Source organism: Blastopirellula marina, assembly GCF_002967715.1.
Lineage (GTDB): Bacteria > Planctomycetota > Planctomycetia > Pirellulales > Pirellulaceae > Bremerella > Bremerella marina_B.
This window is the reverse complement of sequence record NZ_PUIA01000042.1, coordinates 115,343-196,714: the sequence shown is the minus strand read 5'-3', so window position 1 is coordinate 196,714 and position 81,372 is coordinate 115,343. Positions and strand designations below refer to the sequence as shown.

General features: G+C 55.8%; 71 protein-coding genes (1 of these 71 running past the window's edge). 48 read left to right on the top strand and 23 right to left on the bottom strand.

All coding sequences use genetic code 11. From position 1 onward, the window contains the following. Positions 1-92 precede the first annotated feature (92 nt). Positions 93-671, top strand: coding sequence for a P-loop ATPase, Sll1717 family (locus tag C5Y96_RS28150; RefSeq protein WP_409994422.1), 579 nt, complete (start codon positions 93-95; stop codon positions 669-671). A 509-nt stretch (positions 672-1,180) separates the two neighbouring features. Further along, positions 1,181-1,639 carry a bacterioferritin gene (locus C5Y96_RS15990; protein ID WP_105355315.1) on the top strand — a complete coding sequence of 153 codons (459 nt, stop codon included), beginning with the start codon at positions 1,181-1,183 and terminating at the stop codon, positions 1,637-1,639. A 118-nt stretch (positions 1,640-1,757) separates the two neighbouring features. On the opposite strand, the gene C5Y96_RS15985 is transcribed toward C5Y96_RS15990, so the two are convergent. Beyond that, complete coding sequence (locus C5Y96_RS15985) at positions 1,758-2,114, bottom strand: hypothetical protein (protein ID WP_105355313.1); 357 nt, start codon at positions 2,112-2,114, stop codon at positions 1,758-1,760. A 316-nt stretch (positions 2,115-2,430) separates the two neighbouring features. Here C5Y96_RS15985 and rpmF point away from each other — a divergent pair, with 316 nt between their 5' ends. The 16 genes from rpmF (at position 2,431) to C5Y96_RS15900 (ending at position 21,532) form a co-directional block, all read left to right on the top strand. After that, positions 2,431-2,637, top strand: coding sequence for a 50S ribosomal protein L32 (gene rpmF, locus C5Y96_RS15980; RefSeq protein ID WP_105355311.1), 207 nt, complete (start codon positions 2,431-2,433; stop codon positions 2,635-2,637). 130 nt (positions 2,638-2,767) lie between these two features. Then, positions 2,768-3,676: an ACP S-malonyltransferase gene (gene fabD / locus C5Y96_RS15975; protein WP_105355309.1), complete on the top strand. Its 909-nt coding sequence runs from the start codon at positions 2,768-2,770 to the stop codon at positions 3,674-3,676. Between the two features lie 56 nt (positions 3,677-3,732). Further along, the gene (gene fabG / locus C5Y96_RS15970) at positions 3,733-4,503 is read left to right on the top strand and encodes a 3-oxoacyl-[acyl-carrier-protein] reductase (RefSeq protein WP_105355307.1); all 771 of its coding nucleotides are present in this window, start codon (positions 3,733-3,735) and stop codon (positions 4,501-4,503) included. A 215-nt stretch (positions 4,504-4,718) separates the two neighbouring features. Continuing rightward, on the top strand, positions 4,719-4,955 hold the full coding sequence (gene acpP, locus C5Y96_RS15965) for an acyl carrier protein (protein ID WP_105350808.1): 237 nt from the start codon (positions 4,719-4,721) through the stop codon (positions 4,953-4,955). A gap of 45 nt (positions 4,956-5,000) precedes the next feature. Then, the gene (fabF, locus tag C5Y96_RS15960) at positions 5,001-6,245 is read left to right on the top strand and encodes a beta-ketoacyl-ACP synthase II (protein WP_409994421.1); all 1,245 of its coding nucleotides are present in this window, start codon (positions 5,001-5,003) and stop codon (positions 6,243-6,245) included. 50 nt (positions 6,246-6,295) lie between these two features. Then, positions 6,296-6,937, top strand: coding sequence for a macro domain-containing protein (locus C5Y96_RS15955; protein ID WP_105355302.1), 642 nt, complete (start codon positions 6,296-6,298; stop codon positions 6,935-6,937). A 128-nt stretch (positions 6,938-7,065) separates the two neighbouring features. Beyond that, positions 7,066-7,941: a hypothetical protein gene (locus tag C5Y96_RS15950; RefSeq protein ID WP_105355300.1), complete on the top strand. Its 876-nt coding sequence runs from the start codon at positions 7,066-7,068 to the stop codon at positions 7,939-7,941. Positions 7,942-8,060: 119 nt separating this feature from the next. Further along, on the top strand, positions 8,061-9,323 hold the full coding sequence (locus tag C5Y96_RS15945) for a hypothetical protein (RefSeq protein WP_105355297.1): 1,263 nt from the start codon (positions 8,061-8,063) through the stop codon (positions 9,321-9,323). 299 nt (positions 9,324-9,622) lie between these two features. Then, a complete protein-coding gene (locus C5Y96_RS15935) occupies positions 9,623-10,933 on the top strand; it encodes a beta-ketoacyl-[acyl-carrier-protein] synthase family protein (RefSeq protein ID WP_105355286.1) in 1,311 nt (436 codons plus the stop codon). Positions 10,934-11,115: 182 nt separating this feature from the next. Beyond that, entirely contained in the window at positions 11,116-12,327 is a 1,212-nt protein-coding gene (locus C5Y96_RS15930; protein WP_105355283.1) for an ABC transporter ATP-binding protein, read from the top strand. Between the two features lie 124 nt (positions 12,328-12,451). Then, positions 12,452-13,666, top strand: a complete 1,215-nt coding sequence (gene nusA, locus C5Y96_RS15925) for a transcription termination factor NusA (RefSeq protein WP_105355281.1) — start codon at positions 12,452-12,454, stop codon at positions 13,664-13,666. A 258-nt stretch (positions 13,667-13,924) separates the two neighbouring features. Then, positions 13,925-16,852 (top strand): translation initiation factor IF-2, encoded by a 2,928-nt coding sequence (infB, locus tag C5Y96_RS15920; RefSeq protein WP_105355279.1) that lies wholly within the window; start codon positions 13,925-13,927, stop codon positions 16,850-16,852. A 39-nt stretch (positions 16,853-16,891) separates the two neighbouring features. Next, positions 16,892-17,317 (top strand): 30S ribosome-binding factor RbfA, encoded by a 426-nt coding sequence (rbfA, locus tag C5Y96_RS15915; RefSeq protein WP_105355276.1) that lies wholly within the window; start codon positions 16,892-16,894, stop codon positions 17,315-17,317. Positions 17,318-17,381: 64 nt separating this feature from the next. Further along, positions 17,382-18,320, top strand: coding sequence for a hypothetical protein (locus C5Y96_RS15910; protein ID WP_105355274.1), 939 nt, complete (start codon positions 17,382-17,384; stop codon positions 18,318-18,320). Between the two features lie 169 nt (positions 18,321-18,489). Beyond that, the gene (locus C5Y96_RS15905; protein WP_158261256.1) at positions 18,490-20,706 is read left to right on the top strand and encodes a tetratricopeptide repeat protein; all 2,217 of its coding nucleotides are present in this window, start codon (positions 18,490-18,492) and stop codon (positions 20,704-20,706) included. Between the two features lie 76 nt (positions 20,707-20,782). Then, entirely contained in the window at positions 20,783-21,532 is a 750-nt protein-coding gene (locus C5Y96_RS15900) for a YebC/PmpR family DNA-binding transcriptional regulator (RefSeq protein WP_105355269.1), read from the top strand. On the opposite strand, the gene C5Y96_RS15895 is transcribed toward C5Y96_RS15900, so the two are convergent. Continuing rightward, on the bottom strand, positions 21,529-21,849 hold the full coding sequence (locus C5Y96_RS15895) for a Rieske (2Fe-2S) protein (RefSeq protein ID WP_105355266.1): 321 nt from the start codon (positions 21,847-21,849) through the stop codon (positions 21,529-21,531). The genes C5Y96_RS15900 and C5Y96_RS15895 overlap by 4 nt on opposite strands. A 131-nt stretch (positions 21,850-21,980) precedes the next feature. Here C5Y96_RS15895 and C5Y96_RS15890 point away from each other — a divergent pair, with 131 nt between their 5' ends. The 4 genes from C5Y96_RS15890 (at position 21,981) to C5Y96_RS15875 (ending at position 28,616) form a co-directional block, all read left to right on the top strand. Beyond that, a complete protein-coding gene (locus C5Y96_RS15890; protein ID WP_105355263.1) occupies positions 21,981-24,809 on the top strand; it encodes a tetratricopeptide repeat protein in 2,829 nt (942 codons plus the stop codon). A gap of 12 nt (positions 24,810-24,821) precedes the next feature. Further along, a complete protein-coding gene (locus C5Y96_RS15885; RefSeq protein WP_105355261.1) occupies positions 24,822-25,166 on the top strand; it encodes a MazG nucleotide pyrophosphohydrolase domain-containing protein in 345 nt (114 codons plus the stop codon). 229 nt (positions 25,167-25,395) lie between these two features. Next, entirely contained in the window at positions 25,396-27,669 is a 2,274-nt protein-coding gene (locus C5Y96_RS15880) for a hypothetical protein (RefSeq protein ID WP_105355258.1), read from the top strand. After that, positions 27,666-28,616 (top strand): ABC transporter ATP-binding protein, encoded by a 951-nt coding sequence (locus C5Y96_RS15875; RefSeq protein ID WP_105355256.1) that lies wholly within the window; start codon positions 27,666-27,668, stop codon positions 28,614-28,616. The genes C5Y96_RS15880 and C5Y96_RS15875 overlap by 4 nt, the downstream gene beginning before the upstream one ends. Before the next feature lie 10 nt (positions 28,617-28,626). Here C5Y96_RS15875 and C5Y96_RS15870 read toward each other — a convergent pair whose 3' ends face one another. Both C5Y96_RS15870 and C5Y96_RS15865 read right to left on the bottom strand, forming a co-directional pair. Then, on the bottom strand, positions 28,627-29,178 hold the full coding sequence (locus tag C5Y96_RS15870; protein WP_105355254.1) for an SMI1/KNR4 family protein: 552 nt from the start codon (positions 29,176-29,178) through the stop codon (positions 28,627-28,629). 41 nt (positions 29,179-29,219) lie between these two features. Continuing rightward, entirely contained in the window at positions 29,220-30,017 is a 798-nt protein-coding gene (locus C5Y96_RS15865) for an HpcH/HpaI aldolase family protein (RefSeq protein WP_105355252.1), read from the bottom strand. Positions 30,018-30,229: 212 nt separating this feature from the next. Between C5Y96_RS15865 and C5Y96_RS15860 the strand changes: the two genes are divergently transcribed. The 10 genes from C5Y96_RS15860 (at position 30,230) to C5Y96_RS27105 (ending at position 40,487) form a co-directional block, all read left to right on the top strand. Then, positions 30,230-31,441: a protein-L-isoaspartate(D-aspartate) O-methyltransferase gene (locus tag C5Y96_RS15860; protein WP_233198988.1), complete on the top strand. Its 1,212-nt coding sequence runs from the start codon at positions 30,230-30,232 to the stop codon at positions 31,439-31,441. Positions 31,442-31,685: 244 nt separating this feature from the next. After that, positions 31,686-32,801 (top strand): TIGR03000 domain-containing protein, encoded by a 1,116-nt coding sequence (locus C5Y96_RS15855; RefSeq protein WP_105355248.1) that lies wholly within the window; start codon positions 31,686-31,688, stop codon positions 32,799-32,801. A gap of 151 nt (positions 32,802-32,952) precedes the next feature. Next, entirely contained in the window at positions 32,953-33,618 is a 666-nt protein-coding gene (locus tag C5Y96_RS15850; RefSeq protein WP_105355246.1) for a hypothetical protein, read from the top strand. Between the two features lie 5 nt (positions 33,619-33,623). Beyond that, a complete protein-coding gene (locus C5Y96_RS15845; protein ID WP_105355347.1) occupies positions 33,624-34,589 on the top strand; it encodes an HTTM domain-containing protein in 966 nt (321 codons plus the stop codon). Positions 34,590-34,864: 275 nt separating this feature from the next. Beyond that, on the top strand, positions 34,865-35,878 hold the full coding sequence (locus C5Y96_RS15840) for an aspartate-semialdehyde dehydrogenase (protein WP_105355243.1): 1,014 nt from the start codon (positions 34,865-34,867) through the stop codon (positions 35,876-35,878). A gap of 15 nt (positions 35,879-35,893) precedes the next feature. Next, positions 35,894-36,688 (top strand): tRNA pseudouridine(38-40) synthase TruA, encoded by a 795-nt coding sequence (gene truA / locus C5Y96_RS15835; protein ID WP_105355241.1) that lies wholly within the window; start codon positions 35,894-35,896, stop codon positions 36,686-36,688. 24 nt (positions 36,689-36,712) lie between these two features. After that, on the top strand, positions 36,713-37,888 hold the full coding sequence (locus tag C5Y96_RS15830; RefSeq protein ID WP_105355239.1) for a glycosyltransferase family 4 protein: 1,176 nt from the start codon (positions 36,713-36,715) through the stop codon (positions 37,886-37,888). A gap of 147 nt (positions 37,889-38,035) precedes the next feature. After that, positions 38,036-38,974: a serine/threonine-protein kinase gene (locus C5Y96_RS15825; protein ID WP_146115684.1), complete on the top strand. Its 939-nt coding sequence runs from the start codon at positions 38,036-38,038 to the stop codon at positions 38,972-38,974. A 50-nt stretch (positions 38,975-39,024) separates the two neighbouring features. Further along, entirely contained in the window at positions 39,025-40,017 is a 993-nt protein-coding gene (locus tag C5Y96_RS15820) for an acetyl-CoA carboxylase carboxyltransferase subunit alpha (RefSeq protein WP_105355232.1), read from the top strand. 260 nt (positions 40,018-40,277) lie between these two features. Then, positions 40,278-40,487, top strand: a complete 210-nt coding sequence (locus C5Y96_RS27105; RefSeq protein ID WP_146115683.1) for a hypothetical protein — start codon at positions 40,278-40,280, stop codon at positions 40,485-40,487. 160 nt (positions 40,488-40,647) lie between these two features. On the opposite strand, the gene C5Y96_RS15815 is transcribed toward C5Y96_RS27105, so the two are convergent. Next, positions 40,648-41,583, bottom strand: coding sequence for a CvpA family protein (locus C5Y96_RS15815; protein ID WP_105355229.1), 936 nt, complete (start codon positions 41,581-41,583; stop codon positions 40,648-40,650). Between the two features lie 225 nt (positions 41,584-41,808). On the opposite strand from C5Y96_RS15815, the gene C5Y96_RS15810 reads away from it, so the two are divergent. Further along, positions 41,809-42,546: a metal-dependent hydrolase gene (locus C5Y96_RS15810; protein WP_105355226.1), complete on the top strand. Its 738-nt coding sequence runs from the start codon at positions 41,809-41,811 to the stop codon at positions 42,544-42,546. A 71-nt stretch (positions 42,547-42,617) separates the two neighbouring features. Here C5Y96_RS15810 and dtd read toward each other — a convergent pair whose 3' ends face one another. Both dtd and C5Y96_RS15800 read right to left on the bottom strand, forming a co-directional pair. Further along, positions 42,618-43,067 carry a D-aminoacyl-tRNA deacylase gene (gene dtd, locus C5Y96_RS15805; protein ID WP_105355224.1) on the bottom strand — a complete coding sequence of 150 codons (450 nt, stop codon included), beginning with the start codon at positions 43,065-43,067 and terminating at the stop codon, positions 42,618-42,620. Beyond that, positions 43,067-43,936, bottom strand: a complete 870-nt coding sequence (locus tag C5Y96_RS15800) for a hypothetical protein (RefSeq protein WP_105355221.1) — start codon at positions 43,934-43,936, stop codon at positions 43,067-43,069. The genes dtd and C5Y96_RS15800 overlap by 1 nt, the downstream gene beginning before the upstream one ends. Before the next feature lie 301 nt (positions 43,937-44,237). On the opposite strand from C5Y96_RS15800, the gene C5Y96_RS15795 reads away from it, so the two are divergent. The 3 genes from C5Y96_RS15795 to C5Y96_RS15785 all read left to right on the top strand — a co-directional run bounded on the left by C5Y96_RS15795 (position 44,238) and on the right by C5Y96_RS15785 (position 47,984). Further along, positions 44,238-45,437, top strand: a complete 1,200-nt coding sequence (locus C5Y96_RS15795) for a hypothetical protein (RefSeq protein ID WP_233198987.1) — start codon at positions 44,238-44,240, stop codon at positions 45,435-45,437. Between the two features lie 185 nt (positions 45,438-45,622). Continuing rightward, positions 45,623-46,519, top strand: coding sequence for a hypothetical protein (locus C5Y96_RS15790; RefSeq protein WP_105355219.1), 897 nt, complete (start codon positions 45,623-45,625; stop codon positions 46,517-46,519). 19 nt (positions 46,520-46,538) lie between these two features. Continuing rightward, on the top strand, positions 46,539-47,984 hold the full coding sequence (locus C5Y96_RS15785) for a DUF11 domain-containing protein (RefSeq protein WP_105355217.1): 1,446 nt from the start codon (positions 46,539-46,541) through the stop codon (positions 47,982-47,984). 17 nt (positions 47,985-48,001) lie between these two features. Here the strand turns inward: C5Y96_RS15785 and C5Y96_RS15780 are convergent, their stop codons facing one another. From C5Y96_RS15780 to C5Y96_RS15770, 3 genes are read right to left on the bottom strand one after another with little or no spacing between them, the layout of a single operon-like run. Continuing rightward, positions 48,002-48,871: a hypothetical protein gene (locus tag C5Y96_RS15780; protein ID WP_105355216.1), complete on the bottom strand. Its 870-nt coding sequence runs from the start codon at positions 48,869-48,871 to the stop codon at positions 48,002-48,004. Between the two features lie 30 nt (positions 48,872-48,901). After that, positions 48,902-51,175, bottom strand: a complete 2,274-nt coding sequence (locus C5Y96_RS15775) for an ABC transporter permease (RefSeq protein ID WP_105355214.1) — start codon at positions 51,173-51,175, stop codon at positions 48,902-48,904. Positions 51,176-51,217: 42 nt separating this feature from the next. Then, positions 51,218-52,171 carry an ABC transporter ATP-binding protein gene (locus tag C5Y96_RS15770; RefSeq protein ID WP_105355212.1) on the bottom strand — a complete coding sequence of 318 codons (954 nt, stop codon included), beginning with the start codon at positions 52,169-52,171 and terminating at the stop codon, positions 51,218-51,220. A 273-nt stretch (positions 52,172-52,444) separates the two neighbouring features. Here C5Y96_RS15770 and C5Y96_RS15765 point away from each other — a divergent pair, with 273 nt between their 5' ends. Then, entirely contained in the window at positions 52,445-52,675 is a 231-nt protein-coding gene (locus C5Y96_RS15765) for a hypothetical protein (protein ID WP_105355210.1), read from the top strand. Positions 52,676-52,880: 205 nt separating this feature from the next. On the opposite strand, the gene C5Y96_RS15760 is transcribed toward C5Y96_RS15765, so the two are convergent. Then, positions 52,881-55,490: a hypothetical protein gene (locus C5Y96_RS15760; protein WP_105355208.1), complete on the bottom strand. Its 2,610-nt coding sequence runs from the start codon at positions 55,488-55,490 to the stop codon at positions 52,881-52,883. Positions 55,491-55,741: 251 nt separating this feature from the next. Here C5Y96_RS15760 and C5Y96_RS15755 point away from each other — a divergent pair, with 251 nt between their 5' ends. The 3 genes from C5Y96_RS15755 (at position 55,742) to C5Y96_RS15745 (ending at position 58,366) form a co-directional block, all read left to right on the top strand. Beyond that, positions 55,742-56,092: a VOC family protein gene (locus C5Y96_RS15755; RefSeq protein ID WP_105355206.1), complete on the top strand. Its 351-nt coding sequence runs from the start codon at positions 55,742-55,744 to the stop codon at positions 56,090-56,092. Positions 56,093-56,294: 202 nt separating this feature from the next. Further along, positions 56,295-56,816 (top strand): hypothetical protein, encoded by a 522-nt coding sequence (locus C5Y96_RS15750; RefSeq protein WP_105355204.1) that lies wholly within the window; start codon positions 56,295-56,297, stop codon positions 56,814-56,816. A 551-nt stretch (positions 56,817-57,367) separates the two neighbouring features. After that, entirely contained in the window at positions 57,368-58,366 is a 999-nt protein-coding gene (locus C5Y96_RS15745) for a c-type cytochrome domain-containing protein (RefSeq protein WP_105355202.1), read from the top strand. Positions 58,367-58,406: 40 nt separating this feature from the next. Here C5Y96_RS15745 and C5Y96_RS15740 read toward each other — a convergent pair whose 3' ends face one another. The 9 genes from C5Y96_RS15740 to C5Y96_RS15700 all read right to left on the bottom strand — a co-directional run bounded on the left by C5Y96_RS15740 (position 58,407) and on the right by C5Y96_RS15700 (position 68,893). Continuing rightward, positions 58,407-59,231: a DUF2262 domain-containing protein gene (locus C5Y96_RS15740; protein ID WP_105355200.1), complete on the bottom strand. Its 825-nt coding sequence runs from the start codon at positions 59,229-59,231 to the stop codon at positions 58,407-58,409. Between the two features lie 61 nt (positions 59,232-59,292). After that, the gene (locus C5Y96_RS15735; RefSeq protein ID WP_105355197.1) at positions 59,293-61,083 is read right to left on the bottom strand and encodes a S1C family serine protease; all 1,791 of its coding nucleotides are present in this window, start codon (positions 61,081-61,083) and stop codon (positions 59,293-59,295) included. A 49-nt stretch (positions 61,084-61,132) separates the two neighbouring features. Next, a complete protein-coding gene (locus tag C5Y96_RS15730) occupies positions 61,133-62,341 on the bottom strand; it encodes an SHD1 domain-containing protein (RefSeq protein ID WP_105355194.1) in 1,209 nt (402 codons plus the stop codon). Positions 62,342-62,472: 131 nt separating this feature from the next. Next, a complete protein-coding gene (locus tag C5Y96_RS15725) occupies positions 62,473-63,744 on the bottom strand; it encodes a polysaccharide pyruvyl transferase family protein (RefSeq protein WP_105355191.1) in 1,272 nt (423 codons plus the stop codon). 245 nt (positions 63,745-63,989) lie between these two features. Further along, entirely contained in the window at positions 63,990-64,322 is a 333-nt protein-coding gene (locus C5Y96_RS15720; protein ID WP_105355189.1) for a hypothetical protein, read from the bottom strand. Between the two features lie 267 nt (positions 64,323-64,589). Continuing rightward, the gene (locus tag C5Y96_RS15715) at positions 64,590-64,994 is read right to left on the bottom strand and encodes a hypothetical protein (RefSeq protein ID WP_105355186.1); all 405 of its coding nucleotides are present in this window, start codon (positions 64,992-64,994) and stop codon (positions 64,590-64,592) included. A gap of 106 nt (positions 64,995-65,100) precedes the next feature. After that, a complete protein-coding gene (locus C5Y96_RS15710) occupies positions 65,101-65,988 on the bottom strand; it encodes a DUF1559 domain-containing protein (RefSeq protein ID WP_105355343.1) in 888 nt (295 codons plus the stop codon). A 638-nt stretch (positions 65,989-66,626) separates the two neighbouring features. Then, positions 66,627-67,859, bottom strand: a complete 1,233-nt coding sequence (locus C5Y96_RS15705) for a cytochrome-c peroxidase (protein ID WP_105355184.1) — start codon at positions 67,857-67,859, stop codon at positions 66,627-66,629. A 440-nt stretch (positions 67,860-68,299) separates the two neighbouring features. Beyond that, positions 68,300-68,893, bottom strand: coding sequence for a peroxiredoxin (locus tag C5Y96_RS15700; RefSeq protein WP_105355182.1), 594 nt, complete (start codon positions 68,891-68,893; stop codon positions 68,300-68,302). Positions 68,894-69,165: 272 nt separating this feature from the next. On the opposite strand from C5Y96_RS15700, the gene C5Y96_RS15695 reads away from it, so the two are divergent. Beyond that, complete coding sequence (locus C5Y96_RS15695; RefSeq protein ID WP_146115682.1) at positions 69,166-69,594, top strand: hypothetical protein; 429 nt, start codon at positions 69,166-69,168, stop codon at positions 69,592-69,594. Positions 69,595-69,600: 6 nt separating this feature from the next. Here C5Y96_RS15695 and C5Y96_RS15690 read toward each other — a convergent pair whose 3' ends face one another. Then, positions 69,601-70,653 carry an ADP-ribosylation factor-directed GTPase activating protein isoform b gene (locus C5Y96_RS15690; RefSeq protein WP_233198986.1) on the bottom strand — a complete coding sequence of 351 codons (1,053 nt, stop codon included), beginning with the start codon at positions 70,651-70,653 and terminating at the stop codon, positions 69,601-69,603. 351 nt (positions 70,654-71,004) lie between these two features. Between C5Y96_RS15690 and C5Y96_RS15685 the strand changes: the two genes are divergently transcribed. The 4 genes from C5Y96_RS15685 (at position 71,005) to C5Y96_RS15670 (ending at position 74,903) form a co-directional block, all read left to right on the top strand. After that, positions 71,005-71,700, top strand: coding sequence for a zinc metallopeptidase (locus C5Y96_RS15685; RefSeq protein WP_233198985.1), 696 nt, complete (start codon positions 71,005-71,007; stop codon positions 71,698-71,700). 359 nt (positions 71,701-72,059) lie between these two features. Next, positions 72,060-73,178: a leucine-rich repeat domain-containing protein gene (locus C5Y96_RS15680; RefSeq protein WP_105355174.1), complete on the top strand. Its 1,119-nt coding sequence runs from the start codon at positions 72,060-72,062 to the stop codon at positions 73,176-73,178. A gap of 98 nt (positions 73,179-73,276) precedes the next feature. Continuing rightward, complete coding sequence (locus tag C5Y96_RS15675; RefSeq protein ID WP_105355171.1) at positions 73,277-74,392, top strand: leucine-rich repeat domain-containing protein; 1,116 nt, start codon at positions 73,277-73,279, stop codon at positions 74,390-74,392. 10 nt (positions 74,393-74,402) lie between these two features. Beyond that, a complete protein-coding gene (locus C5Y96_RS15670; RefSeq protein ID WP_105355169.1) occupies positions 74,403-74,903 on the top strand; it encodes an MEKHLA domain-containing protein in 501 nt (166 codons plus the stop codon). Here C5Y96_RS15670 and C5Y96_RS15665 read toward each other — a convergent pair. Continuing rightward, positions 74,900-76,216: a hypothetical protein gene (locus tag C5Y96_RS15665; RefSeq protein WP_105355166.1), complete on the bottom strand. Its 1,317-nt coding sequence runs from the start codon at positions 76,214-76,216 to the stop codon at positions 74,900-74,902. The genes C5Y96_RS15670 and C5Y96_RS15665 overlap by 4 nt on opposite strands. 112 nt (positions 76,217-76,328) lie before the next feature. Continuing rightward, positions 76,329-77,885, bottom strand: coding sequence for a UxaA family hydrolase (locus C5Y96_RS15660; RefSeq protein WP_105355163.1), 1,557 nt, complete (start codon positions 77,883-77,885; stop codon positions 76,329-76,331). 147 nt (positions 77,886-78,032) lie between these two features. Here C5Y96_RS15660 and C5Y96_RS15655 point away from each other — a divergent pair, with 147 nt between their 5' ends. The 3 genes from C5Y96_RS15655 to C5Y96_RS15645 all read left to right on the top strand — a co-directional run. Continuing rightward, positions 78,033-79,118, top strand: a complete 1,086-nt coding sequence (locus tag C5Y96_RS15655; RefSeq protein ID WP_105355161.1) for a hypothetical protein — start codon at positions 78,033-78,035, stop codon at positions 79,116-79,118. A 218-nt stretch (positions 79,119-79,336) separates the two neighbouring features. Beyond that, positions 79,337-80,731 carry a leucine-rich repeat domain-containing protein gene (locus C5Y96_RS15650; protein WP_105355158.1) on the top strand — a complete coding sequence of 465 codons (1,395 nt, stop codon included), beginning with the start codon at positions 79,337-79,339 and terminating at the stop codon, positions 80,729-80,731. A gap of 194 nt (positions 80,732-80,925) precedes the next feature. After that, positions 80,926-81,372: the beginning of a hypothetical protein gene (locus tag C5Y96_RS15645; protein WP_146115681.1), read on the top strand. The gene runs 3,417 nt beyond the window's last position; 447 of the gene's 3,864 nt are visible here — the first part of the coding sequence; its start codon is at positions 80,926-80,928; its stop codon lies beyond the right edge, outside the window.

The window sequence follows — 81,372 nt, the reverse complement described above, 5'->3', positions numbered from 1 at the left end:
CTTGCAGGGCTTTAACGATCTGTTCGGGACTACGTCGTTTACGCTTCTTGGTCATGGGAGTCTCCTTGGCCGAAATTGGCCTCTAGACTCTCATAACACATGGACCAGTTTTTGGGGAGCATGCCAACTATATGATTAAGCGGACAATGATGCGTCCGAGAGACATCATTGCCTTTTTTAATACATGCATATCTCAAGCAACTAACTCCCCAAGAATTACACAGGAAACACTTCGAATTGCCGAGGGAGAGTATTCACTAGGGCGATTCCGCGCGTTAGGAGACGAGTGGATTGAAGACTTTCCTAAATTGCTCGACTTTCTAGGATTATTCAAGAAAAGCCCAAGCGACTTTGAATTGAATGAGCTAACTGATGAAAGACTGGGAGAGTGGTGTCTGGAATTCCTTGACTTCGATTCTTCACAAAGTTGCTTTCTCGTAGAGTCATCACTTCAGTTTTTTAACGGTGCGATGACCGGGTCCGTCTACCGACAAATTATTGCCGGAGTCTTATATCGAATTGGCTTTTTGGGCCTGAAAACGGAATCGTTCAATTCGATAACTTACGCGGAACCTGAACGTCGCAACATCGCTTCCTCTGATATTTCAGACGACTGCGTCTGTCGAATACACCCAATGTATTGGCGTGCCTTGGGAGTTAAGCCCACGTAACGTCATGCCGTAAATACGAAAAAAACGACGTAAATTGTCTCCATAGCAACAGCGATCAAAATCCATGGGCAATTCATCGTGATACTCGCCACACGTCTGGCAGTAAAAACCATCCGGCATATCAAAACTCGGGGCAGAGCAGGGGACACGGCATTGGGGTGACCAACCAATTCTCCTACTTCTGTGGCGTAATGCAAGCTTCTTATTGAGACCAAATCACCACAACGCTCGTCTCAACAAAGACCCTTGTTGAGAGCGACTATCTTTTGACGAAAAATGCAAGTGAAGACCACGCCTAGGGTTACTTCCCTCTGGTTTTTGTCGATATGAGTGATACCATGCGGAAAGAAGTTGAGACTGCACACGATGATGTAGCCACCGCCAAAGTATCGTTCAGGCTCGCGATTTGCACCGTAATTTCCAGCCAGTTTGCTGCTTTTCCTACGGTGATGACGCAACACCCACGAGCGAAATTCATCGCTCTTAAGCCAGAATGAAAGGACACCAACATGGACCAGGCCGTAATTGACAAGTTGAATGAAATTTTGAAGCACGAATGGACCGGAGTCGCTCAGTACTCGCAGGCCGGCTTCGTTGTCAGCGGGCTGTGGCGCGAAGTTTACAGTGAAATGTTCCTGGAAGCCGCCAAGGAATCGTTCGGTCACGCCAAGATCGTCGGCCAGAAGATCTCTGCCCTAGGTGGCGTTCCGACCATTGAACGCAACCAAGTGAAGCAAACCGACGACCTGTACGAAATGCTGACCAACGGTCTGGCATTCGAATCGAAGGCCGTCGAGCTTTACCAGGAAGTTCTGTCGATGGTCGACGGAAAGAATCGCCCACTGGTCGTTCTGCTGGAAGAAATCCTGCTGGAAGAACAGGAAGGCGTGGACGAATTCACGATGATCCTGAAGGATCCAACCGTTGCGGCCCAGGCTCGCGGCGGAAGTGCTTCCAAGGCCGGTTAAGCGGTCAAGAAAATAAACTACCCTTTGAAGCAGTCGTTCAAAGGGTAGCTGATTACATGAGTGTTGTTGTGGTAATACCCAGGTAAAACCAAGGCACTTACCACAGCAATGCTTTTTATTAGGCCGATTCCGCGTGCCAGACACGCAGCGACGGGGCAGCGGATGCACCGATTCGCCCTGAGACGATGGCATCTTCTTCCGTCCGGGTCGCCTTCAGCGTAACGCGTTCGCTTTTTGCGGAAACCATTTCAGGCAAAGCACTTGCAATTCCAAGTGCCGTTCGCAGTGCGGCAAGCGATTCTGGCGAAACTTGAACGCTAGACTGAGTAAACCAGCCCACACGCTGTCCGCCGTAGCTTTGCTGGCGAATTTCGACAAAGGCGCAACCATCGCGATCCGTGCAATTTACGACGAGCGTGCGGTCGCGGTCTCCGGTCGAGATCGTTTCGACCACATGTTCTTTGAGGTAGGACATATATCAGGCGAGAGTGCTATCGGCTTTATTGAAGTTGATATCAAGTCTCAGTACATGCTTATTCTGGGGCGATTGCCTCCATGCGTCAATAACAAAAATCCCAAATGCAGTAATTAGTGGGGCTTATTGACGGTTCTGCGGAATACCAGTATCATTTCGCGTTTCCACCTGCATATTGTGCCTCATCTAGTTGAGGCTTTCATCGGACGTTTGCCCTACGGCTTCTGGATCGGCTTAAACCACAGCAGCTAATCGGGCACTAAATTGAGGCCAGCAAGCGACTTACGCTTTGCATCCCCTCGCTGGAAACACGGTCATGGCAGTACCAAAGAGAAAACAGTCGAATTCCCGTACCGGCATGCGTCGCGCTCACGATGGCCTGAAGGCCCGCGAGTTGACTCTCTGCCCTAATTGCTTGCACGAACGTCGCGTTCGCGTGGCTGTTCCGACCCACGTGGTGTGCCCAGAATGTGGTTACTACCAAGGCCGAAACGTCATGCCGTCCAGCGAAGTCGCCGAATAAGCACCCCCTGGGCTTCCAAGGTTACAAGACCGCTGGGACAATGCCCGTTCGGATAATTTCATCCGAACGCGTAGACCTCTGCCAGCGGTCTGTCGACTTCGAAGCTTGATCGAGAGAAGGGCCCCCTGCGATGAGCAAAATCGCATTTCTATTCCCGGGACAAGGCGCGCAAACCGTTGGAATGGGGAAATCCCTTTACGACACGCTGCCGGCCGCGAAAGAGTACTTCGACCAAGCCAACCAGATTCTAGGCTACGATCTGGCCTCGGTCTGCTTTGAAGGCCCCAGCGAAAAGCTAGACTCCACCGTCCACAGCCAGCCGGCCTTGTTCGTTACCAGTATTGCCGCCTTGGCGCAACTGCGTGACCAATCGCCGGACGTCTTGCTTTCTGCGGAAGCCACCGCCGGACTGAGCCTGGGCGAGTACACAGCCATGGTCTTTGCTGGCGTGATGGAGTTTGAAGACGCACTGAAAGTCGTTCAAGTACGCGGTGAAGCGATGCAAGCCGCTTCCGATGCCACGCCTAGCGGCATGGTCAGCATCCTCGGGCTCGAACAGGACGCCGTCGAAAAGATCTGCGACGAAGCCCGCGGCGATGGCATTCTTCAAATTGCCAACCTGCTTTGCCCCGGAAACATTGTCGTTTCTGGCACCAACGATGCCTGCGAGCGAGCCGCCGAAGTGGCGGAGAAGAGCGGGGCGATGAAGGTCATTCCATTGGCCGTCGCTGGTGCGTTCCATACGGAAATCATGCGACCAGCCGTTGATAAGCTGACGGCCGCACTCGCAAATGTCACGCTCAGGAGCCCGAAAATCCCGGTTATTTCCAACGTTGACGCCCAGCCACACGACGACCCGGAAGAGATTCGCTCGCTTTTGCAGCAGCAAGTCTGCTCTCAGGTTCGCTGGGAACAATCGATGCGTTACCTCTTGGATCAAGGCTTTGACGAGTTTTACGAAATCGGTGCCGGCAAAGTACTTCGCGGCCTGATGAAGCGAATCAATCGCAAGGTTGCGTTCACCGGCGTTGAAGCCTAACCCCCCTTAGCGACCCCACTAACTCTTTTGAAATCAATAGATTAGGCAATTCCCCCATGAGCGATGTTGACCGAACCGCACTTCCCGTTGATTTGACTGGCAAGATCGCCATCGTGACTGGTGCCTCGCAAGGGATTGGCCAGCAAATCGCCATTGGCCTGGGCAAACGCGGTGCTAAGGTCGCCTGCGTGGCCCGCAGTGCCGACAAGCTGGCTGAAACGGTTGCCGCCATTAAGGCAGCCGGCGGCGAGGCTGAGGCCTTCCCCTGCGACGTGACATCGCGAGAAAGCGTCGAGCAACTGGTCGACAAGGTTGCCGAAACCTGGGAAAAAGTCGATATCCTGGTAAACAATGCCGGCGTTACCCGCGACAACTTGCTTCCCCGCATGACCGACGAAGAATGGGATACGGTCATCAATACGAACCTGCGAGGCATGTTCCTGTTCAGCCGAGCCGCGTCGAAGTACATGATGCGTGCCCGATATGGCCGTATCATCAATATCAGCAGCGTCTCAGGCATCATGGGCAACCCAGGCCAGACGAACTACTCCGCATCCAAAGCGGGCATGATCGGTTTTACCCGCAGCCTGAGCCGCGAATTGGCTGGTCGCAAGGTGACGATCAACGCAATCTGCCCGGGCTTCATCGAATCGGAAATGACCAAAGCCCTAGGCCCAGTGGTCGAAGAAGAAGTCAAAAAACGCATTCCAGCAAAGCGAATGGGCAAGCCAGAGGAGATCGCCGATGCGGTCCTGTTCCTGGCCAGCGACCATGCTGCCTATGTTACCGGTCAGGTCCTGACCGTCGACGGCGGCATGACCGGCTAGCATCCATTGGAAACGCCTTAGTGACATTGACTTACACACTAGTTTTTTCCTAAGAGCGTGTTTCCTGAAAATTAAGATGGATAGGGTGGTCTCCACCTTGACCCGTTTTACTTGGGTCATCTATCTTGTTGAGCTTGAACCTTCATAAAAAACCAACTTAAGTCACCATAGACGACCGAGCTTTCGGTCGCTTGCCCCAAAACGGAGGACACGTCGTGTCGGTTGAAGAGCGTGTAATTGAGATCGTTGCTAGCCAACTGGGTGTTGATAAAGAAAAGGTTTCCCGCGACAGCTCGTTCGTGAACGATCTGGGTGCCGACTCGCTGGACATGGTCGAGCTGGTCATGGAGCTGGAAGAAGAATTTGATATCGACATTCCAGAGGATTCCGCGGATAAGATCGAAACGGTCGGTCAAGCGATCGACTACCTGGAAGAAGCCAAGAACTCCTAATCGGCTGATTTCTTCTTTCCCGCTTGTACTCCTAGCGTTCATAAAATCATGAAGCGTCGCGTTGTCGTTACCGGAATGGGGATTGTCTCCTCGCTTAGCTGCCAACTAGATCAGTTCTGGTCCAAGTTGATTGCAGGGGAGAGTGGTATCCATGAAATCAAAATCCTGGATACGTCCCGGTTCAAGGTGAAGTTCGCCGCTGACGTTCATGATTGGGCACCGGACGAGTACATCGACTCGAAGGAACAAAAACGTCTTGACCGTTTCTCTCAGTTTGGAATGGTCGCGGGAATCGACGCCGTCAATCAGTCCGGCCTCGATTTCTCGCAAGAAGATTCTTACCGCTGCGGCGTAATCCTGGGATCTGGCGTGGGTGGCATTGCCACCATCGAAGAGCAAACCGAAAAGCTCCTCACCAAGGGTGCCGATCGTGTCTCGCCAATGACCATTCCCCGGCTGATGCTCAACGCTGCAGGTGGTAACATCTCCATCCGCTACGGCATGCGTGGTCCGAACTACACCGTAGCCACTGCATGTGCCAGTGCGACCAACGCTCTGGGCGATGCCCTCAAAGCAATTCAATACGATGAAGCGGACGTCATGATTTCCGGCGGTACCGAAGCTGGTATCACGCCGATGGGAATCAGTGCCTTCTCGAACATGAAGGCCCTCTCATTTCGTAACGACGACCCTCAAAAGGCCAGCCGCCCATTCGACCTCGATCGCGACGGTTTCGTCATGGCCGAAGGGGCCGGCGTTGTCGTCTTGGAAGAACTGGAACACGCCAAGGCCCGCGGGGCCAACATCCTGGCCGAACTGGTCGGCTTTGGCTGCAGTGGTGACGGTGGTCACATCACTTCGCCGGACCCAGAAGGTCGCGGTGCTGCCCGGGCAATGCAGAACGCACTGAACGATGCAGGGCTGCCCCCCGAAGTGATCGACTACATCAACGCTCACGGAACGAGCACGCCTCCAGGCGACAAAGCCGAAACAACCGCCATCAAGACAGTCTACGGCGACCACGCCTACAAGCTGGCCGTCTCCAGCACCAAGAGCTCGCTCGGCCATTCGCTGGGTGCCAGTGGCGGCATCGAACTGATCGCCTGCATCAAAGCCATCCAGGAAGGGGTCATTCCACCGACCATCAACCTGGAAAAGCCAGATCCGGCTTGCGATCTCGACTACACGCCAAACGAAGCCAAGAACCGCAAGGTCAGCTACGCCATGAGCAACAGCTTCGGCTTCGGTGGCCATAACGCCTGCGTTATCGTCAAAGAATACGCCGAGTAGTTGAACGCTTTACCGAGCTTCGTTGCTACGGCAATCTGGGAGGCTCGCCTGTGAAGATTACCCTCTGTGCCATTGATGCCAGGCTGACCGAAGCCTGGCAGGAAGCTTGTGGCGATCTCGATTTTGTTGAGGTCTATCGTGGGTCCATTCTCGACTTACGATGTGATGCCGTTGTAAGCCCTGCCAACAGCTTTGGTTTTATGGATGGCGGCATCGATGCTCTCTACACCTCGCATTTTGGCTTTCCACTCCAACAGCGCCTGCAAGAGCTCATTTGCCAACGGCACCACGGCGAACTCCTAGTCGGTGCCGCAGAAATCGTCGATACGGACGACCAACGTATTCCGTTCTTAATCGCCGCTCCCACGATGCGGGTGCCGACGATTCTTAAAGATTCGATCAACCCCTACCTGGCAGCAAGGGCCGCACTATTATTGGTGCGTGAGGGGTTTTTCCCGTCCGGCATGCTCATTGGCGAGAGAATTCGTGATGGCGTGAAATCGATTGCATTTCCCGGCCTAGGCACAGGCGTGGGAAGAGTCGCTCCCGAAATTTGTGCCCGCCAGGTACGTCAGGCAATCAACGAGGTCGTACTAGGGCAACACACGTTCCCTACATCTTGGCTCGACGCTCAAATTCGACATCAAAAGATGTTTACCGATCGTATTCGAGACCTGCAATCCGACTCTTAAAGCCTGAAGAATACCGGCAATAAAAGCTTGAGTTTTTTGCGTCTTTGGGGAATGATCGAGAATAGAAAAACCTGCTTCAGGCCAACTGCAGGCCCCATTCGGTTTCCCTACCAGAGAAACACGCGAGCATGATTCGCATAACATGTCCTTGCTGCGGTGTCGGCATCAATGCCGAAGAGCGTCTGATCGGCCAGACGGTTCGCTGCCCGAAATGCTTGAGCATCACCAAAGTTGTTCGCCCCAAGAGGGACGACGATGACCTGGCACCAGTGATCGAACCCAGCTACGAAACCAAGGTCTACGACGACGATCGCCCACAGCCTACCGATTGCCCTAAATGCAGCAAAGTGATCCCTGCCCAGCAGTATCTTTGCAAGGGCTGCGGCTGGCATACCAAGCTGGAAGCCTATTTCGAGGACCTGACCGAAGAAGCACTCGCAAAAGACACTGAGCCCAAGACCAAGATGGAACGCTGGTTCAACGAGCAGCTTCATGAACTGGTCACTCACACAGAATTCTTAATTGCAGCGGGTTTATTTACGGCCTTCTTAGGTTTTGTGGCGATTGTCGTTGGGAGAATATTTTTTGGTCCACTGCTGGGAACGATTGTTGGGCTGATCCTTGCCGCAGGCATGGCGTTTGGCTGGCTGGTCCTCATGCGACGATTTGGAGCCCTGAAAGACCCCAAGCGAGACGAGCGCCTTCACCGAGAACGCATGGACCAGCGTGCTAAGGTCGCACGAGATCCGGGGCGGGGCAGGGGAGCGATCACTCGGCCCATCCGTGTGTCGAGTTCGAGCGCGGAACCATCTCCGCGTATTTCCCTTCCTGACGAAGAATACAATGTCGACGATATCGACCTGTTCTCCGACGGCCCCGTCAAGCCACGCAAATCGAGTTCATCCGATGCAACGACGAGTTCACCCCAACACGCTAGCAGTCCGTCCGGATCTCAAAAACCGTCGAAAACTGGCGACGATGACTGGCTAAACGACCTGCTGTAGCGATTCACCTTGCCGCAGCCTGACACGGTTCCTATACTCCGGCAACTTTCCACGAAGTGTCTCAGCCACGTAGTGAATCGGCGAGACCCAATTCGCGTCGGATCATGGAGGATCGAATCATGGCACGTGGCACTCTTTTTAGTATTCTATTGGTTGCATTGACCACCCACGTGGCAACCGCTCAGTCGGAACCTCGGCCGATGCCGATTAGTGGTTCCACGACAACGAACTCCGATTCCTCACTGCAGTGGCGTAATCCTGGTGCTACTGTCCCTAGCAGCACCCCCAGCGCCGTACAGCCGGCTGCCTATGCCAGTGATCCACCAACCCAACAGTCCGAGAACGTCACGAAGTCAGGCAGCCTGTTGAAGGTGACCTCTGGTCTGAAAGAGCTTCCTAACGGAGCTGGTCAGGTCTGGCGCGACTACGACCTCACACCGTATACCAGTCGCGTCACCACCACGGCCAAGCCCGAACAAGCGATTATCGACTGGATCCTTCGCGAAACGGGCACCGATGTCTGGTTTGGCGATCCCCTGGGAGTGCTTTCAGCCAACAAGAGCACACTTCGCGTTTATCACACGCCTGAGATGCAGGAAGTCGTCACCGAAGTGGTCACCAAGTTTGTTGACAGTCAGGCCGAGGTAAAGAAGCTGGGTGTTCGTCTGGTTACGGTTAAGAGCCCCAACTGGCGTCGCCTGGCCTATCGCATGATGCAGCCGGTTTCCGTCAAAACACCGGGCATCGAAGCCTGGCTGATGAGCAAGGAAAACGCGGCCGTTCTGCTGAATGAACTGCGTCAACGAAGCGACTTCCGGGAACACCACGCGGCCGATCTGCTGGTCCATAATGGCCAGTCGAGCACGATCTCGATGCTACAGCCACGTTCGTTCGTTCGCGGTGTTCGTGCAACGCAGACGTTCCCTGGCTACGAATTGCAAACCGATCAAATCGAAGAAGGCTTCTCAATGGAAGTCAGTCCTCTGCTGACGCCAGACGATCGTATGATCGACGCCGTCCTCAAATGCAGTGTCGATCAGGTCGAAAAGTTCGTTACCGTTGACGTCGATGTCCCCACCGCTGGAGCCCAGCGCCAGGCCGTCGATATCCAGATTCCCCAGATGGTTAGCTGGCGGCTGCACGAACGTTTTCGCTGGCCCTCCGATCAGGTCTTGCTGATCAGCTGCGGTGTCGTAGCCCGACCGCCAGCCGGCATGGCATCCGCCGCCCAGGTTCCTAGTCTCCCCAGCCTGATTCCCACCGGCCCGCCGCGTGCCGACGGCCTGATGTTCGTGGAATTCAAGGGAGACGCCAAAACAGGGGCAGGCACCCCAGTGCCCACCGCTCAGCCGAATGCTGTGGATAGCCGCGGCCGCTACTAACACCCCCTCGGGTAGCGGGTTTCAGCAAACGGTTTGAAGAGTCCGCTGCCAGATTCCGATTTCATAACAGGACTGGCCCAAACGAAGCCTTTCCGCACGTCTCAGCCGGGAGATGCTTGCGGTTCTGATTCGAGCGATCCAATTGCCGTTACGGCACTTGGACTCCCTTCATCGGCCTGGCGGCAGCAGCTGGCTCCCATCGACAGTGCCGCCTCGGTGGCCTAAAATTCTGGGTCATCATTAAGAATCCCCAACACCCTAGGCACAACCTAGTTTGCCCGGTGTCGATAGGCGTACGAATGCAATCGAGACGAGTCGTCATTACTGGTATGGGTCAGATCAGCCCCCTAGGGATGGATCTGGCCAGCTTCTCCGCAGCTCTGGAATCAGGCACCTCTGGGATCCGCCAAATCGAGAGTCTGCCGGCCGATGCGTTACCGTCCCCCTATGCTGGCGAAGCCCTTGAGTTCACGGGCAACATCACCGACTTTGGCGATGTCGACAAGAACCAGACACGGTCGATCCGTAAAAACTTGAAGGTCATGTGCCGCGAGATCCAAATGGGGGTCGCCGCCGCTCAGCGTGCTCTTCAACACAGTGGACTGGAAATGGGGGCCTTCGATCCCGAAAGGTCAGGCGTCATCTTCGGCTCCGACTACATGATGACCATCCCCGAAGAGTTCGACAAAGCCACCGCCGCGTGCGTTAATGGCTCGAATGAGTTCGACTTCGACGTCTGGGCCGAAAAGGGCCTGCCAGAGATCACACCGCTCTGGCTGCTCAAATACCTGCCGAACATGCCGGCCAGCCACGTCGCCATTTTCAACGACATGCGTGGCCCGAATAACTCGATCACGCTCCGAGAGGCTTCGGCTGGGGCCGCCTTGGGCGAAGCGATGATGACCATTGCCCGCGGACACGCCGATGTGATTGTTGCCGGCTCGACCGGTACTCGCGTGCATGAAACCCGCACGTGCCACTCGTACCTTCAGGACCCAATCGCGACAGGAACGGACGAAATGGCCGGCAAGTGCCTGCCGTTCGACCTGAACCGCAAAGGGATGATCATCGGTGAAGGGGCCGGCTCGCTGGTCCTGGAATCGCTAGAACACGCCGAGGCTCGCGGGGCCAAAATCCTGGGCGAAGTCATTGGACAGTCGATCTGTACTGGCTGGAACGCTAATCGCACGCCCGATCGGGCGACCGCCATCAACAATGCCCTGACGGTCACTTGCCGCGATGCTGGCATCAAGCCGAGCGATATTCAGCACATCAACGCCCACGGCCTGGGTAGCCAGCAGTCTGACTGGGACGAGGCCGCAGGGCTAACGCGGTTCCTGGGAGACAAATCGCTCGAGGTTCCGGTGGTGGCTATGAAGAGCTATTTCGGTAACCTTGGGGCCGGTTCAGGCATCATTGAAGTGATTGGTAGTCTGCTTGCCCAGCAGAAAAAATCGCTGCCGGGCACCCTGGGATACTCCACCCCAGACCCCAAATGCAAACTCAAGTTATCGGCCGAGCCACAAGAGATCACCTCGGACGGGGTGTTTGTGAGCCTGAATTTCAGCCCGCAAGGACAGGCCTCGGCGATCGCGATTCGCGGAGTTTAACCAATTTCAGCCGATCGGGCGAAACGCTTGCTCGGTGCTTGTGTTGGTTGACACTTGCGGGGGTAGCCGATATCTTAACGGGATTGTGACTGCCACTAAGTTCAGCATGTAGGACGGCTTTCATTTCGAGAGCCGTTTTCCGTTTGGTAAGCGAGCGAAACACATAGCGGCAGCAGGCAATCATGGCGAAAGTCGTTCTAAATCAAGTTAGTAAACGATTTTCGGGCTCGGTCGCTGCTGTTAGTGAGCTGAATTTAGAGGTTGCCGACCAGGAATTCCTGGTACTGGTGGGTCCCAGTGGTTGTGGAAAGACAACCTCACTGCGGATGATCGCCGGTCTCGAGGACGTTTCCGGCGGTGAAATCACAATCGGGGACCGAAACGTCACCCACGTCTCGCCGAAAGATCGGGACATCGCCATGGTTTTTCAAAACTATGCGTTGTATCCCCACATGACGGTGCGGCGGAATATGTCGTTTGGTCTGCAGCTTCGTTACGGAGGAAACTTCGTTTCCCGTTTGTGGCGACGGCTGCGAGATGCCCAGAGCGCCGCAGAGCGTGAAAAGCAGTATCAGCAAATCCCGACGAAGGTCGACCAGGTCGCCGCCACGCTGGGAATTAGCAAGCTGCTGGATCGTTACCCGCGAGAGCTTTCGGGCGGGGAGCGTCAACGGGTAGCCCTAGGACGCGCAATTGTGCGACAGCCGGCTGCCTTTTTGTTTGACGAACCTTTGTCAAATCTCGATGCGAAACTTCGTGTCGAGATGCGACGAGAATTAAAAGAACTTCACCGTCGCCTTGGTGCGACGATGATATACGTCACCCATGATCAGGTCGAAGCGATGACGCTCGGTGATCGGATCGCGGTGATGGACCAAGGAGTTCTCCAGCAAGTCGGTTCGCCGAGCGAGGTTTATCACAAACCCGCCAATCGGTTCGTCGCCAGCTTTCTGGGAACGCCTGGCATGAACTTGCTCGAAGGTGAGCTGGTCGAAGAGAATGGCCAATTCCAATTCCGTGCCTTTGGAGTGCGATTGGAAGTTGTCGCCAACCAGCGTCCCGAGCTCAAGCCAAGCAGTTCGAGGAAAATAGTCCTCGGAGTTCGCCCGGAAGACATTCTTCTTACCGAAGAGTCTTCTGCCGACTGCCCCCACGCAGGTCGCGGTCAGGTCGAACTGGTCGAATCGCTGGGAGATACGGGCTATGTCCATATTCGTCTTTCCGGCGAGGCACCTGGTAGTGCAGAACTGCCTCGGATTACGGCTAAGGCCAATGGCGCTGTGTTAAACAGCAACCTGGAAGCCGGCCCCGTACCGATGGGATTCAGAGCCCAGTCGCTGCATTGGTTTGACGTAGCAACAGGTCTTCGTCTTTCGCCTGCCGGGCGAGACTGAGATCGACTTACAATTTGGATATCCGCGGTGAATTGCCGCAAGTAAGCCTGCCCAGGCTGCTTACCCATGGTTAATTTAACCAGGTGCACCCCAGGCAGCACCCATCGTTGAAAGTGAAGGACTCATGAATCCGTCTGAAGTCTTGCGAATCGTTGATGCGATTCACCGGGACAAAAAGATCGACAAGGAAATCGTCTTCCAGGCGATCGAATCGGCATTGGTATCGGCTTCGCGCAAGTACCACTCCGAAGACGCCGAGGTCGTGATCAATATCGATCGGAAAGATGGGTCAATCAGCGGGACCATCGATGGTGTACCGATGGACCCGGAAGAAACCGTGGGTCGTATTGGCGCACAAACCGCCAAGCAAGTCATCATTCAAAAGATCCGCGAAGCCGAACGCGACGCACTGCACGAAGAATACGACGAACTGATTGGCCAGATGGTCAACGGTGTCGTGCACCGCAGTGAAGGGGGCGCGACGATCGTCACCCTGGATAACGTCGAGTCGATTTTGCCTCGCAGCGAACAGATCCCCGGCGAATCGTTCCATGCGAACGACCGCGTGCGCGCGGTTGTGTTCGAAGTGCGCAAGCAGGGTAGCCGCGTGAAAGTGGTCCTCAGCCGCACCAACAAGAAGTTCGTGGAACGCCTGTTCGAACAGGAAATCCCGGAAATCACCGAAAACGTCATCGAAATCCGCAACATCAGTCGCGAGCCCGGCTACCGCAGCAAGGTAGCCGTCGATAGCTCTGACCAGCGCGTCGACTGTGTCGGTGCCTGCGTGGGTGTCCGCGGTAACCGTATTAAGAACATCGTGGATGAACTCGCCGGCGAACGTATCGATATCGTTCGCTGGAGCGAAAACCCGCAAGAACTGATCACTAATGCTCTTCAGCCTGCCGAGGTCGAGGAAGTGATTCTGTGCCAAATGATGGGTCGCGCCATCGTTCTGGTTCGTGAGGATCAACTTTCCCTGGCAATCGGTCGCCGAGGGCAAAACGTCCGCTTGGCCAGCAAGCTGTGCGGATGGGACATCGAGATCATGCTCCGCGAAGAACTCGAAGAGCAGATTGAACGCGCCGTGACCGGCTTCAGTTCCATTGAAGGCATCACAGACGAAGTAGCCGAGCAGCTCGTGGGGGAAGGGTTCCTTTCCTATGACGACCTCTCGGTCATCGAGACCGACGCTATGATGGAAATGGGCGAATACACAGAAGAACAAGTTGAACAGATTCGCGAAATGGCGGAGCAAAAGGCAGAAGAGGCTGAAAAAGCCATGGAAGCCGAACGTCGCCGTATTCGCGATGAAAAGCTAAAAGACGGCTCCGCGCAATGATCGAGCGGAGCCCCCAAATCGTATCCCCTCGGCAGCGAGGCCTTTCCCGATGAGTTCCAACTAACGAAACGAATCGGGCAAAACGCCGCACTCGTGTGCGAGCTGCCGGATTCGCCAAATTGCGATTGTAACGATTAGCAAATTGGCTCGTGGTTGGCAAAATAATTGGCGGGACGTAGGATGATGGGTCCCGGTAACAGGTGTCATGTGAGGTAATCCGCCTTACAGCACCCCAAAAAACTCAGCAGGAAGGCCAAAGTGCCCATACGAATTTACGCGTTAGCTAAAGAGCTTCAGGTAGATAGCAAGCAACTCGTCGACATCTGCAATCGTGCAGGCGTTACCGGGAAAGGGTCTGCACTTGCCAGCCTGGACGATGACGAACTGGTCAAAGTCAAGGCATTCATGAACAAGGATTCCGGTGGCGGCGGCAGTAGCCGTGGCTCGCAAAGCCGACCGGAAGCCGACGAACCGATGCGTCCTGAACGCCCGGTCCAGCCAGCCAAGCCCTCTCGAATCCGCACCCTCGGCGGTCCTCTGGGCAACAAGATGCGTCCGAAAGAGGACGAATCGCAATCGCCTCACGAAGAAGAATTTGTGGAAGAGAGCGGAGCCGTCGCTCATGAGGAGACCACCCAGCCGGCAGAAATAACGGCCCGGGAAGAGTCACCAACTCCGCAGCGCGAAGCTGCCCCTGAGCTTGACGAAGTCGTCGCTGAAAAGCCATCCGCCGCCGGTGCTGAGCCTGGCACGTCTGACGACCAAGAAGCTTCCGCGCCTCGCGAGGAAGTAGACCCAGACGCCCCTGTTCGCAGCATTCGCCGTGGCGATTACATCGCTATTGGCTCGCAGCGTAAGGTTCGCACCCTGGGTGGTGGCGGCGGTCCGAAGAAAGAAGACGACCGCGACAAGCCCAAACCAAAGCCGAAGAAGGTTACGCCGGTCGTTAAGATCGCCAAGATGCCGACCGCACCGGCCCCCAAGCAGCCGACCGAAACGAAAGAGCCGGCCGCTCAGAAGCCGATCATGCAGCTTCCCAAGGAAGCCATCAAAGGTGCCAAGAAGGGGCAGAAAGCGCCTCTCGAAGAATTCACCAAGCTGCACGAAAAGAAGCGAAAGTCCAAAGACCGCAAGTCTTCAGCGGACATAGAAGAAGTAACAGATGTGCGCGACGATGGCGAATCGACAGCCAAGGGCAAAGGCAAAGGTAAAGGCAAGTCAACCGGTATGGCTGGCATGGCCGGCAGCCGCGATGCCCGAACCCAAGGCCGCAAACGCTCCAAATCCATTTCCGCCGACGGGGGAGATGGTGATGAAGTGCGAGGACGCCGTCATCGACCACGCCGCGAAAAGGCTGGCCCCAAGGTTTCGACCGCCGCACCGCGCAAGACAGACGTCGCGCTGGAACTGCCATGCACGCTGCGTGAGTTCTCTGAAGCGACCGGTCTGCCGGCCCAGGTTGTCCAGCGGACGCTCATGTCATTTGGCCAAATGGTTACCATCAACGCCATGCTCGATGCCGAAACGGCTGAACTGATTGCAGCCGAACACGGCGTCGATCTTAAGATCAAAGAACCGGAGTCGATCGAAGACACCCTCATCTCGCAGATCGAGGACCAAGTCGACGACGAAGGCGATCTGGTCGAACGTCCTCCGGTTGTCACGTTCCTGGGTCACGTTGACCACGGTAAAACGTCTCTGCTGGATAAGATCATCGGCCTCAACGTCGTTAGCGGCGAAGCAGGCGGTATCACCCAGCACATTCGGGCCTACATCGTCGACAAGGGCGAGAAGAAGATTGCCTTCGTCGATACGCCGGGTCACGAAGCGTTTACTGAAATGCGTGCCCGTGGTGCGAATGTTACCGACATTGCCGTGCTGATTGTGGCCGCCGACGATGGTGTGATGCCACAAACGGAAGAAGCCATCAGTCACGCGAAAGCGGCTGAAGTGCCCATCATCGTGGCCTTGAACAAGATGGACGTCCCCGGTGCCAACCCCGAAAAAGCCCTGCAACAGTTGTCGCAGCATGGCTTGTTGCCGGCGGAATGGGGTGGTGACGTGGAAGTCGTGAAGACCAGTGCCATCACCGGCGAAGGGGTCGACACGCTGCTGGAAACCATCTTGCTGACCTCGGAAATCCACGAATACAAAGCCAACCCTAACCGCGATGCCGTCGGCGTTTGTTTGGAAGCCGAACAAGAGTCGGACCGTGGTGTGCTCGCCAAGGTGATCGTGAACAACGGTACGCTGAAAGTGGGCGACGTGGTCGTGTGCGGTAGCACCTTCGGTCGTATTAAAGCGATGTACGACACGCTGGATGCACGCAAGCGTTTGGATGAAGCACCTCCTTCTACCCCGGTGAACGTCACTGGTTTCGATGAAGCTCCGGCTGCCGGTGAAAAGTTCTACGTGCTACGCGATATCGCCGATGCCCGCGAGATCGCCGAAATGCGATCAGACCGGTCCCGCGCCGATAAGCTTGGCGGCCACACTGTCAAGGTTTCGTTCGAGGACTTCCAGGAACGTCTGCAGTCGGGCAACCTGGCCGGCGACGATGCTGGTATCGTCTACCTGAACATCATCTTGCGATCGGATACGCGTGGTTCGATCGAAGCGATTCAGAAAGAACTCGACAAACTCGATCACCCCGAAGTCAAGGTTCGCGTGATGCAGGCCACCGTCGGTGGCGTGACCGTCGCCGACGTGACGCTCGCTTCCGCTTCGAATGCGGTTATCGTGGCGTTCAATGTCATTCCGGATGAAGCCGCTCGCAGCCTGGCAGATGATCGCGGCGTCGAAATTCGCCGTTACGACATCATCTACAAGGTGACCGAGGACATCAAACTGCTGCTCGAAGGCCAATTGCGGCCTGAATCCCGTGTGACCGAACTGGGACGTGCCTTGGTTCAGCGGACCTTCACCGTCAGCCGTATCGGTACCATCGCCGGTTGCCGCGTTTTGGGTGGCACCATCGAACGTGGTTGCCGTATTCGGGTTAACCGCGACGGACGTGGTATCGGCGACTATCCGTTGGATTCGCTCAAGCGAGAAAAGGACGATGCCAAGGAAGTGCGCGAAGGCTACGAGTGTGGTATCAAGCTCGCCGGCTTCAACGACATCAAGGAAGGGGACATTCTCGAAGCTTTCAAGGTCGAGGAATTCGCTCGTACCCTGGAAAGCTAATCACCCCTCTTGATGCCCCTAACTACGGGGAAAGGACCTATGGCGTCTCGTCGAACATTGAAAGCCGCATCTGCGATTCGGGAAGTTGTCAGCATGGCAATCCTGACGCAGCTGCGCGACCCGCGCGTCAAAGACGTGACGGTAACCAAAGTGGAAGTGGCGGGCGACATGCGCAACGCCAAGGTCTATGTTTCCATTATGGGAGACGAAAAGAAGCAGCAGCTCTGCCTCAATGGTCTCCGCCGCTCGGCCGGCTTCCTGCAGTCGTGCATTAATGACCGTATCGACACGCGTTACATTCCCAAGCTCGAGTTCGAAATCGATAAGGGAGTGAAACAGGCACTGGAAGTCAGCCGCATTCTGAAAGAAGTTCTGCCGCCGTCGGAAGACGAGGATGACTCGGAAGAGGTAATGGCAGACGAAGACTGGGAACCAGAAGACGAGGACTCGGAGGAGTCTTCGTAGTCATCCCGCGAATCCGTTTGCCTATCATCCCGCCCAACACAACTTAGAAACTTCACACAACGCCATGGCCGCAGCAAACCGAGCAAACGTCTTCACCGCTTGCCACAAAGTCATCAAGAAGCACTACACGACCGCTGGTCCCGACAAACGGTCGATCCTCGAACAGCTCGTGTTTGCCGCCATCCTGGAAAACGCACCACACAAAGTCGCCGAAGAATGTTACGGCATGCTTCAAAGCGAATACTTCGACTGGAACGAAGTTCGCGTGACCAGCGTACCGGAGCTATCCGAGATGTTCGCCAAGCATCCCATTTCGGATGTTGCCGCGTCTCGCGTGAAAACTCTGCTACAGAACATTTTCGAGGCCATTTACACCTACGACCTCGAAGGCCTGAAGAAGGGCAACCAGGGCAAAGCTGTCGCCAGCATTGAAAAATATGGCGCGACGCCGTTTGTCGTTGGATATGTCACTCAGCATGGGCTCGGTGGGCACTCAATCCCGGTCGACCGTGCTCTGTTGAACCTGATGTTTGTCCTGGGTGCGATCACCGACAAGGAATTGGAAAAGCAAACCATCCCAGGCATGGAACGGGCCGTCCCCAAGACCAAGGGGGTCGAGTTCTCGGACATGGTCCATGAACTGGCCGTTGATTTCCAAAATGCACCATTCTCGAAGAAGATTCGCGACCTGCTGTTGGAAATTTCGCCTGATGCCAAATCGCGTTTCCCCAAACGCGTAAGCGAAGAACCGGCACCTGCTAAGGAAGAACCCGCCAAGCAAGCCCCGGCTCCGGAAGCAACTACCAAGAAGAAGTCAACATCCGCCAAAGAGACTACCAAGAAAGCAGCACCAACCAAGGCTGCCAAATCGACCAAGAGCACGGCCCCTAAGAAGAAGACGGCCAAAGCCGAGCCCACCAAGAAGAAGGCCACCAAGTCGACGACCAAGAAGGCCGCCCCTAAGAAAACGTCGACGCGAATCACCAAAAAGAAGCCTAAGTAGAACCTACGACTCGGCTCAGCAGAGTGGTGGGTTTCATCTTGGACCAATTCCCCCGTCCAGGATAGAATTCAAGGCAAACCGATCCCCAGCAGATTTTGTCTGCGGGAAAATCGATTCATCCACTCCTCGCCCGGTTGAGGGTCTTATGATACTTCGTCCATCTTCATGGATGTTCTCGCTCCTAGCGGCTCTGGTTCTAAGCAGTGTCTTCCATACTTCGCTACTTGCGGCAGAGAATTCCTCGGCGACAGAATCGGTCGCTACCAACCAAGGCAAAGACGAACTTCCGTTTGATCAGATCCCCGATCCGTTTGTCGAGAAAACACCTCGCAACGAATCGGCCGAGAATCGCCTCCGTTTGACGACGCTGCTCACCAAGGCTCGCTTGCAAGATCATCGCGGCGACGTGGCCGGCGCATTGGAAACCTATCAGCGTGCGTACCGCCTGAGCCCAGGCTCGGCGACGATCCTGCAAGAGATCGTGCGGCTCGGATTTCTTCTGCAGCGTAACGAGATCGCTTCGCGGTATGCCATTCTACTGGCAGAAAATCAAATGACGATGACGACCGACGCGCTGCAGCGTGTGGCCCAATACTGCCTGGAAGATGGCCAGACCGAGCGAGCCATTCAACTGTACGAACGGGCACTCGCTCTGCTGAAGAAGGAAGGAGCCCATACCCAGGCACTGGGTATCCATTTCCGTTTGCTTAGCATTTATCAGTCGCACGACGAACCTAAGATGGCGGCTAGACATGCCAGCGAAGTCGCCAAGATGATCAGCGAGCCTGACAAGTTTGAACTCGACGGAGTCGTCGAGCAGTTCACCAGCGGAGGGCTTCGCTCGACGTTTGAAAAGCTGGGAGACGTTTACCTGGAGGCCGATCAGCCCGACAACGCAGTCAAGATGTTCGCCAAAGCCGAAGAGATCTCTCCCAGCCCGGAAATGCACCTGATTCACGAGGCCAAAGTTCTCGCGGCACGTAAAGACTGGAATGCTGCACAGGTTAAACTAGATAAGTACCTAGCCGCCGATCATCGCGTTGCCGGCCAAGAACCGTACCTGCTACTTCTACAAGTTCGAAAGCATCTGGCCGATAGTCCCGAGGCCGCCCAGCAAGAAGTCCTCGAGCGTCTACGAAAGCTGCACGACAGTTCGTCTGACTACGCACCCTTGGCCTACTTCCTGGCCCAGCTCTACGCCGAGCAGAACGATTGGGACAATGTGATCGCCATGTCGGCACCTTTGATCGAAGATGAGACCGACGCCGATGCACTGAACCTCCTCTGCCAGGCCTACATCGCGAAGTCCGATTGGCCGGCACTGGTATCCCTTCTGGCAACATCGCTCGATGGAAACTACAACCTCGATACAATCAGTCAGCCGCTGGAAAAACTAATTGCTGACGATAAACAGTGGGATTCACTCACGGCCCACTTGAAGTCGCTGACACCTGCCCATCGCCCGTTGAACGAGCGAATTGGGGTTAGCCGCCTCTATCAATTGGCCTCCCAAGGGGACACGGCCTGGACCTGGGCGGAATCCGCTTTCCCTGATCTCGACAATCAGGAGGAAGCTCGTTTTCTCATGCAATTCGGACTCCAAGCATTCCGGGACGAGCAGGAAGCGGTTGCCGAACAGGCCTTTCGCTCGGCCATCAAATTGGGGCTGCCCAAGTCTCAAACGTCGCTGTTCTATTTCTACCTGGCCACCACGCTTGAGATGCAGGATAAAACGTCCGACGCACTAAGAACCGCCAAGCGGGCCGCGTTGTTGGACGAGGAATCGGCTCTGCTGCGCAGCCGCATCCCATGGACCCTGTATCATGCTGGCCGGACGGAAGAAGCAGTGAAGGAATACCAGACCCTGCTCGACAAGTTTGCCGATGACTATGAAAACCAGCAGACTCGCCAGGTAATTCGCGATGCGAAGCGTTTGCTTTCCGCGATTGCCGGACAGAAAGACGACTTGCCCCAGGCAACCGAATGGCTGGAACAGGTACTCGACGAATTCCCGGACGACACCGGCGCGATGAACGACCTGGGCTATTTATGGATCGACCATGAAGAGAACTTGGGACGAGGCTTCTCCATGATCCAGAAAGCGGTCACCAACGAGCCAGACAATTACGCCTATCTCGATAGTCTCGGTTGGGCCCATTTCCGCCTGGGGCAGTACGAAGAAGCGGTCGCTACCCTTGAGCATGCCGCGAAGCTCGCCGACGGCAAAGACGGTACCGTGCTCGATCACCTGGGCGACGCTTATCTTGCTTTGGGTCAGAAGGAAAAAGCACTGGCCAGCTGGAAGCAGGCAACCCATGTCCTGCAAGACGAAGACGACGCCAAGATTCTCTCGCAGGTTGAGTCGAAGCTGAAAACAAACACCTAACGGTCTATTAAGTTCCCCTTCCTTTTTCACCCCGTTGCCCCAAGGCGGCATGCAAATTTCGATGAGATTGTAGACGATGGCAGGACATTCCCACTGGGCCAACATCAAACGCAAGAAGGCCGCAGTCGATAACAAACGGGGCAAGATCTGGAACAAGTGCTCGAAGGCGATTACGGTCGCAGCTCAGATGGGTGGCGGCGATCCCGGATCTAACCCGCGATTACGCCTGGCGATTTCCGATGCCAAGAGTGCCCGCATGCCGAATGACACCATCGATCGCGCCATCAAAAAAGGAACTGGCGAATCGAAGGGAGATGCCTACGAAGAGATCCTCTACGAAGGCTACGGCCCATGTGGTGTCGCCGTACTGGTCGACACGCTAACCGACAATCGCAACCGAACCGCACCGGAATTGCGGAAGCTGTTCGATACCAACGGCGGCAACCTGGGAGCGAGCGGCTGTGTCGCGTGGAACTTCGATCGCAAAGGAGTCTTCCACCTTCCACTCGATCAATTGAGCGAAGAACAGTTGATGGAGATCACGCTCGAAGCTGGGGCCGATGACATCCAGCGAGAAGCAGAGCAATTCACGATTACCTGCCCACCGGAAGTTTACTCGGACGTGCAGGAAGCCCTAGAGAAAGCGGGCATTGAAATCGACAGCTCCGGCGTCACAAGGCTCCCGAAAGATTACGTTGATGTCGATGGAAACGATGCCCGGAAGCTGATGCAGTTGATGTCCGCCCTCGACGACCACGACGACGTCCAAGGTGTCTCGGCGAACTTCAACATTTCCGAGGAAGTTATGGCCGAGATTGACGGCTAGTTGGTCTTTTCATTAACGCGGACCTGGATCTCGTCGTCGACCACGCGGACCTCGAAGCAGTCGACCTTGATCTTCGGATTATCGAGCCAGGCACCATCGCACAGTTGAAAACCCCACGCATGCCACGGACAGACAACCACACCGTCTTCCAGTGGCCCCGAAGCGAGCGATGCCCCCATGTGTGGGCAGAAGTCATCGATCGCCTGGTAACCTTCTTTGGTGTTAAACACGGCGACGGTACGCCCCCCGACGTTAAAAGCCTGACCTTGGCCTTCGGGGATATCACCAACTTTTGCGACGGTATGAAACTCAGACATGGGGTCAAACTCGTGATCTGGGCGAAAACTTTCGCCCTGGAAGACGCGTACAGCTAGAATAAAGTCGACACTGCATTCTAAAATTTTCCCTCTTCGCCGGACAGGGCAGGGGAGGGGAGGAGCCCATTCGCTTGACGACCCGCCACGCCGCCATCGCACTACTGGCTTTCACGTTTGCACTCTCGACTTTTGGCTTCGCGATCGCTGCCGACGTGCAGACACTTCGTACCAACCTTCAGCAAGGACGCTATGCGGAGGTTGTCGCGCAGATCGGCGAATCGCCCACCGATGTCAAATCGGTCATTCTGCTTTCCCGTAGTCTCGACTCGCAAGGGAAACGAGACGAAGCCCTCGCTGCGATTACCTCCTTCGCGAAAGACAACCAGCCCACTGCCGCACTTCTGGCCGAAGTCGCCCGACTGCAGTTCGAGCGGGGCCAATGGAAAGAAGCTGACGAGGCCGTGAAACGTTCACTCGCCCTGGATGATTCGCAAACACTGGCCCGTTGGCTTCGCGCCGAGCTTGCTCGCGTGCAAGGCGATCTTGAATCGGCCCAGGCCGGTTACGAGTGGTTCGTCGACTACTACAACGAGCAGGACAACTTCGACTCGGCCGAAGATCTCTATTACATCGGCCAGGCCGCATCACAGTACGCCCGCTGGACACGCAACAGCGGCCAGTTTCAGTTCCTGGTCAACGACCTTTATCCCGATGTTCTCAAGCGTGATCCCAACTACTGGCAAGCGGAGCTTGCCATGGCGCAACTCTTCGCCGAGAAGTACAACATGGCCGAGGCCGCCAAGCATCTGAACAAGGCCCTGGCTATCAATGCCAACAGCGCCGACATCTATGCCCTGAAGGGAGAGATCGAGCTGAACGGCTACGACGTCGATGCCGCGCTGCGCACGGCCGAACTTGCCCTGGGCATTAACCCGCAGCATATCAAGGCCAAGCAGGTTCAAGGCAAAGCCAAGCTGACCGATTTCCGGCCGGAACAGGCGATCGAGATCTTCCACGAGGTGGTTAAGCTCAACCCCAACAATCAGACATCAAAAGGATACCTTGCCTCGGCAATGCTGGCTGCGGATGGAGGCGAACTGACACAAACCGACTCCGACGAGCCAACCCGCTTGGGTGAGCTTCTTACCCAGGTTGGACAAGCCCATAAAAACCAGGGCGAGTTCTATGCGGCGTTGGGTAGCGGCAGCGACATCGTGCGTAAGTACCCCGATGCGGCGAAGTACCTCGCGCAAGCTCGGAAACAGATGCCGCAGTTGATCCGCGTGCATGGCGATCTGGGCATGGTCTTAATGCGGATGGGCGAGGAAGAAACCGCAAAAGAAGTTCTCGACGAAGCCTTCGCGGCCGATCCGTTCAACGTCCGCGTGAAGAACACGCTGGAAGTCCTCGACGTGTTGGCCACCTACGAAACGATCGAAACCGATCACTTCGTCATCCGCTTCGATCCTTCGAAGGATCGCTTGCTGGCCGTCTACATGTCGCGGTTCCTCGAAGAAAACGTCTACCCCAAAGTATGCCAAGGCCTCGGCTACACGCCGAAGGAGAAGTCGCTGATCGAGATCTTCAACCAGGCCAAGAATACCAGCGGGCACGGCTGGTTCAGTGCTCGCATGGTCGGGCTACCCTACATCGGAACGGTCGGCGCGTGTGCCGGTAAGATGATTGCCATGGCCTCGCCAGACGCAGTACCCAACCCTTACAACTGGGCCCACGTCATTCGTCATGAGTTTGTGCATGTGGTGAACCTGCAGCAAACCGACTTCAACATCCCGCACTGGTTCACCGAGGCCTTGGCGGTCTCGTACGAAAGCGAACAACGTCCACCCGAATGGCAGACCCTGCTCGCGCGCCGCCTGGCTGAGGATCGCGTCTTCAATCTCGATACGATCAACTATGGTTTCATTCGTCCCAGCGATCAGGACGACTGGACCATGGCCTACTGCCAGGCCTATTACTATTCGCAGTTCATCCAGCAGAAGTTCGGCGATGATGCCCTCGCCAGGATGCTGGCCGCCTACCACAACTACCAGACGACCGATGAAATCTTGCAGGATGTGTTTCAAATCGACAAAGCGGAATTCGAGAAAGAGTATGTCGCGTTTCTGAAGCAAGAAGTCACAGGCATCAAGCTCAGCACCGACGCCGAGCAGTCCTTCGCTGAGCTTTATCAAACGGTTGAAGAGAACCCGCAGGATGCCGACGCCCAAGCACAGTTGGCCTTCATTTACCTCAAACGCAAGGCGCTTCCCGATGCCCGTGATCATGCCAAGAAGGCCTTAGCCGCCGATAAGGACCAGCCACTGGCCCATTACGTACAAGGGCGACTCTACCTTACTATTGGCGACAACGATGAGGCGATCGCGGAATTCGAGACCGCCGCCGGCAGCGATCGATTCGAACGCAATGCGGTTGCTCTTCTGGCCGGCTTGCGGGTGAAACAGAAACGCTTCGACGACGCACTCAAGCTGTATCAGCGTGGGGCCGACGAGGAACCTGGACAGCTCGATTGGCAGGAATCGATCCTCCGCATTCATCTGCTGAAAAAAGACAATGTGGCGCTGCTCGAGTTGATTCCCCAGATAGCCGCTCAGAAGCACCACGACGTGCTTCTGCGGAAAAAGATGGCTGAAATCCTCCTACAGCAAGAGTCGTGGGAGGAAGCGGCACGCTGGGCTTACGAAGTGATCGGCATTCAGGTAACCGATGCCGACGCGCACGCGTTGTTGGCTCAGGCCTATCGCGGTCAAAATAAGCGGGATCTGGCGGCACGCGAGTTTGAGGTTGCTGGTCAGTTGCGACCAAAAACGGTATCGTGGTCGGTCGAAGCGGCAGAGCTTTACAAGCAAATTGAGAACAACGAAAAAGCTCTCAAGTTGGCCCAGCGGGTTCTCGAAATCGATCCCGAAAACGCTGCCGCGAAAGCCATCCTCAAAGATTAACCGAGAAACCCTATGACCTCGTCTGATAGTTCCCACCAACAGACCAACGCCGACGATGTCGGGTTCCGCCAGCTCCAAAAGCTGATTCGCGAGATGTACTACGAAAAAGACGAGTCTCGCGGCATTGAAGGAACATTCATGTGGCTCATGGAAGAAGTGGGGGAGCTCTCATCCGCACTTCGTGGGGGCACGCACCAGGAGCGGAAGGAGGAGTTCGCCGACGTGATTGCCTGGCTGGCCACCATCGCCAATGTCGCCGGAATCGACCTGGCCGAAGCATTGAACGAAAAATATGGCAGCGGCTGCCCCGGCTGTGGGAAATTCGTCTGCACGTGTGATGATGCGGAAAAACCGTAAAATACGGTGTTAACTTCCGGCAAATTTCGGGCACCCGCCGCGTGCTTTGGCTCGCCCCAATCGCCGGTGCCGATTATCCTAAATAGTTTGCTACAAGGGCCTTGCTTAGCCTTGGCATGATCCAACCAATGCAAATCACCCGAAGCAGCTTGATCGTGGCCTGACACGCCAGACTGTCCCAATGATTCCACCGCTAAGAGAACAGGCCTACGCTTGTTTTGGTAACACGATGCGGAGTCCCACTCCCAACTACTTTTCCTTCTGCTTGATCGCGGTACTCGGCTGCCTGCTGGTTGCATCGCAACCGGCCCGCGCACAGTCCGACACATCGCTACCACCCGAACCAGAGGCCGCCGGCTACTGGGTGGCCAAAGAACATGACCTTCAGGTTCTGACGCCTGAACTTGGCATCGCCGGCCATTTTAAGCTTGGCAGTTGGACCGAAGTTCGATTCTCGGTGCGGTCGGAAGAGTTTATCAATTCGGTGCCCAAGGTATCGATCATCGCCTTGGATAGCGACGGCGTGCCAACCGAGATCATGGCACCCAAGTCCAATCAAGCAGGCGATCTCTTCTTTTATCGTGTCCCCGCCAAAATCGGCCGGCGTGATTCTAACTTGAAGATCAAGTTCATCACCGAGGAAGGGGGGAGCGTGAAGACTTCCATTCGCGAGATCCCCGTTTCGCAGTTAGCCAAGCCAGTCGCCGCTTCCAATCGTTTGTTCCTCCAGATCGGTCCCGATATCGGTCTCGGCGAAGCCCTCAATCGTTACGCGTCCGATCTCAGCGATTCGACCACGTTCGTGACGCTTCCCAGCCCCTATCAAATCCCCAGCCAATGGTACATGCTGGAAGGGATCGACCACATTGTCTGGTCGGCCAACGATCCGGCTCAGATCAGTGCCATGCAGCCAGAGCAGTTGGCTGCTATTGAGAAGTGGCTGAAGCTGGGGGGCAAGATGACTCTATCGGTCGGCGACAAGGCTGCCGACTTGATCGGCCTGGGGAAGCCGCTGGCTTCCTTCTGTCCAGGCACCTTCCGCGAAGTCCAGCAGCTTCGCAATACCACCGAACTAGAAGCGCTGATCAACACGGTCGCCCATGTCGACCGTCCAGTTGAAAAGCCATTGCCGATCGCCGTCATGCAAAGCCCATCCGGAATCATCGTGGTGCAGGAAGGATCGCGTCAGGCTTCCACGCCGTTATGGATACGAAGTGCGAATGGATTTGGCGTCGTCGAGTTCTTTGCCTTCGATCTGTCCGCCAACCCAATCGCCAACTGGCCCGGTCGCGAACCGCTGCTCAAGCTTCTGCTGGATGGCATCAGCGACCGGCTGGACGAATCGAAGGTCTCAATGCAGTCCGGTAGCAGCGTTGCTCACTTCGGCTATACCGACATTGCCGGTCAGCTACGATTAGCACTCGATCAGTTCCCTGGCGTGCGCAGCGTATCGTTCTTCTTGATCGGGTTTATCATCATCGCCTACCTGGCGCTGATCGGCCCCGGCGACTATTTCTTCCTCCGCAAGGTGGGCCTGCGGATGGAATGGACCTGGGTCACCTTTCCCGCCATGATTCTGCTGGCCAGTGTCGGTATCTGGTCGCTGGCGACATGGTGGAAGGGGACTTCACTCAAGATGAATCACGTCGAAGTCGTCGACATCGACCTGGAAAGCCAGCTGGTGCGTTCGACTACCTGGTTCCATTTGTTCAGCCCAGAATCGCAGCGGTATGAAGTCAACCTGCAGCCAGTCACCGTCCCGTCGAATAACTGGAACCAACTGGTCAGCTGGCAAGGTCTCGCCGGCTCAGGCTTGGGGGGCATGAGTGCTCGTCAGTCGATCTCGACGGTGCCAACACCTTACGCGATCAACTTCGCCCTGAAAGACGACACGACCCAGGCATCGCTGCAAGAGTTGCCCATTCAAATCTGGTCTTCCAAAACACTGATGGGGCGTGGCTGGGGGCCGCTCAGCAAAACCGAGTACGAACCTCTCAACGAACGCGAAAGCCAACTCATCGAAGGGGTGCTGACCAATCCGACCGACATGGAACTGACCGACTGTTACGTCTTCCATGGCCGCTGGGCATATTTTGTGGCCAAGCTGCCGGCGAATGGGTCCGCTCGAATCGTGCCTGGCCAATCGGCCCAGAACACCGAGAAAGTCCTCAAACGGCGACGCGTCCAAGAGTCGACCGACGGGGGCGAACTGTGGGACCGTCAAAGTACCGATGTTCAGCGGATCATGGAGATCACCATGTTCCATAGTGCTGCTGGTGGCCGCAGCTATTCCAGTCTTTCCAATCGATTCCAAAGCTACGTGGATCTTTCTTCGCACATCACAGGTGATCGAGCCGTCCTGGTCGGCAAAGTCGCCAACCCACCCAGCAAGATCCAGGTCGACGGCCAGCCGGTCGACGACACCCAGACCCAATCGTGGTCGTACGTGCGAATTATTTATCCCGTTCAGAAGCGCAGCCCGAGTGAGATAGCCCAGAAATGATCAAGACTGTCGACCTGACCAAAAAGTACGGCGATTTCTTCGCGATCAAAGGTATTGAACTCGATCTCGATCAGGGGGACGTGTTCGGTTTCATCGGCCCCAACGGTGCCGGCAAAACGACCACCATGCGAATTATCGCGACGCTGCTTAATCCTACCTGGGGCGAAGCCTACGTCTGCGGTAATTCGATCTACACCAAGCCCAAAGAAATTCGCCGGTTGGTTGGTTACATGCCTGACTTCTTTGGTGTGTACGACGACATGAAAGTGATCGAGTACCTCGAATTCTTTGCCGCCGCCTACCGCATCAATGGCAAAGAGAGGGCCAAGGTATGCAACGAGATGCTCGAACTGGTCGACCTCGAATTCAAACGCAACGCGTTCGCTAACACGCTTTCGCGCGGGCAAACGCAGCGTCTGGGCCTGGCCCGCGTGATGCTGCACAACCCTCAGGTTCTGCTGCTGGACGAACCGGCCAGCGGCTTGGACCCGCGTGCTCGTATTCAGATGCGAAATCTGCTCAAGCGTCTGCGGGACATGGGCAAAACGATCATCGTTTCCAGCCACATTCTCCCGGAACTGGCCGACGTGTGTAACAAGATTGGCATCATCGATCGCGGCGTGCTGGAAGTGAACGCTTCGGTCGCCGAGGTCATGAAGCAGGTTAAGCAGAAGACTACGCTGCTGGTTGCCGTGGCTGGCGATAACGATGCCGCCGGCAAAGTGCTGGAACAAGCCGATATCGTCGAAAGCATTGAGTCGCGCGTCGATCACTTGTTGGTCACGCTGAAGAAAGATGCCGAAGACTACAGTGACCTGCCCACCCTGCTGATCCAAGCAGGGCACAAGCTCACGATGTTCCGCGAAGAGGAAATCAACCTCGAATCGGCGTTCATGGCCCTTACCAAAGGGATGGGGCAACAAGTGGCGACCGAGCCTGCCAAGTAACGCTTGAAGCTCATTTGCCTTGAATCATCTCGATGCCTATCGTCAGCAACACGAAGACTAAAGCAATCAAGCAGCAGAAAGCGAACAACACAAACAGTCCGCCCAAGGTCGGTTCACTGGCCGGAAATTTTTTCGCGGTGATATCGACCCCGTCGTCGCGATAAGTTTTCAGGTAGTCGTGAAACCACTCTGAAAGCAAAACGTGCTCTTTATCCGCGTTCAGATAGGTCGAGATTGGCTGGATTCGCTCGATACTCTCGTACTCCATGATGTAAACCAACGAGGGCTCGCTCGTCGTATCGATCAAATACTGCCAGCCCGCTTTGTCGTCGCCAATGAAGAAATACTGCTCTGGCAGCGGCTGGAGTTCAACGCCCCAAGGTTTACGCGCCGATGTCAGTTCCCGATTTCTCTCGATCAGCGCCGCTGCGTCGTCCCAGAGAAAGCCATCAGTCGTTCCCGCTTCAAAGCGAACGGGAAAGTGCAGCACTATCTCTCGATAGTCCATGGGAAGCGTGATCCCCAACTCGCTTTCGATTTTGTCGACGTCCGCTTCCGTCACGGCTTGACCCCGCCATCGTTACTCGAATCAATCGTGTCCCATTAATACCGAGCAAGGTCGCGCTGATCGCCATCAGGACGCAGTGTCTTGAGTGACTCTTGGGCTTTGACGGTCATCAATCGCAGATCGCTTCCCACGGCCAGAAACTGCATCCCTTCGCCGGCTCGCACCAGGGCTTCCTCAGGCTCCATCGTATGCATGCCAGTCGGTGTGCCGACCTTCTTACCAGCGGCAATCACGCGTTGGATCATCTCTTCGTGGGCTTCAGGCGTCGGATCGGTCCCGTCCGGCGTACGCATTTGAGCCCGCAGGTCGTTCGGTCCGATAAAGATGCCATCGCAGCCGGGCAGGGCGTAGATGGCCTCGGCATTCTCTACGCCTAAAGGGCTTTCCGTTTGCAAGATCACCAGAATCTCGTCGTTCGCACGGCGGTAGTAGTCGCCGGCCGTGGCGTCGAAGTTCATCGCGTGCATCCCACCACCGACACTACGATTTCCCTGGGGTGGATACTTGGCCGCGGCGATCACCGCCTGGGCCTGCTCGACCGTATCGACCATGGGGGCAACAATGCCCCAGGCACCAGCATCCAGCGTGCGTTTGATCGTCGTATGATCGTGATCGGGAATTCGGGCCAGGGGAACGCTGCCGGCATCGGCCACGGCACCAAAGATCATGGCCGCTTGCGACCAGTCAATCGCCGAGTGTTCGATATCAAGCGTCAGCCAATCCCAACTCATACGGGCCAATACCCGCGAGGCGTAAAGGTCACCCAGCGACAACCATGTACCGAAGGTGGGCTCGCCTGCTTTCAATTTCGCTTTGACAGGGTTGTGACGCATGTGACGGTCTTTCCATCGGGACTGGGGCGGGGAAAAGTCACATTCTCAGTTCCCTACCGGCAAGTTGCAAGTCAGCAGGGCACTATCCCCGAGGGTATGCCGCTGCAAAAAAGTGGGCAATTAGGCGTGTTTCGAGCATAAACAACCTATAATGGGAGGTCTTAGGCCTACTAGAGCTTCCCTCTTTTACCCCTGCCAAGCTCATGACTCGAATGAATCGATGGACCATCTGGTCTGCTGCTACCCTCGTATCGCTCACGTTTATTTCGGCGACCGAAGCCCGAGATCCCTACGAAGCGGCTCGCAACGAGCTGGTAGAAACAGCGATCGTTGCTAACGGTGTGAAAGACCCCCGCGTTATCGCTTCGATTCGCAACACGCCACGCCACGAGTTCGTCGCCGCCAACCAGCGACAACAAGCCTACTTCGATATGGCATTGCCGATCGGCGAAGACCAGACGATCTCGTCCCCATTTATTGTCGCTTACATGACCGAATCGCTGAATCCTAAGCCTTCCGATAAGGTGCTCGAGATCGGCACCGGCAGCGGCTATCAGGCCGCGGTGCTTAGTCCGCTGGTGAAGGAAGTCTTCAGCATCGAAATCAAAGAACCCCTCGGGCGTAAGGCGGCACGCACGCTCAAGCGACTCAACTACGCCAACATCCATACGAAAGTTGGCGACGGTTACCTCGGCTGGCCGCAGTACGCACCGTTCGACAAAATCATCGTGACCTGTTCGCCGGAGAACGTTCCCAAGCCACTGGTCGATCAGCTTAAAGAAGGGGGCCTGATGGTGATTCCCGTGGGAGAACGTTACCAGCAAACGCTCGTTCTGTTCACTAAGAAAGATGGCAAACTCGAAGCACAACCATTGCGTCCCACGCTGTTCGTCCCGATGACAGGCGAAGCGGAAGCACGGCGTCAGGTGAAGCCCGACCCGGCGAACCCACACCTGGAAAATGGGGACTTTGAACAAAAGCTGGCTGAAAACGGCTCGGTCCCTGGGTGGTACTACCAGCGTCAGCTGGAACTTGTGGAAGACTCGAGTTCCCCCAGTGGCAACCAGTGCCTGAAGCTTCACAACGAAGATCCAGGTCGCATTTCCTTGGTGCTGCAGGGGCTCGCCCTTGATGGGCGGCAAGTCCAGCGTCTGAAGCTTAGCGGGTGGGTGAAAACCGAGGGGATGGGACTGGGGCCCGAACGAACGCTCGCACCCATGATTGTGATCACTTTTTACGACGAACAACGCCGCGACCTGGGAAAAGCTGCATTGGGGCCTTTTATCGGATCGCTCGACTGGCACGAAGCGAGCAAAGTTGTCAACGTCCCGCCGGCGACGCGTGAAGCGTTGTTTCGTGTGACCAACTTCGGGGCTGTGGGCTCAATGTACGTCGACAACCTCTCCGTCGAAGCGGCTCGTTAAAAAAGGGGGTGTGCTCGCGCACCCCCAAATACGACCTCGTTTAAGCGCGCAACCCCTTATCTGACAGGGGTTTTCTTTGCGAAAACGCTCTGGGCAATGAATTCTATCTATTCAGCAAATTTTGCCCATTCTGCTTGAATTGAAACCTACACTTGCTAAGTTCTAGGAAGGCAGCATTGGTGCTAGCCTAGCAACGAATGCAGATCACGTGTTTGGAAAAACGGTAGTTGGAGTGAATCCGGGTATGAAAAGCAGCATTGGCCGAAAATTCGCGTGGGCCGGCGCTCTGGCATGTGCCGCCATGGTTATGGGCACGAGCCAGGCCGAGGCCGGCTGGGGTTCTTGGGGATCGAGCGGTGGTTCGAGTGGCGGTAGCAGCGGCGGAAGCAGCAGCTCCAGCTACGGCAGCAGTGGCGGTTCGAGCAGCAGCAGCTGGGGATCGAGTGGTTCCAGCAGCGGTTACTGGAGCGGCGGTCTGTTCCAACGTTGGTGGGACAAACATCACAGCAGCAGTGGCGGAAGCAGCAGCTCCAGCTACGGTAGCAGCGGCGGTTCGAGCAGCAGCAGCTGGGGTTCCAGCGGTGGTTCGAGCGGCGGCGGCTTGTTTGGTCACCATCGTGCAAAGAAGAGCTGGGGATCCAGCGGTGGCAGCAGCAGCTCCAGCTATGGCAGCAGCGGCGCATCGAGCGGTGGTTCCAGCGGCGGTAGCAGCGGTGGCTCGAGTGGTACCTACCAGTACTACACCCCATCGGAATCGGCTCCAGCAGTCGAAGCTCCTGCAGACATGCCACCAGCCATTCCAGCTGAATCGGCTTCGTACCGTGGTAACGACGCTGTCATCAACGTCACCGTTCCCGCAGGTGCCAAGATCTACGTCAACGACAAAGTCACTTCGAGCACCGGTACCGTCCGACGCTTCGTTTCGCGTGACCTGGAACCAGGTTACAAGTTCGAGTACGAAGTCCGCGCTGAAATGCGTATCGACGGTCGCCTCGTTCGCGAATCGAAGAAGATCCAGATGACCGCTGGCGATGCTCAGGAAATCGAGTTCCAACTCGATCCAGAAGCCAAGCCAGAAACCCAAGTTGTGGGTGCTCCGGTTGAAACCAAGGTTACCCTGAACGTTCCTGCGAACGCCTCGGTTACCCTGGCTGGTAACGAAATGCGTACTCTGGGTGCCCAGCGTGTGTTCAGCACCGTTGCCCTGGCTCCAGGCGAAACTTGGAAGGATTACGACATCATCGTGACCGTCCTTCGCAATGGCACGCCTATCACCCAGCGTAAGACCATCGACCTGACCGGTGGTGATCAGCGTGAAATCTCCTTCGATTTCAATGCCGATTCGGTTGCTTCGCTCTAGTAGCGAAAAAGCCGGAATAGTTTGACTAAACAACAAAGCCCTCGCCATGGGTAAACTCCAGGCGAGGGTTTTTTCTTTGTAAATCGACTGACCTGACCACCCACGATTTCAGGCAGCCTTTCTTGCCGTTTTGGTCGATACGTTTATTACCATGAACGATCGACCTCAATCACCTTCGGAACAAACGGCTGCGTCGCCGAAATTCACCTGGAGCCCAGCCTTCCGCGGCTTCGTGAGCGTGCTGCTGCTGATCCATTTGGTGGCAATCTTTGTCGGCCCTTGCGCGTCCCCTCCGCCATCAAGCTACTGGGCCCAAGGCACCGAGCAGTTTATGGCACCTTATTTACATGCCACCTTCCTGCGTGGTCATGGGTATCGATTCTTCGCCCCCAATCCAGGGCCGAGCCACCTGGTCCGGTACGAACTGCTGGACGAAGCCGACAACGAAATCAGCGAGGGGACCTTTCCCAACCTCGACGAGCATTGGCCGCGGTTGTTTTACCACCGCCATTTCATGATCAGCGAATCGATGTTCAACACGGCCAATGTGCCTGGCGAGCCTCCGCCGCCGGAAGCACCACCCAGCGCCCATGCCGAGTACCGTTCGATCACCGGCTTGCGGGATGCCTATCTCGATTCCATCTCGCGCTACCTGGCACGCCAACATCCCGAGGCGGCCAAGATCCGTATTGTGATGATGCAGCACGCGATTCCCCTGCCGGCAGACGTCGCGCGCGGTCGGCCATTAAATGACCCAGGCCTGTACGAAGAAGTCGTCCTCGGAGTGTACGTCGTTCAGCCGGAGGATCGCCTGTGATCACAATGATCAAGACCTACTTGCATGAGCTGTATGCCGGCATCGTAAACGGCTGGAATCGGTTCTGGTTCACACCGACCGATCCCGCCACGCTCGGGCTGATGCGTATCCTGGGCGGAAGCATGCTGTTCTACACGCACCTGGTTTGGTCGATCGACCTGACAGGGTTCATGGGAGAGCAGGGGAGGTTCTCGGCCGATCTCGTCGATCGCATGCACCAGGGCAGTGAGTTCGCGTTCAGCTACCTGTGGCTGTTCGACGGCAACCCGGCCATGCTGTGGATGGTGCATATCGCGGCGCTCGTGATTCTGCTGATGTTTACGCTGGGCTTTTATTCACGCATTACCAGCGTTCTGGCATTTATCATCGCCGTCAGCTATGCACACCGGGCACCGGGGGCTTTGTTTGGTCTCGACCAAGTTAATGTCATGCTGGCCATGTACATGATGCTGGGCGGGGCAGGGGAGGCCTACAGTCTCGACCGGTTGATCGAAAAGTGGCGTTACCCCAACCGCCAGCTTCCCAAGACCAGCACCGCGGCGAATGTTTCGATACGTTTGATTCAGCTACACATGTGCGTCATCTATCTGTTCGCCGGCACCGGAAAGCTGCTGGGGGATACCTGGTGGGAAGGGACCGCCATGTGGGGCGCAGTCGCCAACAGCGAATACCAATCGATGGACATGACCTGGCTGGCCAGCTATCCGCTGCTGATCGCGTTGCTGACCCAGGTTTCGTTGGCGTGGGAACTTAGCTACAGCGCGCTGGTTTGGCCACGCCTGACCCGGCCCCTGGTGATCTTCATGGCCATCCCATTGCACCTGGGAATTGCCCTTTGCATGGGCATGGTTACCTTCGGCCTGGCGATGCTGATCGCCAACATGGCATTTATCAGCCCCTGGATCATAAGAGAACTTGAATCCGGCATCCGGCATAAGCTTGCCAAAGAGCCCATTGCCGAAGCGACCTAAAGGGGGAGAGCAGGGGGGCAAATCGTCGATTTACTCGCGAAATCGACACGAATTCTGAAAGAATTTGTGCCCCTCAATGGAATCTCGGTAACGCACCATCAAGCCTGGGGTTACCAGGGAATTCGAGACGCTTCTACTCCCGGTTCGACAGAGCTTACTGCCTGAATGAACCTCATTACGCGTTGAAGTGTCCCGGGGCGAGAACCTATAATGCAGGTTTTGGATATCCGCTAGGATCCATACAGGTAGTTTGTTTTAACCCACAGGAAATCCCCGTGTACGAGAATCTGGCCATTGTCGGAGCCACTGGAGCCGTAGGACGACTGATCCGTCAGTTACTAGAGGAGCGCAAGTTTCCCTACAAAACAATCAAATTCCTTGCTTCGAAACGTTCCGCTGGCACAGAGATCACATTCAACGGTACCACGCACACGGTGGAAGAACTGACGCCTGAATCGTTCGAAGGGGTCGACATCGCGATCGGCAGCACGCCCGACGAAGCCGCTGCCGAGTTCGCTCCGTGGGCAGTCAAAGCTGGCTGCGTCGTGATCGACGAAAGTGGTTACTGGCGTATGAAGGAAGACGTGCCGCTGGTCGTGCCGGAAGTCAATCCCGAGGCAGTCCACAATCACAAGGGCATCATCAGCAGCCCGAACTGCTCGACCACGCAGATGGTTGTCGCGATGAAGCCATTGCACGAGGCTGGCAAGATCAAGCGTGTTGTCGTTTCCACCTACCAGGCTACCAGTGGGGCTGGTGTGGTCGGTGAAGAAGACCTGATCAACGGTGCCAAGGCAGTTCTCAACGGCGACACCTACCAAAACAAAGCTTTCGCCCACCAGATCGCTTTCAATTTGATTCCGCAAATTGGTAGCGAGAAGTACGAAGGATACACGTCCGAAGAAATGAAGATGGTGTACGAAACGCAGAAGATCTTCGGCGACGATTCGATCAAGGTCTGCCCGACCTGCGTTCGCGTCCCCGTGACCAACTGCCACAGCGAAACGATCATGGTCGAAACCGAGCGTCCCATCTCACCGGCCGAAGCTCGCGAATTGTTCGAGAAGGCCGAAGGCATTACCGTCGTCGACAATCTTGGGGCAGGGGAGTACCCCATGCCGAAGGACTGCTCGAACAAGAACGACGTCTTCATTGGTCGTATCCGCAAGGACCTCTCTTGCGAAAACGGTCTGACGTTCTGGTGTGTGAGCGACAACCTGCGAAAGGGTGCCGCCACGAACGCTGTTCAGATTGCCGAACTTCTGGTTCGCACTCAGGCAGCCGTCTAACATCAGGCGGGTGCCATGGAATCTACCGAGCATGCAGCGGCCCGTTCACCTGGCCGCTGCATCAAGCTGACGGTTGCCTACGACGGCACCAACTATCAAGGATGGCAGCGACAGCCCACCGGTCCAACCATCCAGGCAGCGCTTGAGGCCGCCATCAACAGCATCGCCCAGGAAGAAGTTTATATCTCGGGCAGTGGACGAACCGATGCCGGCGTTCATGCGTGGGGGCAAGTTGCCAGCTTTCATACCAAGTCGAAGATGCCAGCCGACGTCTTTCGCAAGGCCCTCAACGCCACGCTTCCTCACGATATCGTAGTGCGGCACGCCTGCGATGTACCCACCACCTTTCGGCCGATCAACGATGCGATCTCCAAACGCTATCGCTACGTGGTTCAGCCAGGTCGCATTAACGATCCCTTCTCGCTCAAGCATGCCTGGTTCGTGAAACGCGTCCTCGATGTCGAAGCAATGCAAACGGCTGCGGCAGCGCTGATTGGCAAGCACGATTTCGCCGCGTTCCAGGCCACCGGCTCACCGCGTCAATCGACGATCCGCACCATGCTGGATGCCACCGTCAAAGTTCACGACGCCGACGATCGCATGAAGATCTTCATCGAGGTCGAAGCGAATGGTTTCCTGTATAACATGGTTCGCATTATCGCCGGCACCTTGGTCGACATAGGGCAGGGGAAACGCACCGCGGAGTCGATGGCCGAGATCATCGCCTCGGCCGATCGTATCCAAGCCGGCATGACGGCTCCGGCCCATGGACTATACTTGCTTCAGGTCCATTATCCTCCGCATCACTGAAGTTTTTAGAAGGCCCATGATCCAATGCGTGTTGCTCATGTGATTACCCGAATGATCATCGGCGGCGCGCAAGAGAACACGCTTTACAACTGCCTGGATCTCATTCACGAATTTGGTGATGACGTTCTATTGATCACCGGGCCCAGCGAAGGCCCGGAAGGCAATCTGCTCGAACAAGCTCACGCGCAGGGCGTTCCGGTCGAAACACTGCCGAACCTGGTGCGAAACATTCATCCGGTCACCGACTACCGCGGCTACCAGGAAGTCAAAGCGGCGATCAAAAAGTTTCAGCCTGATGTTGTGCACACGCACAGCGCGAAAGGGGGCATGCTGGGGAGAAGGGCAGCCACCGCGCTGAAAGTTCCGGCCGTCATTCATACCGTGCATGGCGCGCCTTTTCATCCCTATCAATCTGCCCTCGCGCGGAAGTTCTTCATTGCCTGCGAACGCTACGCGGCCACCCAGTGCCACAAAATGGTCAGCGTGGCCGATGCGATGACGGACCTGCTTGTCGAAGCCAAAGTCGCGCCGCGTGAAAAGTTTGTCACCGTTTACAGCGGCATGGAAGTCGAACCGTTTTTAGAGAGCAGGGGACTTCGTGACGAAACTCGCCAACAGTTGGGCATTCAGCCAGATGACGTAGTGATCGGCAAGATCGCCCGCTTGTTTCATTTGAAAGGACACGAGTATGTGATCGAGGCCGCCAAGGATGTCGTCGCCAAGTGCCCGCAGGCCAAGTTCCTGTTCGTAGGAGACGGCATCCTGCGTGAGAAGTTCGAGGGCATGATCGCCGAGGCAGGGTTGGCCGATCACTTCATTCTCGTCGGACTGGTACCGCCGAAAGAGATTCCGAAGTACATCTCGGCCATGGATGTTCTTGTGCATACCAGCCTGCGAGAAGGACTGGCCCGCGCGCTTCCCCAGGCACTACTGAGCGGCAAGCCGGCCGTCAGTTTCGATATCGACGGGGCCCGTGAGGTGGTGTCCACCATGGAGACCGGATTCCTGCTTCCGCCTGGCGATACAGCCCAATTTACGTCCGCGCTGATCCAACTGTGCGACGATCCGACACTGCGAGAGAAGCTGGGGGAAGAGGGGCGCAGACGCTGCAGCCAGGTCTTTCCGCATCAAGTAATGACCCGCCGCCTGCGCGAAATCTACCAGGAAGTGCTTCGCAGAAATGGCCGCGAAGTGGTCTAACCCTGGGTAACCATTACAGTTACGGTAGATCTGCCGGTAGTTCGCTCTTTTGAAACCGCAATGATTAGGGTAAGATTAAGAGGCCTGTCGATCCGATAGGCTAACGGAACAAATAGGGGCAAATTCTCCTCACGGATAATCTCATCGGTGTCTACCGCAGGAAGAAACTATATCGGTCCGTACCGCTTGATACGCATGCTGCGCGCAAGCAAGACGTGTCAGGTATGGGAAGCGATTCACGACTTGGACAACCGTAAGGTTGTCATCAAAACACTTCGCGAGAACTACATTCGCGACAAAGAAGAGATTAACTCGCTGAAGCACGAGTTCACTGTCGCCGGCAAGTTCGACCATCCATTTGTCATTCACGTCTACGAGTTCGATACCTTCCGCGGTGTCGCCTATCTCGTACTGGAATTTGCTTTCTCGCGAAACATGAAGATGGCCATTCGCGAAGGGGTCGAGGAACTCGCGTACTGGACCCCCAAGATTATCGAAGAGGGTGCCAAGAGCCTCGGCTACATGCATGAGCAAGGCTGGGTTCACTGCGACGTGAAGCCGGACAACTTCCTGCTCGATACGGAAGGCAACCTCAAGCTGATCGACTTTTCGATCGCCCAGAAAAAGAAGAGCGGCCTGGGCAAGCTCTTCGGCGGCGGTTCGAAAGTCAAAGGCAACGTCCAAGGTACCCGCAGCTATATGTCACCCGAACAGATACGCGGTGCGGCATTAGATGACCGCGCTGATATCTATAGTTTCGGCTGTACCATATTTGAATTGATCAGTGGCAAGTTACCCTACACGGCGACCAGCCCCGATCACTTACTCGATAAACATTTGCGAGGCGGCATTCCGTCGCTGCAAGCCGCCACCGACAACATCACGCCCGAGTTTTCCTCGCTGGTCGAACGCCTAATGGCGAAAGATCCCAAGCAGCGTCCCGACACGATGAGCGACGTCGTGCGCCTGCTGAAGAATATCAAGATTTACAAAATTCCACCCCGCAAGCCATCCGGCTCCGTCGAACCAGACAAGGCCACGGCTACCAGCGGTGACGATACCACGTCGACGCAGGAAGAAGCCTAATTTCACCGAGCGTCCATCCCCATTAATTGCCTGGAGCACCGATAGCTTTCATGAGCACCTCGATCTATCTCGACTTCGAACAGCCGATTGAAACCCTCGAGAACAAACTGAAACAGTTAGAGGCCGAGAAAAAAGACACGCCGGAACATCACGACGAGATCCGCAGCGTCCGCAAGCAGCTCACCGACACGATGCGTGAGATCTACAGCGATCTCTCGCCTTGGCAAACGGTGGAAGTAGCGCGTCATCAGAAGCGACCTCAGTCGGCCGACTACTTGAACCTGGTGTTCGACGAGTTCGTCGAGCTGCATGGTGATCGCAAGTTCGGTGACGACCGCGCGCTGCGAACCGGCTTCGCCAAACTCGACAAGCACAAAGTGATGTTCATCGGTCACTTCAAAGGTCGCGACCTGAAGGAACGCAGCGAGTGCTACTTCGGTTGTGCCAACCCGGAAGGCTACCGCAAAGCGATCGAGAAGATGGAACTCGCCGAGAAGTACAACCTGCCGGTGATCGCCTTCATCGACACGCCCGGGGCGTATCCAGGCATCGGTGCCGAGGAACGCGGCCAGGCCATGGCCATCGCCGACGCCATGTTCGCCATGTCTCGCTTGAAGACTCCGATCATCTCGGTCGTCATCGGCGAAGGTGGCTCTGGCGGCGCACTGGGCATTGGTGTCGCGGACCGCACGGCCATGCTGCAGCATGCTTACTACTCGGTGATCAGCCCCGAAGGCTGTGCCGGCATTCTGTGGAAGAGCCACGAGTTCAAAGCCAAGGCCGCCGAGGCGTTGAAGTTTACCTCGAAGTATCTTCCCAAGTTCGGCATCGTCGACGATGTGATCGAAGAGCCGCTGGGTGGTGCTCACCGAGATCATCACCAGATGGCAGCTCGCCTGAAGATGTACTTGGTTAAAACGGTCAACGAACTGATCGCCAAGCCAACCGACGAACTGGTCGAAAACCGCTACGACAAGTTCCGCCAGATGGGCATGTTCCTGGAACGCGAACTGGAGACCGCCGAAGGCGAACCAGCCAGCTAACACGAAGCCAACTCTAGCTGGTGGAATTCATCACCTAATCAAGCCGCCGCGAGGATCATTCCGCGGTGGCTTTTTCGTTTCGAAATGGGGGCACCAAGAAACCAATCCTGAAGGCATTGGGCACCAGGATCTGGCCATCGATTGTGGGTGCGACCAGAAGCCATTCTGGGAGTCGACTTTCCGCCGATTGGCAACGAAGTTCATGACAGAGCAGGCAGGTTCCAGATTGGCCAAAACCGTGATCCGGGACGACCAGATGAATGCGATCTCTGGCTGGCGAAATTCATCGCCAGATCGAGCCGCCGCGAAGTAATCTCTTGATGGCTTTTTCGTTTCGAAATCGAGCCTGCTCGCTGGCGCGTTCCCAGTGCGATTGGACCTGGGAGTCGACTTTGGAACTTCGCTCCGACGAGAAGCGATCCTCGCTGGCGATCATCATCGCAATGGCAATGAAGTTCATGAGAGAGTAGGGCTCAAACAGACGAGACCGAGGAATAACCCAGTCTCCATAGAACCCCCACTACAACGTCCGATAATGTTTGTTATGTGCGGTTTGAGGCCTATTTTTACCGGGTTTCAAGCAATTCCCGGTTTTGGGCCATTTCTTCCCTGACGTTGGCACTTGGGTGATTAATACCTTGGCTGGCTTGGATAATATGGCTGGCCGTTTTGCATCGGATACGGCGTCTGCTGTTGCGGCTGCGTGTACTGCGGATAGTAGCTTCCGCCCTGCTGCTGCGGCGACGGGATGTTCATTTGTGGCGGGTAATATCCTGGCTGCTGCGGAGGCTGATACTGGCCCGAATACTGCTGCCAATTCGACTGCACATTCTGTGGATTTTCGATCGACTGATTCACGAAATTCTGGAACTGCCCTGCCTGGTTCTGAACTTCGTTCTGGATCTTATTTTGAATCTGATTCTGCACGTTGTTCTGGAAGTTCTGGAACTCGGTCTGGAGGTTGAAATTGGCCGGATCAATCGCCGCGTCATTCCCCCCAAAACCGCCCCCGGTAGTACCGCTGCCGGTCTCGGCAAACCACTCTGGATTCTGACCGTTTATCCGCTGGTTGTAGCGGTCGATAAATGGCCCCACGACCTGGTTCACTTCGGCTGGCATGACGCCATGCAGATTGTGGATCACTTTGGTGATGTAGAACCCTGATTTCGACTGCACGATTTGCTGGCGACTATCGTCTTTGGTCAAGGCCACGGCGAACATCGTCACGATGATGCACAGAAGCACCCCTTTGACGAAACCGAGTCCGGCACCGATCTGACGATCCCATCCTTTGAGCTCGAAGTTGTTCAGCGTCTTATTGATCATCGAGAAGACAACCCAGATGACCAGCGACGTCGCCATGTACAGACCCAGCATCGCGGCGGTCGTACCCCAAGGAGGTTGAAGACCTAACGCGTTAGCCACAGGCTCGCGAAGTTGCATCGAGACAAAGTAACTTGCCACGAGTGATGCGAACGAAGCGACTTGCCAGGCCATGCCTTTGTACAAACCCCACAGGATCGCGCCTGCGAGTATTGCCAGCATGAGGAAATCGTATGCAACCATGATTCGCTATCCATCGCTCAAGAAAAACTTCGCCCCAGAAGTCGCACGAGTATACGTACGAGGGGCTGAAACCCGAAGGTCAGTTTCTGGCATTGCTAGCGGACGCGGGAAAGATGATCTGGAAACCAAACCCACGCTTCAGGTACAAGTGCCGAACTTTCGTCCCACCGCGCGCCGGTGCTCTGGCAGGGGGGCGCACCAAATTATTTTTGAGGCAGGGGATCCATGGCCGATTTCAATACGCACATCTCGACCAGCACGGCAGTCGGCGTTGGCGTTGGCATCGCAGGCTACTTTCTACTCGATACGCCTGAGGCCAATCGGATCATCTCGTGCATGCTGGGTGCTGGCCTGTGCAGCTTGGCCGGTATCCTGCCTGACTTGGATTCCGGTTCCGGTCGCCCACTTCGCGAAACAAGCAACGTGCTAGCCGCTGTCGTCCCCATGTTGATGGTCGATCGCTGGCAACACATGGGGCTCTCGGCCGAAGCGATCGCCCTGGCAGGGGCCTTGGTCTATATCACTATCCGCTTCGGCGTGGCCGAGATCTTCAAACGTTACACTGTGCATCGCGGCATGTGGCACAGCATCCCAGCTGCCATTTCGTGCGGCTTACTGGCGTTCCTGGTGGTTTCCGGAGAGAACTTCGAAGTCCGCGTCTTCAAGAGCGCTGCCGTGTTCATCGGCTTTATGGTCCACTTGATCCTCGACGAAATCTGGTCGGTCGAGTGGAAGGGGGCTCGCATACGATTCAAAAGCTCGTTTGGTACCGCGATCAAGTTCTGGTATGCCAAGAACCTGTGGTCGAATATATCCACCTATGGCAAGCTTATCGTATTAGTAGTCGCTGCCGTGGGTGATCCACTCATGATGGAACATTACAAATTCCATCCACCACAACAACAAGAAGCCATCCCCACGCAGCAGATCGCGACGGAACAACCACCGGTTATTCAGCGCTAAGTTTTGTCAGCTCCTGCCCCTCTCCCCCGAGAACGATGGAGAGGGGACATGAATTCTGGGTGACATCTGCTCTAAAGAATCTTGCTGCTATCCAGCATCAGCGTTACCGGTCCATCGTTCACCAGGTGGACCTTCATGTCGGCTTGAAAGATGCCCGTTTCGACGGTCACGCCCTGTTCTCGAATTTGGCGCACGTAATCCTCGTACATCGCGTTGGCCTCTTCCGGCCTGGCGGCGGTGATAAAACTGGGACGCCGTCCTTTGCGGGCATCACCCAGCAGCGTGAACTGGCTGATCGCCAGGATGCTTCCGCCAACGTCAAGCACGCTGCGGTTCATCTTGCCGTCATCATCTTCAAAGATCCGCAGGTTGATTGTTTTCTCGACGAGGTACTTCAGATCCGCTTCTGTATCTCCCTGAGCGACCCCCAGCAGCACCACCAGGCCTTGCTCGATCTGCCCGACGATCTGCCCGTCGACTTTCACGTGAGCTTCGAGAACTCGTTGCACGACTCCGCGCATCAGTAGTGCCCCCCTGCCCCAGACATTACGGCCATCTGGTACGCTTCGGTCTGATCGATGGCATCGGGAACAATCGTGGTGGGTGATAGCAGATCGCTATTGGGTGAAACACCATTTCGCACGTGGATCAGATCGATCGTCACCAGTGGCTTTCGCTGCTTGTGCCCGACCGATTCCCATTGAATGCGATGCGGGAACCCCGATGCCGCGTCCAACAGCAAACTGGCACCATTGGCTTGTTCGTAGATAAACGGAAGCAGTTCTGCGTTATTCTGCGCGTCGACCTTCTTGGTTCCTCTTACCAGCAGCAGTTGGCGTTCTCCTTGCACGACGTGTTCAATCGAAGTGAACGCATAACTTTGCTGCAGCCGCCAGATCAAGTGCGCGATACCGGCCCTGGGCATCTCTTGATTTGCTTGGGCCAGGTCGTTTAGCCGTACCATTGAAGCCGATTCATCGACGCTTGTTTTCCACTGCGTCCATACGACCGATTCGCTTGCCAGCACTGCTTGTTGAAAGAACATCGGTGCCGCCGGGTCCGCCCCCTTTAAGATGATTCCATGACGCTGCGAAGAGCCGCGGCCTGACTGCGTATATTCTCCGACTCCTTGCAGAGTATGGTCGAACAAGTGAACCTGCCAGTTGATGTCGGCGGTTAAACCGTCAACTTGCTTCCAGCGGGCAACAACATTGCTTAATAACAGATCGATATCGAGCCCCAATCGGTTTTCCGAGGCGGCACTCCCCCCTGCCCCAAGTCCGCTGGCATTGCTGTCGTGAAAGTGCTGCGCGGCGTAGCCCAAACCGACACCAACGGCTAGCAGTGCTACCGCGATCAGGCCTGTTAATTTGAAACGATTATCTTTCATGACAGGGATTTGCCGGTTTTCCCAAAGAATCCTGTCCTGCCACGCCGAACATTAATGGCAACAGGGATAGTCTTGCGCTCGGGACGTTTGTTGGCATGGATGCCAAATCGACGGCTGCGATTGTAAGGATTTCCTTGAGGCCGGGTCCACGTCAGTCGGTGAGGTTCTTTGGAACCGTTGGCGGCGTTGCCCTTAACCGCTCGCAACCATTGGTCACTTACGAATACCTGAGAGGATCTCCGCTCTTGCCATGGAGAATGCCGCGATGGCGCGGCAGCAAGGGTTTAGTGAGGGGGAAATCATGAAACAAACTTTGTGGATGTGGACCTTGATGCTTTTGACGGCTGTCGCCGGTACCGGCTGTCAGCACGTTGGGCACCAGGCAACTGGTGGCTACAACCTGCCTCCAGCTCAGCAACTGCGTCACCCTGGCCCAGGCGTTGATGGCCCTGGCCCAGGTGTTCTGGCACCTCCGGCAATCGCCCCGGTTTCCGCCATGATGCCAATCGGCGGCCCCGGTGGGATTCCTCCGATGCCAGCTCCAAGTTGGACCAGCCAGGTTCTGTTCGTCTCGCCAGACGGCATGCAAGTTAGCTGGGACCTTGGTGGAATTGGCTTGTACGATTCCGAACCACGGATCGTGCCGTTCTCCAAGAACTTCCCACAGGGCGGTATCTATCGCCTGAAGATCACCAACATCGAAGGTCAACCAGGCGTCGAGCTTTACCCGACCTTGGAAATTGGTTTCGCGACTCCGCGAACCGAAGCCTTCCTGGCTCACAACGCCATTCCTGTTCAGTTCACCGAAGACGACTTCGCTCAAGTTCGTAGCGGCACTTACGTGACCAAGGTCATCTACCTGCCCGATCCGAACTACCAAGAGCTGGCTCTGGCCAACGTCGAAACCTTGGTCTCGACTCGCCTGGATCCAGGCGTCGACCCGATCGTCGAAGCAGACCGTCGCGGTTCGATCATGGCTATCGTTCGCCTTGGTAACAAAGACCTAGAAGTTCCCGGCGAAGACATGGAAGGCCTGATGGCTGGCGGAATGCCTATGGGTGTTCCTGCTGCTGGTGCTTACTGTGGCCCTGCTCCTGGCATGGGTCCTGGTATGGCAGCCGCCGCCGGTCCTGGTGCTGGTCCTGGCCCATACGTTGCCGGCATGACGGCTCCACAATGGGGCATGCCAACCACCGGTACGCCAATCGGTCTGCCTGGCCCACCACACATTCCGCTGGGTGGCCCTGCTGGATTGCAGAAGCACGTGATCAAGAATCACACGCACATGCACATCCCTGGTCCAACGCCTAAGGTTGCTGTTCACGTCAAGCAGCGTCCAGGCATCAGCTACCCACAACCACCAAACCGAGCTTGGATCACCGAAGAGAACATTCATCCTTCGCCAAACTTGAACCAGCCACACGGCGACATGCATCAGTTTGTTCCGCCGGCAGGTGGTGGTTACTACGACGCTAACGGTCAGTGGTGCCCAGCTCAGTAAGCTGCCCTACCGACCAAATCTCCATGGCAATGGAACAGGGTCGCGGACAAGATTCCGCGACCCTACTTCCATGCCGGAGAACAAGATCAACCAGGCCCGGAAGCGGCACCCAGCGAGCTTTATTCCAAGGCCCAATCATTGAAGTCCCCCCGACCTCACGCAGACCTTCAGGGAAGAAGATCGCCGTGAAACGAACACAACTGCACAAACTCTTGCTTGTGGCCACCTTCGTGGTGCTGGCCGCCGCAAACATCGCCAAGGCTCAATCGGGCTTGGTGCCTCTGTATACCGAGCGTCTGAACCCTGGCACGATCGGCCAGTTTCAGAACATGAAGGGTCGCGGCATCCCCGGTTACACGCAACCCATCCAGATGGTGCTTCCCCAAGGTGCTCAGATCGCTCCGGCCATTGGCGGTGCGTTTGCCGACGATCAGCCGGCTCCGCAAACGTACGGATGCCTGATCGGGGCCGTGTATCGCTTCCGCATCACGCAAATCCCCTTCCGCCCCGGTGCTGAGTTGTTTCCGTCGGTCGAAGTGATCGACCGCACCTACCCACCGGCCGGCATGGAACTACAATTCCCGATTCCGATTCATATCACCCAGGAAGAACTGCAATACGCACTCGACGGCAAGTTCGTCACGCGTGTCATCTACCTGGAAAACCCGCGCACGGCGATCCCCAATGCCTACGAACCTGGCTTCCAGCCGTGGTTTGAAGTCGAGCCTGGCACCGACCCAGTTGTCACGGCCGATTCGCTTGGCCGCCCGGTCGCTATCTTGCGGCTCGGCTCGCGTCGGCCCACCCTCGAGGACATGCCTGGTGAGTTCACATACCAGTCACCGCCGATCCAACTGTTCGGCAATCCCCCCCCTGCCCCAGCTGGTGGCGTCGAAGTTCCCATGGGACCGGGCCCCATGACAGGCGTTCCGATGCAGGCGTTAGCTCCCAAAGCTCCTCCACGCACGGCATTTCAGCAGCGGGAAGAAAACGTTCGCCGCAACACGGCTCCCTGGTCCATGCAACAGCATTACACGCAACCGCAGTACATGGCGCAGCCCGGATATCCATCGCAGCGATAGACCGACGGAACCACGATCGATGAAAAACAACTTCGCCTTTCGACAACTTGTTACGCTGACCTTGCTGGTCGCTTGTGGTTCAGTCTTTCCTGCCTGCTCGCTTAATCGACAAGCCAAGCAGCAGGAAGAAGCCCCTGTCAAGCCCGATGCCGGCGTGACATTCAATCAGCCACACGTGCCAGAGTACAACTACGCTTCGGCCCCCTCCCCTGCCCCGGTTCAGTCGGCGGAAAACACCGGCCTGAACGGTGTGCCTGAGTTCCAATCACGCTACCAGGGCCAGCCGTACCAGGCACCCGCCAATACGGCGACCACACCTCAGTACAACTACCCCGGCGCTATCCAGCGTACTTCCGCTGAAATGCCGATCGAACAGCAACCGGCCGCTGCCCCAACTGCTACGCAACAAGTCAGCTACGCCTTTCCACGCGGCCAGGTAATGCCTCCGTGCGGGCCTGGCTGTCAGCATCCCAATTCGATCTGCCAACATGGTGCGACTTTCGGCTCCTGCCAAACGTGCCGCGCGTGTGGCCTTCCGTTTCAAGCAGGACCTTGCTGGCCGGAAGACGAATACCTATATGATGGTGGCGATCGCAACATCCGCGCCGAGATCGATGGTGAGTTCGGTGTGCACGGCCTGGACATTGAAGACACGATCGGCCACTACGATACGCTCGACGGCCAACGCGTTGTCACACCAAGTAACCGCGTCTGCATTTACGCACCTCGTTTCGCCGCCGTTCGCAAAGTTGCTGGCCTGAACCAGGAAGTCCTCGGCCGCCAGATCGCTGGCATCGATGCCGACTTACAGTTGATCAACCAGCAGCAAAACGGCACGCCGGTGGGCATGGTTCAACCACTAGCCCTTCGCGGCAACATCGGCGGCAAGAACGCCAATGCTCTGACCGAAGACCTGCCGCCGCTGATGGCTCACAACTGGCAGAAGCCGCACCAATTCATCGAAGAATTCAAAGCCTACGAAAACCTCAGTCTGATTCGTTACGGCATCCTCGAACAAGGCGAAAAGCCGCGTCTGTCGCAAAGCCTGCAGAACGCCGTTACCTGGACACGCAACCAACAAGTTCAAGTCGTGCTCGAAGGTCGCAAGGCTTCCGAAGTGGTCGACGGCGACACACCGCACGAATTCGTTTGGTCGGAAGTCCCTGGCGAACCTCGCCTGCGGGTGATCAAGGTCGCCGACAAGGGTGCCGCCGAAATCGGCGAGATCGTCGAGTTCACCTTGCGATTCGATAACGTCGGCACGCAGATCATGGGGAACGTCACCATCATCGACAACCTGACCCCGCGTCTGGAATACGTCGAAGGCTCGGCCCAGTGCAACATCGACGCCCAGTTCCTCAAGCAGGCCAACGAAGCCGGCAGCGAAGTCCTACGCTGGGAAATCAAAGATCCGCTGGCCGTTCAAGCAGGCGGCATTATTCGCTTCAAGTGCCGCGTGCGGTAGTTTGACGCGACGATCATTCAGGGGTAGTCCTCAACATTCGCGCGAAGCCATCGCTGATGATCGGCTTCGCAGGATGGGCAGAACCGGCCTTGAATGGACTCTTCTTGCGCGGCAGCGTCGCCATAAATCTTCGCATTAGGAAACTGCCCCTGCACCCATCGAGCAAGGGGCTCGACAAAGAAGATGTTGGTGGGCATGCGATACGGCAGCATCGTTTCGTGATGCATTCCGCAGCGACTCACTCCGTCGACTTCATATGAAACCGGCAACTTACCACACTTGGGACAGAAGCCATCCACATGGGAATCCAATTCGCATGTCGACGCGCAGTCGCAATACCCTTTGGTAGACGCCGTCTTTGACTTTTTACCGGAAGTAACGATCTTGAACCGGTGCGGTCGATAGTCACAACGCGGACACCCCTTCTCTTCCGAGTCCTCCCAGCGGTACTCATGCCCGCAATCGGGATGGCAGAAAGCCAAAACTTCGACCTGGCGCAGGATCAACGACCTCTTTCGACAAACGGGACACATCAGTGCATCGCCGCACAAGGGATTGAACGTCGACTCATCCGAGTTCGCGTACGCCTCTCGAAACTCTTCCAATTGCGAGTTGACAAACGCCTCGTGAACCGAGCGACGATGCTCTTCGCAGTCCTCACGCATTTTCTGCTTCGACTCTATCGACCGATCAGGCAAGTCCAAATAGGCTTGATGATCGAACTGACTGAGGCGATCTCGATCTTCTTCCGGCAGAGAAAGCTCGATGTCCGACAACTGCGACTTGGTAGACGAGAAAACAGGAAACCACCACTGGTGATAGTGATATCCGGAGCGAGCCTTGTGGGTTTGAAACCCACATGCACACGTTGCCTGAACCAACTTCACAGTGACAATTACTCCCGGAGGCGTTCCCAACTACAAATCCAACCGGCTCACATAAAAACAGGTAACCCCCAGCATCACGCAGATGAAGATCAAATTGTGTACCACCGGCATGACGATGTTGTCGGCCATGCGTACCTCGCGAAGGTCGCCGGTTGATTGAGGGCCTTGGAAGGAACTGGTCGATTCGTCGGTCACCAGGTATTTCAGCAGGTTGTTCAGCTCACCGGGCTTGGGAAATACGTAGTAGATCGGTTCAATGATCCAGTCATACGTGAATCGCCACCAGTCCGAATCGGGCCAATAGGTCTGAATCGATTCGCCACTGGCCAGCGAGCGAACTTGAACGCGAGTCTTATTGTCAGCGAAGATCAAATTGTCTTCGTCGAACGCAATCGCCGAGGCGTCGCTATCGATCCGACTACCCTCCCCTGCCTCGACGTCGTACAGCCAGAGTGCTCCGTCGTGAAACAGTACGGCGATGTACTTTCCATCGCGGCTTGTTTCCAGGCTACTAGGGGGCGTATCGCCGGCCGGCCGAAAGCTCTTTTGCACTTGCAATGTCTTCGCATCGCGAAGTTCGATGTGACCATGTGCATCCGCCACAACGGCGACTTTCCCGGTTAGTCCGACCGCGGTTTCTCCTTCGCTTTCGCGCTTCGCCTCGGTGGCGACGATGTAACCTTTCTTCGCATCACGCTCTAGCAGATAGAGCGTTCCTTGATTCTCCACCAGCAATCGATCCGACGCAGGGTCGATCGCGGCGGCAAACGGCGGGAAGTACGGCACCCCTTTGTCGGGACCGATTCGCTTAAACGCGTTGTTGCCCCCCAGCGGAATATCAAAACCAAGGAACTTGGTCTTCTTCTGCGTTCCGTCCCCTTCGTACAGAAAGACGCCAGCCGAGCTTACCACCAGGACATTATCGTTGGCATCTTGCAAGATCCACGAAGCCCCCGTTGGCGGATTCGGCCCAGCTTCTGCGACCCAATTGCCGGACCACTTGGCCGTCAGGAATGAAGTACTGCTGCCACCACGGCGACGTCCTCCTCCGCTGGTCGGCTGCTGCAGGTACATCATGCTTTGGGTCGGCTCGTTGTAAATCGGACCGATCAAGATCGACTGCATCGCAAACTGCTCAGGCCCGCGGCGTTCGCTTTGCAGCACAACTTCCCACGTTCGCAGTGTTTCGTTCCACTGCACGAATTGCCCTACCTGGGTCACCCCTACCAGCCCTTCTTCCGTTTCGACCAATCGCACCAGCCGCGTTGGATTGACGATAAATGGCTCGAAGATCGAGGTCTTCAAGAAGCCAATCCCAAAGCAGGCATAAAAGAAGAGCACTGTCACCACGATCGAGACGATTGAGTTCCGCCACATCACTCCAGCCAATACCGATACGCAGTAGTAGATGGCAAACTGAAACAGGAACACGGGAATACAGAGAAGCAGCGCGTTGCTCCACACATCGAATCGCCACCCCACGATCAGCCACAGCCCGACTAGGAAGTAGGTCACGCTCAATAGGACGAACGCGCACCCGCCCAGGTACTTGGCCAGAATCAACAGCGAACGCGAGATCGGCTTGCTTAGCAGAAGATCGATCGCCCCTGGCTCGAACGTCCGCGGCATGATCGGCGCGGTAACCAGGATCGCCACAAAGATCGCGAACATCCCCACAAATACGTCGATGAACGCGGTCAGCACATACTTCACCGTCATCGAGAACATGTCTTGCGTGATGGGCAGCGGCAGCGGTTGCCACATCAGCGGGTAGGTCAAATACAATTGTTCGGCCGGCACGTTCCCCAGATACACCGGGTACGCATCGCGCATCAGCAGGCGATTGAAGTACGTGAGGTCGTCCCCCTTCAGTTTCTCAGGTCCCTGCTTCAGCAGCACCTTGGTCTCTTCGCCCAGCTTGACGTCCTTCCAGGCCGCTTCGCTGAAGAACTCCTTCCTGGTGAGCACTTCGTTCAAGCCATCGACCACGTCGTTCACCTGCTGGCCACTGAACTTCGCGGACTCCTGCGCACTCACCAGTTCTTTCAGTGGCCCGCCGGCCAGCGTGACGATACGCTTGCCGGGGCTTTCTCCTTCGGCACTATTCTGTTGCCGCAGTTCATTCACGAAGGAAGGAACGTCGCGAATGCTCATGCGGTGCAGCGTTACCATTCGCTTGGTTTCGTAACCCAGCGGAGCGATCGCCAGAAGAACCAGTGTTAGCGCGAGCAGCAGAATGTACAGCACGCGGGAAACGAATGCCTCGTGAAACGAGTCGTAGATAACGGTCAAATAAGGTCGCATCAGGGATGTCAGCTCAATGTTCGAGATTCGTAGCAGGCTTAATTACTCGACCGTTTCGGCAGAGACGATATTCAAGAAGGCGTCTTCCAGGGACGTGCGAAGTCGCCGCATTTCTAGAATGTCGATGTTCTTTTGTCGCAAGGCATCGACACAGCGATTGAGCGCGGCCTGATCTTCAGCCGAAACAATCACCCGGGCCAGGTGATCGCCATCGCTCTGCCACGGCTCGGTCTCGGCGAAGGTCAACGCGTACTGCATATCGTCGAGCGATCCTTGCAGTACGAACTCCATCCGTGCACTGGGCTGCTTGGTGATCTCTTCGATCGTCCCCAGTTTCTGCACGCGCCCCGCCGCCAGGATCGCGGCTTGATCGCATACCAGTTCTATCTCTTGCAGTTGATGGCTGTTGAGGAAGATGGTCGTTCCTTCCTGCTGCAACTCTTTTAGCAACCGTCGCACGTCCGCGCGGCCGACCGGGTCGACCCCGTCGGTCGGTTCGTCCAAGACCAACAGTTCCGGATTGTGCAGCAGGGCCTGAGCGATCCCCAGTCGCTGCTGCATCCCTTTCGAGTACTTATGAACCGGCGTCTGTCCCCACTTCGATAAACCGACACGCTCGAGCAGGGCCGGTCGCTTATGCAACACTTCGCGCCGGCTCAAGCCGCTCAGACCGCCGTAGTAGATCATCGCGGCGTTGCCCGTCAAATGTCGTGGAAAGCGGTGATGCTCTGGCAGGTAACCGATCTTCATGCGTCCGACACGATCACCCAGCGGACGTCCCAGCAGACTGCCCCCCCCAGAGGATCGCTTCACCAGGCCGAGCAGCACTTTGATCAACGTCGTCTTGCCGGCACCGTTGGGGCCAAGCAGCCCAAAGATACAGCCCCGGGGGACTTCCAAGGTCACACCGCGTAGCGCATTGACCTGTTTGCGAACGAAAAGACCTTCACGATACGTCTTATGAAGATCGTGGACTTCGATAATGGAGTCTGACATGAGGCGCAGTACAGGCCGGTAGACAACCTGTCAGATGGGAACGAAAGACATCGATGGTAACCGCTTACCAGGGGTATACCAATTCAAATTCACATTAGCTTCACCCCAGGGGGATGATTTGCCGTAGTTTCTCAGAAATAAGTCCACGCCGAAATGGCACGCCACTTGCAACTGCCTGATTCGGCAAATTGTGGTAATGCTTCCCGTGCCGTGGATTGAGGAACATCTTGATCCACGCCCTGAGAAGTTGGAACAGAATATGAGGTACGGAAAATGACTTTGTGGATCATCCTTCTGGTTGTCGTTATGTTGGTCGCCTTGAGCGGGGCAAGTTATGGCTATGCGTCGCGTCCCGCAGATGGCCCCTACCCTGTCTACACGGCACCACTTGGCGGCCTGGCAAGCTTGCTGCTGATTGGTCTAATCGTGCTCTTGATTCTAGGTATGACCAGTGGCTTTGAAGGTTTCACCGTCGATCTTCCCACCATCACGGTCGACAACTAAGCAGAAAAATAACCGCTCGCTCCCTTCCCGGTGTGCGATGGCGATAAGAGGATTCGGCTGGAGCGACAAGCCTCGGACGAATTCACATAAACGAGAAGGCCTGCCTGAGAAAACCTCAGGCAGGCCTTTTTTCGTGTTTCATCAACACGGGACGATTGGTCTTTTGTCGACCAAATTTGTCGAAATTCGTTCACTACGAATACGACTACCTTCTCTGCGAAGCCGACTGGCGACCAGCAACCGTCCAGTTGGCTGACTCTTTCCCTGGTGGGCCTAACCACTGCTCAATCACTTTCAGGGGCGGCGCGTCTTCCAGTTCGTCCCAATCCTGATCACTACCCGCGATCCACTGGTTGGCTTCCTTGTCGAGTTGCAGCCAGGCTTCACTGTACGTTCGCATCTGGTCGCTGCTCAGCTTCCACGAAAGAGGCGGATCGTTGTCTCCTTTGTAGGGAATGGATACCACCTTGAACTGAATCGGATAAAGCCCCGGGCCGGTTCGGTGTTGTCGATCGAACGAATCATCGTGAGGCGCATGCCCCCCCGACGATGTCCCAGTGTGCTGCGTGCTGGTGGGCGTGGTGAGTGGTGTGTCAGAGTACTGCGACATTCGATGCCAAGCGTTGCGTTGGGCCTGCATACTAATCGGCGAGTCGCTGGCAAACGCTGGTGGATCCTGCTCGCGTGGACCGCGGCGTTCCCCTCGTCGAGTCATCTGGCGAATGACCCACATCACCTCTTGTTCGCTCAACGTTCGATCTTGCAGCAATCCGACTTCTAAACGACCACGCTCGGCCTGAGAGGCACCTCGAACGTTGCTCAAGCCCAACAACGGACCGATCGTGGCATAGCTTAACGCTTCGATCTGCCCGCCCGATTCTTTGATCTCAGGGTGACCGGTGCTGGTACCGTAGTTATCGATATTGATCAACAAGATCCGGTCGAACGGGCGTTCGCTGGGTGGCAGCTTGCTGAACCGATCGATCAGCTGGCTGACCGATTCCAGCGCGGTCATAATGCCATCGTTGTCGGCGTACGCGCCGTCGCCAATGCGTACCGACGGCATCACCTCTTGCCCCTCTTCACCGCGAACCGGACGACTGATCGGCGTGACATAAGGAAAAGAAGCCGACAGACGAACGGCCGTGGCGACGTTCATATCCAAATCGTTCTGACGCAGGTCGAACGCGCACGTGTGCTCGTTGCAGACCAAACCGTGCGCGTGGGTATCGCTCGAATCATCTCGAATCGCCGTTGATCCCAATAGCACGCGTCGCCCAGACTTCACGTCGGTCGCGTTGAACACCATCACCGGCATATGACCACTGCGAGCCTGAATCCCCCAGTCGCTCAGGCTGGGCGAACCTTGCTCGCCGGTACGCAGGGTGAAATCCCAGAAGCGTTCGATGGCCGTTCCACGATCGTACGGAGTCAGTGGCAACAGGTCATGAAACGTGGCTGCAAAGAAGATCGGTTCCAGGCACGAAAGCTTGGCCCGCTCGCGCACTTCTTCCATCGAGACCTTGCTCTGCGGCGAGCTGATCGCATCCATGTAATACATCGAGCCGACACTTCCGCCGGAGACCGAACTGATCATCCCCAACGATTGACGAAACGTATCAGGCCAGCGTTCGTCCAGGCGTGTCAAAACTTCCGCCGACCAGGCCGCTGCGTGGATACCACCCCCAGGTGCGGTCACGACAATCAACGTTCGCTGGTCGTGTTGCCGCGGATCATGCGAGCGACTGGCGGGAATCTTCTTCGCTTCGATGGCTTCCACTAATGTTGGGCTCTGCCAACGAGCCATTTCAACTTGAAACTCGTAGTCGCGTGAGAGGAACAGCGCCAGTGCAAACGCCGACGCTGCCAGCAATGTCGAAACACGAAAACGATCTAACCAGAACGCCATACCCGAAGCAAACGTCGAAAGGATCGCCACGACCAAAGCAAAGTGCCCCAGCGTAGGAATCACCTTGGAAATGTTACTGCCGGGAAACACGACGTGATCGAAGATCCCCAGGCCGAAGGTCATCACCAACAGCAGAAACAAAAGCAGTGCCAATTCCAAGTGGCCGGCCAGCGGACGTTCGACGCCGTTAGGATCTTTGATCGAGTAACCAGGCCCACGCACCATCCCAATGCGGGCCAGCATCACGGCGATCCCCTTAGGCAGCTTGGCAACCTCGTTGGGATCGTTCAGCAAGTCGTCGTGAACGTGATGCAAACATTCGAAAGGGAAGATCCCTCGCAGAGGGACGACGCCAGGCAGAACGTACTTCCGCAGAAAGCTCAAAAGCAATAGCAAGATCGTCGCAACGAGCCCGCCGGCAATGAACCCACCGTACAACTCTTCAGCAGTGATCAACGCCGTGTTGACCCTCAGGTTCAAGTCGGCCACCATCGTGAGCGCCGGCATCGGCAGCAACACCCACAACAGCCACAACCAACCGGGCCACCCTGCCCCGCGTTTGCGCGAGGTTTCCATTAAGTCCTTCAGATCACGTTTCTCACGATCGGAAGGTTCGCCGGAGATCTGGTTCCACCAGGTAAAACGCTCAGGCCCATGAGCCAGGCCGATGCGAATTTGCAGGATCAATAGCGCCGCCGTCACGTACCAGGCAAACGAAGCCAAGATCGCTTGCGAGAAGCTGTCGATCAGCAGGCCGTTCTCCATCAACAGGGGCAGCGCAAATCGCGACAGCGGGACGATCGTTAGTAAGACGACCAGTGCCCCGATCGAAAAGCGACAACCGCTCGTGACATTAAAAAAGTCAGCCAGTTGCTGGCGCAAAGAATCGTTTCGCTCCGGCGACATCCTGCCTACCCCTATTCCTTAAATACCCAACAAGGCCCCCTGCCCTGCTGCCTGCTCGCCCGGCTTGGCGAGAAATCTATTGTCCTACCCTCCTTATCGGCTATTTGGTGAAAGATTGACGATTTTGCGTGTGCATCGGATCAGAGATTTTGGAGATTTTATACCGCCGAGAACCCGTACTTCCTGCTAGCAGTGCCGGCTCTCCGCTGTAAGCTGAAAGCATCGCTCCTCATCTCATCGAAAGGCAAACCATGCAAGTCAAACGAATCGTCGCTAATACCCACACGCCTGATCCGGCCAAAGCACAGGCCTTTTACGGCGACCTCCTGGGGCTCGAATTGTTGATGGACATGGGATTTATCCAGACGTACGGCTCGACGCAGCAAATGACCGTGCAGATCAGCTTCGCACAGGAAGGTGGCGGCGGCACCCCCGTGCCGCACCTTTCGATTGAAGTGGATGACTTCGAGGCGGCCGTCGCGAAGTTCGAGGAAGCGCAAATCCCCTTCGAGTACGGACCAATCACCGAACCATGGGGAGTACGTCGATTCTTCGTTTTCGATCCCTTTCGAAATCTCGTGAACATCATGCAGCACGCGTAACAGCCAGCCCCAAGGTCGATTTCAGCCATACCCACGGCTTCATTACGGGAGCGGAAAACGCGATAAAACGGGGCTCGCGAATTCTTCGCAATTACTCACCGTTTTTTCCTGGCATGTCGTATTGCGCAAGATAAAAATTGAGGGCACGTTTCCTGTAAACGATCTCCTCTCCCCTGCCCTTCTCGACCAAAAGGGTTTCGCCATGGCTCGTGCGATTGTCGCTATCGTGTCGGTGTTGTTTCTCTCCATTGGCGGTTGCTCCTTCGGCCCTCCCACACCCGAGCAGATGAAGCAGATGGTTATCGGCCAGTGGGCCGCCAATTCGTCGGCCATCGCCAACGCCGCACGGGCCATGAAGATCAGCAGTCAGAATCCCGGTGCCTCACCCAGCGAAGCAACGGCCGCCGGCCGCGCGATGGGGAACATGGCACTTGAATTCCGCGAAGATGGTGCCGTGTTGGCTGCTTTCCAGAATCTTGTGCTTGAGGGAACTTGGACCTTCGACGCCGAGAACACGATGGTGGAAATGGATCTGACACAGACTCCACCCCTTCCCGAAGGGCAGGCAGAGCCCAGCAAGACGGCCTGGGTCGCGATCCTCGATCCTGAAAAACAGAAGATGCAACTCTTCATGTTCAATCGCGAAGCCTACAACTTCTTTCAGACCATGGACGAGAAAACCAAGAAGAACTCCGTGATCTTCCGACTCGAAAAAAAGAGCTAGTGGTATTTCTTAGTGACATCCCAGGGAATGCTTTCGTACTGCTGGCCCAAATGAAACGACCATACGGGGGCATCTCTTCCCTGAATCTCTATCCCGCGATCAACCTTCTCAGATGCAGGTGTTTAATCTCGAAAGGCAAAAAGCATACCTCAAGCGTGATTTCGCGAGACGTAAGTTAAGGTTAGCAAATCAATTGAGTCGTTTTAGCGTTCAAGCCTAACTTTCGAGGATCCTTGCCAAATCGCGCTTGCCATACGCTCGCATCGATGAAAAAATAGAATCATGGCTTCAGGCCTCCCCTAATGAGCCATTCCCGCCTTGGACCTTCCCCGCCTACAACTTAAAACATCGTTTCTCACATTCGCCACCAACGGTGGCGAAGAGAGTAAGCTATGAGAAGCGATTCAAACGGATGATTGCTGCAGTAGTCTCCCAAAGTGATGCCTACTTGGTAAGTTATTCAGCTTGCGTAAAATCGCTTAACGTCAGCCGTGTTGCCAGTCGTCCCACCTTCCCAGTCATGGCAGCCAACCATCAATCAGGAAGCTTCGATGTACGTTCGCATATTACTTGGAATCACGCTTAGTCTGACCATCTCGAGCATTGTCTGTGCTGAGAAACTCGTTGACTTTCGCCGCGACGTGCAGCCGGTCCTGGAAGTACGCTGCCTGTCTTGCCATGGCCCTGACAAAGCGAAGAACGACTTCCGCGTCGATGATCCCGACATGATGGGAGACTATATCGAGCCAGGCGACTTGGAATCGAGCTCGCTCTGGACAGACTACCTGATCACCGACGATCCTTCGTTGAAGATGCCTCCGGCCAGCGACACCCATCACGAAGGGATGACCGCCGCCGAGTTGGCCACCATCAAGCTGTGGATCGAAGAAGGGGCCGATCACGACTGGTTCACCCCCGATCCGGCCGGCGAATCTGAAACCACTGACGTCGCAGCCGAAGCCACGACCCCGGTTTCCGAGCTCAGCACGCCCTACAAAGTGTGGCTGTTCCAGGGACTGTTCCACCCGGCGATGACGCACTTGCCGGTCGGCTTGCTTTCGATCTCGCTGGTCTTCCTCGTCCTCTCTGTATTCGCAGGCAAGTCGTTCGAGTCGGCTGCGTTTCATTGCCTGTGGGTCGGAGCATTGGGTGCCGTGATGGCCTGTGTGTCTGGCTGGTCGTATGCCATTCACGAAGGATACGGCATGAGTTTCTCGTTCAGTAGCGATATCGATCGCCATCGCTGGCTGGGGGTTATCCTGGCTGCCGGATCGCTGGCGTTAATCCCAATCGCCTACCAGGCCGTGAAGGGGGGAACAGGCAATGCCAAGATGAAAACAGGCTGGTTCCTGGGAGCCTTGGTCGTCGCCATGTGTGTATCGATCGTCGGCTTTCAAGGTGGTGAACTCGTCTATGGCGAAGGTCACTACGAGAAAGAATTCAACCATCTCTTTCTGACCGACAACACGCCTCCAACGCCGGAAGCAACGGACGTGGAAGCCGCGGCCGTCGAGGTTGAGGAAGTCGCCGAACCTGAAGCGTCGCAGTAGCGACGACGAGGCCAGGTCAACCGGCCAATCCCGTGTTGATCTATGCAAAGCTGATCTCCATGTCATCGACTTCCGTCCCCCATCCGTCGATGCCATGATCGCCATATAACGCTTCGCTCAGACCGGTCAGGCAGAAGTGAACGACCCCCTCTTCCATACGAAAGCTTAAACCGCATGGCCAGCCGAGGTGCTTATTGAAAAGAGCCCGCGTCAACGGTCGATCCCCTTGCCACCACTCGTCGACCATCCCATCCATGTAATCTTCGAACGCGCTGTCTCTCCACTTGCCAAACCAAGCGTTACGCTGCTTCCAGAGCCCCTTGGCGGCAGCCAACATGGTGTCTAACTGCTCGGCATCGGCGGCTTCAAACTCGATCGACAGGGGCTGATTGCGAAACGTCTTCTCGCACGTGTAGACGCGAGACTTGCGATCGTATTTCAGCTGCCCGAAGACCTTGTCGGTGATCTCTTGCGGAGTCGCATTCTTCTTTGTCGGCGGTTTAACTAGCGGCTGCTTCGCCTTTTCGACGGAACCCACCAGCTTCACGAACGGCCGGAATATTCCCAGATTTTTGGGGCGTATACCGGTAAACTGGATCGCCCGCCCCCTGGGACACTGACGAACGAGTGTCGCAGAACTTTCCTTATCCCAATCGATGGCCCGCAAACTAAGCCCTTCGCGAATGATCGGGCCGTCACCGACCTGCCATGCGACGAGCAAAACGGTCACATCCCAAGTATTCTTCCGCTCGTTCGTAAGCCGTCTTGAGCCCCACGACTCGCTATCGATCAGCGCTGAGATTTCCACCGGTTTACCGACCGGCAGGTCCTTGAATGTCGTCACAATCTTCTTTGATTTCGCCATGATGACTTCTTACTGATTTTCCGTCATGCCACTAGCAACTCTTGGCTATCAGGTCACACGCCTAGCTGCTCAGGTCTAGCTTTGTCAGGCCATCGATTTTGGGCAGGGGCTCGGTAGATGGAGGTGCATTCATGTCGAATTTTGGCTGGCCAGTTCTATCTGGCGGAACGTAGTCGCTGCCAAGGGTACACTTATAGCTAACCGGCAAACTGGCGATCTCGCCATCGGCGGCGATATCGACCGTGCCGTCGAACTGGATTGATTTGACGCGTCCGGCTTTCTTATCGAACACAATCGTCGATTCACCTTTCAGGTGATAAAACGGAGTGCGTTGGTCTTCGTGTACCGTGGTCAGTTCGCACGTCTTTTTAATTTCCACCTCGTCACCACTGCGGCTGGAAATTCTGTAACTGGCGTGCTCAATCGCGGGATGATACACGTACGAGGCAACCTCCTTCAACTTGGGCCTCAGTCCAAAACGAAAGTGTTTTCCCAGGTAGGGATCGTTCTTCATAAAGCCGGCGAATTCATCTTCTTCGATCACAAACTTCGAGTCTTTCTTCTGCGGAACGATCCTCACGTCGGTAAAGTCCCATTCCTCGACGTCGCTGTCGGGCAGTCGCTCAAGGCCTGCGGTGCTTAATATCGCGACGAAAGGCGGCACGAAGTGTTCACCGTTGTTGAACGAAACTTCACCAAAAGGCTTGATCAGCAGGTGCCCCCTATCAACAACGGGCTCCGCGTCGCTGATCTTGAAGATACCGCTCCAGCCTTCCCTCTTTTCAAATAATTCCAACTTGCCGTAGAAGGAAAGCAGACCATCATCTGCGATCCCGACTCCGTTGGCACCCACGGTGACATTCAGCAAGGCAACCGACGGCGTAATACGCTTGGCGAGGTCGGGACCACGCAAATAGGGCTCTGTCGTATCGGCTTTCTGATAGGGAAGTTTCTGCTTGTCGAGCATGTTCGCGACACGATTGGCAGGCACCGCAAAACCGACATTGGAAAGGCCATCGCCTGAGAGCAGAGAGCTTGCCACGCCTGCGAGATGCCCCTTCTCGGTCACTACCGGCCCGCCGCTGTTGCCAGGATTAACCCCGGCGTCCAATTGAAACACACGATCGGCTTGTTCCTTATCAATGCCGGAAACCGTACCGCGAGAGATTTTCAAACTGTCGCCCAATACGTCGGTCAGAGGAAACCCCACGACGCGAACTTCCTCGGCCAACTGCACTTCATTGGAATCTATCAGTGGAATAGGCGTGAGTGGAGGCGCATCAATTCGAATGAGTGCCAGATCGTGCTTCCGGTCGATATCAACCACTTTGGCGGCGTAGTGACGGCCATCCAGCTTTGCTTTAATCTCAATCGCGCCTTCCACAACGTGTGCGCACGTGACGAGAAAGCCATCGGCATGCACAGCGAAGGCTGTACCCGTCGACTTGGTTTGCTCGATGGCACCGACATGCTTCTCGATCCGGTCAGGCGATGGCGTCAAGACTTCGTAGTTGAGAAAGCCATTCATCATCTTTTCTTTGCCCGGCAATTTGATCGACGACTCGACCCGGTACGAAAATTTACTGCCAGGTTTTAAGCGGTACTGAAGCTCGGTCGGTTTGACCTCGTAAGTTCTTTGGTCGGCAAACGAAACGACCTTGCCGGTGCTGTAGTCGACCGAAACCGGCGATTGAGGAGCTTCTCCTTGTGTTGGAGGAGTCCACCTGGCCCCCTGCCCTGCTCCTCCCGAAGCATTCGGGCTGGAAAGGTCCTCACTGCAGCCAGCTGCGGCGATCCACACCAGGGCGAGTAGCATTGAAACGCGATAACGCCCAAGCAGGCAAATGTTCATAACAGATCACTCAAAATGCGAAGAGATATCGAAAGAGAAACTCGCCTGATTAATCTTCAGCAAGACGCATCACGACCACGTCCTGATAATTTCCGGTGCGAGCAATCGCGATGTGTCGGTCGTCTGGCGAAAGCGCAGAGATGTCGGGCCCACTGGAAACCGTTGGGTCCAATCGGCTCAGCACATCTCCGGTGGCAGCATCCCAGATACGAATATCGTTCGATTCAAACGAGATCATCCTGGTGCCATCGCTGGTAAACCTGAAGTCATATTTCAAGCCGAATACTTTGATATGAAATCCTTCGCCCGTCGCGACATCTCGGATGTTTACGCCCATATCGCCGAAAATAACGAGTTGGCGGCCATTCGGAGAAAACACGGCCCCTCTCGAACTGAACCAACCCAACTTGACCGACTCAATCTCGCTCGATTTCGACAAGTCGAATAACTTCAACTCCGCTCCATCGGTCACCATCGCTTGCTGGCCGTTGGGGGTGATATAGCAGGCCGAGATTTCATTCTTGAAACTGCTAAACGTCGCAAGCTTTCTTCCGGAGTCAATCTCCCAGTAGATGACCTTGCCGTCTTTGCAGCCGGAAATCGCTCGAACGGAGTTGGACGAAAAAGCAATCGCTGTCACCTCGCGTCTGTGTCCGACAAGCGTCTTACGCGACTTGAGTTCGCCATCAGGAGCAACATCCCAAACGTGGATCACTCCTTCCGTGCCGGTCGCAAGCAGTTTCTTCCCATCAGGCGTGAATCGACACCTATTCACCTCTCGAAGATCAGGAACGTCGGTGACTCTGCTAACCCGGTTGCCTAACGTGAGATCGAACATATCGATGCCGTCATTGCCGCGACCTACCGCCAGGAAACGGCCAGTCTTGGAGAAATCCATCGACTTCGGACCATGATCAATTCGTTTGAATCGACACACAATTCCAGACTCCAAGCCCGCTGGTGCCAGAATCTTCGCGAAGCCGGATGCCCGCTGTTTCAGGTCGGGATTGCCTTCCAGAAACACAGCGATCTCTGGACGATCACGTAGGCTCTTCAGGTCGTCGTCCGACAACTTCTCAAGCGGAACCTTGATCGGATTTCCGTCAGACTTGCGCAGCTCTACCATTCCATCCTGGAACGATACAAACTCTGCGTCGATCTTGAACTTACCGGTGATATCGGTCCATTCGCGAGCGGCGGCAACACTGACCGTCAGACAAGCCAAGACGGCCAGCGCGGCAATTATGGGATGCTTCATCGAGCTTACCCCTCAGGTTTTATAGATAAGTACGAAAAGATCGTACTTTCCTGCGAAAGCACGATCAATCCTGAGGGGCCATTTCACGACATTTTTAACAAGCGTGAGATGCCAACTTATGGCCAAACTTTTCACGCCAATGCGTGACGTAGCGTCTTCATTGTTTCTAATTGGCGCTGCTCGACGAATGCTTTCGCTTTGGCGGCCTTGGCTTTGGCCGCTGCTGGGTTTTGCGCGATGGCGAGTACCGTCGATGGGACTCGCTCGTAGTCTTCCAGCGAGTCGAGATCGAACAGCCACTCGCCCAGGCCGATGTCTTCCCACATGAAGCCCTTGGTGGTCTGCTCGTCGAATCGGCAAACGACCGCCGGCACGCCATGGCCGATGCACATGATGGGGGAATGCATTTCGTTGCCAAACAGGCCGGCACTGCGAACATAAACGCTGACGGCTTCGCCGGTGAGCCAATAGTTTGGCCGCCACACAACTCGCTTCAGGATGTGCTCTGGCAGCTTGTCGATGATCATCTCTTTGCCGACCGCCATCTGTGTGCGGTCTTCGGGGCAGACGAGCACTTTCAGGTCGGTGTTGTTCACAACCTCGATGATCGCCTGACGCAGCGGAGCATGATCGTGATCTTTCATTTCTTCGTTGCGGGCATGCTTCTTCTCGTCGAACGCACGCCCTTCTTTGATCGTCCAATAGGGCGTGTATCGCAAGCGTGGAATGCAGCAGAGGAACTTGCCCGTTTCCAAGCCATGCTTCTTGAGGAACGCATCGGCCAGATCGGCAACACGCAGATCACAGGCAAACGCGCCGTCAGGACCGAACTCCATAACAGGCGACTTCGCTCCCAGGCTCTTGGCCAGTTCCCAACTTTTGCCGTCGCGGAAGTAAACAAAGCTCGCGCCGTTGAGCACCTCGACAGCCCGCTTCAATGCATCTTCGCTCTCAGCCGATGTCGAAGAGGACTTCTTCAGCGGGAAAGTGATGCCATAAATACCGTAAGGCTTGCCGGTCTTCTGGTGCCACTGAATGAGGTCGTTCTGGGCCACGATAGAAGCCCCGGAACCATGCAGCAGGAAGTCACACTCCAGGAAGGCCTGATCGAGTTCTTTGCTTCCCTTGGTGGCGATCTTCAGGCCGGGGAACTCACGCAGCAGAAGTTCGTCAACGCCGTTATCGACGCTGGATGGCCACAGTGTGACTTCCGCTTCGGGAATATGCTGCTTCAAAATCCTCAGCACGCCAGGCGTGTGGGCGATGTCGCCGATGTTGACAGTCTGCCACGAAGATCGCAGCAAAATCCGCGGCGGTCGTTTCGCATCTGCAGCGAAACTTGAGCGAATCGCCAGACCAAGAGTCGTGATACCAGAAGCGGAAAGAAACGTACGTCGATGCATGAGTGACAGATGCCTATGGGTGGGACTTCAATAATCAGGGGCAGGCGTTCGATGGCCGGTCGACTGATTATAACTTCTCGCCTCTTCTCTGCACATGAAAGACATAAGCGCATACAGAAGCCCGGGTTGATACCTACCGGAAGATTGAATTGCGCCACGATCCGGTCGCATCGCCCCTGCGGGGGAAAGGCCCTCTGTCCGGTCTGCATCGTTGGGCGGTAGTTCGCAGTTGGATGCGTTGGAACTTACTCCGTTGGAATCGGCAAGCTATCGGGGGCGGCCCTGGTAGCGGTGGTCGAAGTGAGATTCAGCGTCGGAGCCAGCATCGAGTTCTGACTGGTGAAGTCAGTTCCGATCAACGCGGTACCTGGCGTCTGGCCGTTGATGATCTCGAAGTTCAAGGCCGAGCCGGACGCGAGATTAAACTTGGTGCTGTCGGTGATCGTGTTGTTTCGCATCCGCAGGTTGAGGATTGCGTCGGTATCGAGGTTGACGTTCAACTGATCGTCATTAGGAGTCCCTAAGAAGGTGTTGCCATAGAAGTTCACGTTAGCGGTGACATCGCAGGCAATGTCCATGTAAAGCCCATTCGTCAGCGGGACGACAACTCACGGGGAGCATTGGCATGCGGCGTTCCTACAACCCAAGTCGGCAAATCATGTGCTAGCACCAGAAACATCATGTCTCTGCTTGAGTTTATCGACTTTTTCTGATGGGAAGCGTAGGAAGACTAAGTTCAGTTTGCGGGCTAAAAATGCATACTCCGGTTTGTTCTCTAACAAAAAAAAACGCGGCACCATTAGGTGCCGCGTTTCGTGAACATTCCGCTAGTTACTATCGATGTTTTACTCGGGCAAAGCGATATCGAACGTTTGCTGTGACTCTTGGATATCGACGGTCAATCCCGACGTATCGACACTGGCGTATTTCTGGGGAATCAGAACCGGGTTGGGTTCGTAGGTGCCAGGCTCGTTGGTGATGACGCCATCGGGACCTGGTTGGGGTGGCTTGGAAACTTGCACTGAGATCTTCGCCGACCCTTTGGGCAACCCGGAAATAACGTAGGTTCCATCTCCTTGGATATCGACACTTTCGACGGGACCTGCATCGCATTGGAACAAGATGGAACCGGAGTTCAATGGAGTTCCCTTGTAGGTCACCGTCCCCTTCAATTCGCTTTTGGAATCGGCGCATCCGATCAAAAGGGGGAGCAGGCAACAGCAGATTGCAGCAATACGGTAAAAGGTCATCTGATTAAGATTCCTGGAAGGTTAAGAAGCATGTAAGCAACGAGACCCTCAGAGTTTCGTTTCCGAGGGTCTCGCAAGTGAACGGCGAGCTTATGGGAATTCTGGATTAGTAATCACCCACGACGTTGCCATCGTTGTGCAGGGCCAGGTTCCACCAGACGGTGCCGTCGATAGTGGCCGGAATGAAGTGGACGCTGGCATCCACCAAGGCCACGTTCACACCGCCGGGGTGCCCCGAGGCGGTCGTTCGTAGCGAGTTGCAGCCCGTTTGTCGCTTCACGGTCTGAGGTACCGAAGTGATCCCGTATTCCAGTTGGCCGGTACCGCTGGGGCGGTCCTTGCCACCGCCGAACATCGGCATCCACTTCACGTTCCACACACCATGCGACCAGATGGTCCCTTCACTACCGCACTTCTGCAGCGATTCGGCGAACATCAACGTGTTGGAGGTACCATCGGTCACGTTGGCCAGGTTCTGCTGGGTGGCATTCTGGGTCGCGTCCGAGGTGGAGGCCTTACCGACGAACACGTTATAGTTCATTTCAAACGAACCGTATGTCCAGTCGGCGCTGTGCGTGTGGTTGGAACTGGTCGAGTCGGAAGGACAGATGTACGCTTCGACGATCTGACCACGGGCAGCCTTGTTACCCAGGCCGTTGGTGATGCGATTGTTGGCGTACGAGTCGAGCTGCGATTGATCGTACAGCGCCGTTTGTTCGATGTACGGCAGGATGTAGTAGAACAGCGTGCCGCGATTCATAACGCCGTTCAGGTTTTGCTCTTGGTAAGCGTAAGGAAACTTACGGTAGGTGTCGTGGAAGTTGTGCGTGGCGATACCCAACTGCTTCAACTGGTTGGTGCACTGCATACGACGAGCCGCTTCGCGAGCTTGTTGTACGGCAGGCAAAAGCAGGGCAATCAGAACGCCAATGATCGCAATCACGACCAAAAGTTCCACGAGCGTGAAGCCGCGAGCGCGGGAAGAGACATGCATACGAAGTTACCGCTTTCGTAAATGAGATGGAGAGTAGGGAAAAAACGAGTTATGAGCGCCAGTAAAGACGCACCGATAGCGCCACTCTCGTGTCGTTTCCAACAAAAAAGGGACGGGGGTTAGTAGACGAAGAAAGGAATGTGCGAGGGGAGGAAGGGGGAATAGAAAACAAATCGAAGACGGGCAAAAATGCCCCTTTGGACCTGTTCAGGCAGGAACGTGCTTTCGATCAAAATGCCATGGTGCAGGGTTCAAAGTCAGCGTGCGAGCACGTTATATCAACTTCTCGCCAGATTACACTGTTATAGAATTTTCGTCAATTAATCTATGGTAATTTGTGACCCTGTTTTGGGGATATTTCATAGACAAATGATTCACAGAGGTAGACCCGACAGCCCATAAGAACCAGGTTTTGGGAGGGGCATTAGAATTCGGTTGTTCACGCGCAGACCATGCGCACGATGAGAGGGCCTTGTGATTGGTTTGATGGGATGTTGATAAGGAATTCGTGAGACGCGTAACAAAGAGTGGAGACCGTATTAGGGTCATCAAAATGAATCCCACGTGTTATGCAACTAAAAAAGCCTCGAGCAAACGCTCGAGGCTTTTCCATATCATCCAACTGAATTCCAAAAACCTTACTCAGGCAAACGCCCTGGCTCGATTTTCGGGAACTCGCCGGTGCAGGCTTTCATGAAGTTTACCAAATCCTTCTTGTCCTGCTCGGTGAGGTTCAGCTTCTTCATTTTGTCGGATAGGTGGGCATTGGGGTGACCTCCCTTGGTGTACCATTCGACCACTTCTTCCAGGGTCTTCTGGCTGCCGTCGTGCATGTACGGGGCGGATTGGGTGATGTTGCGGATGGTGGGCGTTTTGAAGGCACCTTTGTCCTTGTCCTGCTTGGTCACTTCGTAGCGGCCCAGGTCTGGAGTTTCCGCGGCCATGCCGACGCCCAGGTTGTGGTACAGTTCGTCGGTAAAGTTGGCTCCAGCGTGACAGGCGGTGCAGTTCCCCTTCTCGCTGAAGAAGATCTCGCGGCCGCGACGGGCACTTTCCGACATGCCGGCGGCGTTCTTCTTTGCCTCGGAATATTTGGCGTACAGTGCCGGATCGTCTTCTTCGAGAAACTCGAGTTCATCCGGCGGCAGTTGTTTTTCAAAGCTGCGAACGACTTCGTAGAAGTCGTACGGAGCAGGGCCGGTGACGATGGTTCGTTCGAAGGTGGCGATCGCCTTGCCGACGTTGTCGATGTTCACACCGTCGTCGAAGATCTTTTCAAACTGAACTTTGTAGCCGGGGATCTCTTTGAGCGTCTTCACGGCGACGTCGTGCGTGTTGGCCATTTCGATCGGGTTGGCGATCGGGCCGACGGCTTGTTCTTCCAGCGTTGCCGCGCGGCCATCCCAGAACTGCGGGCCGCTCAGGATACGGTTGAACGAAACTGGGGAGTTGCGTCCTCCTTCCTGACCATCGACACCGATACCGAACTGCGAATTGAATGCCCAACCGAAATCAGGATGGTGGCAACTGGCGCAGCTGATGGTACTGTCGGACGAAAGACGCGGGTCGAAGTAGAGTTGGCGACCGAGTTCGATCTTGGCTCGGGTCATTGGGTTGGCGTCGAGCCCGGTGATTTGACCCGATGCGGCGTTCAAGCCGAATGGAAGTTCGACACTCAGCGGCTGATGGTTTTTGGGGTTGGCCAGCCAGGTGTTGATCTCTTCCAACTTGAGGGGGCCTTCGCCGGGGATACCGGAGGTCAGCGAGGGATCCCCCAGGGTGACCGTCTCTGACTTTTCAGCGGCCAGCAAACTGCCAACCAGGGTAAGCGAAGCGGCGACGATCGCCGCGACAAAGCGCGTCGATTTCATGGTGTGTTGTCTCCATAGGTGTTGGGGCCGTCGCCAAGAGGCAAGGTGACTTTGCTCGGGTAATTTCCCTGGCTGGGCCTGGCACGCCCCGCTGAGATTCCGGGCGGGGTTTTAGGTGGGTGGGTTGTTATGGGTATCCGGCGTGTGGGAGGCCGGAAATGCCTATGTTTATTATGTCAGAACAATTCCCATTCGTGAAATCGGTTTAGGAATTTCGCCCGAATTTCATGCGGGCAGCCACAATTACTTAGTCCCCCTCGCCCCTTCCCATGGAAAAGGGCTGGAAAGCTGGCAACCCGTTCGCCCCCTCACCCTAACCCTCTCCCCGCCGGGGAGAGGGGACAAGACTTGTGCACACCCATTGAAATAAGTAGGCGCATGAAAAAAGGCCCTGAGTGGTTACTCGGGGCCTTTTGGCGAGTGAATCGCACTGCAGCTGGTTAGCTGGAGTATTCGGCTTCGAAGAATTCCTTGGAAGCATCTGGCGTGGCTTTGATGCTGCGGGAACCTTCTTTCCAGTTGGCTGGGCAAACTTCGCCGTTGGCTTCGAAGAACTGCAGAGCCTGAACCATGCGGAGGGCTTCCTCAACGCTACGGCCCAGCGGCAGATCGTTGACCACCTGATGACGGACGAGACCGTCTTTGTCGATCAGGAACAAGCCACGCAGAGCGATCCCGCCTGGAAGCAAGACGTCGTAGTTCTTGGCGATGGTCTTGTCGAGGTCAGCAACCAGCGGGTACTTGATCTCGCCGATACCGCCTTGACTGCGCGGCGTGTTGCGCCATGCCAGGTGCGAGAAGTGGCTGTCGATCGAGCATCCCAGAACCTGCACGTTCAACTGCTTGAAGCTTTCGACAGCTTCCGAGAACGCGATGATTTCGGTTGGGCAAACGAAGGTGAAGTCGAGCGGGTAGAAGAAAAGCAGGACGTACTTACCGCGGTAGTCCGACAGGCTGATCTTCTTGAACGAGCCATCTTCCATCACTGCTTCGGCGGTAAAATCCGGAGCTGGCTGTTGAACTAATACACTCATCTAACTCTCCCTGGTGTTGGGGTACTGCAGAAATTATGGTAGCTGGAGAACCGGATTTGATCGGGACCATCGTCCATGGTGCCAATTTCCGTACCACCTCGCAAGGGGCGGTAGGTTAGCGGTTCTTATCTGTCACGGTGTGGGAGATAAAGGCGACTGCTGATTAACTTTCCGCAGCGACTTCCGGTGACTTGCAAATCATTATTCACACTTACAACCAATAGGCAATAGCCATGGACAAAATATTTTCCATAGGCACTTTAACTACCTGTATGATTGCCATAACGGGCTGCTTCTCGGCAGACAGCCCACTGGAAGGGACCTGGCAGGGAACAATGCAGATTTCTGGCCCGGTCAACCATGCTTCCGTGGCCCCCAAGGTCGCCAGCGATCGGGATGCTTCGCAGGAGCCTCCGCACACAAATGTCGCCCAACTAACGATTGAGTTTGTGGGAACCAACGAGTTGCGAATTCAAACCGAGCCGATCGACGCCCAAACGATTCTGGCACCAGCCGAGAAACAGTTGACGTATGAAATCGCCGAAGAACTACCCGATCAGATTCTCTTGAAACTTCAAGACGATCAGCGCGAGCGTTACCTTCAACTGCGGTTCGCGGACCGAACGTCGATGACCGTAAGTGAAGTGGGCACCGACGTGCGACTGCTGCCGGTGAAGATGACCCGTGTCCATCAACCGTAACGTAAGTTACTCGGCCGAATACTCACGCGGTCCATAAACACGCTCGCGATAGAGCACCAGCCCGTGGGCGGCGTGGTAGAGCGCACCACACTCGAGCGAAACCTGCTGGGTGCGTTCGAACACTTCACACTGGTACGAAGCGGCGCGGCGGACCCATTCTTCTTTCAGCTGCTCGTCGTCGAGGGCCAGCGAGAGGAACTCAAGCGTGTGCCCGGTAGTACCGAGGTTCTCGGCCAAGTCAGGCGAACTGCCGGGGCGTTGGAAGTAGTTGACGCTCAGCGCGCCGTTGGGGTTTTGATACTCGCGTGCGGCAGCGACGCTCTCTTGGATCAGCTTATCGGCATCGGCCCAGACACCTTCGATCGGCAGGCCTGCTTTCTTGCGGCGATTGAGGGCCATCGTCAGGCCGATCAAGCGATGCGTTCCCCCGCAGGCACCATTGGCCAGACCTTGCTCGATTTCGATCGCCGCGAGATCGGCGATGCTCCACTGTTTGCCGGTACTGTCGGTCCAACTGTGATCGGTGGGGAAGTACTTGGTAAGTCCGATCAAGGTCCAACTGAATTCGCGCAGGTGATTCCGGGACGTGTCGAGCTGAACTTGCTGCACGAAATTGGTCATCGTGAACGTATCTGGTCCGACGACAAACGTCGCTTCCGGCGGGACGTCGCACTGAGAGAGAATGGCCAGCCACTGATCGAAGTGCCCCTGCCCTGCCCTGGTGCCGGGCTCGGTAACGGCTCGCATGCCGAAGTTGTCCGTTCCCTCTTCTTTCGATTCGAGCCGGTTGCCACGTTCGATCGTCCAGCCGTTCATCTTTCCCCCTTCGGCCAGGTAATCAACCACAGGGATGGGCATTCCTTCGTGCATAACGGGAAACGCGCGACCGAAGGCGAGGCTACCATGCAAGATCTGCCAGGCGGCGTGATCCTGGGTGTTCAGATGGCGATGCTTCAGCGTGAAGTCGAGAACTTCATCGATTCGGTCGCGCAGCTTTTCCGGTTCAATCTTCTCGGCAGCGGAAATCGGCAAAGCATTTTGCGAGATCTCGGGGGGCATCGGCCGGCAGCTGGCGAGCGACAGAATGAAAAGAAGTCCCAAAAAACGCTGACAAATCGGTGGCATAGAATCGACAGGGGAAATGCTAGGCAGGAAATATCGAATAACAATCAAATACGGGCCAGACTATCTACTTTAACTCAGAACCTGCCCTGACCAACGGGGATTCACGCGATTTGGGTAACTTCTGAGATAGGATTTTAAAAGAAATAGCCCCCCGCGAGCGAAGCCCTATAATTACGCGATGGTCCGAAGTTTGCTCATTTAAGAGTTTGCAGTTTCCAACTGCCAGAATTGCAGGCATTTTGCCTCGTTTCGCTTGATAACAGTCCAATTATGGAGTGATACACCGTGTTCTTCGACTTCCGTTACCTGCTGTTTATTGCCCCGGCGATCATTTTAGGCATGATCGCCCAGTTGTGGTTGCGGTCTGCTTATGCCAAGGCCATGAAACAGGCTGCGCCCCTTTCCGGAGCAGCCGCGGCACGTCATATCCTGGACGCCGCCGGGCTGCAGAATGTCGCGATCGAACGCGTCGCTGGACACTTGTCCGACCACTACGATCCGCGCGCTAAGGTGCTGCGTTTGAGTCCTGAAGTTTACAGCGAACGTACTGCGGCTTCGGTTGGTATTGCTGCTCACGAAGCAGGGCATGCCATTCAAGATGCCCGTAACTACGCCCCGCTGATCATCCGCAATATGGCCGTTCCGGCGGCACAGTTCGGCGGGAATTTCAGCTTCATCCTGCTGTTTATCGGCTTGCTGATCGCCAGTTCAATTCCGGCCCTCGGACAAGGTCTGATCTGGGGTGGGATCGCGCTGTTTAGCTGCGTGGTGTTTTTTCAACTGATCAACCTGCCGGTGGAATTCGACGCCAGTAGCCGTGCTCGCGGGATTCTGATCGACATGAACATCGTTCCCCGCGATGAAATGCCGGCCGTGCGTGGCGTGCTCAATGCGGCTGCTTTGACCTACGTGGCCGGGACGCTGCAATCGGTGATGACTCTGATGTACTACCTGATGCTGGCCTCGGCTCGCCGCGACTAAATTGCCCTGCAACTACCTGGAAGGGGGATAACCACCATCGATCCCCCTTCCCTGGTTGACCCCGCATCTTGAGTGGAATCGCTGCTTGGTCCACACTGGGGGGATGCCCGACGCGAACTACAACTCCGGAGATCCGCCTCCGCTGTGGATGTATGTGGGAGGATTTATCTTGTTCATCGTCCTTATCTTTGCCCTGCGCAGCTGCTGATTTTCGTGTAACAGGCAGGTTCCCGGCGAGATTCCGATGCTTTCCCTGGTCTGTATTAAGCTGGGGGGAAACATCGCATCTTGGGGCGGAATAACGTAGGATTAAACCAGCTTCTCATTGTCCAATTCCTAGCTGCCTGCAAGGCCTTGCGATGAACTTGCCCAACTCCGTGCTTCGCCGCTGGACTTTCAGCTTGAGTCTTGCTGCTATGCTGCTCGCCTCGCAATCTGTCGGTGCCGACGACCGCCGTTACGAATCGCCGGAGATCCGAGAAGCGGTTCTCCATTTGCAAGAGAATGGTGCCCGGATCCACTTCAGCATCCCGCGTACCGGTGTGCGCGGCGCGGCTGTGGAAACGCCGATGCCGATTCCGTACACGGTGAATCTTTTCGCGATGAAAGCGACCGACGAGAATCTGGCCGCATTGCTGGTGCTACCACAGGTCGAACGCTTGTACCGGGCTACTGAATTCGAGCGTAGCGAGAAGTCGTGGAAGACACTTTCCCAATTCGGTGAACTCGAACACTTGTACATCATGGACAACCTCAAGACCGAGGACATGCAGTACATCGCCGAGTTCTCGAATCTTCAGTCGCTGGAAGTTCGCCTGGGGCAAGTCGATCCCGACTACTTGTGGTACCTGGAGGCGTTGGTCAATCTGCAGCGGCTTTCGATTCATGTCGATGGCGACGACGAGGCCTCGTTCAAAGCATTGCCGAACATGCCCCATCTTTCGCAGTTGGTACTCAACTTGCGGGGTGAAAAGGAGGTCGACCTCGAGGGGATCGAGAACCTGACCGAGTTGAAAACACTGAACATCAATGCCCGCGAGATCAAAGGGAAAGAACTGCAAGGGATTGCCCGACTTCCTCACCTGGAGATGCTGACGATCTCGAACGCGACGTTCGAGCCAGGCGAACTGGAAATGTTTCGCCAGATGAAAAGCCTGAAGTCCTTGAACCTGACCAACAGCAAGCTGGGGACCGACGACCTCTCCCCCATGGCCGACCTGAAGAGTCTTGAGCGACTGCAGATTTACAACACGGAAATCACCGACAAGTCATTGGCCCCGCTGGTGGACCTGCCGGAACTGAACTACCTCTATATTCGCGGTGCCGGTATCACCGACGAGTGTTTGAAGCACTTGGCCAAGATTCCCAAGCTTCAGCGAGTCTATCTCTACACCACCGATCTCACGGCCGATGGCGTTGCCTGGCTGACGAAGGAACGTCCGGATATGCGGGTTTCGGCACCAATCAAAAAGATGTAAATCAGGATAGATTTCTCGCCCTACACGACAGGATCACGTACGATTAATGCTGCTCTTCTGCTCTCGGGCTGAACGGGAACTGGCACGAGGATCCGGCGATGAAATTGGAAAATCGAATATCTGCTCTACTGCTTGGCCTTCTTACGGTGGGACTATGGGTGTTTCTGCCCTGCACCGCTGAAGCCGATGATTCCAAGTACGAATCGCGCGAGATTGGCGAGGCGATTGAATACCTGCGGCAAAACGGTGCCTCGGTACGGTTCTATTCGTCGCAGTTCTTTCAACTGGCCAATCCTCAGGCCGAGCGTGGACCAATCACGTACAACATCAACATCCATACCCTCAAGCCCACCCCCGAGAACCTGGCTCCGCTGCTGGTTATTCCGCGGGTCGATCGCCTGACTCTCAGCCCCACCTTCCAACGTGATCAGGCGGCGTGGAATACGCTGATTCAGATGAGTGAACTGGAAGCACTCACGATCACCGGCGATCTGCAACAGTACGACCTCGAAAATCTTGCCCAGTTCACGAACTTGAAGAACCTGACACTTCAGTCGGGCAATCTGAAACCAGAAGACCTGTGGTACCTGGAAGAACTGACAGAACTGAAACACCTGACGTTGTTGATCTGCGGCAATTGCCAACCTTACTTCGACTATCTCACGCGACTGCCGAAGCTCGACAGCCTGACGATTCGCATCGATACGGACCAGCCGTTTACCATGGATGGGATCGAGCAGCTTACCGGCCTGCGTACGCTGAGCATCGATTGCCAGGAAATTCAACGAAGTAACATTCAGGCCATCGGCAAGCTGACCGAGCTACAATCACTCAGCATCATGCGAACCGTGTTCAGCAAAGAGGAGATGGAACTGTTTCGCGGGCTGAACCAGGTTTCGTACTTGCATTTGTACCGTTGCCATTTCAAGAAACTTCCCGTAGACGCGATCTCGGAAATGACCTCGCTCCAGCGTGTGCAGCTTTCCAACAACGAGATGAACAACGACATCATGCAGTGGCTGGGCAAGCTGCCGAGACTGCACTATCTGTACATTCGCAGTTCTCCCATTACCGACGAAGGGCTGAAGCACTTGCACAAAGCCCCTGTCCTGAGGACACTTCAACTGAGTGCGACCGAAGTCACGGAGGAAGGCGTAAAGGCTTTGCAAAAAGAACGCCCCACGACGCACATAATTGCCCCAATTACGAAGTGAGAGAAGCAAGTTGCCTCAGGACCACTCTGCCGCGGAGCCATGGCTAGAACATGGCTGGCCCAACCATCTTCAGATTCTACTCGATTCGTATCACCAACTTCTCGGCAAACAACTGGTTCCCCGTAGCGGATCGGCGAAAGAAGACGCGAAGCGGGTCTTCGAAGCGCCGTTTGTCGTCGTATCGCATACGGCGGCCAGCGATCCGATTCTGAACTTCGGCAACCAAACAGCGCTTGGGCTGTGGGAAATCGACATCGCAACTTTGCTGCAAACCCCGTCGCGGATGACCGCCGAGCCGATGCATCGCGATGAACGTGCCCTATTGCTCGAACGTACCACGCGCGATGGGTATGTCGACGACTACCAAGGCATTCGTATCGCAACGACCGGACGAAGATTTCGGATCGAGCAAGCCATCGTCTGGAATCTGCACAATGCTGCCGGCACCTACGTCGGTCAGGCCGCGACGTTCGATCACTGGACGTTCCTGGGTGAGCAACGCCGTAGCTAACCAGCCTTAGGCGTGGGGGTAGCTTTCTCGGAAGAGGATCCGATCATCCCCCGCATCATCCACAAAAACATTCCGCCGAATGAAAACAGCATCGCTGCGACATACACGCCGACACTCAAGTAAGGCACGCATGTCAGTACGACATAAAAGACCAGCCCGAACGCCAGCGACAGGATCAACCGGCCACGCGAGGTGATCGGATGGTCGGAAAAAACGATGCGCCCCAGCGTGATGCTCGTGATGGTAGCGGCCCCGAAGATAAAGAAGTACCCCAGGCTACCCACATATAGCACCATGGCAAACGTCGCGACAAACGCCCCTGCAACCGCCAGGCCGTCGAGCGTGAGCCCCCCCAATGCCATTGGCAAGAGCACGATGAGGCTGGTGATCGCTCCTAAAGAAATAATTGCAAGAGGGACCGCCAGGATTCCGGCCAGGAAGCTCATGACGGGGCGCTGCACGATCTGATCGACCGCTCCACCGCTTGTGGCCGGACAACAAACCACCATCAAGATCCCCATCACCAGCAGCGTGGCATAACGTTTGAGTTGCCCCCAGAAGTAATCGGTCTTCCCTTTCGGATCTCGCTTTTCAGGCCTCTTGGGTTCGATCCATTCAATCGGCCCCGTCACACTGGCCCCGTCATCGATCGTCACCTCGGTGGGGGAATGATAGGTGAGCTTGCCACCGATGTTTGCATCTTCGTGAATCGTCAGCCCCGGCGACACCACCGGAATATCAACCAGCTTAAGGTCTTGCCAATACTGATTCGGTGGTGGTCCCTGCTGATGATTGGAATCGGTGGTGATGCTCAGTTCGCGACCTATCTTGCCGAATACTTCGGCACGATTCACGGCAGCCCACACGTCTTCCTTAATGGTACCGCCGAGCATCGCTTGATAGCCGGCGTAGATCAGATCGCCATCGACCGCGGCCCCCTTGTCGATTTCCAGCGAATAACACGCGGCCACCAGGTCTTGCTTCATCTGCGTGCCGGCACCAACCTGGGCGGCCTGACAGGCAATACGGCACGTACGGCCATAGCTCCCTTCGAGCAAGATCTCTTGCCCGGCGGCGATCACGCCCCCTTCGACCGTTCCCGAAACATGAAGCCGCTGGGCATAGACGACCAGGTCGCCTTGAATCGTCCCTTCGACCTTCGCCGACTGGGCAAAGATGTAGACGTCTCCTTCCCAGGTTTCATCGGCGGCGATGGTCACCGATTCGCCAGAAAGAAACTCGGCCCCTTCCGACGAATCGAGCAGGCCAAACGATAAGACACATGCGACAAACAAAAATGCAATGCTACGCACGGACCGGCTCTCCGAAGATCAATGAGGGTAAAGCAAGAGGATAAAGTGAGCGGAGTCTCCCTCGATAGTAAATGAGGCGGGCAGCGAATGCAAAGATTGCCGGTGGAGGGGATTAAAGGGTCGGACCGACCAGCCATGGCACGAACTCTTCGTCCCCGATCCCCTGCTGCTCGCTCTTGGTCTTCTTGCCACTGGCAACTTCCAGGATCTCGTCGAAGATTCGCTCGCCAGCGGAAACGATCGATTCCCCTTCCAGGACGGTCCCAGCGTTCACGTCCATATCGGCGCTCATCCGCTCGTACATCGGGGTGTTGGTGGCGATCTTGATCGAAGGAGTTGGCTTGCACCCAAAGCAACTGCCGCGGCCGGTAGTGAAGCAAACAATGTTGGCCCCACCAGCGACCATGCCGGTCACGCTGGCCGGATCGTAGCCAGGCGTGTCCATAAAAACCAAACCTTTGGCCGTCACCGGCTCGGCATAGCGATACACATCAACCAGGGCCGTACTGCCGGCTTTGGCGACCGCACCGAGCGACTTCTCGGCGATGGTGGTCAGCCCACCCGCCTTATTGCCCGGGGAAGGATTGTTGTCGAGTTCAGCACCAAACATGGCGACGTAGCTCTTCCACCAATCGATTCGCTCGATCAGCTTGGCGGCGACTTCCGGCGAAATAGCCCGCCGCGTGAGCAGATGCTCGGCACCATAGACTTCTGAAGTTTCACTAAGGATGGCCGTTCCGCCGCATGCCACGATGCGGTCGCTGGCGATGCCCAAGGCTGGATTCGCCGTCACGCCGGAGTTCCCGTCGCTACCGCCGCACTCGAGCCCCACCGAAAGATGACTGGCCGAAACCGTTTGCCGCTGGATCGCGTTCACTTGGGGTAACATCTTGGCAACCTGAGCGATCCCTGCTTCCACGGTCTTCAGCGTGCCTCCTTCGTCTTGCATCGAAAGAACAAGAGGGCCAGGCCCATTGGGGCCGCTCACACCTTCGATCTGAATGAGATTCTGCTGCTGAAGCAGGTAGCCCATCGCGCCGGTCTCGCAGCCGAGTCCCACCAACAGAAAGCCACCAACATTCGGGTGATTGGCGATGCCGGCCATCAAACGATTGAGGGTGTGGTGCATATCGCTGCCGAACTGCATGCCGCAGCCTGCGTCATGCTTCATGGCGATCACGCCGTCGACATTGGGGTACTTGGCCAGTTCTTCCGCAGGAAACCGCTGGGCAATGAACTTGGCGACACTCGCCGAACAGTTCACCGTGCTGATCACGGCCAGGTAATTTCGCGTACCGACTTTGCCGCTATCGCGAACGTATCCCTCGAACATCTTCCCCTGGATGGGCGTAGGGGGCTCTGGGATTTGAGAACACGGGGCGTAGTCGGCATGGACATCGACCATCGCCAGATTGTGCGAGTGGACCTGTTCCCCTGGAGCGATATCGGCCGTCGCCTGACCGATGATCTGACCGTATTTAAAGACCGAGGCTCCCTTCACAATAGGGACTACAGCAACCTTATGGCCGGCTGGTATCGAATCTACGGCTGAGAACTCCCCTTCCGGGCATTTCAGCGAGGTCCCTGCCGGAATGGGTGTTCTAGCAACGGCCACGTTGTCGAAAGAGTCCAGCATGACGAGTGAGTGGGAAATTTTCTCGTCAAGCATGCCAGGTACCCTATAATTAGCTTTCATCAACACTGCGTTTCGAGCCTGTCCCGAACCGCCATTTCAACGACGCTCGAATCGTATCGGATTAGCCGTCCGCTGAAAATCCTCAGTCGCCGAGCCTACCCTCTCGTCAAGGAACCCTCGATGAACCTTTGGCCGAACGTTTCACGTAAGTTCATCTTGGCGTTTTCCCTGGTAGCGATGACCATCGGCCTATCGCCTGCCGCTGCCGATGACCGCGATTACGAGTCTCCCGAGATTCGTAAAGCGATTCAACTGCTGGAAAAGAATGGGGCTCACGTTCAATTCTATCAGAACTACGACGAGCAAACTTCCTACTACGTCAACCTTTACGCCACCAAGGCCAACCCTGAAAACCTGCAGGCATTGTTGGTTCTGCCGAAGATCGAGCGTCTGTGGCTGGGAGCAAACTTTGAGCTCAGTCCCCTTACCTGGAGCACGATCACGCAGCTCGGTGAACTTCAGCATTTACACGTGTTTGGCAGCCCAACCGATGCCGACCTGATGCAAATCGCCGAGCTATCGAATCTCATTTCGCTGCAATTGGGGGGCAATAACTTTTCGCCGGCAGGGCTATGGTACCTGGAAGAGCTCACCCAACTGGAACAATTGACGCTCAAAATCGACGGAAACTGTGAGCCTTACTTCGCTTACCTTGCCCGGCTGCCCAACCTGAATCAGCTTTCGATTTACGATCCGAACTCGAAGAAAGTCTCGCTGAAAGGGATCGAGAACTTCCCCGCGCTGCGGACTTTATCGATCAACTTCGGACACATCCCTGGCAGTGCCCTGACGACGATTCCGCAGATTGCCACCCTGAAGGCCCTGACACTGACCAATGTTTCGTTCAGTGCGAAAGATATGGAGATCTTCCGTAAGCTCAAGCAGTTAGAGCACTTGAACCTTCACCACTGCGAGTTTCCATCAGATAACTTCTCGGCGTTGGCGGGGCTCGTAAATGTCCAGCACATGACCATTTCGCATTCCAACCTGATCGACGACGCAATGACGACGCTCGGCGGCCTGCCGTCGCTCAACTATCTGTACCTCAACCTCACACCCATTACCGACACCGGCCTGAAGAACCTGAAGGATGCGAAAGGATTGGAAACGCTTCATTTGCGCAGCACGGACGTGACTCAAGAGGGTGTCGATTGGCTCTCGGAGGAACTTCCCAATCTTCGCGTTATTGCCCCGCTCAACAACTGAGCGAATGATTCCTGAGTGACAAACACATTAACGGTCGTGGAATTCGCGTTAACACCTGTTGAAATATGCGGCTTCCGCGAAATCTGCCGATTAGGTGCCTTCCGATATTGAAACTTCCCCGCTCCTGGCGTTCAATGATTAATACGTCAGGGGTAAGCATGGACGGATCGTATCGGGAGTCGCAGCGGCGAATTTCCCGACCATCAGGAGGGTAATCAATGCGGCGCGGGGCATTTTCACTATTCATAGTCGCGGCAATTCTCACCACCTTTAGCAGTTTATCTGCCCAGGCCCCGGTTGCTTTTCCACCGGTCCCCATCGATGTCGGCGGTCCGATGGACCCTGAAGTCGAACGCATTGTCGCCACGCTGGAACAAAGTGGATGCCTGTTCGGCTACGGTGCTTCCCTTTCCGATGAAATCGTCAACTGGCCCGAGTATGGCTGCATCCGAGTGGATGGGGCCAAAATGCAAGACGATCACTGGGATTTGTTGCTGCAACTTCCCTCGGTCAAACTCCTTTCTCTGCACAACACTCCACCGGCTGGTAACGTACGCAATTGCTTGCGGCAGATGTCGCAGTTGGCCGAACTGCAGCTCTATAACAGCCTGGACGATAGTGGCATGTCGACCATCGCCGAACTGCCTGGACTGCAAGCGATTCGTATCGCGGAAACGAAAATCTCGGACCACGGCATCTGGTACCTCGAAGAACTGCAAAACCTCAAACATGTCGAGCTCGAGCAGATTCCGGTCACCAACCAAAGTTTTCACTACCTGAAGCAGCTTCCCCGGCTGAATACCCTTTCGGTTACCGATGCCGACTTAAGCGGGCCGTGGTACTTGAAGAATGGCGACTTCCCCTGTCTCGGTAAGCTGACCCTGCAAGGCGAGAAGGTCAACGATGAAGTCGCCCAGCAAGTTGCCCAAATGCAGAGCCTGGTCGAGGTTCACTTCGATCGTACAAACTTGACGATGACGGGCCTTGCTCACTTGGCCGGGATGCCCAATGTCGAGCAGATTTCCGCCAAGAACTCGCTCTTGGAAGATGCCCCTTGCCCTATGGCGCGGCCTGCGGCCAAGCTTCAATCTCTGGACCTCAGCAGCACCAGCGCAGGGGACCAGTTCCTAGGCTCGGTCGCCAACTTCCCTTGCCTGGAAGAGCTGGACCTCTCAGGTGCCAAAGTCACCGATGCCGGTGTCTCGAAGATTAGTAGCTTGAAGACGCTCGAAACGCTACGGCTCAACAACACCCAGGTGACCTGCACCGGGCTGGCATCGATCGAAAGTCTGCCCTGCCTCCGCGAGATTCACTTGCATGGGACGAAATTGAACGGCGACGTCCTCGATCACCTGACCGCGATGAAGTCGCTGGAATGGATCGATCTGAGCAATACCAATGTTAGCGGCGAGAAGCTTTCAAAGCTTGCGGAACTGCCCAACCTGCGAGGCGTTGCTCTGTTCAATACACCCATCACCACCAGTGACCTCCCCTACCTGCGAAAGCTTTCGCACGTGGACGAAGTCTATGTCGACGGAAGCCAGCTAACGGTGGCCGAGCAGCAGCAACTCCGCGAGTACTACGCGACCGCCAAAACGCGTCTGTCGCGATAGTTGGGCCCTTTTTAGGCCATTTCTGGCAAAACGGAGCCTCCACCACCAATATCGGGGGGCTCGATTGCTCGTTTTTGACCGAAATCCACTGTGGTTCGTTAATCGTCTCCTATAATGGGTAAGGTCCTACTTTTCCGCACTTGCGCGCGCTCCGATCAGGGGCCCGCTCATTTTAGGCAATCGCCAACGAACCTATGTCGACTGACGCTCCATCCAGCATGACCACGGCCCAGGCTGCCGCTGTAACCCAATCGGTTGGGACGGAATCGATCCGTCGGAAGATTAACCGCACGCGTCGTAGCGTCAAACTCGCCGAGCTGGTCGCTGGCATTCTTTTATTTGCCGCCGGCTCGCTGTTGTTTCTGTTGACGCTGGCCGTCATCGATCACTGGATTGTCGGCCTTAACTTCGCCGCTCGCTTGTTGGCGTTCCTGGTCTATGTGGTGGCTGCCATTGGGTTTTTGTGGATCTACGTGGCCCCTCTGCTTATCCATTCGATCAATCCGCTGTACGCGGCCAAGATGATCGAACAGGGTCAACCGAAACTGAAGAACAGCTTGCTCAACTTCCTGTTCCTCAGTCAGAACAACCAGGGAACGCACAAAGCAGTCCTCGACGCTGTCGAAAACCAGGCAGCTACC

Coding starts and splice junctions, on each gene's coding strand:
- C5Y96_RS15990 (WP_105355315.1), top strand. CDS start 1,181: ATGGACCAGGCCGTAATTGACAAGTTGAATGAAATTTTGAAGCACGAA.
- C5Y96_RS15985 (WP_105355313.1), bottom strand. CDS start 2,114: ATGTCCTACCTCAAAGAACATGTGGTCGAAACGATCTCGACCGGAGAC.
- rpmF (WP_105355311.1), top strand. CDS start 2,431: ATGGCAGTACCAAAGAGAAAACAGTCGAATTCCCGTACCGGCATGCGT.
- fabD (WP_105355309.1), top strand. CDS start 2,768: ATGAGCAAAATCGCATTTCTATTCCCGGGACAAGGCGCGCAAACCGTT.
- fabG (WP_105355307.1), top strand. CDS start 3,733: ATGAGCGATGTTGACCGAACCGCACTTCCCGTTGATTTGACTGGCAAG.
- C5Y96_RS15950 (WP_105355300.1), top strand. CDS start 7,066: ATGATTCGCATAACATGTCCTTGCTGCGGTGTCGGCATCAATGCCGAA.
- C5Y96_RS15945 (WP_105355297.1), top strand. CDS start 8,061: ATGGCACGTGGCACTCTTTTTAGTATTCTATTGGTTGCATTGACCACC.
- C5Y96_RS15935 (WP_105355286.1), top strand. CDS start 9,623: ATGCAATCGAGACGAGTCGTCATTACTGGTATGGGTCAGATCAGCCCC.
- C5Y96_RS15930 (WP_105355283.1), top strand. CDS start 11,116: ATGGCGAAAGTCGTTCTAAATCAAGTTAGTAAACGATTTTCGGGCTCG.
- nusA (WP_105355281.1), top strand. CDS start 12,452: ATGAATCCGTCTGAAGTCTTGCGAATCGTTGATGCGATTCACCGGGAC.
- rbfA (WP_105355276.1), top strand. CDS start 16,892: ATGGCGTCTCGTCGAACATTGAAAGCCGCATCTGCGATTCGGGAAGTT.
- C5Y96_RS15910 (WP_105355274.1), top strand. CDS start 17,382: ATGGCCGCAGCAAACCGAGCAAACGTCTTCACCGCTTGCCACAAAGTC.
- C5Y96_RS15905 (WP_158261256.1), top strand. CDS start 18,490: ATGTTCTCGCTCCTAGCGGCTCTGGTTCTAAGCAGTGTCTTCCATACT.
- C5Y96_RS15900 (WP_105355269.1), top strand. CDS start 20,783: ATGGCAGGACATTCCCACTGGGCCAACATCAAACGCAAGAAGGCCGCA.
- C5Y96_RS15895 (WP_105355266.1), bottom strand. CDS start 21,849: ATGTCTGAGTTTCATACCGTCGCAAAAGTTGGTGATATCCCCGAAGGC.
- C5Y96_RS15885 (WP_105355261.1), top strand. CDS start 24,822: ATGACCTCGTCTGATAGTTCCCACCAACAGACCAACGCCGACGATGTC.
- C5Y96_RS15880 (WP_105355258.1), top strand. CDS start 25,396: ATGCGGAGTCCCACTCCCAACTACTTTTCCTTCTGCTTGATCGCGGTA.
- C5Y96_RS15875 (WP_105355256.1), top strand. CDS start 27,666: ATGATCAAGACTGTCGACCTGACCAAAAAGTACGGCGATTTCTTCGCG.
- C5Y96_RS15865 (WP_105355252.1), bottom strand. CDS start 30,017: ATGCGTCACAACCCTGTCAAAGCGAAATTGAAAGCAGGCGAGCCCACC.
- C5Y96_RS15860 (WP_233198988.1), top strand. CDS start 30,230: ATGAATCGATGGACCATCTGGTCTGCTGCTACCCTCGTATCGCTCACG.
- C5Y96_RS15855 (WP_105355248.1), top strand. CDS start 31,686: ATGAAAAGCAGCATTGGCCGAAAATTCGCGTGGGCCGGCGCTCTGGCA.
- C5Y96_RS15850 (WP_105355246.1), top strand. CDS start 32,953: ATGAACGATCGACCTCAATCACCTTCGGAACAAACGGCTGCGTCGCCG.
- C5Y96_RS15845 (WP_105355347.1), top strand. CDS start 33,624: ATGATCAAGACCTACTTGCATGAGCTGTATGCCGGCATCGTAAACGGC.
- truA (WP_105355241.1), top strand. CDS start 35,894: ATGGAATCTACCGAGCATGCAGCGGCCCGTTCACCTGGCCGCTGCATC.
- C5Y96_RS15830 (WP_105355239.1), top strand. CDS start 36,713: ATGCGTGTTGCTCATGTGATTACCCGAATGATCATCGGCGGCGCGCAA.
- C5Y96_RS15820 (WP_105355232.1), top strand. CDS start 39,025: ATGAGCACCTCGATCTATCTCGACTTCGAACAGCCGATTGAAACCCTC.
- C5Y96_RS27105 (WP_146115683.1), top strand. CDS start 40,278: ATGCGATCTCTGGCTGGCGAAATTCATCGCCAGATCGAGCCGCCGCGA.
- C5Y96_RS15815 (WP_105355229.1), bottom strand. CDS start 41,583: ATGGTTGCATACGATTTCCTCATGCTGGCAATACTCGCAGGCGCGATC.
- C5Y96_RS15810 (WP_105355226.1), top strand. CDS start 41,809: ATGGCCGATTTCAATACGCACATCTCGACCAGCACGGCAGTCGGCGTT.
- dtd (WP_105355224.1), bottom strand. CDS start 43,067: ATGCGCGGAGTCGTGCAACGAGTTCTCGAAGCTCACGTGAAAGTCGAC.
- C5Y96_RS15800 (WP_105355221.1), bottom strand. CDS start 43,936: ATGAAAGATAATCGTTTCAAATTAACAGGCCTGATCGCGGTAGCACTG.
- C5Y96_RS15795 (WP_233198987.1), top strand. CDS start 44,238: ATGAAACAAACTTTGTGGATGTGGACCTTGATGCTTTTGACGGCTGTC.
- C5Y96_RS15785 (WP_105355217.1), top strand. CDS start 46,539: ATGAAAAACAACTTCGCCTTTCGACAACTTGTTACGCTGACCTTGCTG.
- C5Y96_RS15775 (WP_105355214.1), bottom strand. CDS start 51,175: ATGCGACCTTATTTGACCGTTATCTACGACTCGTTTCACGAGGCATTC.
- C5Y96_RS15770 (WP_105355212.1), bottom strand. CDS start 52,171: ATGTCAGACTCCATTATCGAAGTCCACGATCTTCATAAGACGTATCGT.
- C5Y96_RS15765 (WP_105355210.1), top strand. CDS start 52,445: ATGACTTTGTGGATCATCCTTCTGGTTGTCGTTATGTTGGTCGCCTTG.
- C5Y96_RS15760 (WP_105355208.1), bottom strand. CDS start 55,490: ATGTCGCCGGAGCGAAACGATTCTTTGCGCCAGCAACTGGCTGACTTT.
- C5Y96_RS15755 (WP_105355206.1), top strand. CDS start 55,742: ATGCAAGTCAAACGAATCGTCGCTAATACCCACACGCCTGATCCGGCC.
- C5Y96_RS15750 (WP_105355204.1), top strand. CDS start 56,295: ATGGCTCGTGCGATTGTCGCTATCGTGTCGGTGTTGTTTCTCTCCATT.
- C5Y96_RS15745 (WP_105355202.1), top strand. CDS start 57,368: ATGTACGTTCGCATATTACTTGGAATCACGCTTAGTCTGACCATCTCG.
- C5Y96_RS15740 (WP_105355200.1), bottom strand. CDS start 59,231: ATGGCGAAATCAAAGAAGATTGTGACGACATTCAAGGACCTGCCGGTC.
- C5Y96_RS15735 (WP_105355197.1), bottom strand. CDS start 61,083: ATGAACATTTGCCTGCTTGGGCGTTATCGCGTTTCAATGCTACTCGCC.
- C5Y96_RS15730 (WP_105355194.1), bottom strand. CDS start 62,341: ATGAAGCATCCCATAATTGCCGCGCTGGCCGTCTTGGCTTGTCTGACG.
- C5Y96_RS15725 (WP_105355191.1), bottom strand. CDS start 63,744: ATGCATCGACGTACGTTTCTTTCCGCTTCTGGTATCACGACTCTTGGT.
- C5Y96_RS15720 (WP_105355189.1), bottom strand. CDS start 64,322: ATGGACATTGCCTGCGATGTCACCGCTAACGTGAACTTCTATGGCAAC.
- C5Y96_RS15715 (WP_105355186.1), bottom strand. CDS start 64,994: ATGACCTTTTACCGTATTGCTGCAATCTGCTGTTGCCTGCTCCCCCTT.
- C5Y96_RS15710 (WP_105355343.1), bottom strand. CDS start 65,988: ATGCATGTCTCTTCCCGCGCTCGCGGCTTCACGCTCGTGGAACTTTTG.
- C5Y96_RS15705 (WP_105355184.1), bottom strand. CDS start 67,859: ATGAAATCGACGCGCTTTGTCGCGGCGATCGTCGCCGCTTCGCTTACC.
- C5Y96_RS15700 (WP_105355182.1), bottom strand. CDS start 68,893: ATGAGTGTATTAGTTCAACAGCCAGCTCCGGATTTTACCGCCGAAGCA.
- C5Y96_RS15695 (WP_146115682.1), top strand. CDS start 69,166: ATGATTGCCATAACGGGCTGCTTCTCGGCAGACAGCCCACTGGAAGGG.
- C5Y96_RS15690 (WP_233198986.1), bottom strand. CDS start 70,653: ATGCCCCCCGAGATCTCGCAAAATGCTTTGCCGATTTCCGCTGCCGAG.
- C5Y96_RS15680 (WP_105355174.1), top strand. CDS start 72,060: ATGAACTTGCCCAACTCCGTGCTTCGCCGCTGGACTTTCAGCTTGAGT.
- C5Y96_RS15675 (WP_105355171.1), top strand. CDS start 73,277: ATGAAATTGGAAAATCGAATATCTGCTCTACTGCTTGGCCTTCTTACG.
- C5Y96_RS15660 (WP_105355163.1), bottom strand. CDS start 77,885: ATGCTTGACGAGAAAATTTCCCACTCACTCGTCATGCTGGACTCTTTC.
- C5Y96_RS15655 (WP_105355161.1), top strand. CDS start 78,033: ATGAACCTTTGGCCGAACGTTTCACGTAAGTTCATCTTGGCGTTTTCC.
- C5Y96_RS15650 (WP_105355158.1), top strand. CDS start 79,337: ATGCGGCGCGGGGCATTTTCACTATTCATAGTCGCGGCAATTCTCACC.